Genomic DNA, 89,091 nt, shown 5'->3' with positions numbered 1-89,091 from the left:
TGAAGACGATCTGCTCCTGCAGCGCCACGGTCGCGGTGGCGATGACCAGGCGCTTGCCTGCCGCCTTGGCCGCCGGAATGGCCGCCAGGCTGTAGGCGACCGTCTTGCCGGTACCGGTGCCCGCCTCCACCGCCACGACGGCGGGCTCGCCGGCACGGCGGCCTTCGTCGTCGCAGGGAATATCCCCGAGGACCTTGGCCACCTCGGCGATCATCAGGCGCTGGCCGTAACGCGGCTTGAGGCTCTTGGCTTCGAGAAATCGCGTGTAGGCGCCCTGGATGGTGGCTTTGAGTTCAGTGCTGATCATGGTGTGCAGGCGCCCGGAGGGCTGGATATATTTTCAGTATCGCGCATAGGGCGGCTATCATACCCCGCTCACGCTGTTTATGCCGCATGGAGATCCGGATGACTGCCTTTGCCCTGCCCTACACCCTGCACGTTCTGGCCGCCCTGGTGTGGGTGGGTGGCATGTTCTTCGCCTGGATGGTGCTGCGCCCGGCAACGGGTGCAGCGCTGGACGGGCCTGCCAGGCTGCGGTTGTGGGTGGAAGTTTTCCGACGCTTCTTCGGCTGGGTCTGGGTGGCCGTGGCGATTCTGGCGATAAGCGGCGTGGGCATGATTCACCTGCGCTTCAATGGCTTCGAAACCGCGCCGCGGTATGTCCAGGTGATGATCGGGGGCGGTATCGTCATGTTCGCCCTGTTCATGCGCATCCAGGCGTTGCTGCTGCCAGAAATGAAAACGGCGGTCCAGGCCGAGGACTGGCCAGGCGCGGCGGCCGTGCTGGGGCGCATCCGCCGGATGGTGGGGGTGAACCTGCTGCTGGGCCTGGCCGTGGTCGCCGTGGCCAGTGCCCGCCTGATGTTCTGAGCGTACCCGCAGCGATCAGAGTCGCTGCAGGATCAGCTCGCCGGCAGCCCCGGCAAGGCCTTGCTGACCGGGTTGCCCGGCGCGGCCACTGTTGCCCGGCGAGGTGCGGTACACCAGGCAACCCTTGCTCGCACCGCCCTTGCCCGCCTGGCCTGCTGCCCCAGGCTTGCCCGGCGCGCCACCGTCCAGGCGCACCCTGATGCGCTCGGCCGGGAAGGCCTCGGGCACGCTCAGGCGGATTCGACCACCCGGTGCACCGTCGTGGCCATTGCCGCCATCATCCCCATTGAAGCCACGGCTGGCACGGCCCCAGGTGCAACCACCGGCCTGGCCGTTGGCACCATCGAGCCCGGCGAACCCTGGCGCACCCGCGCCGCCGCGGGCGTCGATGGACAGTTGTTCGCCCTGCACCTGGGCAAGCTTGAGGTCGAGCCCGCGCCCTGAACGCGCGGCACGTTCATAAGTCCCAGGCGCGCCCGGCGCACTGAACTCACTGCCTTCACCCAGGCTGGCACTGGCCGCTTCGATCAGGAGCGGGGTATCGGCCGGCGCCACGGCGATACGCGCATCACGGCCCAGCTCCAGCCGATCGACCGTCAGCGAGGCGAGCGTGGCGGGAAGCAGCAAGGTGGCATCGTCCGCCACCCTGAGCTGCTCCAGATGCACCTCGGCCGACTTGGTCGGCAAGCGCAGCATGGAATTGGCGGGTACTTCGAGGTTCTGTGCCTGCGCAAGCGGCGCAGCCAACAGGGCGAACAACATCAGATTACGCATTTCGTGGCGCCTCTTGCGCGCGGGGGATGGACATGATGTGGAAAATGCCCGTCAACAGGATCTGCAGACGGTCGAACCAGCGATGGCTACGGCCGCGCAGACTGGCATTGAAAAACAGCATTTCGAGCAAATGCAGCAGCACCAGCAACAGGCCCGTGGCGTTGATCAACAGGTTCAGCGGCACAGGTTGCGGCACCATCTGGTTGTACAGCACTACACCCCAGAAGACTATGGTCAGGAGCTTGCCCAGGCTCAAGATGAATTTCATGCTCTGCCCCACCGTATGGCGTACTGCCGGGATGGCCAACGCGACCATTTCACATTAACCGCTCGGTCGGGACTCACGCCAGCGCACACTGCGCTTGGCAATGTATGGGCACCGGCCATTACCGTCTATGGCGTTTGCAAAGCGCCCGCGCCGATACGCTGGGCGGGCGCTGCTGCTTCAGCGCTGGATCTTGATCTCCGTACGACGGTTCATGGCACGCCCCTCGGCGGTGGCGTTGTCAGCCACAGGTTGGGATTCGCCGGCCCCGACCACGGACACGAAGCTGTTGCGCGGGATGCCGCTTTCGACCAGATAGTCGGTGACCGAGTGGGCACGGCGCTCGGAAAGTTTCTGGTTGTAGCTGTCGGCGCCTACGCTGTCGGTGTGGCCGCTCACGCTCAGGCGGGCCGACGGCGCTTCCTGCTTCAGGCGCGTGGCGATGGTATTGAGGCGCTGCTTGTCGGCGGCGGTCAGCCGTGCAGAGTCGAATTCGAAATGCACATCGCGGATGACGATCACCTCTTCTTTCTCGACCACCACTTGCTCGACGACCACAGCTTCGACTTGCGGCGCAGGCGGCGGGCAACCGTTGGCATCGACCTGGACGCCGCGCGGCGTCCCTGGGCACTTGTCACGGCTGTCGGGTACGCCATCGCCGTCTTCGTCGCCATCACCATGGGCCCAGCAATACCCCGCTGCAAGGCCGCCCCCGAGCAGCGCGCCCCAACCTGCCCAGCTCGAGCTTTCGATCGCGCCCAGCGCTGCGCCGCCCACACCGCCGACCGCCGCACACTTGGGCCAGTCGGTTTTTTGCAAACCCGCGCAACCAGTCAACACACTGGTGAGCAGAACCAGAGGTACAGCTGTGCGTACTATGCTCATCTCATCGCCTCTTTTGGGGGGATCGGCATCGTGGCCGATCAGGGCAGTAAAGACGCTGCTTGCACAGCCTGCCAGCCATTTGCCATGACCGGATGCCACGGCCCTATGCCGACAGGCTCTGGCCCGATAGTCTTGGCTGATCTTGATGAGGACTGGCAATGACCGACGGTTTTTCCCAACGCACACCGCAGCAGGCGCTTGCCGCCTTGCTCGAGCGCGTGTCCCCGCAACGCCTGTTGCTGGTGGGCACGCGGTTCCCGGCACTTGACGCCTTCCTGCAGGCCCACCCACAAGCGAGCCTGGCGTGCGCGCCGCCGGGCCCGCTGCCGGCTGAACTGGCAGCCCAGCGCTTCGACCTGGCGCTTCTGGTCGATTGCCTGGAACACCTGCCCAAGCGCAACGGGTTGGAACTGCTGGGTGGCATTCGCAATCTCAACGCCAGTCGAGTCGCAGTGCTGGCCGACCTGGCCGCCTGCGGCTGGCAAGACACGGACTTCTTCGCCCTGGCCCTGTCGGCCAGTGAGAAGTTTCAACGCGACCAGCAGGTGCTGAGCCTGTTCACCTATGATCTACATGACTACAAGCAGGTCCCTGACTGGCTGAATGCGCGGTTCTGGGCCAACCCTGAAAACTTCGGCAAATACTGGTGGTGATGATGAGTGTTTCGGTCTGTCCATGCGGCAGTGGCAACGTGCTCGACGCCTGCTGCGGGCATTACCACGCCGGCACACCTGCACCGGACGCCCAAGCCCTGATGCGCTCACGCTACAGCGCCTATGTGCTGGGGCTGGTCGATTACCTGGTGGCGACCACCTTGCCAGCCCAACAGGCCGGCCTCGATCGCGCCGCCATGGCCGCCTGGAGTGCCCAGAGCACCTGGCTGGGCCTGGAAGTGGAAGACGCCGAGCTGATCGGTGGCCAGCCTGAACACGGCTTCGTCACCTTCACTGCCCGCTGGCACGACCAGGACGGTGATCACCAGCACCGCGAGCGCTCAGCCTTCGTGCAGCACGATGGCCGCTGGTACTTCATCGACCCCACCGTTGGCCTGAACGCCACGCGCAACGATCCCTGCCCTTGCCAAAGCGGGCAGAAATTCAAGAAATGCTGCGCCAGCTATGTGGGTGGCTGAGCATGATGACCCGCCTGCGTGTCCTGCTGCCTGCCTTGTTGGTGATGCTCCTGGCCGGCTGCGTCAGCTGGGGTGGTGAGCCATGGCGGCAACCGGAGATCCACCTGGTCAGGGTGGAAACGGTCAAGGCCCGCCTGCTGCAACAGGAATTCGTGCTCCACGTGCGGGTGGAAAACCCCAACGACAGCCGCCTGTTCATCCGCAACCTGTCCTATGCCCTGCGGTTGAACGATGTGCTGCTGGCAGAAGACGAAGCCAGCCTGTGGCGCAGTGTTGGCGGGCACGACCAGCGCACCTTCAAGATCACCGCCCGAACCAACCTGTGGCAGCGCCTCAAGCCCTTGGCCAAGATGCTCAAGAGCCACCAGCCTTTGAAGTACACGCTCAAGGCCGAACTGGGCACCGGCCTGTTGATCCATCGGAACCTGCACTTGTTGCGCGGTGGTGAGATAATGCCCGGCGATCATTACCTGGAGTAACCCTGCAATGTCCCAACAGCCTCACGTTCACGGCCCTGACTGCGACCACGACCACGATCATCACCATGATCACGGCCACGGCCACGTCCACGGGCCGCACTGCAACCACGGTCACCAGGAGCCGGTGCGCAACGCCCTCAAGGATGTTGGCCGCAACGACCCGTGCCCCTGCGGCAGCGAAAAGAAATTCAAGAAGTGCCACGGCGCCTGATAGCCGTCCCGCCGTTTGACAGCACCGCGCCTGTCCGTTAGCGCGGGCGCGGTGCGGTCTGCAGCCCGGGCGCCGAGGTGCCTGGCTTGGCTGGCAACCGAAGCGCGGTGGCCAGCAACAGCCCCAGGCACAGCACCATGCATAGACCGTTGGTGCCCGTCCAGCCTGCGGTGTCCAGCAACAAGGATGGCGTAAAGGCGCCGAGGGTGGCACACACGGCGATGGCCAGGTCATTCTTGCCCTGCAGGCGCATCGCCCCCGGGCTATCTTGCAATGCCTGCGCCAGCAGCGCCCCCCCGCCCACGTAGGTCAGGTTCCAGCCCAGGCCCAGGGCTATCAGTGCCGCCGTCATCACGGCATAACTGCTAGACCCCATGTTCAAGGCCGTGCTCACCACGAACAGACCCAACCCGGCACAGATCGTCACCTTGATGCCCAACCGTTGAATGATGCTGCCAGTGAAGAACGAAGGCGCAAACATCGCCACGACATGCCACTGGATGGCCATGCGCACGTCGGAGAAGTCCTGGTGCATACCTTTCATGTGCAGCGAAGCCTGGATCATCAACAGGTTCATGATGCCGTACCCCAGCGCTGCCACGCTCATCGCCACCACCAGCACCCTGCGTGACGCAAGCTGCCCTACCTCGCACGCTCGCAGGTCCTGCTGCGGGCGATTGACCGGTTTCTCTTTAGGCAAGCAAAGGGCTATCAACCACGACACGAGCGCCAGGCCGACAAAGGCGGCGTAGCACAGCGAGAACAGCGGATACCCACCCACATCCCTGAGCCAACCGGTCAAGGCCGGCCCCACCACTGCCGCGATCACTCCGCCTGCCACCACCAGTGAGAGCGCCCGCGCTTTGAGGTGTTGCGTCAGGTTGTCGGTAGCGGCAAACCGGTTGAAGTTGGCGAACGCGATATACACCCCCAATGCGCAGTGGCTGAGTATCAGGGCAACAAAGTGCTGGTGCTGCACGGCCAGGAACCCGCTGACGCCGGATAGGGCCAAGGGTAGAGCACCCAGCATGAACGCGCGCCGACGACCGATGCGCCCCATCAGCCACGACACCGGGTAGGTCGCCAGCATCACGCAGAGAAACTGAAACCCGTAGGGCACCGTTGACCACGCAGGATCGGGCGCCAGAGCAGCACCGACCAGGGCCGCCATGGTCACGGACATCACAGCCGTGGTGAGGTTGACCGACTGCGCAATGAAATACAGGTAGGTGCGTGCTGGCAGGGTTTCGGTCATGGCGTGCTCGCTGATGATGCAGGAATGGAATGCGCCGAAGCTTCTCACTGATCGGCCGAGCACGGGCGAACAGTCGACGCGGTTTCCAGCTAACTGTTAGGCTGTTTTTTCTAACACTGGCGGACCCGTCGATGCGTGCTGACACTCTGCTTCATCAACTCCGGCAGCGTCTGGCTGCCAGCGAATGGCTGCCAGGGCAACGCATGCCGTCGATTCGCAAGCTCACGGCCAGCACGGGTGCGACCTACCACGAGGTCGTGTCCAGCTATGGGCGCCTGGTCAGCGAAGGGCTGTTGACGGCCGTGCCAGGGCGTGGCTATTTCGTGGCCGGCACCGCTCGGCCGCCAGCCAGAGACGAGGCACCTGGGCATATGGCCGGGGACGCGCTGTTCAAACTGCTGCAAGGCGGCCAGCACTACACCAAGCTCGGCTGCGGTTGGCTGCCCCCTGCCTGGCGCGACACCGAGCTGCTGGCCAAGGCTGTGCGTCGCACGGCGCGCCTGGAACAAAGCTCGCTGGCCGATTACGGCGACATCCAGGGTTACCTGCCCATGCGCAAGCAGCTGTGCGTGCACCTGCGGCGCATGACCCAGATCGATGTAGGTCCACAGCAATTACTCAGCACATTGGGCGCCACCCAGGCCCTGGACCTGGTGGCCCGTCTGCTGATCGCCCCTGGCGACCACGTGTTCGTCGACGAGCCCTGCAACGGTAACCTGATCAAGCTGATCCAGCTGGCCGGAGGGCACGTGATCGGCATCCGTCGGCTGCAAGACGGCCCGGACCTTGAGGACATGCAGCGGCACCTGGTCCAGCACAAGGTCAAGGCATTCTTCTGCAACAGCACATTCCACAACCCCACCGGCAGCAACGTCAGCCCGCACAACGCCTTCGGCGTGCTGAGACTGGCGATCGAACACGGCTTCTACATCGTCGAAGACGATGTCTATGGCGACTTCAGCCCGGGTGTACGCCAGACCTTCGCCGGCTTGGACAACCTGCAGCAGGTCATCTATATCGGCAGTTTCTCCAAATGCCTGTCCGCCTCGCTACGCGTGGGCTACATCGCTTGCCCGGCTGCACTGGTCGAACCGCTCATGCGCCTGAAACTGCTCACCTGCGTGGCGGTGCCTGCGTTCTGCGAGCGCTTCGTCAACACCATCCTCACCGACGGCACCTACGCCAGGCACATGAGCGATCTGCAGCAACGCCTGATTCGACAGCAGGTTCAGACCCAGCGCACGCTGACAGACCGCGGTTGGCGCTTCGATATCACGCCCCAAGGCGGCATGTTTCTGTGGGTCCATCACCCCGATATCGCCGACCTGCATCCTTTCGTGCGCCAACTCGAACAGCACGATGTGCTGCTCATGCCTGGCGAATCCTTTGCGATCACACGTAACTATGTGCAGTACACCCGCATCAACTGCACGCACTTTTCCGACGCCATGGCTGAGCATTTCGAGGTTTGACCCGCTGCAAGGCGCGCTTGGGTACCCCAGCGTCATGGCCACGGATTGGCAAATTGCCGACAGAGTCCTGCCACTCATCCACCGCTGGGGCAGTGTGCCGAAATAAAGCCGGGGCAGGCCTTGCACCCAGGCGGCCTGCTCACTACCTTAGCGCCTTTCCATACCCGCTACGCCTTGCAGGAGCCTTGCCATGGCCGCCCCCGCCCTTTTCTTTTTCCGCCCGCGCGCTGCAACGGCTGCCCTGCTGCTCGGTTCACTTGGCCTGGCCGGTTGCCAGACCACCGCCCAACAGGACAGCCTGCCGCCGTCCAGCGGCGTGCAGCCGATCAAGGGCCTGGCCCAGAACGTGTCGGTCAGGCGCAATGCCATGGGCGCTCCGCTGATCGAGAGCAGCTCGTTCCATGACGCGCTCTTCACCTTGGGGTACGTGCATGCCGGGGACCGGATCGAGCAGATGGTCGCCATGCGGTTGCTCGCCCAAGGGCGCATGGCTGAAGTGGCCGGCCGTGATGCACTGGATATCGACCGCTTGATGCGGGCGGCCAACCTCAAGCAAAGCGCGGCGCAGCTGTACGCCGACGCATCGCCACGGCTCAAGCGCTTCTTCGACGTCTATGCGCGCGGGGTCAACGCCTACCTGTTCCGCTACCGCGACAAGCTGCCAGCGGACCTGGCCAACAGCGGCTACCGCCCCGAGTACTGGAAGCCCGAAGACTGCGCGCTGATGTTTTCGCTGTATGCCTTCAGTCAGTCGGTCAACCTGCAAGAAGAGATCAGTGCATTGACCCTGGCGCAGAAAGTCGGCAGCGACAAGCTGGCCTGGCTGCTACCCGGTGCCGCCGACGAACCGCTTCCCGAAGGCGAAGCAGCCAAGCTCAAGGGCCTGGACCTTGCCAGTCAGTTGCCGGGGTTGTCTGCCCTGGCAGCTGCCAGTCAAAAACTGGGCGACCTTGATCTGCTGGGCAGTCCCGGTTCGGCCAACCTGGCCATCGGCCCGCAACGCAGCCGCAGCGGCAAGAGCCTGCTGGCCAGCGACAGCCGTGCAGCCTGGGCGCTGAGCCCGGTGCAGATCCACTCCAGCAAGTACCAAGTGGCCGGCCTGTCGCTGCCGGGCCTGCCGATCGTGCTGGCTGGCTACAACGGCCAGCTGGCCTGGACCAGCAGCGCGGTGATGGCCGACAACCAGGACCTGTTCCTGGAAAAACTGCGCCACCAGGGCAATCAGGTCAGTTACCTGGCGGACGGCAAATGGGTTGCAGCCAGGGCGCACACCGAGACCTTCCTGGTGCGCGGCGAGCGCCCAGTGCGCGAAGTGATGCACGACACCCGCCATGGCACGCTACTTGGCCAGTCGGGCAATGCCAGCCTGGGCCTTGCACTGAACCTGCCGCAGTTCAAGGGCGATCGCAGCCTTGATGCACTGTTCGACCTGACCCGCGCCAAGACCGTGGAGCGCGCATTCGACAGCACCCGTGATGTCACGGCTGCGGCGCTGAACTTCGTCTTCGCCGAAGCATCGCACATTGGCTGGCAGGTGAGCGGGCGCTACCCCAATCGCCGAGAAGGCCAAGGCCTGTTGCCTTCGCCGGGGTGGGATGGGCGCTATGACTGGGATGGCTATGCCGACCCCATGCTGCACCCATACGATCAGGACCCGACCGCTGGCTGGATCGGCCACGCCAACCAGCGCAGCCTGCCGCGCGGCTACGGCATGCAGCTGTCGAGCAGTTGGTACTACCCGGAGCGTGCCGAGCGCCTGGGCCAGCTCGCCGGCAGTGGCCGCCTTGATAGCCGCAGCCTGATGGCGCTGCAGAACGACCAGGTCACCTTGTTGGCCGGCAAGCTCAAGCAGATGTTCGAAGCGCCAGGCATGGCAGGCCCGCTGCAGCAGGCCATCAATGCCTTGCCCGCCGATCAGCGCGAAAAGGCCCGTACGGCGCTGGCCAGGCTCAAGGCATTCGATGGTCGCTTGAGCCCAGTGTCGGCAGATGCTGCGCTGTACGCCCTGTTCCTCCAGGCTGTCGCCCGTCAGACATTCCTCGATGACTTGGGACCGGAAGCGGGAGCGGCCTGGCAGGCATTGGTCAGCAATGCACGCTTGTCGTTCTCGGCACAGGCCGATCACCTGCTGGGCCGGGATGACAGCCCGTTCTGGGACGACCGCAGTACGCCACAGAAGGAAGACAAACCCGCCATCCTGGCCCGCAGCCTGGTCGCGGCAATGGACACGGGCATCGCCCAACTGGGCACCGACCGCAGCGCCTGGCAATGGGGCAAACTGCACCAATACCAATGGCCTGCACCGGCCTACCATGGGCTGGGTGATGCCATCAGCCGCCCTGCGCAGCCTGCAGGCGGCGACTTCAGCACGCTTGCCTTCACCCCCTACGCCTGGGGAAGCGACTTCGTCACCCGCCTGCCGGCATCGGCGCGGCTGATCGTGGACTTCAGCCAGGCTGAACCCCTCCAGGTGCTGACCAGCAGCGGCCAGTCCGGCAATCCGGCCAGCCCACATTACGGGGATGGCCTTGAGGCCTGGTTCAAGGGCCGCTTCGCTGTCATGCCCCTTGCGCCTCAGCACTTCGCGCGTGCCTATGGCACCCAGCGCCTGACCCTGGTACCGGGCAAGTAGAAACGGCCGGCGGCGTGCAGCGCTTGCGGCGGTCAAGGGGTGAAGAAACCACCGGTCGAACTTCCCCTGGCCGCAGCGGCTCCTAACTGGTAACTCCCTACCAGTGCGTGTGCCATGGACCTCGTCATCGCTCGACCCGAAGGCCTGTACTGCCCGCCCGGCGATTTCTACATCGATCCCTGGCGGCCGGTAGACCGTGCCGTGATCACCCATGGTCACGGTGACCACTCGCGTTCCGGCAATCGCCACTACCTCACCGCAGACCCGGGCGCCGGCATCCTGCGCAGCCGCCTGGGCATGGACATCAATTTGCAGACCCTGCCCTACGGCGAGCGCCTGTTGCACCACGGCGTGACCTTGAGCCTGCACCCTGCCGGGCATGTGCTGGGGTCGGCGCAGGTGCGCCTGGAGTATCAAGGCGAGGTGTGGGTGGCGTCGGGCGACTACAAGGTCGAGCCCGACGGCACCTGCGCGCCGTTCGAGCCCGTACGCTGCCATACCTTCATCACCGAATCGACGTTTGGCCTGCCCATCTACCGTTGGCCGACCCAGGCGGATGTGTTCGCCGGGATCAACGCCTGGTGGCGGGCCAACAGCGAACAGGGCAAGGCCAGCGTGCTGTTCTGCTACGCCTTCGGCAAGGCGCAGCGCATCCTGCATGGCCTGGACCCCAGCATCGGCTCGATTCTGGTGCACGGCGCCGTCGAGCCGCTGAACAGGGTGTATCGCGAAGCGGGCGTGTATTTACCTGAAACCCGCTATGCCGGCGATATTGCACGCAACGACCCGCTATTGCGCACCGCCCTGGTGATGGCCCCGCCGTCCGCTGGCGGCAGCAGCTGGATGCGACGCTTCGGCGATTACAGCGACGCGTTCGCCAGTGGCTGGATGCTGCTGCGCGGCACCCGGCGCAGACGCGGTGTGGACCGGGGCTTCGTGCTCTCGGACCACGCCGATTGGCCTGGGCTGCTGTGGGCCATCGGCCAGACCGGCGCCGAACGGGTCATGGTCACCCATGGATCGGTGGGCGTGCTGGTGCGCTACCTGAATGAACAGGGGCTCGACGCCCGCGCATTCGTTACCGAATACGGTGAGGAAGATGACGCTACAGCTGGGGAGACGGGCGCATGAAAGCCTTCGCCGAACTGTACCTGCGCCTCGATGGCACCACCTCCAGCAATGCCAAGCTCCAGGCCCTGCGTGAATACTTCGCCAGCGCACCGGCCCAGGACGCCGCCTGGGCGGTGTATTTCCTGGCTGGCGGGCGGCCGCGTCAATTGGTACCCACTCGGGTACTGCGCGAACTGGCCGGCGCGATGGCAGGGCTGCCGGACTGGCTGTTCGAGGAAAGCTACCAGGCGGTAGGCGACCTGGCCGAGACCATTTCGCTGCTGCTGCCCGACACCCAGGAGGGCGATGGCGAAGGCCTGGCGCACTGGGTCGAAAGCTACCTGCTGCCGTTGCGCGGCCTGCCCCCGGAAGAGCTCCAGCAACGTCTGCCACCTTTGTGGGCACGGCTGGATCGCCCCAGCCTGATGCTGTGCCTGAAGCTGATCACCGGCAGTTTCCGCGTCGGCGTATCGAAGCTGCTGGTCACGCGTGCCCTGGCCCAGTTGGCGGAGCTGGATGCCAAGCGGATAGCCCAGCGGCTGGTCGGGTATACCGACATCAGCCACGGGCCAACCGCCGAGCGCTACCTTCAACTGATCGCGCCCGAATCTGCCGATGAGCATAGCCAGCGTGGTGGGCAGCCGTATCCGTTCTTTCTCGCGCACCCACTGCAAGCCCCGGTCGAACAGTTCGATACGCTGCTCGGGCCACCCAGCGCTTGGCAAATCGAATGGAAGTGGGATGGCATCCGGGCACAGGTGGTCAAGCGCGACGGGCAGTTGTGGGTCTGGTCGCGCGGCGAGGAGCTGGTCACCGAACGTTTTCCCGAGTTGCAGAGCCTGGCCCAGACCCTGCCCGATGGCGTGGTGCTCGATGGCGAGATCCTGGTCTGGAAAGCGAGCGATGCCAAGGCAGAGGCGTCCGTGCAGCCCTTTGCCCTGCTGCAGCAGCGCCTGGGTCGCAAGACCTTGGGCAAGAAATTGCTGAGCGATGCCCCGGTGGTGTTGCAGGCCTATGACTTGCTGGAGTGGCAAGGCGAGGACTGGCGCAGTCGCCCGCAGCATGAACGGCGCGCGCAGCTCGAGCGCGTGCTTGAGGCCTCCCCACTGGCACCTGTATTGCTCTCCCCACTGCTCGAAGGGCCCGATTGGGCGGACCTTGCCCGGCAGCGGGAGCAGTCACGCAGCCTGGGCGTGGAAGGCATGATGCTCAAGCAGCGCGAGGCCCTGTATGGCGTTGGCCGCACCAAGGACATGGGCACCTGGTGGAAGTGGAAGATCGACCCGTTCAGCGTCGATGCCGTGCTGATCTACGCCCAGCGGGGTCACGGACGGCGCGCCAGCTTGTACAGCGACTACACCTTCGCGGTCTGGGACAGCCCTGCCGGCACCCCGGACCGCACGCTGATCCCCTTCGCCAAGGCCTATTCCGGCCTGACCGACGAGGAGATGCGCAAGGTCGATGCCATCGTGCGCAAGACCACCCAGGAAACCTTCGGCCCAGTGCGCAGCGTCACGCCTACGCTGGTGTTCGAGCTGGGCTTTGAAGGCATCGCCCTGTCCAAGCGCCACAAGAGCGGCATTGCCGTGCGCTTTCCGCGCATGTTGCGCTGGCGTCTGGACAAGCCTGTCGAGGAGGCTGACGACTTGGCGACCTTGCAGGCCTTGCTGGCCTGATCGGGATCGCAGGTGGCGGCGAGGGGCTGGCGTGAGGCGCTGGCGGCGAAACTGTGCTTTCATCTGAAGGCTCAACCCGTGCCCCAGACCGTACAGCCCCGTATTCAGGACCATCATGCACCACTCGACCCACGACATTCTTTCCCCTGTTCCTGGGGTAACCCGCCAACTGCACAGTTTTCACTTCGGGCCACGCAGTGGTCGCAAGGTGTACATCCAGGCCTCGCTGCATGCCGACGAATTGCCCGGCATGCTGGTGGCCTGGCACCTCAAGCGCCAGTTGCTGGAACTGGACCAGCAAGGCCGCCTGCAGTGCGAGGTTATCCTGGTGCCGGTCGCCAACCCAGTGGGCCTTGAGCAGGTGCTGCTCGACGCCCCGCTGGGCCGGTTCGAGTTGCAAAGTGGCGAGAACTTCAACCGCAATTTCGTCGACCTGTCAGACACCATCGGTGATCAGGTCGAGGCCCACCTGACCCAGGACCCGCTCCACAACCAGGCACTGATCCGCGAATACCTGCGCCGCGGCCTGGATGCCCATCCGGCACGTACCCCCCTGCAAGCGCAGCGCCTGATCCTGCAGCGCCTGGCGTGCGATGCCGACCTGGTTCTGGACCTGCACTGCGACTTCGAGGCCGTCGAACACCTCTACACCACTCCAGACGCCTGGCCGCAGTTCGAGCCCTTGGCCCGTTACCTGGGTGTCCAGGCCAGCCTATTGGCGACTGATTCGGGCGGGCAGTCATTTGACGAGTGCTTCAGCCTGCTGTGGTGGCAACTGCAACAGCGCTTTGGCAAACGCTTCCCCATCCCGGCGGGCACGTGTTCGGTCACCCTCGAACTGCGCGGTCAGGCTGATGTGAGCCATGACCTGGCGCGTCAGGACTGCCAGGCCATTCTCGACTTCCTGACCCATGCTGGCGTTATCCAGGGCCATGCCCCTGCCCTGCCGCCCTTGCGCTGGCCAGCCACGCCACTGGCTGCTGTGGAGCCGATCACGGCTGCGGCGGGCGGGTTGCTGGTGTACCACGCCAAGCCAGGGCAGTACCTGGAGGCAGGTCAACTGATTGCCGAGGTCATCGACCCGCTCAGTGATCGCGTCATGCCCCTGCGCAACAGCCAGCCTGGACTGCTGTATGCGCGCAGCGTGCGGCGCATGGCCACGGCAGGCATGGTGATCGCCCATGTGGCCGGCGAGCAGGTGTGCCGCAGCGGCAATCTGCTGGCCAACTGACAAGTAAACCAATACCTTGCAGCGGTGGTCTTTAGAAGCACAGCCTTCGAGGGACTGCCTGCCTGATGCCCACCACCACCGATCTTGCCAATGCCTGGTTCGCTCAACGCGGCTGGAAGCCGTTCGCTTTCCAGCGCAAGGTGTGGGCCGCCGTCGAGCGGGGGGAGTCAGGCCTGCTTTATGCCAACACCGGCGCTGGCAAGACGTATGCGGTCTGGCTGGCGGCCCTGCGGGCATTCAAGGCCCAGGCCCAGGGGCGTCACGCGGCGCCACTCCAGGTCATCTGGATCACCCCCATGCGCGCCCTGGCAGCCGATACGGCTCGGGCGCTGCAGGCGCCTATCGACGAGATGGGCCTGCCCTGGAGCGTTGGCGTGCGCAGCGGCGACACGGGCAGCGCCGAGCGCGCACGCCAGGCCCGGCGCATGCCCAGCGTGCTGGTCACCACACCTGAAAGCCTGACGCTGCTGCTGACCCGAGCCCAGGCCAGCAATGACTTCGCGACGCTGCGCATGGTGGTGGTCGATGAGTGGCACGAGCTGCTCGGCAACAAGCGGGGGGTTCAGCTGCAACTGGCGTTGGCCCGCCTGCGCCGTTGGCACCCTGGCCTGCCGACCTGGGGGTTGTCGGCCACCCTCGGCAACCTGCAGCATGCCCTGGACGTGTTGCTGCCCCAAGGTGGTCAGCTGGTGCGCGGGCGCCAGGACAAGGTGCTGCAGGTCGATACCCTTGTGCCCGAGCACATCGAGCGCTTCCCATGGGCAGGGCATATCGGCCTGAAAATGTTGAAGCAGGTGAGCCGGGAAATCGACGCCAGCAGCAGTTGCCTGGTCTTCACCAACACCCGGGCGCAGGCCGAACTCTGGTACCAGGCCCTGCTCGACGAGCGCCCCGACTGGGCGGGCCTGATTGCGTTGCATCACGCCAGCCTGGCACGTGACACCCGCGACTGGGTCGAGCGCAGCCTCAAGGAAGGCACGCTCAAAGCCGTCGTCTGTACATCGAGCTTGGACCTGGGCGTGGACTTTCTGCCGGTCGAGCGCGTCCTGCAGATCGGTTCGGCAAAAGGGATCGCCCGTTTGATGCAGCGCGCAGGGCGTTCCGGGCATGCGCCTGGACGGCGCTCGCGCATCACCCTTGTGCCCACCCACAGCCTGGAGCTGGTGGAAGCCGCCGCCATGCGTCAGGCCCTGGCGGCAGGCCACCTGGAGGGCCGCCGGTCGCCGCGCCTGTGCATGGATGTACTGGTTCAGCACCTGGTCAGCATGGCCCTGGGCAGCGGGTTCGATCCGCAGCAACTGCTCGCTGAAGTGCGCAGCACCTGGGCCTTTGCCGACCTGCGCGACAGCCAGTGGCAATGGGCACTGGACTTCGTTTGCCATGGCGGCAGCTCGCTCAGCGCCTACCCCGACTATCAACGTGTTGAAATGCACCCCGACGGCTTGTACCGGGTTGCCAGTGAGCGCTTGGCGCGCCGCCATCGGATGGGCATCGGCACCATTGTCAGTGACGCTTCGCTGCACCTGAAATACTGGAGCAAAGGCGGTGGCGGCAAGAACCTAGGCAGCGTGGAAGAGGCGTTCATCTCACGCTTGAGGCCCGGGGACACCTTCGTGTTCGCCGGCCGCGTGCTGGAGCTGGTTCGCGTGGAAAACATGACCGCCTATGTACGCCGCAGCAACGCGCGAAAGGCGGCGGTGGCCCGCTGGAACGGCGGGCGCATGCCACTTTCCAGCGAACTGGCCGACGCTGTGGTGCAACAACTTGACGCCGCCGCGCACGGGCGCTTCGATAGCCCTGAAATGCGCGCAGTAAGGCCATTGCTCACGGTACAAGCCCAGTGGTCGGCGCTGCCGACGACAGGGACCCTGCTTGCAGAGACGTTCAAGTCCAGGCAGGGCTGGCACCTGTTCATGTACCCCTTTGCCGGGCGCATGGCCAACATGGGGCTGGCCAACCTGATTGCCTGGCGTGTCAGCCGCGAGCAACCGCTGTCGGTTTCCATCGCCGTCAACGACTATGGCTTCGAGCTGCTTAGCCCTGGACCGGTGGATTGGGCCAGCTACCTGCCCCGGGCGTTGAGTACCGAAGATCTATTGGAGGATGTGCTTGCCAGCCTCAATGCCGGGGAAATGGCATTGAGGCGGTTCCGGGAAATCGCCCAGATCGCAGGGCTCGTATTCGGTGGCTATCATGCGGCGCAAAAGAGCATGCGCCAGATCCAGGCCTCAAGCGGGCTGTTCTACGAGGTCTTCCGCAAGCACGATGCAGGCAACCTGCTGCTGGGCCAGGCACGTGATGAGGTACTGAGTGAAGAATTGGAAATCGATCGGCTTCGGGGCCAGCTACTGAAGCTGACCGACCTCAGGCTGGACTTGCGTGTGATGGAGCGCACCGGGCCGCTGGCGTTCGCGCTGCTGGTCGAAGGACTGCGTGAAACCCTCAGCACGGAAAAACTGGCCGACCGCATTGCGCGGATGGTGGCGGAATTGGAGAGCATTGCAGGTTGAACCCGATAACGACCAAACGCATTCATGAGGCAGCGGTTATCTCGCTTGCCATCGACGGCCTGGCGATCCACACATGACGACACATTGCGCCATCGAACTGGCCGGGCAGAAACTCTGGCTGCTTCCGGACAAGGCCGTGTATTGGCCGGCCCGCAAGGCCTTGCTGCTGGCCGATGTGCACATCGGCAAGGCGGCGAGCTACAGGGCCTTGCACCAACCCGTTCCCAGAGGCACTACCGAAGCCACCTTGGCCCGGCTCGACACACTGCTTGCCGAACATGAGTGCGAGCGACTGATCGTGCTGGGTGATTTCCTGCATGCCCGTACTGCGCGGGCGCCGGCTACGCTGGCCCGGGTGCAAGCCTGGCGAGCACGTCACCCCGGGTTGAGCATCGTGCTGATACGCGGCAACCATGACCGCAACGCAGGGGATCCACCCGTGGAGCTGGGGATCGACGTGGTGGATGAACCTTATGTGGTGGAGCCATTTGCCCTGCAACACGAACCCAAGGTGCATCCGACGCTCACGGTGCTTTCAGGGCACGTCCACCCGGTATTCGTATTGCGCGGCAGGGCCCGCCAACGGCTTCGCCTGCCGTGCTTTTTGATCGACGAACACGTCAGCCTGTTGCCAGCTTTCGGGGAGTTCACGGGCGGTTGGGAAATCGAGCCCGCCAGCACCAGCCAGGTCTATCTGGCGGGCGCCGGCCGGGTATGGCCGCTATGAGATGCGTCAGGCCACGGGCGCCGGAGGCGGCTCATCGGGAAGGGTAGGCTCACCGGGTTCCATGGGCGTATCACCCGGCTGGCCGGGCTGCGGCGTGTCCGGATCGGGCTGCCCTGGCACACCGCCAGCATTCATCGGCAATGGGTCAGCCAGCAGTGACCAGGACAGCAGCCCGATGTGATTGGGCTGCAAGCCAGCCAACTTCGCACTGATCGTTGGGTGGAGTTTCATTGGCATCTCCTGACAACAGCCGACCCGCTTTATGCAAATCGGCAGGGTTACAGGTTGGAGTGTCAAAAGGCAGTGAAATTCCCAACGCCTGTCGGTCAGGTACGTGGCAGGGTGACGCCACGCTGGCCCTGATACTTGCCGCCGCGGTCCCGGTAGGACACTTCACATGGCTCGTCCGACTGCAGGAACAGCATCTGCGCCACCCCTTCGTTGGCGTAGATCTTGGCCGGCAACGTGGTGGTGTTGGAGAACTCCAGCGTCACGTGGCCTTCCCATTCAGGCTCCAGCGGGGTCACGTTGACGATGATGCCGCAACGCGCATAGGTGCTCTTGCCCAGGCAGATGGTCAGCACGTCGCGCGGGATGCGGAAGTACTCCACGGTGCGTGCCAGTGCAAAGGAGTTGGGCGGGATGATGCACACGTCGCTCTTGATGTCGACGAAGCTGCCGGCATCGAAGTTCTTCGGGTCGACGGTGGCCGAGTTGATATTGGTGAAGACCTTGAATTCGTCGGCGCAGCGCACGTCGTAGCCGTAGCTCGAAACGCCGAAAGAGATGACCCGGTTATCCTGTTCGCCACGCACCTGGCGCTCGACGAACGGCTCGATCATGCCGTGTTCCTGCGCCATGCGGCGAATCCACTTGTCCGATTTGATGCTCATGGCGGGATGTCCTGAAGAGTCTGCAAGGTAAAGATAGACGCGCATCTTACCGGTCCCGGCGCGCTCTTCAAAGTTCCATCCGGCGTTTGCCGCCCGCTGCCGCTACAGTGCCCGCAAGGCGTGGCTTGCAGCTGCCGTCGATCTCTTTTCGGGTAAAGAGGCGTCTGGCCATTGGCAGCTTGGGCAAAGTGGGGTAAGGTGTTGCCACTGTGCTGCACGTGACACCGAGAATCTCTAGTTTGATGCACGATCCTGATCGGCCCATCGCTGAATTTTCTGCTCTCTTTGCGCTCAGTCCCGGGCGGGGTTTTTCCTGACCGAAATCAAATTGTCCAAGGAGACAGAAAAATGTCCAATCGTCAAAGCGGTACCGTCAAGTGGTTCAACGATGAGAAAGGCTACGGCTTCATCACCCCTCAGTCGGGCGACGACCTGTTCGTGCACTTCAAAGCCATCCAAGCTGACGGCTTCAAAACCCTGAAAGAAGGCCAGGCTGTTACTTTCGTCGCTACCCGCGGCCAGAAAGGTATGCAGGCTGAAGAAGTTCAGATCGCCTAAGTCGATCGAGCTTTCTAGCTTTCAAAAAAACCCGCTTCGGCGGGTTTTTTTATGCCTGTCATTTCGCCAGAAGGCGCCAGAGCATGCTGGCCGTGGTCAAGGCTCCCGTTAAACATGGATCGGCCTCCAACAACCACGGTCCGTCAGCACGAGCGACTCACCGAGCCGCCCTCCGATCTTGATCAGTCTTCGCTGATAGTGATGCTCGGCATCGCTGGCGCTGCCGCTTCACGCAGTACGATACGCGCCCCTACTTTGCGTGCCAGCTCCTGGTACACCATGGCGATCTGGCTCTCGGGCTCGGCGATAGCCGTAGGCTTGCCGTTGTCGGCCTGCTCGCGAATCAACATCGAAAGCGGCAACGAAGCCAGCAGATCGACGCCGTACTGGCTGGCGAGTTTCTCACCGCCACCTTCGCCGAACAGGTGCTCAGCATGGCCGCAATTGGAGCAGATGTGTACGGCCATGTTCTCGACCACGCCCAACACCGGTATGTTGACCTTGCGGAACATTTCCACGCCTTTTCTGGCATCGAGCAGCGCCAGGTCCTGCGGCGTGGTCACGATGACCGAACCTGCAACCGGCACTTTCTGCGCCAGCGTCAGCTGGATGTCGCCAGTGCCAGGCGGCATGTCGATGACCAGGTAATCGAGATCATTCCACGCCGTCTGGGTTACCAACTGCAGCAGCGCACCCGAAACCATGGGGCCGCGCCAGACCATGGGGGTATTGTCATCGGTCAGGAATGCCATCGACATCACTTCGACCCCATGGGCCTGGATAGGCACGAACCATTTCTGATCACGAATCTGCGGCCGAGTACCTTCGGGGATGCCGAACATCACACCTTGGCTGGGGCCATAGATATCCGCATCGAGAATGCCAACGCGCGCACCCTCGCGGGCCAGTGCCAGCGCCAGATTGGCGGCAGTGGTGGATTTGCCTACACCGCCCTTGCCCGATGCCACGGCGATGACGTTCTTGACGTTGGCCATACCGGGCACCTGAGCCTGGCCCTTGTGGGCCGCGATCACGCACTCGATGTTCACCTGGGCGTGGGTCACCCCCTCAAGGTTACCGATCGCAGTTTCCAGCACCTGCGCCCAGCCTTGCTTGAACAGGCCTGCGGCGTAGCCGAGCTGCATCTGTACGCTGACACGCCCATCCTGGATTTCGATGGCACTCACGCAACCGGCAGTGACCGGATCCTGCTCGAGATAGGGGTCGGTGTACTGGCGAAGCACGGCTTCGATGGCGGCGCGATTGAGGGCACTCATGGACACTCCCGTTGGCAAACTGAATGTAAAACAAGCGCCTATCCTAACCCGTCAATCGTCAGCAGATGCGTACGCGGGGTGAAATATATTCGTCAGCCCTTTATAGTGGCCGATCATCCTCATTTTCACCCGTCGCCAGATAAGTAGCCGAGCCACCATGTCCGAGCCACGTCAGATTCTCGTCACCAGCGCCTTGCCCTATGCCAATGGATCGATCCATCTTGGCCATATGCTCGAGTACATCCAGACAGACATGTGGGTCCGCTTTCAAAAGCTGCGCGGCAATCAGTGCATCTATGTCTGCGCCGATGATGCACACGGCTCGGCCATCATGCTGCGGGCCGAGAAGGAAGGCATCACGCCAGAGCAACTGATCGCCAACGTACAAGCTGAGCACAGCGCCGACTTTGCTGACTTCCTGGTGGACTTCGATAATTTCCACTCCACCCACAGCGAAGAAAACCGTGAGCTGTCGGGCATGATCTATACCCGACTGCGCGAGGCGGGGCACATCTCTACCCGCTCGGTGACCCAATACTTCGACCCTGAAAAGGGCATGTTCCTGGCAGACCGCTTCATCAAAGGCACCTGCCCGAAGTGCGCGGCCGAAGACCAGTATGGCGATAACTGCGAAAAATGCGGCGCGACCTATGCACCGACCGAATTGAAAGACCCCAAGTCTGCCATTTCAGGTGCTACACCGGTGCTGCGCGACTCCCAGCACTTCTTCTTCAAACTGCCCGACTTCCAGGCCATGCTCCAGCAGTGGACGCGCAGCGGAACGTTGCAGGACGCCGTGGCCAACAAGCTCGCCGAATGGCTGGATGCCGGCCTGCAGGAGTGGGATATCTCCCGCGATGCGCCCTACTTCGGTTTCGAGATCCCTGGCGAGCCTGGCAAGTACTTCTACGTCTGGCTGGACGCGCCAATCGGTTACATGGCGAGCTTCAAGAACCTGTGCGCGCGCCGCCCGGACCTGGACTTCGACGCCTTCTGGAACCAAGGCTCCACCGCCGAGCTTTACCACTTCATCGGCAAGGACATCGTCAACTTCCACGCCCTGTTCTGGCCCGCCATGCTCGAAGGTGCGGGCTTGCGCAAGCCGACCGCGGTCAACGTGCACGGCTACCTCACCGTCAACGGTGCGAAGATGTCCAAGTCGCGGGGCACGTTCATCAAGGCCCGTACCTACCTCGACCATCTGCAACCCGAATACCTGCGCTACTACTACGCAGCCAAGCTTGGTCGCGGGGTCGATGACCTGGACCTGAATCTCGAAGACTTCGTGCAGAAGGTCAACTCCGACCTGGTGGGCAAGGTGGTCAACATCGCCAGCCGGTGTGCCGGGTTCATCCACAAAGGCAATGGCGGCGTGATGGTGGCCGGTGATGCGGCGCCAGAGCTGACAGAAGCCTTCCAGGCAGCTGCGCCGTCCATCGCCGAGGCCTACGAGGGCCGCGACTTCGCACGCGCCATGCGCGAGATCATGGCACTGGCCGACCGTGCCAATGCCTGGATCGCCGACAAGGCGCCCTGGTCGCTGGCCAAGCAGGAGGGCAAGCAGGATGAAGTGCAAGCCATTTGCGCTCAGGGCATCAACCTGTTCCGCCAACTGGTGATTTTCCTCAAGCCTGTGCTGCCCGTGCTGGCGGCCGATGCCGAGGCCTTCCTGAATGTCGCACCGTTGACCTGGGACGATCACCGCTCTCGCCTGGAAAATCACACGCTCAACCCGTTCAAGGCCCTGCTCAGCCGCATCGAGCCTGCCAAGGTGCAAGACATGATCGCGGCCAGCAAGGAAGACCTGCTGGCCGCCGAGGAGCCCAAGGCACCTGTGGGTAATGGCGAGCTGCACAAGGACCCGCTGTCGACGGAAGTCGACTTCGATACCTTTGCCGCTGTCGACCTGCGCGTGGCATTGATCGTCAAGGCCGAAGCCGTACCGGGTGCCGACAAGCTGCTGCAATTGACCCTGGACATCGGTGATGAACGCCGTAACGTTTTCTCCGGCATCAAGTCTGCCTACCCTGATCCTGCCCAGCTCGAAGGCCGGCTGACCATGATGGTCGCCAACCTCAAGCCACGCAAAATGCGTTTTGGCGTCTCTGAAGGGATGGTGATGGCCGCTGGCCCTGGCGGTGAAGAGATCTACTTGCTCAGCCCCGACAGCGGCGCCAAGCCCGGTCAGCGCATCAAGTGACCCACAAGCGGAGCCTGCATTGGGCTCCGCCTTGCGACAATGGCGCGCAGCCACGGGCTGCTGCGCTTTGCCTAGAGCAGGCGCGTCCAAGTGACTGCTCACGTTCTCCAGGAACGCTGCCAATTCATGAATGCCGTCAAACGTCGAGAAATCTTCCGTCGACTGCACGAAGATAACCCGACGCCCAAAACCGAGCTGGCTTACACCACACCCTTCGAGCTGCTGGTAGCCGTGACCCTCTCCGCGCAGTCCACCGATGTCGGTGTGAACAAGGCGACAGCGCGGCTTTTTCCAGTCGCCAATACCCCTGAGGCTATCTACGCGCTGGGTGTCGACGGACTGAGCCAGTACATCAAGACCATTGGGCTCTACAACAGCAAGGCCAAGAACGTCATCGCGGCCTGTCGTCTGCTCATTGAGCGGCACGGCGGCCAGGTGCCGGACACGCGCGAGGCCCTCGAAGCCTTGCCGGGCGTGGGCCGCAAGACAGCCAACGTAGTGCTCAATACGGCGTTTGGCCAACCGGCGATGGCTGTGGATACCCATATCTTCCGCGTCAGCAATCGCACAGGCATCGCCCCGGGCAAGACGGTGCTGGAGGTGGAAAAAAAACTGCTCAAGTTCGTCCCCAAGGATTACTTGCTCGACGCACACCATTGGCTGATCTTGCATGGCCGCTATGTCTGTCAGGCCCGTAAGCCTAGATGCGGCAGTTGCCGAATCGAGGACCTGTGCGAATACAAGCACAAGACCACTGATGATTGAAGCAATAGTAAAAACACTGCGCTTCGATTGAAAAAATCTTTTTTACCAGCGCTCACTTTATGGTTATAAGGTCGGCCATTGGCCCTTGCCGTGGAGCGACTCATGAGCACTGATAAAGACGACCTCGCGATTGAAGATGATTTTGTGACAGCTGAAGAAGAGGTCGAGCCGCACGTGGAACCGGCGAAAACCAATTTGAGCAAGCGTCGCACCATCGACAATCTGCTGGAAGAACGTCGATTGCAGAAGCAACTGGCCGATTTCGATTACGACCTCTAGGGAGGTGGTCGCTGGCGGGCCTTCGATGGCCGCGTTCCCTCCCCTGACTGCGCCGTTCAGGGCCTCGAATTCGGCGCAGAGCTCCCCTGGAGGAGGCTCTGCATACCATCAGTTCAACCCCTGTCGCTGCGCCAGCTCGATCAGGTCCACCAATGACCGAGCGTTTAGCTTGAGCAGCAGCCGAGACTTGTAGGTACTGACCGTCTTGTTGCTCAAGTACATGCTGTCGGCGATTTCCTTGTTCGAACGGCCCCGCGCCAATTGCTGAAGCACCGTCATCTCCCTTGCCGAAAGGCGATTGACCATTTCCGCTTCACTGCCGCCGCTGCGCCCTCGCGAGGCGTGCAGCGCCTGGTTGGGAAAGTAGCTATAGCCCGATAGCACGGCTTTGATCGCGCTGAGCAGTTCGGTCAGTTCCTGTTGCTTGCACACGTACCCTGCCGCCCCTGCCTGCATGCACCGCATCGAGAAGTTGCCGGGTGCCTGGGAGGTCAGTACGAGCACTTTGCTGCATGGGCTGGAACTGGCCATGCGGCCGATGACTTCGAGGCCGTCGAGCTTGGGTATGCCGATGTCCAGCACGACGATATCGGGAAGATGTTGCCGAGTCAGTTGCAGCGCGGCCACTCCGTTGTCCGTTTCAGCGACGACATCGTACCCATGCCGCTCCATCAGCATGCGTACGGCCAGACGTATCACAGGGTGATCATCCACGATAAGCACTTTGTTCATGCGATATCCATTCATTGCTATTGCATTGGCAGGCTACGATAACCGAGAGAAGAACTCATGGCGCGGCGTTTTCGCCTAGAAACGGACGTACAGACACGGATTACTAAACTTACGGAAGTTTCCTACACACAATATGAAGAGTTGTTACAAGCTAATTATAAAAAAGCGGATAACACTCCCCGGGAGGACAACTCCCGAAACTTTCACATCAACCGCGGACAACGGTTTTCATTAAGCTTCGAACGCTAGCCAGGCGCAGCCGCGGCATGGAAACAGTGCAGGGTTTAGCTGAGCAAGATCCTAGGCTATAGATGTAACGAAAGCGCAGGAGAAGGCCCATGAATCAAGCACAACCCGTTGCTCCGCTGACAATTGTCGCCATCTTTGCTGGGATAATCGAAGCCTCCGCCCTGGCTACCTTGCCTTTTCTCAGCGAAGCCAGCCAGACGCTTTACACGTGGTTCCTGGTTGGTTTTCCCTTCTTTCTGACCGCTTTGTTCTTCCTGACGCTGAACTTCAATTACAAGTCCTTCTATACGCCTGCTGGATCGCGCACTGAAGCTGTGGACAGTGCGCAGAGTGCCCGCAAGATCACCTCCACGACCACGCCAAGCGCAATCGCGCATGGGGAGCCGATGACCTTCATGTTCAGCGGGCCAGAGGCAAGTCAGTTGATGGAAAAGGAGTTGTTGCAAGCGCTCGCACAAGCGCCTGAGCCGGCTCGCACCTGGCAGTTCTGCAATGTGCCGAGGGGCCAGTGTGTCCGGCTTTCAGTCAGCCCGCTGGAGTAAAGACAAAAAACCCGGCACTAGGCCGGGTTCTTGCAGAACGGCTTGCTGCATCAGAGCAACGAACGGCCCTTGTTCGCAGCGATGCGCATACGCAGCGCATTGAGCTTGATGAAGCCCGCCGCGTCTTCCTGGTTGTAGGCACCGCCGTCTTCTTCGAAGGTGGCGATGTTGGCATCGAACAGCGAGTCGTCGGACTTGCGGCCGACTACGGTAACGTTGCCCTTGTAGAGCTTCAGACGCACGACACCGTTCACATTGACCTGGGAGGCGTCGATCATCTGCTGGAGCATGACGCGCTCCGGGCTCCACCAGTAACCGGTGTAGATCAGGCTGGCGTACTTGGGCATCAGCTCGTCTTTGAGGTGAGCGACTTCGCGGTCCAGGGTGATCGACTCGATGGCGCGGTGCGCCCTGAGCATGATGGTGCCGCCAGGGGTTTCGTAGCAGCCACGCGATTTCATGCCCACGTAGCGGTTTTCGACGATGTCCAGTCGACCGATGCCGTTGGCGCCGCCGATGCGGTTCAAATCGGCCAGGACAGTGGCCGGGCTCTTCTCTACACCGTCGATCGCGACGATGTCGCCGTTGCGGTAGGTCAGTTCCAGGTAGGTTGCCTGGTCCGGGGCGTTTTCGGGCGAAACGCTCCAGCGCCACATGTCTTCTTCGTGCTCGGTCCAGGTATCTTCCAGCACACCGCCTTCATAGGAGATGTGCAGCAGGTTGGCGTCCATCGAGTAAGGGGACTTCTTCTTGCCATGACGCTCGATCGGGATACCGTGCTTCTCGGCGTAGTCCATCAGCTTCTCGCGCGAGAGCAGGTCCCATTCACGCCATGGCGCGATGACCTTGACGCCAGGCTTGAGGGCATAAGCGCCCAGTTCGAACCGAACCTGGTCGTTGCCTTTGCCGGTAGCGCCGTGGGAGATGGCGTCGGCACCGGTTTCGTTGGCGATTTCGATCAGACGCTTGGCGATCAGCGGACGGGCGATGGAAGTACCCAGCAGGTACTCGCCTTCATATACGGTGTTGGCGCGGAACATCGGGAACACGAAATCACGCACGAATTCTTCGCGCAGGTCGTCGATGTAGATCTCTTTGACGCCCATTGCCTGAGCCTTGGCGCGCGCCGGCTCGACCTCTTCGCCCTGCCCCAGGTCGGCGGTGAACGTCACCACTTCGCAGTTGTAGGTATCTTGCAGCCACTTGAGAATCACCGAAGTATCAAGGCCGCCGGAATACGCCAGTACGACCTTTTTTACGTCCGCCATGCCATCACTCCACGGGGTTGTACGGAAAAGGCCCGATTCTAACGGCGTTGAGGCTCAATTTATAGAGGCGCGACAGCTTCTGACGACAAAGCGACAAGAATTGTCGATGGCGCGACGGCCGCTACTTGGCCATGGCGGGTTTGCCTTGGGCCGGCGTCGTGGTACCCGCAGCCTGCGCGGGAGCAGCGGGAGCAGCGGGCGCCTCGGCGACCTTTTGTGTGGGCTGCGCCTGGACAGGGCCTCGCTCTAGCTCGATGTTGACCCGCCGGTTACGGGCCCGATTGCCGGCGTTGTTGTTCTTGGCCAGCGGGTAACGCTCGCCGTGGAAACGCACGGTTATCTGACTTTCAGGCACGCCGTGGGCCATGAGGTAATCGGCGACCGCCAGGGCTCGCCGGCGGGACACGTCGCGGTTGGTCAACCGGTTGCCGCTGTTGTCGGAATGCCCGTCCAAGGCCACCTGATTGACGCTGGGGTCGGCCTTCATGTACTCGAGCAGCACATCCAGTCGGGCCTTGGCAGCCTGATCCAGCACGATGCCGCCACCCGGGAAGCCCACCTGGGTCTGGCGTACCTGGTCGTAGTTCATGGGCAGCAGCTTGCTGGCGCAGGCCTGGTAGTCGCTGTAGGCCTTGGCGAAACTGACCGGCAGTACGCGCACTTCCATTGCCCTGCCCCCCTCCCCGGTGTAATTGCGCACCACGGCGCTGCGGCCATCGAGCAGGCCGTTGATCAACCGACTGGCCTGGCCTTGGGATGAGTTGAACAGCACGCCGGTGCGCGCCATGCGCACATTGCCCAGGTTGATGTCCCCGCGCCCAGGTTGCCAGGGTGCTGCTGCCGCCAGCAAGGTGGCACCGCCGGCGCCGAGCGCATTGGTCTGTGAGCGCAGACGAAACACCGGTTGCTCACCGGCACGACGCACGAATTCGCCGCTTCCGAAACCGTCTATCGGCTGGGTCAGCCGGCATTCGAACGCGTCACCCTCCACCGTCCAGGCAATGCTTTCCATGCGCGTTTGAAACGTCAACGCACCGGCCGGCAAGCTGGCAAACACGATAAACAAGGCTAGGTAACGCTGGCGCACGGCGGGCTCCACATAATTCGACACTCACCTTTACGCTATCGGGCAGTCGCGGGAAAACTTGATACCTGTGCTCTGGAGGGGCTTTTCCGGTAGCATTGCGGCTTGAGTTCGACCCGCCTGGAATCCTCAATGTCCGATCGCCTGACCCTCCTGCGCCCCGACGACTGGCACATCCATCTGCGTGATGGTGCCGTCCTGCCCCACACCGTTGGTGATGTGGCGCGCACTTTCGCCCGTGCCATCATCATGCCCAACCTGGTGCCGCCGGTGCGCAATGCCGCCGAAGCCGGGGCCTATCGTGACCGTATCCTGGCTGCTCGCCCGGCTGGCAGTCGGTTTGAGCCGTTGATGGTGCTGTATCTCACCGACCGCACCAGCGCGCAAGACATCCGAGATGCCAAGGCCAGCGGTATCGTGCATGCCGCCAAGCTCTACCCGGCAGGCGCCACCACCAATTCCGATTCTGGTGTGACCAGCATCGACAACATCTTCCCCGCTATCGAGGCGCTGGCTGAAGTCGGCATGCCGTTGCTGGTGCACGGCGAAGTCACGCGCAGCGAGATCGACGTGTTCGACCGTGAAAAGCGCTTCATCGATGAGCACATGCGCCGCCTGGTCGAGCGTTTCCCCACGCTCAAGGTAGTCTTCGAGCACATTACCACCAGCGATGCGGCCCAGTTCGTGACCGAAGCTTCGGCCAACGTTGGCGCCACCATCACGGCGCAGCACTTGCTGTACAACCGCAACCATATGCTGGTGGGCGGAATACGACCCCATTTCTATTGCCTGCCCATTCTCAAGCGCAACACGCATCAGGTGGCGTTGCTCGACGCCGCCACCAGCGGTAACCCGAAATTCTTCCTCGGCACCGACTCGGCTCCTCACGCCCGCCACGCCAAGGAAGCGGCGTGTGGGTGCGCTGGCTGCTATACCGCGTACGCGGCCATCGAACTCTATGCAGAGGCGTTCGAACAACGCAACGCGCTGGACAAGCTCGAAGGCTTTGCCAGCCTGCACGGCCCTGCGTTCTACGGCCTGCCGGCCAACACCGACACCATTACCCTGGTTCGTGATCAGTGGACGGCCCCAGAGAGCCTGCCCTTCGGTGAGCAAACCGTGATCCCGCTGCGCGCCGGGGAAACACTGCGCTGGCGCCTGCTGGAGGAACACGCGTGAGCGAAGACCTGTACGAAGACGAACTTGAATCCTCCGGCAGCGGTGGTCACCGCCATCCGATGGCAGAACGCTTCCGGGGTTACCTGCCAGTGGTGGTGGATGTGGAGACTGGCGGCTTCAACAGCGCCACTGACGCCTTGCTGGAAATTGCTGCCGTCACCATTGGCATGGACGAAAAGGGTTTCCTGTTCCCCGAACATACCTATTTTCACCGGGTGGAGCCCTTCGAAGGCGCCAACATCGAGGCTGCCGCGCTGGAGTTCACCGGCATCAAGCTCGACCATCCGTTGCGCATGGCAGTAAGCGAGGAAACGGCCCTGACGGATATCTTCCGAGGCATCCGCAAGGCGCTCAAGGCCAATGGCTGCAAGCGCGCCATTCTGGTGGGCCACAACAGCAGTTTCGATTTGGGTTTCCTCAACGCGGCGGTAGCGCGCAACGACCTCAAGCGTAACCCGTTCCACCCGTTCTCAAGCTTCGACACGGCCACCCTGGCAGGGCTCGCTTATGGGCAAACCGTACTGGCTCGCGCCTGCCAGAGCGCCGACATCGATTTCGATGGTCGCGAGGCCCACTCGGCGCGCTACGACACCGAAAAAACGGCTGAGCTGTTCTGCGGTATCGTCAATCGCTGGAAAGACATGGGCGGCTGGCGCCAGGATTGATCCGCGCGTTCCAGGTTCAGGTCAGCCCCATGCGGCTGGCCAAAAAAAAACCGGCCATGAGGGCCGGTTTTTTTGTGCGCGACGCGGGCTTACAGCTTGCCGGCGTTCTCGCTCAGGTAGGCAGCAACGCCTTCTGGCGATGCGTTCATGCCCTTGTCGCCTTTTTTCCAGTTGGCAGGGCAGACTTCGCCGTGCTCTTCGTGGAACTGCAGGGCGTCGACCAGGCGCAGCAGCTCGTCCATGTTACGGCCCAGCGGCAGATCGTTGATGATCTGCGAGCGCACGACACCGTTGGTGTCGATCAGGAAGGCGCCACGGAAGGCCACGCCGCCTTCGGACTCCACGTCGTAGGCCTTGCAGATTTCATGGGTCATGTCGGCAGCCAGGGTGTACTTGACCGGGCCGATGCCGCCATTGTTGACGGGGGTGTTGCGCCATGCGTTGTGGGTGAAGTGCGAGTCGATCGATACGCCGATCACTTCTACGTTGCGCGCCTGGAAGTCAGGAATGCGGTTGTCCAGGGCAATCAGCTCGGACGGGCAAACGAAGGTGAAGTCCAGCGGGTAGAAGAACACCAGGCCGTACTTGCCCTTGATGGCCGAGGCCAGGTTGAAGCTGTCGACGATCTCGCCGCTGCCCAGTACGGCAGGTACGGTAAAATCGGGGGCTTTCTTGCCAACGAGTACGCTCATTGTTATCTCCTGATGTGAGTGAAGAACCATTGCCAGGCCGAGTCGCCGACCCGACATGCAGCAAAGGTTGACCATCATACACAGGTTACGATGGCAGGCCGAATGCTGAGCGCACGACCGCTGGTCAGCCGGGCCGAATGCCTTCTGAAACCACTTTGACAAGCATTCTCATTCACATTAAGCTCCAACCCATCGAACCCGCCAGCGATGGTCAGCCCTATGTATGTGTGTCTTTGTGTCGGCGTCACCGACGGACAGATCCGCGATGCGATCTATGAAGGATGCTGCAGCTACAAGGAAGTCCGAGCCGCCACCAATGTCGCCAGCCAGTGTGGCAAGTGCGCTTGCCTGGCCAAGGAAGTGGTGCGCGAGACACTGACCAAACTTCAGGTCAGCCAGGCCGCCCTGCCCTATCCGGTGGAATTCACCACTGCCTGATACCCAGATTGACAAAAACCGGACCCTGTGTCCGGTTTTTTTTCGCTTTAATTCAACAAGTTAGCGCGCCAACGCGGTTCACAAACATTCTTATTCCTATTAATTTTCATTTATTATTCAATTACTTAGGTTTGACAGGCCTGAGCATCAGGCTCAAACTTCCCTGCATTGGCACACTTCGACAGGGCAGGAACCCCAATGAAAGGCGACATCAGCGTCATCCAGCATCTCAACAAGATCCTCGGAAACGAGCTGGTCGCAATCAACCAGTACTTCCTGCATGCCCGCATGTACGAAGATTGGGGCCTGAACAAGCTCGGCAAGCACGAGTACAAAGAATCCATCGACGAAATGAAGCACGCTGACAAATTGATCAAGCGTATTCTGTTTCTCGAAGGTATCCCTAACGTTCAGGACCTGGGCAAGCTGCTGATTGGCGAGCACACCAAGGAGATGCTCGAATGCGACCTGCGAATCGAGCAGAAAGGCCTGATCGACCTGAAGGCGGCCATTGCCCACTGCGAAACAGCGGGTGACTTTGGTTCGCGTGACGTCCTCGAAGATATTCTGGAGTCCGAAGAAGAGCATATCGACTGGCTGGAAACCCAGCTGGGCTTGATCGACAAGATCGGTATCGAAAATTACCTGCAGTCGCAGATGGGCGAAGAATAAGACGCCCCTACAAAAAAACCCGCCAATGGCGGGTTTTTTTATGAGCGCAGTGTTTACGCTTCGGCAGCCTTCGCCTTGGCGGCGGCATCCTTGATCAGGGTCTGCAGCTCACCCTTTTCGAACATTTCCAGCACGATGTCGCTGCCACCGACCAGCTCACCACCGACCCACAGCTGGGGGAAGGTTGGCCAGTTGGCATATTTGGGCAGGTTGGCGCGGATTTCCGGGTTCTGCAGGATGTCGACGTAGGCGAACTTCTCGCCGCAACCCATCACTGCCTGGGAGGCACGGGCCGAAAAGCCGCACTGCGGCGCATTCGGCGAGCCCTTCATGTAAAGCAGAATGGTGTTGTTGGCAATCTGCTCTTTGATCGTTTCGATGATATCCATGTAGCACCTCGGCTTGACTTTCCGACACGGGCGTCGGCACGGTGACGCATTGTAACGGAAAGCCGAGCAGCATGCTCGGCCTTGCCAAGGCTCAAGCGGCTTCGACGTACACCGGAACGCCGTTGAGCGCAGCATTGCCACAGACCGAGTCACGCAGCAGCTCGTCAGTAAGATCATTGGCGCTGACGCCGGGCTGCGCCTGGGCAGTCTGAAGGCGCACACCCTGACGGTCATGCCCGAAGCCATGGGGCAGGCTTACCACCCCGGGCATCATGCTTTCGCATGCCTGCACCTGCACCTGCACCGCCCCTGCTCGCGAGCGCACCCTGACCTGCTGGCCATCCTGCAGTTGGCGCTGACGCAGGTCATCAGGGTGCATCAACAAGTGATGGCGCGGTTTACCTTTCACCAGCCTGTGATAATTGTGCATCCAGGAATTGTTGCTGCGTACGTGCCGCCGCCCGATGAGCAGCAGTTGCCCGGTTTCTGGCGGCGCCTGCCGGGCCAGACGCTGTAGATCATCAAGCAGCAGGCGCGGCGCTGCCTCGACGGTTTTGCTCGCAGTGCCCAGGCGATGTGCAAGGTTGGCCTGCAAGGGGCCCAGGTCCAACCCGTGCGGGTGTGCATCTAGGGTCTGGAGTGACAGCTGCCAGGGCGTCGCCTGCCCATAACGCCCGCTGCGCAAGGCTTTGTCGATCATCTGCGCTGGCGCTACGGTCGGCGACAGTTCACGCCCGGCGCGTCGCGCATACGCCTTGGCCAGGCCGACGAAGATTTCCCAGTCGTGCAGGGCGCCATCGGGCCTGGGCAGAATCGCTCGGTTGAACCGGCTCACATTGCGAACTGCCAGCAAGTTGAAGGTGGTGTCGTAGTGATCGTTTTCCAGGGCTGAAGTCGATGGCAGGATCAGATCGGCATGGCGCGTGGTTTCGTTGATGTATAGGTCGATGCTGAGCATGAAATCGAGCCCCGACAGTGCGCTGTCCAATTGCCGCCCGTTGGGCGTGGACAGCACGGGATTGCCCGCGACCGTGACCAAAGCCCGGACCTGCCCCTCACCCGGGGTCAGCATCTCCTCGGCAAGCGCCACTACCGGCAGTTCCCCGGCATATTCGGGCAGGCCGGACACCCGACTCTGCCAGACGTTGAAGTGACCACCCGACGTGCTCGCCACCACGTCCACCGCAGGTTCGGTACACAGTGCCCCGCCCTTGCGATCAAGGTTACCGGTGACCAGGTTGATCATCTGTACCAGCCAGTGACAGAGGGTGCCGAACACCTGGGTCGATACCCCCATGCGGCCGTAACAGACCGCCTTGTCCGCCGCGGCGAAATCACGCGCCAACTGACGAATGTCCTGCGCCGGGATGCCGCACAGGCTGCTCATGGCCTCGGCTGTCATGGGAGCCAGGGCGGCGCGGACATCGGTCAGCCCTGTAATCGGCAGATGCGAGCCGCGCGTCAGGCCTTCTTCGAACAACGTGTTGAGCAGCCCGCACAGCAAGGCCGCGTCGCCGCCGGGGCGAATGAATAGATGACTGTCTGCGATCGCCGCAGTTTCAGTGCGCCGCGGGTCGATCACCACCAGACGTCCACCCCTGGCTTGCAAGGCCTTGAGGCGTTTCTCCACATCGGGGACAGTCATGATGCTGCCGTTGGAGGCCAACGGGTTGCCGCCCAGCACCAGCATGAAGTCCGTGTGATCGATGTCCGGAATCGGCAAGAGCAGCCCATGGCCATACATCAGGTGGCTGATCAGGTGCTGAGGCAGTTGGTCCACAGACGTGGCAGAAAAGCGATTGCGGGTTTTCAACAGCCCTAAAAAGTAGTTGCCATGGGTCATCAACCCATAGTTGTGCACACTCGGGTTGCCTTGATACACGGCAACCGCATTGTTGCCGTGGGCCTGCTGCACGTCCCACAGGCGCTCGGCGGCGAGGTCAAATGCCTCCTCCCACCCAATCGCCTGCCACTGCTCTCCCACGCGCCGGTGGGGTTGGCGCAGCCGATCAGGATCATTCTGGATATCCTGCAGCGCCACCGCCTTGGGGCAGACATGCCCCCGGCTGAAAGGGTCCTGAGGGTCGCCCTTGATGGACTCGATCCTGGCAGGTTCGCCAGGCGCGTGGCTCACCACGATGTTCAAACCACAAATGGCTTCACACAGGTGACAGGCGCGGTGGTGCAGGGTACGGGTCATGGCCGCATGCCTCGTTGTCTTGATGGCTCGACTATGAACTGTGCCCTGCGCAGGGGCCAGCGTGCTTCGTGGTGTGAATTGGCCTTTATCACCCACACGGCAGACCCAGCTCGTTTGCCAATGCACCCTCAAGCCGTGTACAAACAGCCGTAGCAAATAAAACACAGCAATACAGTGCCCTGCGAAACCCCTTGCAACAGCGCCGGGGGCACCAAGTGGTTTCACCCCTTGGTTTCAGGCGACATTTAATTATAGTATTGCGCCTTTCCCTATTCGTCCGCCCCGTGCGGCTTACGCCGCAGGTCACCGCCGTTGTCAAAAAAACCGCACGGTCGGCCTGCATACTGTTGCAGATAAGGTAGTCAATCATGAGCGCTAGGCACTTTCTCTCCCTGCTGGACTTCACCACCGACGAATTGCTCGGGGTGATCCGCCGCGGCATCGAGCTGAAGGACCTGCGCAAGCGCGGCGTGCTGTTCGAGCCGCTCAAAAGCCGTGTGCTGGGCATGATCTTCGAAAAATCGTCGACCCGCACCCGCGTGTCCTTCGAAGCCGGGATGATCCAGCTTGGCGGCCAGGCCATCTTCCTGTCCCCACGCGACACCCAGCTGGGGCGAGGCGAGCCAATCGGCGACAGCGCCATCGTCTTGTCGAGCATGCTCGACGTGGTGATGATACGGACCCACGCCCACAGCACCCTGACTGACTTTGCCGCCAAGTCCCGCGTACCGGTGATCAATGCCCTGTCGGACGAGTCGCACCCGTGTCAGCTTCTGGCCGACATGCAGACGTTTCTCGAGCACCGGGGGGCGATCGAAGGCAAGACCGTCGCCTGGATTGGCGATGGCTTCAACATGTGCAACTCCTACATCGAAGCGGCCCGGCAGTTCGGTTTCCAGCTGCGCATCGCCTGCCCCGAGGGGTATGAGCCCGATCCCCGGTTCAAGGCCATCGGCGCTGAGCACGTGCAGATCGTGCGCGATCCCCGCGAAGCGGTAAAAGGCGCCCACCTGGTGACCACCGATGTCTGGACTTCCATGGGTCAGGAAGAGGAAACTGCTCGTCGCCTGGCGCATTTCGCGCCGTACCAGGTCACCCGCGACATGCTCGACCTGGCAGCACCTGACGTCTTGTTCATGCATTGCCTACCCGCCCACCGCGGCGAGGAAATCAGCCATGATCTGCTCGATGACCCCCGTTCGGTCGCCTGGGATCAAGCTGAGAACCGTCTGCATGCACAAAAGGCACTTCTCGAATTTCTCGTCGAACCGGCTTACCACCACGCATGAGTCAACCTCTACTGCTCAACCTGCGCAACCTTGCCTGCGGCTACGGCGACCAGCGCATCGTCCAGAACCTGAATCTGCATCTGAATGCAGGCGACATTGGCTGCCTGCTTGGCTCGTCCGGCTGCGGCAAGACCACGACCTTGCGCGCCATCGCGGGTTTCGAGTCGGTGCACGAAGGCGAAATCCAACTGGCCGGCAACGTCATTTCCAAGGCGGGGTTTACCCTGGCGCCGGAGAAGCGTCGCATCGGCATGGTGTTCCAGGACTACGCCCTGTTCCCCCATCTGACGGTGGCGCAGAACATCGCCTTCGGTATCGCCAAGCACCCACGCCAAGCTGCGGTCATCGACGAGATGCTCGACCTGGTCAAGTTAGGTGGGTTGGGTGGCCGTTACCCCCACGAGTTGTCCGGCGGCCAGCAGCAGCGGGTCGCACTGGCACGGGCGTTGGCCCCAGAGCCGCAATTGCTGCTTTTGGACGAGCCATTTTCCAATCTTGACGTGGAGCTTCGTCGCAGGCTCAGCCATGAGGTGCGGGACATCCTCAAGCAGCGCGGCACCAGCGCCATTCTGGTCACCCATGACCAGGAAGAAGCGTTCGCTGTCAGCGACCAGGTTGGGGTGTTCAAGGAGGGCCGGCTTGAGCAGTGGGATACGCCCTACAACCTGTACCACGAGCCACAGACACCTTTCGTGGCCAGTTTCATCGGCCAGGGCTATTTCATCCGTGGCCAGATGACCAGCGTGGAAGCCGTCAGCACCGAACTGGGCGAGCTGCGAGGCAACCGTGCCTATCGCATGGCGCAGGGCAGCTCGGTGGATGTGTTGCTGCGCCCGGATGATATCGTGCACGCTCCCGAAAGCCCGTTGCGCGCTGTCATCGTGGCCAAGAGCTTTCTAGGCGCCTCAACGCTGTATCGCCTGCAACTCCCCACCGGCAGCCAGCTCGAAGCGATCTTCACCAGCCATGTGGATCGCCAGCCAGGCGAAGAGGTGGGCATTGCGGTAAAAGCCGACCACCTGGTGGTGTTCCCGGTGCCAGGTAGCATCGCTACCCAGACGGTGCAGCAGGCAACAGGGGTTCGTCGCCACAGCGGGCCAAACTGACGCCAGGCCCGGGCTACGTCTTGAGCGGACGCGCTACCGGCTCGATCCGAGCGGGTAGCGAGGGTGAATGGGCGCTGGCATCACGTTCTGCCGATACTGGCAAAGGTGCCCTGAGTATGCTCGGCCAAAGTCGTTGCCGCCAGTTCTACCTCCAGCCCACGTCGTCCAGCACTCACATGGATGGTCGCAAAACGCTGCGCCGCCTCGTCGATGAAGGTGCGCAGACGCTTCTTCTGCCCTAAGGGGCTGATCCCACCTACCAGGTAACCCGTTGCTCGCTGCGCCTTGACCGGATCGGCCATCTCGCACTTTTTGACGCCCGCCGCGTGCGCCAAGGCCTTGAGATCGAGCGTACCCACCACAGGCACCACCGCCACCAGCAGCTCTCCTTTTTCGCTACAGGCCAGCAGCGTCTTGAACACCTGCTGTGGGTCCAGGCCGAGCTTATCTGCAGCTTCCAACCCATAGGACGCTGTCTTGGGATCATGCTCGTAGCTGTGAACGTGATAGTGCGCGTGATGCTTTTTCAACAGATCCAGAGCGGGAGTCATACGAAGTTCCGGTGTAAGACAGATCGGCAGCTACTTTAGGTCAATTCCTACATCCCAGCCAATAAGCCCAAGCGCCCCGCTCTACAAAGGGGCGTCACGCTGGCGGCGGTTGCCCAAAACGTGACTGACCGTTCACTTTCGACCTTTGACATCAGCGTTTCTTGTCTATATTTTTTCGTTTCTGAATACCGGGGGTGCACCTTCACGGTGCATCTCATACCCGCCCAGGACCATCCGGAAGGTCCGGGCCTTGCTGTCGAGCCCCACGCGACTCACAACAAAAACAACGAGGTCATACATGACAATTGCCCAAGGCCAACCCACGCTGTCCAGCCAGTGCCTGGCCGAATTTCTCGGTACTGCGCTGCTGATCTTCTTCGGTACCGGCTGCGTCGCCGCGCTCAAGGTCGCAGGCGCAAGCTTCGGACTCTGGGAAATCAGCATCATTTGGGGGGTGGGGGTCAGCATGAGTATCTACCTCACCGCAGGGATCTCCGGTGCCCACCTGAACCCTGCCGTCAGCATCGCGCTGACCCTGTTCGCCGGCTTCGAGCGGCGCAAGCTGCCTTTCTACATACTAGCCCAAGTGTGCGGTGCCTTCTGCGGCGCGGCACTGGTCTACACCCTCTACAGCAGCCTGTTCTTCGATTTCGAACAAGCGCACACCCTGCTGCGCGGTAGTGAATCCAGCCTGGAACTGGCGGCGGTGTTCTCGACCTACCCACACCCCTCCCTGTCCACGGCGCAAGCGCTGCTGGTTGAGGTGGTCATCACGGCGATCCTCATGGCCGTCATCATGGCCCTGACCGACGACAACAACGGCCTGCCACGCGGCGCGATGGCGCCGCTGCTGATCGGCTTGCTGATCGCGGTGATTGGCAGTGCCATGGGGCCGTTGACCGGCTTTGCCATGAACCCGGCACGCGATCTGGGCCCGAAAATCATGACGTTCCTGGCAGGCTGGGGCGAAATCGCCTTTACCGGCGGCCGGGATGTGCCTTACTTCCTGGTGCCGATATTCGGCCCTATCATCGGCGCCTGCCTGGGTGCTGCCACCTATCGTGGCTTGATTGCCCGCAACCTGCCTGCACCAGCGCCCACGCCCGCGACAGGCGACGGTCGCCAAGGCGATACGCAAATCAGTTGAGCACGGCAGCCAGACCCGCCACGACCCCTATTTTGCAAGGCCAACACCATGACAGACACTCAGGACAAGCAATACATCATCGCCCTGGACCAGGGCACCACCAGTTCGCGTGCGATCATCTTCGACCGTGACGCCAATGTGGTCGGCACCTCACAGCGTGAGTTCGTGCAGCATTATCCGCAGGCAGGCTGGGTCGAGCACGACCCCATGGAAATCTTTGCCACCCAGAGTGCGACCATGGTCGAGGCACTGGCCCAGGCTGGCATCAGCCATGCCCAGGTCGCGGCCCTGGGTATCACCAACCAGCGCGAGACGACCGTCGTCTGGGACAAGGAAACAGGCCGCCCGGTGTACAATGCCATCGTCTGGCAATGCCGGCGCAGCACCGAAATCTGCGCCCAGCTCAAGCGCGACGGCTTTGAGGACTACATTCGTGAAACCACGGGCCTGGTCACCGACCCGTACTTTTCCGGTACCAAGCTCAAGTGGATCCTGGACAATGTCGACGGCGCCCGGGAACGCGCCGAACGTGGCGAGCTGCTGTTCGGCACCGTCGATACCTGGCTGATCTGGAAGTTTTCCGGCGGCAAGGTGCATGTCACCGACTACACCAATGCCTCGCGAACCCTCATGTTCAACATCCACACGCTGCAGTGGGATGAAAAACTGCTCGACATCCTGGGCATTCCTGCGCAAATGCTGCCAGAAGTGCGCTCCTCCTCCGAGGTCTATGGGCACACCAAAAGTGGCATCGCCATCGCCGGCATTGCCGGGGACCAGCAATCGGCGCTGTTCGGGCAGATGTGCGTGGAACCGGGGCAGGCGAAGAACACCTACGGCACCGGTTGCTTCCTGTTGATGAACACGGGCGACAAGGCCGTCACGTCATCCCATGGCCTGCTGACCACCATTGCCTGTGGCCCGCGCGGTGAAGTGGCCTATGCCCTGGAAGGGGCCGTGTTCAACGGTGGCTCGACGGTCCAGTGGCTGCGTGATGAGCTGAAGATCGTCAATGACGCGTTGGATACCGAGTACTTCGCCAGCAAGGTAAAGGACAGCAATGGCGTCTACCTGGTGCCTGCCTTCACCGGCCTCGGCGCCCCCTACTGGGACCCTTATGCCCGCGGTGCGCTATTTGGCCTGACCCGTGGCGTCAAGGTGGATCACATCATCCGCGCAGCATTGGAGTCCATCGCCTACCAGACCCGCGACGTGCTCGATGCCATGCAGCAGGACTGCGGCCAGCGCCTGTCCGAACTGCGCGTCGACGGCGGCGCCGTGGCCAACAATTTCCTCATGCAGTTCCAGGCCGATATCCTCGGCACGTGTGTCGAGCGCCCCAAGATGCGTGAAACCACGGCGCTGGGTGCAGCCTACCTGGCGGGCCTGGCTTGCGGTTTCTGGAGCAGTCTGGACGAGCTGCGCAACAAGGCGATCATCGAGCGGGAGTTCAGCCCGCAACTGGATGAAACGCAGAAAGAGAAATTGTACGGCGGCTGGAAAAAAGCCGTCGATCGCACCCGCGATTGGGAAGATCACGACGCCTGATCGCTTTAGGCAACGGCGCAGTCCGCTCCCAGGTCTGCGCCGGATCCACCCTTCGGACGCCACGCTGGTCGTCATCCCCGTCCTACGGCATCATTGCAGCATTTGTCAGGCTGCTCCGAAGGACGTCCATGAATTTGCCTCCACGCCAACAACAAATCCTCGAACTGGTCCGCGACCGCGGCTATGTCAGTATCGAGGAAATGGCGCAGCTGTTCGTCGTTACCCCGCAGACGATCCGCCGCGACATCAACCAACTGGCAGAGCTCGACCTGTTGCGCCGGTACCACGGGGGCGCAGCCTACGATTCAAGCGTCGAAAACACCGCCTATGCCATGCGCGCCGACCAGATGCGTGATGAAAAGCAGCGCATCGCCGAGGCTGTCGCGCGGCAGGTCCCCGATCATGCCTCGCTGTTCATCAATATCGGGACCACCACCGAATCCATCGCCCGCGCTTTGCTCAACCACAGCCAACTGAAGGTCATCACCAACAACCTGCACGTCGCCTCCATCCTGGCGGCCAAGGATGACTTCGAGGTGCTGGTGGCGGGCGGCACTGTGCGCCGTGACGGCGGTGTCGTAGGCCAGGCGAGTGTGGACTTCATCAATCAGTTCAAAGTCGATTACGCCCTGGTCGGCATCAGCGGCATCGATGAAGACGGGAGCCTGCTGGATTTCGACTATCAGGAAGTGCGCGTGTCCCAGGCGATCATCGCCAATGCTCGGCAGGTGATTCTGGCTGCGGACTCCAGCAAGTTCGGGCGCAATGCCATGGTGCGCCTGGGGGCCATCAGCCTGGTCGACTGCCTGGTGACTGACCAGGCACCGACCCCTGCCCTGGTCCAACTGCTCAATGACCACAAGGTACGTGTCGAAGTGGTTTAGAAGGTCGGCGCCGGCGCTGTGAGCATGGGCGTGGCACAGGCGCCCGACACACGCTGACTTTTTCGTTAATGTTCATTTGCTTGTCACCTGATCAGTATTTTCTATGAATACGGACTGGCGAGTCGCCTGCGCTTGCGCTAGTATTTTCGGAAACGAACATAAATGTTCACTTTCGATACGAACTGCTCCAGGAGGCCTTCCCTGTGTCCCAGCCCGATTCGACCAGCGCTCCCGTCGCCGACTGCTATGACCTGGTGGTGATAGGCGGTGGCATCAACGGTGTGGGCATCGCCGCCGACGCAGCCGGCCGCGGCCTGAAAGTCTTCCTGTGTGAAAAGGACGACCTGGCCAGGCACACCTCGTCAGCCAGCAGCAAGCTGATTCACGGAGGTCTGCGCTACCTCGAGCATTACGAGTTTCGTCTGGTACGCGAGGCCCTGGCCGAACGCGAAGTCCTGTTGGCCAAGGCACCGCACATCGTCAAACCCATGCGCTTCGTGCTGCCCCATCGCCCCCATTTGCGCCCTGCCTGGATGATCCGTGCTGGCCTGTTCCTGTACGACCACCTGGGCAAGCGCAAGCGGCTGGGCGCCTCGCGCAGCCTGCGATTTGGCGCTGGCTCTGCGCTCAAGCCGGCCATCACCCGTGGTTTCGAATATGCCGACTGCTGGGTCGATGATGCTCGCCTGGTGGTCCTCAACGCCATGGCTGCCCGTGAACATGGCGCGCACATTCACACCCAGACGCTGTGCCTGGGCGCCAAACGTGTCGGCGCCCTCTGGGAAGTGGAAGTGCAACACGCCGACGGCAGCACCCGGACGGTGCGTGCCAAGGGCCTGGTGAACGCCGCCGGCCCATGGGTTGCGCAGTTCATCAAGAACGACCTGAAACTGGACGCCCCTTATGGGATCCGTCTGATCCAGGGGAGTCATCTGATCGTCCCTAGGCTGTATGAAGGCGAGCACGCCTACATTCTGCAGAACGAAGACCAGCGCATCGTTTTCTGCATTCCGTACCTTGATCGTTTCACACTGATCGGCACCACCGACCGTGAATACACGGGCGATCCTGCCAAGGTGGCGATCACCGATCAGGAAACCGACTACCTGCTCAACGTGGTCAACGCCCACTTCAATCATCAGCTTCAGCGCAGTGACATTTTCAGCACCTATGCAGGCGTTCGCCCTCTGTGCAATGACGAATCGGACAACCCATCGGCCGTTACCCGCGACTACACTTTGGCACTGTCGGCCGCCCACGGTGAAGCCCCCCTGCTCTCGGTCTTCGGTGGCAAGCTCACCACTTACCGCAAGCTGGCCGAATCGGCCATGGCCGAACTCAAGCCGTTCTTCAGCCAGATGGGCGGTAGTTGGACAGCCGAATCAACCCTGCCGGGCGGTGAGGACATGACCACGCCGCAGGCACTTGAAGAAGCCTTGCTTGCTCGGCATACCTGGCTTGCCCCGGCCATTGCCCAGCGCTGGGCACGCACCTATGGCAGCCGCGTCTGGACGCTTCTGGCAGGCGTTGAAGGCCCGCAGGACCTGGGTCAGGCCATCGGTGCAGGGCTGTTTGCCCGCGAGGTGGATTACCTGCGCGAGCATGAGTGGGCTACCAGCCTTGAAGATATCCTGTGGCGTCGTACCAAGCTTGGGCTGTTCACCACCGAAGCCGAACAGAACACCCTTAGCCAGTACCTGGAAAAGGCAACGCAGCGCAGTCAAGCTGCCTGACCCAGATGTGCCGCTTGTCAGCACATGCTCACATGCGGCTGTAGGCCTCGACGGCCAGCTCGTGGTAAAGCGCCTGCTCGTGCGCATCGAGCTCAGCCTTCAAGGCAGCAGCCTGTTGAAGATAGACCTGCTCCCCGTGTTCGCCGACGGTGCGCTCGGCGGTTTCGAGCCGTTGGTGAAACGGTGCAGCCAGCGCCTCGAAACGTTCGCGGTAATGACTGCGTACAAACGACTGCCAGAACTCGCGTTGCGCCAGTGCCGCGGCCAGTACATCCAAACTCTCGCCCGCCAGTACCCGCTCTCCGGCCAGCCTGATCTGCCGACTGCTGACATCGCTGAATTCCGGGTAATTCATGTAAGTTGGTTGAGCCGGTAACCCCAAGCGGTTCGCCAGATTGACCCGGTAAGCCAGGTACACCTCGATGTCATCCACCCTCGCATAGGGATCGCGCCGCATACGCTCGATATGCCGAGCGGCGATACTGTCCACCTGGTCCAGACGATACAGCGAACGCCCAAGGCGCAGGAGTTCGCGCTCAGTCTGCCCGGCACTCGCCCCAGCCGTATGAACGGCAATAAGCGTTCTCACCTCAAGTTGACTGAGCAGTAGCAACAAACGGTCTTCGCAGGTCTGCGGGCCTTGGGTCTGCAGGTAGACCGATTCGCGGACATCCGTACTTTCAGCACACAATTCGAGAATGCGCCATATGCGTGCGCGGTAGTATGGCGGGCGTTCATGGAAATCGTCAGATTCGGCAAAGTCGGCAAGGAACCGGAAGAGATCGGCCGAGCCCTCATCGTCAAGCAAGGCGTTCCAGATGCCTTCATATCGATGGCGAATGTCTGGCTTGGCCGGTCCAATCCAGCTGTCTCGCAGCTCGTCGTCAATGGACACCTGGGCATGGGTGCGCGGCGCGAGCGAGCCCTCGTTTACAGTGGCGAGTGCTTGCTGACTGGCTTCGTCCAACGGATTGTCGTGCAGGGACATTTGCTGGATGTGTTCTCCGAGCATCTGCAGATGCTCGTTGACCTCACGAATCTGGTTTTCCCGGATGTCCATCAGGCCGCGCCACAGTAATTGATGGCGCTGCGGAATGTTCAACAGGCCTGTGTTGCGCAGTGAAATCGTACGCAGATGACGTAGGGAAGACAGGTTCGGTATTCTGCCGATCGGATTACCGCTCAAGCTAATGTACTCAAGGTGGGTCAGTCTGGTCAGTGCCGTGTCACTGTCAGGTCGAAGTACGATTCGATTGTCATCGAACCGCAATACCCGCAACTGCTCCAGGTCACTGAGGCCAGTCGGCAGCTGCGTCAACTGGTTGCCGCGCAGATCGAGCACCTGCAGGTGCGGGAAGCGCTTGAGAAAGTTGTCGCTGACGTTGATAAGCGCCAAGTTGCGCAGGCTCAATTGCCGCACGTGATTGAAATCGATGTCGTCAGGCAGGTCAGGTAGCGCGCCCACCTGCTCGCCCTGTATACGCAGCACATACTCATCGTTCCCGGACGCAACTGTCTTGCGTCGCCAAGCGCGGCGGATCTGGGTGGCAACCCTGCGTCGGCGGCGCCCATCGATGAAACCATTGCGTTGGCTCTCCCAGGAGGCGAGGGACTCACGCAAACGTGCCAGTCGCCCTTCGAGATCGCTCAAGTGGTCCCATAAATTCACGTCGCGCTCGGTCAATTGCTCCAGGTAGGCGTCCATCTGGCTCTCGGTCAGCGTCGGGTAGATGCGGTGTATGCCCCGGCGTAGTGCTTGCCGGCTGCTCTCCCCTCGCCCGCTGAGGGGGTAACCAATACGACCATCCTGAAGTCGGCGAGGCGGGTTGAATCGGCCACCCAGAGCCACCATGCCCAGTGACTGGGCCGTTTTGCCCCGATCGACAGCCGCCCTGTGCAGCAGGTTTTCCGCCAATTCGACAGCCGTAACCGATGAACCGCCGAAGGCGGTTTTCTGGGTTTCATCCAGGGTCTGCAGCAAACACGCCAGCAGTCCTTGATCCACGGCCTGAATCGAACGTGCCTGCAACTGATATCCTCCGCTGGTCTGCACGATCACCTCGGTGCGCTGTGCGTCAACTGGGCCGTGGGAGGCCACGAGCTTGCCCTGGGCCTCACCCAGGCGCACCTCGATACGCATCGACACAGGCCATGGCGATGTTTCATCGATCAGCGCCAGCGCCAGGCGCAGTGTGTCCAGGTTGGTGGCCTGCTCATGCTCGAAGCCCAACAGCGCGCGATCGATGCGGCTTTCACGCACTGCCCAACGCGCCCGCTCAGCAAGCGGCAGGGGGACCTTGCCGCTCATCAGCGTTTCAAGTTGTTCTGTGGTCGCGCATTCCACGATTTCTTGCGCAAGTGGCACTGACAGGCCGGTGAAGTCGCGAGTGAGCGTATCCACGCCAACGCCTGGCTCGCCCACTGAATGCGTCAGCGCTTGCTCGACCAACAGCTCTGATGTCGGCCCCTGCCCATACAGCAGGTGCCGTGCCTGCGCTTCTCTGAACCGCGCTGGCGCCGGTTCCTCGTGTACCCGCAGGCTGCGCAAGTGTTCGGGCGTCAGGCCGGTGATATGCACCAGCGCGTTGGCGTCCAAGTCCGACACTTGCTCAAGATCGGCGCCAAAGCTGCGTATCAATTCCCCCGGATGCTCTAGATAGTGGGCCGACGCCGGCATCTTTTTTAGCCGCAATCCCCTGTTGCCGGCCATGACCGGCGTGAGGCCGTCGACCAAACCGATGCGCTCGAGCGCGCCGCCGAACAATGGCTGCGCAGCACCCAGCAGCGCGCCCGTGGCCACGACCTGGGCCACATTGAACACATGCGCCAGCGCTTGTTGCCTGTCGCCTATCTGCCAAGCCTCGTAACCGTCATAGACTTCGCGCACGACGTCCGCCGCAGCCGCAACAAATAAAACTTCGCCCAAGCCGGGGACGAACAGCGCGGCCAGTGTAAGCGCATCCAGCCCTGCCCCTTTCAAGGCGTCGATGCGCTCGTGCCGCTCAAGTTGAGTCAGGTCGCCTGTGGGAACGGCAAGTACCCGGGCATCATCGATCATTGCATCGAGCAAGCGCTTGCGCAGGCAGGCAAAGACAGAGCCTTCTATTGCGAAATGCCGACCATCGAGGGCGAGCGGTGTAGGACCAGTCGAAGCTTTGTTCAACTGCGCCAGCTGGGCCAGAAACGCAGGCCGCTCGCGCTGAGCAATCAAGCCGGCAAAGTACTGTGTATATCGACGCTCACGCAGTCGCATGCCGAGGTGTTCGTACAATCCAGTCCAGTTCGCATGCCGCCCGATGGGCTCGGCCGGGTCATTGGAAAACCAGCTTATCAGGCCGTGCACGGGCCCATTTGCCGCCGCGCGAAGCTCAATGACCAGGCAACGCTGAACGCGCTTGCCCAAGACGAATAGCTCGAACGCCTGGAACATTTGAGCCACGGCCGGTACCGTCGGCTTGCGGGCTATCAGCGGCAGAAGTGTCAGGTAGTCTTGATCGGTCAGCTGCCCTTTGAGCCTGGCCATCCTGACTGCAACATCAAGCGCCGCGCGTAGGCGCTCCTCGAAAATCTGTTCCACTGCACGCTGCCCAAAATCGGCGGGTGCCGGGGGGCGCGCCTTGGGGAACAGGCACGTATGCAGCTGCTGCTGGTACCGCCCGCCCAGATCCAGCTGCCGGCAGAGGCGAGCAAACGCTTCGAAGGAAAGCGGCAGTACAGTGCCGTCTGCCTTTTGCAATTGAGCGCGCCGGTGCAGGCCGGGATGGGTCTCGCTTTCATGAAAGTTGTGTAACGCGGCCATCAACAGCGATTCATTGCTGTAAATCACCTTCATGGGTGTGTGCAGCCGAGGGGCGGCACTGGGCATCGCAACCCTGTCGTGCACCACCACCCGAGCGGTATCCACATTCACCTCGCCCAAGCCCATGGCTCGCAGCGCCTCCTGAAGCAATGGGCGGGCAAAGGTCTGCAGCCCAGGCAACGTTTTCAGACGCACCTTGACCGCCTCGCAGGACAACTGTTCAAGCTCGAGCGCACGATGGAACGTGCTGAGCAGGTCTGGATCGGCGCTGGTCAGCCAAGCCGGCAACGCGCTCGCCACGAGCGCATCAACGGAAACGTGAGGTAGTGCTTTATCTGCCACGGATCTTCCTCTGGTCTGGGAAATGCCGCAGCAGAACATCGAGCTGTCATGGACAGGTGTTACATATACATATGGCTAGGTGCACAATGGTGAGCACTCATTCGGATAACCGAACATAAAAATGACGGTAATTCGAATTTCCGACCCTGCTGAAAAACTCGAATTAGTCGAACAAGGCTAACGCCCTTGCTTTCAGCGGGGCTAACATGCTTCACGGACCTTGGCACGACTTCTGCTCATATCCATTCAACCGGATGCAACCGCTGCCGTATCCGTTGAACGAAAGAGTCCGCCAACGGCTCCATAAAAAAAACAAACACGTCGAGGAAAATTTGATGCGTATCGTTCGTCAATTGCTGGGCGCCGCCATCGCGGCTGCTGTGATCGCTTCGCCGGCCATGGCCGAAGAACTCACCGGCACCCTGAAGAAGATCAAGGATTCAGGCACCATCACCCTGGGCCACCGCGACTCCTCCATCCCGTTTTCCTACCTGGCCGGCAAGCCAGAGCCCGTCGGCTACTCCCACGATATCCAGCTGGCCGTCGTCGAGGCCCTGAAGAAGCAACTGGGTACCGACATCAAGGTCCGCTACAACCTGGTCACTTCCCAGACCCGCATCCCGCTCGTACAGAACGGCACCGTCGACCTGGAGTGCGGCTCCACCACCAACAACGTCGAGCGCCAGCAGCAAGTCAGCTTTTCGGTGGGTATCTTCGAAGTTGGCACCCGTCTGCTGACCAAGGTCAAGGACGGCCAGCCGGCCTACAAGGACTTCGCAGATCTGGCTGGCAAGAACGTGGTGACCACCGCGGGCACCACCTCCGAACGCCTCCTCAAGGCCATGAACGCCGACAAGCAGATGAAGATGAACGTGATCTCCGCCAAGGACCACGGTGAAGCCTTCAACATGCTCGAGAGCGGTCGCGCTGTGGCCTTCATGATGGACGACGCGCTGCTCGCTGGCGAAATGGCCAAAGCTCGCAAGCCGTCGGACTGGGTCATCACCGGTACGCCGCAATCCTACGAAATCTACGGTTGCATGGTGCGCAAGGGTGATGAGCCCTTCAAGAAGGCCGTGGATGACGCGATCGTTGGCTACTTCAAGTCCGGTGAAGTCAACAAGAGCTACGACAAGTGGTTCCAGCAGCCAATCCCGCCTAAAGGTTTGAACCTGGAGTTCCCAATGAGCGACGAGCTCAAGAAGCTGATCGCCGAGCCGACCGACAAGGCGGCGGACGAGAAGAAATCCTGACCCCCAGCCTGGAGCCTGCCGCGCTGCAAGGCGCGAATTAAACGGGCAGGCTCCCCGTTAGTGTCTAACCTTTCATCCGAGGGCAGTTTGCCCTCGGATGCTGGAAGGTGCCTGTGAAACAATCGTCTGAGGGGAAATCCCGATGAATTACAACTGGGACTGGGGCGTATTCTTCAAGTCCACTGGCGTGGGCAGCGAAACCTATCTGGACTGGTACATCACCGGCCTGGGGTGGACCATCGCCATCGCCATTTCCGCCTGGATCATCGCCTTGCTGCTGGGGTCGATCCTGGGCGTGATGCGAACCGTGCCTAACCGGCTCGTTTCCGGTATCGCAACCGCATACGTCGAGCTGTTCCGCAACGTGCCTTTGCTGGTGCAGCTGTTCATCTGGTACTTCCTGGTGCCGGACCTGCTGCCAGAGGGGCTGCAGGAATGGTTCAAGCAGGACTTGAACCCGACCACGTCGGCCTTGATCAGTGTGGTCGTGTGCCTGGGCCTGTTCACCGCCGCGCGCGTGTGCGAACAGGTTCGCACCGGCATCCAGGCCCTGCCCCGTGGCCAGGAAGCCGCCGCGCGAGCGATGGGTTTCAGCCTGCCGCAGATCTACACCAACGTGCTGCTGCCACAGGCCTACCGCATCATCATTCCGCCACTTACCTCCGAATTCCTGAACGTGTTCAAGAACTCCTCGGTGGCTTCGTTGATCGGCCTGATGGAGCTGCTGGCGCAAACCAAGCAGACTGCCGAGTTCTCGGCGAACCTGTTCGAAGCGTTCACCTTGGCCACGTTGATCTATTTCACCCTCAACATGGGCCTGATGCTGCTCATGCGTATCGTCGAGAAGAAAGTGGCCGTACCTGGCCTGATCTCTGTGGGGGGCAAGTAAATGGACCTGGATTTCAGCGAAATCATCCCCGCCCTGCCCGCCCTCTGGGATGGCATGGCCATGACCCTGCAATTGATGGTGATGGGCGTCATCGGCGGCATCGTGCTGGGCACCCTGCTGGCGCTGATGCGCCTGTCGTCGAATAAACTGCTGTCCAGGCTGGCCGGCGCCTACGTCAACTATTTTCGTTCGATCCCGCTGCTGCTGGTGATCACCTGGTTCTACCTGGCGGTGCCGTTCGTGCTGCGCTGGATCACTGGACAGGATACGCCGGTGGGGGCCTTCACCTCCTGCGTGGTCGCCTTCATGATGTTCGAGGCGGCCTACTTCTGCGAAATCGTGCGTGCCGGTGTGCAGTCGATCTCCAAAGGCCAGATGGGCGCAGCCCAGGCGTTGGGCATGACCTATGGCCAGACCATGCGCCTGATCATCCTGCCCCAGGCCTTCCGCAAGATGACGCCGTTGCTGCTGCAGCAGAGCATCATCCTGTTCCAGGACACGTCCTTGGTCTACACGGTAGGCCTGGTCGACTTCCTCAACTCGGCACGCTCCAACGGCGACATCATCGGGCGCTCCCACGAGTTCCTGATCTTCGCCGGCATCGTGTATTTCATCATCAGCTTCTCCGCTTCGTGGCTGGTCAAGCGCCTGCAAAAAAGGATCACCGTATGATTTCCATCAAGAACGTCAACAAGTGGTACGGGGACTTCCAGGTGCTGACCGACTGCAGCACCGAGGTCAAGAAAGGTGAAGTGGTGGTGGTATGCGGTCCCTCGGGGTCGGGCAAGTCCACCCTGATCAAGTGCGTGAACGCGCTGGAGCCTTTCCAGAAGGGCGACATCGTGGTCGACGGCACTTCGATCGCCGACGCCAAGACCAACCTGCCCAAGCTGCGCTCGCGCGTGGGCATGGTCTTCCAGCATTTCGAGCTGTTCCCACACCTGACCATCACCGAAAACCTGACCATTGCCCAGCGCAAGGTGCTGGGCCGCAGTGAGGCCGAAGCCACCAAGAAGGGCCTGGCCTTGCTCGACCGCGTCGGCTTGAGTGCCCACGCCAAGAAGCATCCCGGGCAGTTGTCCGGCGGTCAGCAGCAACGGGTCGCCATCGCGCGCGCATTGTCCATGGACCCGATCGTCATGCTGTTCGACGAGCCTACTTCGGCCCTGGACCCGGAGATGGTCAACGAAGTGCTGGACGTGATGGTCGAGCTTGCCCACGAAGGCATGACCATGATGTGCGTGACCCACGAAATGGGCTTTGCTCGCAAAGTGGCCAACCGCGTGATCTTCATGGACAAGGGCAACATCATCGAGGATTGCCAGAAGGAAGACTTCTTCGGCAACCCCGAAGGCCGTCACGAACGCACCCAGCACTTCCTGAGCAAGATCCTTCAGCACTGATCCTGCCTCATCGAGCCGCTCGGCCCCGCCGCCCTTGCGGGCAGCGGGCGCTGGTCGTGACGAGGTCACTGTGATGAAATGCGACCCCTCGCTCCTGTTACCTGCCAAGCCTGCCGTGAAAGCCCGCCTTGTTCGCCAACTGCTGTTACCACCGCTGATCGTCCTGCTGATGATCGGGCTGGGCATGGCCGGGTTCCTGATCAGCGAGAGCAACGGCATACGGGTGCTCAGTGAAAATGGCGAACGCCAGTTGGAATTGCATGCACGCACGGTCGAAAGCGAGATCAGCAAGTACACCTACCTTCCCAGCCTGCTGGAACTCGAAGACAGTGTGTCGCACCTGCTGACCGACCCTGATGGAGGTTCACGGCAAACCGTCAACGAATACCTCGAAGGCCTCAACCGGCGCAGCCGCAGCCGCGCGATCTTCGTGCTCGACACCCAGGGGCGGGTGCAAGCCACCAGCAACTGGCGCGATACCGACTCCTTCCTGGGTGAAGACCTGTCGTTTCGCGCGTATTTCCAGACCGCCGTGCGTGGCGAACCGGGGCGTTTCTACGGCATCGGCAGCACCACGGGCGAAGCCGGTTACTACCTGGCCCATGGGCTCGAGGAGCATGGCAAGATCATCGGCGTGGCCGTGATCAAGGTGCGCCTCGATACCTTGGAGGAACGTTGGCAGCGCGCCCGCCTGGAAGCGTTCGTCAGCGACGAGAACGGGATCATCATTCTTTCCAGCGATCCGGCTCGACGCCTCAAATCAGTCCGTCCGCTGACCCCGCAAACCAAGGAGCGCCTGGCGCGCAGCCTGCAATACTACTGGTGGCCGCTCAACGAGCTGCAACCGCTGGGGCGCGAGACCCTGGCCGACGGGGTGGAAAAGCTGACCTTCCCGGCCAACAGCGAAACGGCCCAGGGCAACCCGCATGAGGTGGCCTACCTGGCCCAGACACGTCGCCTGGTCGATACGCCTTGGCACTTCACGCTGCTGACGCCGCTTCAGGACCTGCGCCGCGAGTCCATGGTGCAAGGTATTCTGGTTGGCGTGGCGTTTGCCTTGCTGACCATTCTGGGCATCGCCTGGAACGAGCGACGCAAAGTCATCGCCACCCGCCTGGCAGCCCGCGAGGCGCTGGAGCAAGCCAATAGCCAGCTTGAGCGTCGCATCGCCGAGCGTACGGCCGACCTGCGGGCCAGCAATGAGCGGCTCAAGGGGCAGATACGCGAGCGCCGTCATGCCGAGCAGACCCTGCGCCAGGCCCAAGACGAACTGGTGCAGGCTGGCAAACTGGCGGCCATCGGGCAGATGTCCACCAGTATTGCCCATGAGCTCAATCAACCCTTGGCGGCGCTGCGTACCTTGTCGGGCAATACCGTTCGGTTCATCGAACGCGGCGCTCTGGATACCGCCAGTACCAACCTGCGCACCATCAATGGCCTGGTCGACCGCATGGGCCGCATCACCGCCAGCCTGCGTTCATTCGCCCGACGCAGCGACGACAGCGGCCAGGCCGCAGTGGCCAAGGCGGTCGAAGCCAGCCTGCAGGTGCTGGCAGAACGCATCAATAGCAGCCACCTACAGGTACACCGCGATTACGAAGACCTGCAGTTGGCCATCGACCAGACCCGCCTGGAGCAGATTCTGGTCAATCTCATCGGCAACGCCCTGGATGCCATGGCTGTCCAGCCCCAGCCGGCCTTGTGGCTCGAAGGCGAACTGCAAGGTGACAAATACCGCTTGCAGGTGCGCGACAACGGCCATGGCATCGATCCGGAGGCACGCAAGCATCTTTTCGAACCGTTCTTCACCACCAAGCCGGGCGACGATGGCCTTGGCCTGGGCCTGACCCTCTCGGCCAGCCTTGCTGCGGCCGCCAAGGGCAGCCTCAGTGTCGAGCATCCTGCCAGCGGCGGCACAGCCTTCGTGCTGATCCTGCCCTTGGCATCCACCCCCACCGAATCGGCAGACTTTCCATGACCCACGCGCCCCTTACCGTTCTGATCGTCGAAGACGACCCCCATGTCCTTCTTGGCTGCCAGCAGGCACTGGCGCTGGAGGACATCGGTTGCGAAGGCGTGGGCAGTGCCGAACAGGCGCTCGAACGCATTGGCGATGATTTTGCCGGCATCGTGGTCAGTGACATTCGCCTTCCGGGTATCGATGGCCTAGAGCTGCTCAACCGTCTCAAGGCACGCGATCGCAGCCTGCCAGTCGTCCTGATCACCGGGCACGGCGATATCGACATGGCCGTCGGCGCCATGCGCAACGGCGCGTATGACTTCATGGAAAAGCCTTTCTCGCCCGAGCGGCTGGTCGATGTGGTGCGCCGTGCGCTCGAGCAGCGCGGTCTGTCCCGCGAAGTGTCGGCGCTGCGCCGCCAGCTTGCCGGGCAAAGCAGCCTGGAAGGGCGCATCATCGGGCGCTCGCCCGCCATGCAGCACCTGCGCGAACTGATCGCCAACGTGGCGGACACTTCTGCCAATGTGCTGATCGAGGGTGAAACAGGCACCGGCAAGGAACTGGTGGCCCGCTGCCTGCACGACTTCAGCCGTCGCCAGGGCCAGCCCTTCGTGGCACTGAACTGCGGTGGCCTGCCAGAGAACCTGTTCGAGAGCGAGATATTCGGCCACGAAGCCAACGCCTTCACCGGTGCTGGCAAACGCCGCATCGGCAAGATCGAGCACGCCAACGGCGGCACGCTGTTCCTCGATGAAGTGGAAAGCATGCCGATCAACCTCCAGATCAAACTGTTGCGGGTGTTACAGGAGCGTACCCTGGAACGGCTCGGCTCGAACCAGAGCATTCCAGTGGATTGCCGGCTCATTGCGGCGACCAAGGCCGACCTCGACAGCCTGGGTCAGAGCGGGCAGTTCCGCAGCGACCTGTATTACCGTCTGAACGTGGTGACCCTCGAACTGCCACCGCTACGCGAACGCCGCGAAGACATCCTGCAGCTGTTCGAACACTTCCTTCAACAATCGGCCCTGCGGTTCGACCGAGAGACGCCCACTCTGGACAGCCAGACCCTGTCACGGCTGATGGCCCACGACTGGCCGGGCAACGTTCGCGAATTGCGTAACGTGGCCGAGCGCTATGCGCTGGGTCTGCCCGCCTTCAAGAAAGGCCCTACGGGCACCAGCAGCCAAGGGCTGGGCTTTGCCGAAGCTGTGGAGGCCTTCGAGCGCAACCTGCTCAGTGACGCCTTGCAGCGCACCGGCGGCAACTTGAGCCAGGCGAGCCAGGAGTTGGGCATGGCGAAGACCACGTTGTTCGACAAGGTCAAGAAATACGGGCTTGGTTGAGTTACCCAGGCGCTGCACCGTCTCAGTCTATAGGCAAGGCACGGTCGACAGCGGCGGCAACATGAGGGAAACTCAACTCCATGATGTTCACACTCAGCCTTACCCCCGGAGTCAGCTGTGCTGGAGATTCGCCACCTGAAAACCCTTCATGCCCTGCGCGAGGCAGACAGCCTGGTCGAAGCGGCCGAGCGGTTGCACTTGACCCAGTCGGCCTTGTCACACCAGTTCAAGGAGCTGGAAGAGCGCCTGGGCCTGACGTTGTTCGTGCGCAAGAGCAAGCCCATTCGCTTCACCAGCGCCGGGCTGCGCCTGCTGCAACTGGCCGACGCCACGCTTCCCCTGTTGCGTGGCGCCGAGCGCGATATCGCCAGACTGGCGGGGGGCACGGCCGGTCGCTTGCACATGGCCATCGAATGCCACAGCTGTTTCCAGTGGCTGATGCCCACCATCGATCAGTTCCGTGATGCCTGGCCTGAAGTGGAACTGGACTTGGCGTCAGGCTTCGCGTTCGCGCCCTTGCCCGCCTTGGCCCGTGGCGACCTGGACCTGGTGGTGACCTCCGATCCCCTGGACCTGGCCGGCATCACCTACGTTCCTCTGTTCACCTACGAAGCCATGCTGGCAGTGGCCAACCAACACCCGTTGGCCGGCAAACCCTACATGGTGCCCCAGGACCTGGCGGACCAGACCCTGATCACCTACCCGGTGGAACGCGACCGTCTGGACATCTTCACCCGCTTCCTGGAGCCAGCCGACATCGAACCTGCGGCCGTACGCACCTCCGAGCTCACGGTCATGATGATGCAGTTGGTGGCCAGCGGCCGGGGCGTGTGCGGCATGCCCCATTGGGCCTTGCACGAATACAGCTCTCGCGGCTACGTCAAAGGCAAGCGCCTGGGCGAAAAAGGCCTGTTCGCGACACTCTACGCGGCCGTGCGCACCGACATGCTCGATGCGCCCTACATGCGCGATTTTCTACTGACGGCCAAGGACACTTCGTTCGCCACCCTCGACGGTGTCAGCGCGGTACGCTGAGCAACTGGCGGTATAGCGGCAGGATCAGATCACGGGTCAAGGGCGCCAAGGGCATTTCTGGCGTCTGGTCAGCGGCCAGCCAAGTGATCTCCTCGATTTCGGCCGCCGGCATTACCGCTGCCGCGCAGTCCACCCGGAACAGCTCGGCCTGCACCTCGAACCCCGGCTCATTGGCGGCCGGGGCACTGAACTGGCCAAGGCGCACGGCCTTGGCGGGGTCGATCTGCAGGCCCAGTTCCTCGAGCAGCTCCCGGGCAAGCGCCTGAACCGGGGTTTCGCCTGCATCGATCTTGCCGCCCGGCTGCATGAATGCCTGGGTGCCGCGCTTGCGCACCAGCAGGGTGCGACCTTGCGGGTCCAGCAATAATGCGGCGGCAATGCGGATGATATTGGCCATGGGTGATCTCCCTGAAAATGGGCGGCGAGCATCCCATGCCTCCCCGACCGTGACAAGGCCACTGCCAGGCTCGGACACAGGCGGACGAACGGTCACTTGCCAACCTGGCCTGTACCCTTCATAACCTTCTCATGACGCTTCCTGCCGCGAACCATCCAGTACTTGAGCTGTTCCATCCAGGCGTTGCGGCCTGGTTCTCAGGCCATTATCCGTCGGTGACCGATGCCCAGGCCCAGGCCTGGCCGCTCATCCAGGCGGGACAATCCGTGCTGCTGGCAGCGCCGACCGGCTCAGGCAAGACGCTCAGTGCATTCCTGGCAGTGCTCGACGCGCTGTTTCGCCAGGGGCTGGAGCAGGGCGGCACATTGCACGCCACCACGCAAATCGTCTATGTATCGCCCTTGAAAGCCCTGTCCAACGACATCCGTTTGAACCTGCAAGTACCGCTGGAGGGCATCCAGCGCGCGCTCCAAGCGCAAGGGCACGCAGCCCCCACCATCACCACGGCGGTGCGCACCGGTGATACGCCCCAGAAAGAACGTATCGCCATGCGCAAGCAGGCGCCGCACATTCTAGTCACGACCCCGGAGTCCCTGTACGTGCTGATGGGTTCGGCCTCTGGACGTGAAGGCCTGCGCACGGTGCACACCGTCATCGTCGATGAGATCCATGCCCTGGCCGGCAACAAGCGCGGTTGCCACCTGGCGCTGACCCTCGAACGCCTGCAAGCGTTGTGCGACCGTCCGCTGCGACGCATCGGCCTGTCTGCCACCCAGCGTCCGGTCGAACGCGTGGCGCAGTTTCTGGTGGGCAGCGGGCGGGCCTGCGCCATCGTCGATGTGGGGCACGCGCGTCAACGTGACCTGGCCATCGAAATCCCACCCGTGCCACTGGGGGCGGTGCTCGACCAGGATGCCTGGGGGCTGGTCTACGATCGTTTGGCCGAACTGGCCCGTGCGCATCGCACCACCCTGGTGTTCGTCAACACCCGGCGGCTGGCTGAGCGTATCACCCGTCACCTGAGCGATCGGCTGGGCGCGGCGGCGGTGGCCGCTCACCATGGCAGCCTGTCCAAGGAGAGGCGCCTGAGTGCCGAGCAGCGCCTGAAGGCCGGCGAGCTGCAGGTGCTGGTGGCCACGGCCTCGCTGGAACTTGGCATCGACATCGGCGACATCGACCTGGTGTGCCAGGTCGCCTCACCCGGCTCGATCGCAGCGTTCCTGCAGCGCGTGGGGCGTGCTGGGCATCAGGTGGACGGGGTGCCCAAAGGACGGTTGTTCGCGACATCGCGAGACGACCTGATCGAGTGCGTGGCGCTGCTCGATTGCGTGCGCCGCGGCGAGCTGGATGAAGTACAGGTACCGCAGGCGCCGCTGGATGTACTGGCCCAGCAGATCGTCGCCGAGGCCAGCAACCAGACCTGGCACGAGCGAGCGCTGTTCGACTGCCTGCGCCAGGCCATGCCGTTCGACACGTTGGCGTACGAACATTACGACGCCTTGCTCGGCATGCTTGCCGAAGGCTACAACGGCCGTCAGGGCGTGCGCGGCGCGTACCTGCACCGCGATGCGGTCAGCGGCATGGTGCGAGGGCGCCGTGGCAGCCAGCTCACCGCTTTGACCAGTGGCGGGACGATTCCCGACAATGCCGACTACGCCGTCATGCTCGACCCCCAGGCGCTGAACATCGGCAGCGTCAACGAAGACTTCGCCGTGGAGAGCATGGCTGGCGACATCTTCCAGCTGGGCAATGCGTCCTATCGCATCCTGCGCGTGGAGGCCGGGCGAGTCCGGGTCGAAGACGCACACGGCCAGCCCCCCACGATCCCGTTCTGGCTAGGCGAAGCCCCTGGGCGCAGCCGCGAGCTCAGCGCTGCCGTGGCCAGGCTGCAAGGGCAGATCGATGACCGCCTGCAACACGCCGGTGGCTCGCTGCCGCACGTGCTGGCCTGGCTGCAAGCCACCTTCGAACTGGACGCCAGCTGTGCCGAACAGTTGCTCGACTACCTGGCCCGTACGCGGCAGGTACTGGGCGCCCTGCCCTCCCAGGACACCCTGGTGATGGAGCGCTTCTTCGACGAGTCAGGCGGCACGCAGCTGATCATTCACTCGCCGTTCGGCAGCCGCATCAACCGCGCTTGGGGGCTGGCCCTGCGCAAGCGGTTCTGCCGTACCTTCAATGTCGAGCTGCAAGCGGCAGCCAGTGAAGATGCCATCGTGCTGTCGCTGTCAACCAGCCACAGCTTCCCCCTCGACGAAGTGTGGCGCTACCTCGACAGCCGCAGCGCCGAGCAGGTGCTGATCCAGGCCGTGCTCGACGCCCCGCTGTTCGGTGTGCGCTGGCGCTGGAACGCGGGTGTGGCGATGGCCTTGCCGCGTTTTGCCGGTGGTCGCAAAGTTGCGCCGCAGATCCAGCGCATGAAAAGCGAGGACCTGATCGCCTCGGTATTCCCCGATCAGATCGCCTGCCTTGAGAATCTGCCCGGTGAACGGCAGGTGCCGGACCACCCACTGGTTCGTCAGACCCTCGACGACTGCCTGCACGACGCCATGGATAGCAAGGGCTGGCTGGTGTTGCTGCGGCGCATGGAAAGCGGTGCCGTGCGCCTGCTGGCATGCGATCTGCCGGCGCCCTCGCCGCTGGCCTCAGCCATTCTCAACGCCAGGCCTTACACCTTTCTGGATGATGCCCCGATTGAAGAGCGTCGTACCCAGGCGGTCCTTAATCGCCGCTGGGCGGATGTGCAGTCAGGCGATGAGCTGGGTGCACTGGATGCGGATGCGATCGCGGCGGTGGCAGCCGAGGCTTGGCCGCAGCCGGTCAACGCTGATGAAATGCATGAAGCGCTGATGAGCCTGGGCGCCATCAGCCAGACAGAAGCCCAGGCAGGCTCACGCTGGCGTACGCTGCTTGACCAGCTGGCCAAGCGGGGCCGGGCCGTCTACCTGCCTGAGCAGGCGTTGTGGCTGGCCCGTGAGCGCCTGACGCTGTTGCAAGCCGTCTACCCCGATTGCCCTCTGGTGCCTGCCGTCGAACCGCTGCCTGGCTTCGATCAACCCGTGGACCACGGCCTGGCGCTGCCCGAATTGCTGCGTGCCCGGCTGAGCGGCCATGGGCCTGTCACCGTCGCCCAGCTTGCGGCGCCGCTGGGCAAGCCCATCGCTGAGGTAGAACAGGCCTTGGCCCGGCTCGAGGCCCAAGGCCATGTGCTACGGGGCCATTTCAGCCCGGATGCAGTAGCCACACAGTGGTGCGAACGCCACCTGCTGGCGCGTATTCACCGCTATACCGTCAAACGCCTGCGCCGGGAGATCGAGCCCGTCAGCCTGCAGGACTTCATGCGTTTCCTGTTTCACTGGCAACACCTTGATCCGGGGCAACGGTTGCAAGGGCCGCAGGCGCTGCCTGCTGTGCTGGCCCAGCTGCAGGGATTTCCAAGTGCGGCCGGGGCGTGGGAAGCCGACGTGCTGCCGGCGCGCGTACGCGATTACAGCCCCAGCTGGCTCGACGAGGCTTGCCGCAGCGGGCAGTTCGCCTGGAGCCGGTTGGCAAGCACCGTGTCAGCCAGCACGGTGGCCAGCACGCCTGTGGTGTTGCTGCCTCGCGAACACCTGCAGCTGTGGCGAAGCCTGGCCCCACCCCCGAGTCTCGACACCTTGGGACCACGCGCCCAGCGGGTGCATGACGCCCTGAAAACCCGGGGTGCACTGTTCTTCGACGAATTGGCCCAAGAGGCCCGCCTGCTCCCCAGCGAACTGGAAACGGCCTTGCAGGCGCTGGTCGGTGCAGGCCTGGCCAATGCCGACAGCTTCACCGGGCTGCGCAGCCTGATCACCCCGGCCGCTCGGCGCACCACGCGTCGGCCTCGCTTCGGTCACCTGCCCTTGTCCAGCAGCATGGCCCATGCAGGGCGCTGGGCCCTGCTGGCGCGCAGCGAAGCCGAGCTGGATCAGGATCAGCGCATCGAACACCTTGCTCGCCTGCTGCTGCAGCGCTACGGGGTGATGTGCTGGCGCCTGCTGGCGCGTGAGAGCGATGTGCTGCCGCCCTGGCGTGATCTGCTGCGCTGCTATCATCGCCTGGAAGCGCGTGGGGAAATACGAGGCGGGCGCTTCATTGCCGGATTGTCCGGCGAACAGTTCGCCTTGCCCGAAGCCGTGGCAATGCTGCGCCAGGTTCGCCGGCAAGCGGCGGACGGCACACTGGTGGTGGTCAGCGCCAGTGATCCGCTGAACCTGATCGGCACATTGCTGCCGGGGGCCAAGGTACCTGCCACCAGCGGCAACCGGCTGCTCTACCGCGACGGCGTGCCGGTGGCTGCGCGGGTGGGCAAGCGTTACGACTACCTGGTCGAGGCTTGCGCGGCGCAGCAGACGCAGTGGCGGCAGTTGCTGCTGCGCGACACGGCCTTTGCAGGGACGGACAAGTTGGCTATGGTCGGGGCCCAACCCAGGCCGTGAGCCTGACCGAGCCATCGCAAGGACCCTGTATGAGCCTGTCACTTCTCAGCCGTTATGCGGTGTTCGCCATCTGCATCGTGTTTACCCTGGCAACCCTGCCATTGATCCACCACCAATGGCTGTGGCCCTTCACCCTGACAACCGGCCTGCTCAGCCTGATAGGCCTGTTCGACCTGTTGCAGAAACGCCACGCCGTGCGTCGCAACTACCCGATCCTGGGCAACATCCGCTACCTGGTGGAAACCATTCGCCCGGAAATCCGCCAGTATCTGCTCGAAGCAGACAGCGACGCCCTGCCCTTCTCCCGTGCCCAACGCTCGCTGGTCTACTCCAGGGCCAAGAACCAGGTCTCGGACAAACCGTTCGGCACCCTGATCGACGTCTACGCGTCCGGCTTCGAGTTCATCGGCCACTCCATGCGCCCGGCGCCGTTGGCTGACCCGGCAAGCTTTCGCATCACCATCGGCGGCCCGCAGTGCAGCCAGCCGTATTCAGCTTCGATCTTCAACATTTCCGCCATGAGTTTTGGCTCGCTCAGCGCCAACGCCATTCGCGCATTGAACCAAGGCGCGAAACTGGGCAACTTTCACCACGACACCGGTGAGGGCAGCATCAGCCCCTACCATCGCGAGCACGGCGGTGATTTGGTATGGGAACTGGGCAGCGGGTATTTCGGGTGCCGCACCTCGGACGGACGTTTCGACCCGCAGGCATTTGCCGCGCAGGCACGCAGCCCGCAGGTGCGCATGATCGAGGTCAAGATGAGCCAGGGCGCCAAGCCTGGGCATGGCGGCATACTGCCCAAACACAAGGTCACCCAGGAAATTGCCGAAACCCGCGGCGTCCCGCTGGGCGAGGACTGCATCTCGCCATCGCGGCACAGCGCGTTTTCCACGCCAATCGAAATGATGCAGTTCATCGCCCAACTGCGTGAACTGTCGGGCGGCAAACCCGTGGGGTTCAAACTCTGCCTGGGTCACCCGTGGGAGTTCATGGGCATCGCCAAGGCCATGCTGCAAACCGGCATCCTGCCTGACTTCATCGTGATCGATGGCAAGGAAGGCGGCACCGGGGCCGCCCCCGTGGAGTTCACCGACCATATCGGGGTGCCGCTGCGCGAAGGCCTGTTGTTCGTGCACAACACCTTGGTGGGCTTGAACCTGCGCGACAAGATCAAGCTCGGAGCCAGCGGCAAGATCGTCAGCGCCTTCGATATCGCCAGCGTCCTGGCCATCGGTGCGGACTGGGCCAACGCCGCGCGGGGGTTCATGTTCGCCATCGGCTGCATCCAGTCCCAGAGCTGCCACACCAACAAGTGCCCGACGGGTGTGGCCACGCAGGATCCGCTGCGCCAACGTGCCCTGGTGGTGCCGGACAAGGCCGAACGGGTGCTGAACTTCCATCGCAACACCCTGCGTGCCTTGGCCGAGATGCTGGCTGCAGCTGGGCTGGAACACCCGTCGCAGCTCGAAGCCAAGCACTTGGTGCGGCGCATTTCAGCCACCGAGATCAAGCTGTTCTCGCAAATGCATGTGTTCCTCAAGCCGGGCGAGCTACTGACCGGTGAGGTCGATGGGCAATTCTATTCGCGCATGTGGCAACTGGCCCGAGCGGACAGCTTTGAGCCCAACAGCGAGGTAGCCGCCTGAATGCTTGAGCGCGGCCCTGCCGCGCACCCGCTTTATTCCGCAGTTTCCACAAAATTTTCACATACCCGGCGCAACGTCTAAGCTTCAGGCAAGCAAGACGAAAATACCTGGCTGGATAGACGATTATGGGCGCACTGTGGCAAACGGAACCAAACACCAAGCAAGCACCCGAACAAACGCCTGCCGAGACGCCAGAACCCAAGTCCCCTCGTCAGCGCCGGCTATGGTGGCGTCTGATCATCCTGATTCTGCTGGTGGGCGCTGGCGCTGTCGGCTTCGCGGCCTATGAAGAGTTCCGCACGTCCGAGCTGCAATCGCGCGAGTTCAGCAAGCTGGCGAGCACCCTGACCTACTCGCTGCAGCCTGGTCCCAGCGATGCGATCGTGTACCCAGGCGAAGGACCGTTCGATAAGCGCCTGGGCTATAGCTCGCTCGGCGAGTTCCTGCCGCGCCTGCTCAAGCGCGATTACCTGATCAGCCAACAAGTGCGATTCTCGCCGGCGCTGGTCAATTACGTCGATCATGGGCTGTTCGCGCCCTATATCGAAAAGGTCCAGGCAGGTCTGGCGATTACCGATTGCCGGGGCGACATGCTCTACCAGTATCAGTATCCCCAGTACCTGTACCCGGACTTCGCCTCGATTCCCTCGGTCGTGGTCAACAGCCTGCTGTTCATCGAGAACCGCGACCTGCTCGATACCCGTGATCCGCGCAACAACCCGGCAGTGGACTGGCCGCGTTTCGCCAAGGCTGCCTACAGCCAGATCGCGCGCTACCTGGCCCTGCCTGGCCAATCCGCCGGCGGCAGTACCCTGGCCACCCAGCTGGAGAAGTACCGCCATTCACCCGACGGGTTGACCGTGTCGGGCGCCGAGAAGATCAGGCAGATGATTTCTGCCAGCGTGCGCGCCTATCAGGGCGGGCCGGACACCACCGAGGCGCGCCAGCGCATCGTGCGTGATTACCTCAACAGCGTGCCGCTGTCCGCCGTGCCGGGTCATGGTGAAGTCCACGGCATGGCCGAAGGCCTGCGCGTGTGGTATGGAGCAGACTTCGAGCACGTCAACCGCGCGCTCAATGACACCGCCACGGATGCGCAGAGCCTGGCGGCCCGCGGCCTTGCGCTGCGTCAGGTGCTGTCGTTGATGATTGCCCAGCGCCGGCCATCGCACTACCTCTCCAAGGGGCGCGTGGAACTTGCCGAGCTGACCGACGCCCACGTTCGTGTGCTGGCAGCGAACCAGATCATCCCTCAGGCGCTGGCCGATGCCGCGTTGGCCAGCAAGGCCGTCTACCGTGACTGGGTCGCGCAGCCGACCATCGTGCCTATCGTCACCAACAAGGGCATCAGCCTGGCCCGCAACCGTCTTTCGGCCATGCTCAACCGCCCGCTGTACGACCTCGACCGTCTGGACCTTTCCGCCACCAGCACCTTGCAGGCTGACCTGCAGCTGCAAGTCAGCGAGTACCTCAAGCATCTGGCCGACCCGGCCTTCGCCGCGCAGATCGGCCTGATTGGCGAGCGTTTGCTGACTGCCAAAACCACCGACCAGGTCAGCTACAGTTTCACCCTGTTCGAACGCACTGCCGATGGCTCACGCGTGCGGGTCCAGACGGACAGCACCGACCAGCCCTTCGACATCAACGAAGGCAGCAAGCTGGAACTGGGTTCGACCGCCAAGCTTCGGGTGCTGACCACCTACCTGGAAATCGTCGCCGAGCTGCATGACAAGTACGCCGGCAAGCCTGCGGCCGAGCTGAAGAAAGTCGAGGTCGCCGACCTGGACGTCATCAGCCGCTGGTCACTGGACTGGCTGATGCAAAACAGCAGAAACCAGAGCCTGGACGCGATGCTCGACGCCGCCCTTGAGCGCAAGTATTCGGCCAGCACTGGCGAATCCTTCTTCACCGGCGGCGGCATGCACGTGTTCAATAACTTTCGCAAGGAAGACAACGGCCGCAACCCTACCCTCAAGGACGCCCTGCGCGAATCGATCAACCTGCCGTTCATCCGCCTGATGCGCGACGTGGTGCGCTACGTCACCTATCAGCAGCCCTTGAACAGGGTGCCGCTGCTCAAGGACGATGCTGACCCGCGCCGGCAGGAGTACCTGGCAAAGTTCGCCGACAAGGAAGGGACCAGCTACCTGATGCGTTTCTGGCGCAAGTACCAGCGCAAGACCTCGCAGCAACGCCTGGACACCTTCCTCGACGGCATGCGCGTGACACCCCAGCGCCTGGCGGCCGTGCACCGCTACCTGTTCCCTGAGGCTGGCCAGGCCACGTTCAACGCCTTCGTGCGGGCCCATAGCAAAGACAGCAAGCTCGCCCAGAGCAAACTGACCGACGACCGTCTGGTACAGATGTACGATGCCTACGGCCCGGGGCGGTATAACCTGCCTGACCAGGGCTTCATCGCCAAGGTCCACCCGCTGGACCTGTGGCTGCTGGGCTACCTGCTCAAGCACCCTGCATCGACCTTGAGCGAAATGATCAACGCCAGCCGCTTCGAACGCCAGGAGGTCTACAGCTGGCTGTTCAAGAGCCGTCACCAGGGCGCACGGGACAGCCGCATCCGGACCATGGTGGAAATCGAGGCGTTTCTCGACATTCATCAGCGCTGGAAGCGGGTGGGCTATCCCTTCGATCACCTGGTCCCGTCGCTGGCTACCGCTATTGGCAGCTCCGGTGACCGGCCTGCCGCGCTTTCCGAACTGGTGGGCATCATTCAGAACGACGGTGTACGGCTGCCGACACTGCGCATCGATACCCTGCACTTTGCAGCGGACACGCCGTACGAGACCAAACTGATCAGCGACCCGGATCGGGGTGTGCGGATACTGCCGGTCGAGGTAGCGCGCGCGCTCAAGGGCGCCATGTCGCAAGTGGTGGACGCAGGTACCGCGCGGCGCATTTCCGGCAGCTTCATGCTCAAGGATGGCACGCCTCTGGTCATGGGCGGCAAGACCGGAACGGGCGACAACCGCATCGAGAGCTTCGGCGCCGGGGGCCGCCTGATAGGCTCACGGTCGCTTAACCGCACCGCGACGTTCGTGTTCTTCCTGGGCGATAACCACTTCGGCACCTTGACCGCCTTCGTGCCCGGACGCTCGGCGGAAGCCTTCAAGTTCACCTCTGCGCTGCCGGTGCAGGTGCTCAAGGGCATGGCGCCGATCCTCATGCCCTACTTGCAGCCGGGCAACCCTAACGAATGCATCCCCCCGCAGCAGGCAAGCGTAGTTGCCCGTTCGCCTAAGGATGTATCGAACGGGTAGATAAGAATCATCAGCATTTGTGGTTTGCCGAAGATACATCTTGAGTACTATCTTGAGATATATCTTGAACAGGCACTTTCCAGCATGCGCGATTCCGAAAACTTCGAACGCAAACCCGGCCGCGGCGAACGCGGCCCTCGGGTGTTCGCCCCAGGCGATCTGAAACTGCTGCTGCTCTCACTCTTGGGCGAACAGCCAGGACACGGCTACGACCTGATCAGGCAAATCGAAAAACGCTTCGATGGCAGCTATACGCCGAGCCCAGGGGTGATCTATCCCACGCTCAACTTCCTGGAGGAGGCCGAACTCATCCAGGGTCAGCCTCAAGGCAGCAAGCGGCTGTACACCATCACCGACACGGGCCGCAGCGCCTTGACCGAGCAGGCCGTGGCACTGGACGGGTTACGCGTGCGTATCGAAGTCAGCAAGCATGCCCTGCGGGGTCACGACCGCCCCGCTGAGATTCACGAGGCCGTGGGCAATCTGCGCCACGCCTTGCACATGCACCATGGCCGCTGGACACCTGAGGAAATCGAGCGCGTCCGCGACTTGCTTAACGTGACCGCCAAAGCCATCGCTGGCGGCCCCCATGCCCCTGACCAGGAGAGCGCTGATGAGTGAAGCCATCCACCGCGTCAACCACGAGATTCGCCAGCGCCGCCTGAACGTGCTGCGTGTGACCGACCTGACCCCGCGCATGCGCCGCGTGACACTGGGCGGCCCCGAGCTACAGGGCTTCACCAGCCTGGGCACGGATGACCATATCAAGCTGCTGTTTGCCGAGAATGCCGAGCAGCAGCACGCCATTGATGCCCGCACGCTCAATCGGGAAGGGGGCGAGCGGCCCACCATGCGTGAGTACACCCCCCGGCGCATCGACCTGCAAGCCAACGAACTGGACATCGACTTCGTGCTGCACGGCGATGGCCCCGCTTCGACCTGGGCGGCGCAGGCGGCGCCGGGGCAAACCCTGGATATCGCCGGGCCACGTGCCTCGATGGTGGTACCGGACATCTTCGAGGCCTACCTGCTGATCGGTGACGAAACTGCCTTGCCGGCCATTGGCCGCCGTCTTGAAGCCCTGCCTGCGGGACGACGGGTGGTGGCCGTCATCCAGGTTCACGATGAGCAGGAGCGTCAGCCCTTGCCCAGCCAAGCTCAGGTGGACGTGACCTGGTCCGTACGAGGTCGGGACGACCTGGTGGCCACGGTCGAGGCCTTGCCATTACCCGAGGGGACCTTGTACGCCTGGGTAGCGCTGGAGAAGAACCTGACGCGTCAGGTCAAGACATTGCTGATCAGCAAAGGTGTGGCGCAGGACGCTCTCAAGGCTGCCGCCTACTGGCGCGCCGAAGGTTCAGCAAGCGACGACTGAAAGGCTGTGGCCAAGGCCAGTCAATCAAGGCCAACGGGGCTGCGGCGGCCCTGGCAATGCCCGTCGCGGCGCTCAAATCCCTGGGCTGCTGCGCAGACTTGATGGCTGCCTGATTTGCCTGATTGACGGCACGCCCTGCCTCATCCCGCTCTCCACCTGTCAAGCATGAGCAGCACCCCGGCGATTGCCCAGAACCCTGCCAGCACACCCAGCGCATTGATCATCACCTGGGCATACCCCAGGGTGGCAACATCGATGAAGGGATAGGCGTAGACGCCAATCTCACTGCCACGCCACAACGCATAGGCGAAATAGGCGGCAGGATAGAACGCCCATAGCCCCAGGTGGTGCAGCCGCAATCGGCCCTTGGGCACCTCGAACCACCAGTACAAGGCGTAAAGCGCTGGCATGACGTCATGCAACAGCTCGTCTGCCAGCCATTGCCAACCCTCGGGTTGCCACAGATGGCGCAACAACAGGCTATACGCCAGCGCCACCAGCACGATGCTCGCCGCCACCGCCGAGCTGACCACAGGAGACAGGAAAAAGCGCCTGCTCGCCCCTTCCCGGCCAAATGCGGCATAGCTCAGGACAGTGGCCACCAGCGTATTGGTCAGCACCGTGAAGTAGCCGAACACGTTGATCAGTCCACCTATCAGGCTCGCCTGCTCCTGCCATCGCCCCCAGAGCACCAGGTATACCTGCACGCTCAGGCCTAGCCAGCCCAGCATGGCCATGGTGCTCAACCACGGGTGACGCTGCATGTCAGGCCTGGCGCTGCAGCTTGATGTACAGCTGCTCGACCTTCTCGCGGGCCCACGGGGTCTTGCGCAGGAAGGTAAGGCTCGACTTGACCGTCGGGTTGCTCTTGAAGCAGCGCACATCGATGCGTTCGGCCAGCCCCTGCCATTGATAGTGGGCGACCAGCTCGGTCAGGATCTGCTCGAGGGTCTTGCCGTGCAGCGCGTTGTGTTGGGCAGTGCTCATGCCAAGGCTCCGGTACAAAGATGCGCACCTTACACCAGTGCAGGCATCGTCGCGCACCCTGCACGGGACAAATAAGGCTGGCGGCGTGCGGCAAGGCTATGCTGAAATAGAGATGTTATATTGTAACAATAAACATCTCTGCCAAGGACCGCTACCGCTCATGGTGCACTCACCGCTTCGCCTTTCTCCCCTCGCACTAGCACTTTGCATGGTTACCTCAAACAGCCAGGGGGTTGAACTCTCGCCTCAGGTCATCACTGCCAACCCGCTGGGCAGCGCCCAGTTGGCCAGCCCCAGCACGGTGCTGGAAGGCACTGACCTGCTGCAACAACAGCACAGCAGCCTGGGGGAAACCCTGAACCGACAGCCAGGTGTGGCCTCCACCTGGTTCGGGCCAGGGGCGAGCCGCCCAATCATTCGAGGCCTGGACGGGGATCGCATCCGCCTGCTGCGCAATGGCGTCGGCGCGCTGGATGCCTCGTCGTTGTCCTACGACCACGCCGTGCCCCTTGACCCCGTCACTGTCGAACGCATCGAAATCGTCCGGGGCCCCGCTGCCCTGCTCTATGGCGGCAACGCCATTGGCGGCGTGGTGAACACGTTCGACAACCGCATTCCCGATACCCCTATCGACGGCATCCAGGGCGCCGGCGAGCTGCGCTACGGTGGCGCCGACACCACACGCAGCAGTGCCGGCAAGCTGGAGGCCGGCAACGGTGCCTTCGCCCTGCACGTGGATGCCAACGCCCGTCAGTACAATGATTTGCGCATCCCAGGCTTTGCACGCAGCGCCCAGGTCCGCGATGCCGATGCACCCGGCAGCAAGCATCGCCTGGAAAACAGCGACGGCCGCCAGGACGGCGGCGCACTGGGCGGTGCCTACCACTGGGACCACGGTTATGCCGGCCTGTCCTACAGCCGTTATGACAGCAACTACGGTTCGGTGGCTGAGCCCGGCGTTCGGCTGGACATGGAGCAGGACCACTATGCCTTCGCCTCGCAGTTTCGCGACCTGGACGGCCCGTTCAGCTCGGTGAAGCTCGATGCCGGGTATACCGATTACCAACATCGTGAGATCGAAGAAGGCGAAGTTCATACCACGTTCAAGAACAAGGGCTATGAAGCCCGTGTCGAGGCCCGCCACCAACCCTTGGGTCCCGTGGAAGGGGTGCTGGGAGCGCAGGTCAGCCGGAACGAATTCTCAGCGCTGGGCGAAGAAGCGTTCGTGCCGCATACCGATACCGACAGCTTTGCACTGTTCCTGCTGGAGCAATGGCACGCCACTGACCGGCTGGATTTGAGCCTCGGGGCACGGATGGAGCACACCCGCGTCGACCCGGACGGCAAGGGCAACGCGCAGTTCGCAGACGCCGACAGCGCCAGCAGCTTCAACGCCTTCAGTCTGTCGTCAGGTGCCGTGTACCAACTGGACCCGATCTGGTCGCTCGCCGCCAACCTGGGCTACACCGAGCGGGCGCCGACCTTCTATGAGCTCTATGCCAACGGCGCACATGTGGCTACCGGCGCCTATGAAGTGGGCGATGCCAGCCTGAACAAGGAAAAGGCAGTTTCGGGCGATCTGGCACTGCGCTTTGACAACGGCACGCACAAAGGCAGCGTGGGCGTTTTCTACAGCCATTTTCGCAACTATATCGGCCTGATCGGCACCGGCAACCTGCGCGAAGGTCACGATCATGATCATGAAGGCGAAGATCATGACCACGACCATGACCACGACGGCATTCCCGAATACCAGTACCAAGGTGTTCGGGCCCGGTTCTACGGCATCGAGGCGCAAGACCGGTGGCAGCTGGCGCAGAACCGCTATGGCAGCTTTGCGCTCGAATTGTCGGGTGACTACACCAGGGCCAAGAACCTCGATTCCGGCGAGCCCCTGCCACGAATCGCCCCGCTGCGCCTGAACAGCGGCCTGGTCTGGGAGCTCGACCGCTGGCAGGCGCGAGTGGACGTTGAGCATGCCGCCGCTCAACACCGCAAACCGGCCAATGAAACCCGCACCGATGGGTATACCACCCTGGGCGCCAGCGTGGGCTATCGGTTCGACGTGGGCCACAGCCAGTGGCTGGCGTTCGTGCGGGGTGAGAACCTGACGGATCAGACGGTGCGTTATGCCAGCTCGATCCTGCGTGATATCGCACCGGCCCCGGGGCGTAGCGTGGAAGTCGGCCTGCGCACTACCTTCTGAGGTAGCCCGCCTGCCACGACGGGTAACATGGGGCGCCACGCGCCCCATTTAAGTGCACTGTTACCCAAAGGGTAACAATGCACTGCGACATTTTGTCTTTTTTTCCCACGCTTTACCCTATATCCTCCCCGCCCCAAGCTGAATCGCTTCACCCATTTACCCCCTTCGTCAACCCATTGCCAGGGCCTGCCTGTCGATGCGCTTGCCGTTTTTCCAACAATCAGAAGACAGCGCTACCTCATGCTTCAACTGCCAAAATCCTGCTACCTCGGCTTCGCCCTAGCGGCCATGGCCAACGCAGCCTACGCTAACGAGCCGTTTGCCAGTGACTCTCCCTGGATGTTCGGTGATTGGGCCGGGCACCGTACCGCCTTGCTCGACCAAGGTTATGACTTCACCTTGGGCTACACAGGCGAAATGGGCAGCAACCTGCGCGGTGGGTACGACCACAACCGCACGGCCCGCTACAGTGACCAGTTCACCTTCGGCAGCCACATGGACCTGGAAAAGATCTTCGGCTGGCGCGACGCCGAGTTCCAGCTCACGGTCACCGAGCGCCATGGCCAGAACATCAGCAACGACCGCATCAATGACCCCCGCGTCGGTGGCTTCACCTCGGCGCAGGAAGTGTGGGGCCGCGGTCAGACCTGGCGCCTGACGCAGCTGTGGGTCAAGCAGAAATATTTCGACGGCGCGCTGGACGTCAAGTTTGGCCGCTTTGGCGAAGGTGAAGACTTCAACAGCTTCCCCTGCGACTTCCAAAACCTGGCCTTCTGTGGCTCTCAGGTGGGCAACTGGGTAGGTGGCATCTGGTACAACTGGCCCGTCAGCCAGTGGGCCCTGCGCGTGCGCTACAACCTCAGCGACAGCCTCTTCGCGCAGGTTGGCGTGTTCGAGCAGAACCCGTCCAACCTGGAGTCGGGCAACGGCTTCAAGCTCAGCGGCAGCGGCACCCAAGGCGCGGTGATGCCAATCGAACTGGTGTGGAGCCCGCGTATCAAAGGCATGAAAGGGGAATATCGCGCCGGGTACTACTACAGTAATGCCAAGGCAAGCGATGTACTCAAGGACAGCGACGGGCAGTCGGCAGCGATCAGCGGTGCCGCCTACCGCAGCAGCTCAAGCAAGCACGGCGTGTGGCTGGGCGCTCAGCAGCAGGTGACTGCGCTGGCATCGGACGCCTCGCGTGGCTTGAGCGTATTCGCCAACGCCACGATGCATGACAAGAAAACCAATGCCATCGACAACTATGTGCAGGCTGGACTGGTATTCAAAGGGCCGTTCGACAGTCGGGCCAAGGACGACATCGGCCTTGCAGTCGCCCGTGTGCATGTCAACCCGGCCTATCGCAAGAATGCCCGGCTGGCCAACCAGGCCGCGGGGCTTTACGACTATGACAACCCTGGCTTCCTGCCAGTACAGGACACCGAATACAGCGCCGAGCTGTACTACGGCATTCACCTGGCCGACTGGCTCACGGTGCGACCGAACCTGCAATACATCCGCCACCCCGGCGGCGTGTCGCAGGTCGACAACGCCCTGGTCGGCGGCTTGAAAATCCAGAGCACTTTCTAAAAACACATATCAAACGGAGAACATGCGATGAGCACTGAAGGTGCCAACAAGGGAAGCCGCTGGCTACCCCGCCTGATCGGCGTCCTGCTGTTGTTGATGGGGCTGGCACTGCTGGCCGGTGGCATCAAGCTCAGTCAGCTGGGCGGGTCGCTGTATTACCTGATCGCCGGCATCGGGTTTGCCGTGTCTGGCGCCCTCCTGCTGGCCCAGCGCCGCATCGGCCTGGGTGTCTACGCCGTCGTGTTGCTGGGCAGCACGGTCTGGGCACTGCTCGAAGTGGGCCTGGACTGGTGGCAACTGGTACCGCGTCTGGCCATCTGGTTCGCCATCGGTGTAGTGCTGTTGCTGCCTTGGTCGCGCCGTCCGTTGATCGGGCCAGCCAGCAAAGCCAACACGGCCCTGCTCACCGTTGCCGTGGTGGCATCGGGTGCCTGCGCCGTCGCCAGTCAGTTCACCCACCCCGGTGAGGTGTATGGCGAACTGGGTCGCGACACCAGCGAAATGGCCAGCACCGCCCCGGCCATGCCCGACGGCGAGTGGCATGCCTACGGCCGCACCGAGCACGGCGACCGTTACTCGCCGCTGCGCCAGATCACCGCGCAAAACGCCTACCGCCTTGAAGAGGCCTGGCGTATCCGCACCGGCGACTTGCCCAGTGACAACGACCCGGTGGAACTGACCAACGAAAACACGCCGCTCAAAGCCAACGGCATGCTCTATGCCTGCACCGCCCACAGCCGCGTGCTGGCCTTGGACCCGGACACCGGTGCTGAAATCTGGCGTTATGACCCGCAGATCAAGAGCCCGGTGGGCACCTTCAAGGGTTTCGCCCACATGACGTGCCGTGGCGTTTCGTACTATGACGAAAACCGCTACGTAAGCCGTGACGGCAGCCCTGCGCCGACCATCAGCGATGCTGGCAAGGCCGTGGCTCAGGCCTGCCCGCGCCGTCTTTATCTGCCAACTGCCGACGCGCGCCTGATCGCCATCAATGCCGACAATGGCAAGGTCTGCGAAGGCTTTGCCAACCAGGGCAGTGTCGACCTGACCACCGGCCTTGGGCCATTTACGCCAGGTGGCTACTACTCCACATCGCCTGTGGCCATCACGCGCGATCTGGTGATCATTGGCGGTCACGTGACCGACAACGAATCGACCAGCGAGCCGTCTGGCGTGATCCGCGCATACGACGTACACGACGGCCGCCTGGTGTGGAACTGGGACAGCAACAACCCGGACGACACCGCGCCACTGGCACCGGGCAAGATGTACAGCCGCAACTCGGCCAACATGTGGTCGATTGCCAGCGTCGACGAAGACCTGGGCATGATCTACCTGCCACTGGGCAACCAGACGCCGGACCAATGGGGTGCTGACCGCACGCCAGGCGCCGAGAAATACAGCGCCGGTGTCGTCGCCCTGGACCTGGCGACCGGCAAGGCCCGCTGGAACTACCAGTTCACCCACCATGACCTATGGGACATGGACGTGGGCAGCCAGCCTACCTTGGTCTCCCTGAAGACCGACGATGGCGTCAAGCCTGCGGTCATCGTGCCGACCAAACAGGGCAGCCTGTACGTGCTGGACCGTCGTGACGGTACGCCGATCGTGCCGATCCGTGAAATCCCGACCCCGCAAGGCGCGGTCAAGGGCGATCACACCTCGCCGACCCAGGCCCGTTCGGACCTCAACCTGCTCGGCCCTGAGCTGACCGAACAGGCCATGTGGGGCGCCACGCCGTTCGACCAGATGCTGTGCCGCATCCAGTTCCGCGAGCTGCGCTACGAAGGCCAGTACACCCCGCCATCGGAGCAGGGTTCGCTGATCTACCCAGGCAACGTGGGTGTGTTCAACTGGGGCAGCGTCTCGGTCGACCCGGTACGTCAACTGCTGTTCACATCGCCCAACTACATGGCGTTCGTCTCCAAGATGATCCCCCGTGAGCAGGTTGCGGACGGTAGCAAGCGCGAGAGCGAGACCAGCGGCGTGCAACCGAACACCGGTGCACCCTATGCCGTCACCATGCACCCGTTCATGTCGCCGCTGGGCGTGCCGTGCCAGGCGCCTGCCTGGGGCTATGTGGCCGCCATCGACCTGTTCACCAACAAGGTGGTCTGGAAGCACAAGAACGGCACTACCCGCGACAGCACGCCGGTCCCAATCGGCCTGCCGGTTGGGGTACCCAGCATGGGCGGCTCGATCGTCACCGCCGGCGGCGTAGGCTTCCTGAGCGGTACGCTGGACCAGTACCTGCGCGCCTATGACGTCAACAACGGCAAGGAATTGTGGAAAGCCCGCCTGCCAGCAGGCGGCCAGGCCACGCCAATGACCTATACCGGCAAGGACGGCAAGCAGTACGTGCTGATCGTGGCCGGTGGCCACGGCTCGCTGGGCACCAAGATGGGCGACTACATCATCGCCTACAAACTCGCCGAGTAACCGGCACGGTGTCACCAAAAGCGGAGCCTTGCAGGCTCCGCTTTTTCATGCGCGCACGCCACTGCCCGGCAGCGGCTTGAAACCCTTCCTGCCTTGCCCCATCTAAGCACCATAGTCATTCACGCAGGTGCCCCATGAGCGACCAGCAGGATTACCCTGAACACGCCGACGATTCCAACGAAGTCGAACATACCAGTAGCCAGCCGATAACCGGCCATGCCTTGGCCCTGCCTGGACAACAGCTGCCGGACAAGGTCTATGTGATCCCCATTCACAACCGCCCGTTCTTTCCGGCGCAGGTGCTGCCGGTCATCGTCAACGAAGAGCCGTGGGCCGAGACGCTGGACTTGGTGGCCAAGTCTCCCGACCACTGCCTGGCGCTGTTCTTCATGGACACGCCGCCTGAAGACCACCGCCATTTCGACACCAAGGCCCTTCCGGAGTACGGCACCCTGGTCAAGGTGCACCATGCCAGCCGGGAAAACGGCAAGTTGCAGTTCGTGGCCCAGGGCCTGACGCGGGTACGTATTCGAACCTGGCTCAAGCACCATCGCCCGCCCTATCTGGTTGAAGTCGACTACCCGCGCCAACCGGCCGACCCGACCGACGAGGTCAAAGCCTATGGCATGGCCCTGATCAACGCCATCAAGGAGCTGCTGCCCCTCAACCCGCTGTACAGCGAAGAGTTGAAGAATTACCTCAACCGCTTCAGCCCCAACGACCCCTCCCCGCTGACCGACTTCGCCGCCGCGTTGACCTCGGCGACCGGCAGCCAGCTTCAAGAGGTGCTCGACTGCGTGCCCATGCTCAAGCGCATGGAAAAAGTGCTGCCCATGCTGCGCAAGGAAGTTGAAGTCGCTCGCCTGCAAAATGAAATTTCCGCCGAGGTGAACCGGCAGATTGGCGAGCATCAGCGCGAATTCTTCCTCAAGGAGCAACTGAAGGTCATCCAGCAGGAACTGGGGTTGACCAAGGATGATCGCAGCGCGGACCTCGAGCAGTTCGAACAACGGCTCGAAGGCAAGACCCTGCCGGACCAGGCACGCAAGCGCATCGACGAGGAGATGGGCAAGTTGGCGATCCTGGAGACAGGCTCACCCGAATACGCCGTGACCCGAAACTACCTGGAGTGGGCAACAGCCCTGCCCTGGGGTATCTACGGGGACGACAAGCTCGACCTCAAGCACGCCCGCAAGCTGCTCGACCAGCATCATGCGGGGCTGGACGATATCAAGGAACGTATCCTCGAGTTTCTGGCCGTTGGGGCATGGAAAGGCGAGATCAGTGGCTCGATCGTGTTGCTGGTGGGCCCGCCAGGGGTGGGCAAGACCAGCGTTGGCAAGTCCATCGCCGAATCGTTGGGCCGCCCATTCTATCGCTTCAGCGTGGGCGGCATGCGCGACGAAGCCGAAATCAAGGGGCATCGCCGCACCTACATCGGGGCCCAGCCAGGCAAGCTGGTGCAAGCCCTGAAGGATGTCGAAGTGATGAACCCGGTCATCATGCTCGACGAAATCGACAAGATGGGGCAAAGCTACCAAGGCGACCCGGCCTCGGCGCTGCTGGAAACCCTGGACCCCGAGCAGAACGTCGACTTCCTCGATCACTATCTGGACCTGCGCCTGGACCTGTCCAAGGTGCTGTTCGTCTGCACCGCCAATACCTTGGATTCCATCCCCGGTCCACTGCTCGACCGCATGGAGGTCATCCGCCTCTCCGGGTACATCACCGAAGAAAAACTGGCCATCGCTAAACGCCATCTCTGGCCCAAGCAACTGGCCAAGGCGGGTGTGGCCAAAAGCAGCCTGAGTATCACCGACAGCGCCTTGCGCCTGGTGATCGAAGGCTATGCCCGGGAAGCCGGCGTACGACAGCTGGAAAAACAGTTGGGCAAGTTGGTGCGCAAGGCCGTGGTGAAGCTGCTTGAAGACCCCACCGCCAAGCTCAAAATCGGACCAAAGGATCTGGAAGGCGCATTGGGCATACCGGTGTTCCGCAGTGAGCAGGTGCTGGCGGGCAAAGGTGTGATCACGGGCCTTGCCTGGACCAGCATGGGCGGTGCCACACTGCCAATCGAAGCGACGCGCATTCACACGCTCAACCGCGGTTTCAAGCTGACCGGCAAGCTCGGCGATGTCATGAAGGAATCGGCTGAAATCGCGTACAGCTATGTCAGTTCTAACCTCAAGCAGTTTGGCGGCGACCCGGCCTTCTTCAACGAAGCGTTCATTCACCTGCATGTACCCGAGGGTGCTACCCCCAAGGACGGTCCGAGTGCCGGCATTACCATGGCCAGCGCGCTGCTGTCCTTGGCACGGGATCAGGCACCGAAGAAAGGTGTGGCCATGACCGGCGAGCTGACCTTGACCGGGCAGGTGCTGCCCATTGGTGGGGTGCGTGAAAAGGTCATCGCGGCGCGCCGGCAGAAGATCCACGAGTTGATCCTGCCCGAGCCTAATCGCGGCGATTTCGAGGAACTGCCCGACTACCTGCGTGAAGGGTTGACGGTGCATTTCGCCAAACGCTTTGCCGACGTCGCCAAAGTGCTTTTCTGAAGTACAGGAGCAGGGGCTGTGCTGCAGCCCCCTGGTTCATCCTTCCCTCGGTATGACTACCGTGCCGCTTAATCGGTTATCCTCGGGCACTCGACAACCCGTGGAGCCCCTATGTCCACCTCACGCCTGCTTGCCCCGTTGGGGCTGACTCTGCTAACCGCCTGCGCCCAGCACGGGCCCGAGCCTGTCACCCTGGATGCTGACAGTGAGTGCCCGATCTACCTGGAAAAAGGGCAGGTGTTGAACCTGACCCTTCCCAGCAACCCTTCCACTGGCTACCGCTGGCGCGTGGAAGCCGCCGCTACGCCTGTGCTCGTCAGCCTCGGGCCCGAGGTCTACAGCGCGCCCGATCAGGAGGATGTGGTCGGCAGCGAAGGCCTCTCGACGTGGCGTTATCAGGCCGATCAAAGCGGCAAGGCCGCCTTGAAGCTGGTATATCAACAGCCTTGGGCCAGGCAGGTGACGCCAGTGCAAACCTTCGATTGCAATGTCGTCGTGCGCTGACGCTTTGCGTTGATGTACGTGGGCGAATCTGCCGTACATACGCAGGATCCAGGCCAATCGGCGCCACGCTGGCATGGCAAGATCACCCGCCATTCGATAAAATGCGCGCCCCGTTTCACCCAGCCTTGAGCCCGCCGTGACCACAGATCCCGATCGTCTTTTCGCCCAACCGTTGGCGCAGGTACCCGACTTCGTTTTCAACGAGGACGTGGTGCGCGTGTTCCCGGACATGATCAAGCGCTCCGTGCCGGGCTATCCCACGATTGTCGAGAATGTGGGCGTACTGGCCGCACGCTTCGCCATGCCCGGCACGGCGTTGTATGACCTGGGCGCCTCGCTCGGTGCGGTTACGCAGGCTTTGCGCCGGCACGTGCGCGGGGAAGGTTGCCGCGTAATCGCCGTGGACAATTCCGCCGCCATGGTCGAGCGCTGCCGCGAATACCTCGCAGCCCAGGACTCGATGTTCCAGGAATTGTTGCCTGTCGAGGTGCTGGAAGCGGACATCCTCAACCTGGCGTTCGAACCGGCCTCGGTGGTGGCGATGAACTTCACCCTGCAGTTCATCGCACCGCCGCAGCGACTGGCGCTGTTGACCCGCATCCGCCAGTCACTGCTGCCCGGCGGTGCCCTGATCCTTTCGGAAAAGCTGTGCTTTGCCGACGCCACAGCGCAGGCGCTGCTCAACGACCTGCACCTGGACTTCAAACGCGCCAACGGCTACAGCGAACTGGAAATTGCCCAGAAGCGCAGCGCCATCGACAACGTGATGAAGCCTGACACCCTGGAAACCCACCGCCAGCGCTTGCTCGATGCAGGGTTCTCGACGGTGGTGCCCTGGTTCCAATGCCTTAACTTTGCCTCGTTGATAGCCCTACCATGATCGATCTTTCCCCTCTGGCGCGCCGTCTGGCGGGCACCCCCCTGGCTGAATGGTCGCAAGGCCTGCAGGCGCAACTCGATGCCAAGCTGGAAAAAGGTCATGGCGACCTGGACCGCTGGCGTGGTGCGCTGCACGCGCTACCGGCCCTGCAGCCGAGCGAAATCGACCTGGTAAACGGACTGCGTCTGGACTGCGACTGCGATGATGCCAGCCGCGTGCAAATGCGCCAGGCATTGATGGGGCTGTCGCCCTGGCGCAAAGGCCCCTTCGATCTGTTTGGCGTGCACGTCGATACCGAATGGCGCTCGGACTGGAAATGGGCTCGCGTTGCGCCGCACCTGGACCTCAAGGGCAAGCGGGTACTGGACGTTGGCTGCGGTAATGGCTATTACCAGTGGCGCATGCTGGGCGCTGGCGCCGACATGGTCATCGGGGTCGACCCGAACTGGTTGTTCTTCTGTCAGTTCCAGGCGGTACAACGGTACTTGCCGAACCTGCCGGCCTGGCACCTTCCTTTTGCGCTGGAAGACCTGCCTGCCAGCCTCGAGGGCTTCGACACTGTGTTTTCGATGGGGGTGTTCTATCACCGTCGCTCGCCTATCGAGCACCTGCTGGCGCTCAAGCACTGCCTGGTCAAGGGCGGCGAACTGGTTTTGGAAACACTGGTGATCGAAGGCGACGTGCAACAGGTGCTGGTGCCCGAGGACCGTTACGCGCAGATGCGCAACGTGTGGTTCCTGCCCTCGGTCCCAGCCCTGGAGCGCTGGCTGCGCCGGGCTGGGTTCAGTGATGTTCGCTGCGTGGATGTCAGTGTCACGAGCCTGGAAGAACAGCGCAGCACCGAATGGATGCGCTATCAGTCGCTCAGTGATTTCCTCGACCCCAGCGATTCAGGCAAAACCATCGAGGGCTTGCCTGCCCCGCGTCGCGCCACGCTGGTGGCGCGCAAATAGCCGTTGGCTCAACGCGAGGCCGCGAGAATCAACGCCTTCATTTCTGATACGGCGGCCTTGAAGCCCACGAACAATGCGTGGGCGACCAGCGCGTGGCCGATGTTCAGTTCGTTGATGCCCTTGATGGCCGCCACGGCCTCAACGTTGTGGTAGTGCAGGCCATGGCCGGCATTGACGATCAAGCCTTGGCCGATGCCAAACGCCACGCCATCGACAATGCGCTTGAGCTCTTCAGCCACTTCGGTAGGTGATTGCGCGTCGGCATAACGGCCGGTGTGCAGCTCGATGGCCGGCGCGCCTACCCGGTGCGAGGCCTCGATCTGGCGCTCGTCGGCATCGATGAACAACGACACCTCTGCGCCGATCCGCGACAGGCGCTCGACCGCCGCTTTGATTCGCGCTTCCTGGCCTGCCACATCCAACCCACCCTCGGTGGTGAGTTCCTGACGGGTTTCAGGCACCAGGCAGATGTGCGCCGGGCGGATCTTTTCGGCAAAGGCCATCATCTCTTCGGTGACGCCCATTTCGAAGTTCATGCGCGTCTGCAATACATCCTTGAGCAGCAACACGTCGCGCTCCTGGATGTGGCGGCGATCCTCGCGCAGGTGCACGGTGATGCCGTCGGCACCCGCCTCTTCAGCATCCAGCGCCGCCTTGACAGGGTCTGGGTAACGCGTACCCCGGGCCTGGCGCAGGGTGGCCACATGGTCGATGTTGACGCCGAGAAGCATGCGGTTGCTGTGGGTCACGAAAGGCTCTCCTTGGATTGAGCCCTACAGCATACGTCGTGATCAGCGCTTGCGAAACAGTTCGCGGCTGACCAGCGGCTTGCCACCCAGATGAACGGCCAGGGCCTGGCGCATCAAGCGCTTGGCCGCCAGCAAAGCACCTGGCGTTTCCCAGTCTGCCTCGGCCAAGGCCAGCAACTCGGTGCCACCGAACAGCCCAGGCTGGGGCAGTTCGACCCGCTCCAGCCCAGCGTCCACGCGCAGGCGGTACCGCCCCTCGGCGGCAATGGGCTGCTCGTTGACATCCATGTGCAGCGAGAAGGCGTAACCCAGCTCATCGAGCAGCCGCCATTCAAAGGCCCGCAACAGCGGCTCGAGCGGACGGCCGGCCAGAAGAGCTTGCAGGGTTTGCGCATAGTGATCAAACAACCCAGGCGAAGGTGCCTCTGCCGGGAGCAGGCGCATCAGCAACTCATTGAGGTACAAACCGCTGAACACAGCGTCCCCGTGCAGCCAGGGTGCCATGCCGACCGTTTCCAGCCTGCCAACGTTTTTCAGCTCCCCTCGCCCGCGCAGCTCAAGCTCCAGTGGCACGAAGGGGCGCACCAGGCTGCCACCCTTGCCCCGCGCGCGGCGCAATACGGCACGTACGCGCCCCTGGGGGGTGAAGAAGTCCACCAGCGCGCTGGTTTCCTTGTAGGCGCGGCTGTGCAGCACATAGGCTGGCTGACCGACAGGTTGTTCCATGAAATTCACCAGCCCGCGTGAGGCAGACGTTGTCGAGAACGCCCCGACCGGGGCGCTCTCGCATCAGGCTGCGTAAGCCTTAGAGGTCGCCGTAGCCCAGCGAGCGCAGGGCGCGCTCGTCATCGGACCAGCCGCCTTTGACCTTGACCCAGAGGTTGAGCATGACCTTGGCGTCAAACAGCACTTCCATGTCCTTGCGCGCATCGGAACCGATGCGCTTGATGCGCTCACCCTTGTCGCCGATGATGATTTTCTTCTGCCCGTCGCGTTCGACCAGGATCAGCGCATGGATATGCAACACATGCCCCTGCTGCTTGAACTCCTCGATCTCCACCGTGATCTGGTAAGGCAGCTCGGCGCCCAGCTGACGCATGATCTTTTCACGCACCAGCTCGGCAGCCAGAAAGCGGCTGCTGCGATCGGTGATCTGGTCTTCCGGGAAGAAATGCTCGTTTTCCGGCAGGTGCTTGGCGATCAGCGCTTCGAGCGATTCGAGGTTGTGGCCCTGCTGCGCGGAAATGGGCACGATCTCGGCGTTGGGCAGCTGGCCTTGCAGCCACTGAAGGTGCGGAATGAGCTCGGCCTTTTCATCCATGCGGTCAGTCTTGTTCACCGCCAGGATCACCGGGCCGGTCACGTACTGAACGCGCTCGAGCACCAATTGGTCCTCATCCGTCCACCGGGTGCGGTCCACTACGAAGATCACCACGTCGACGTCCTTCAAGGCGGCCGAGGCGTTGCGATTCATGTAGCGGTTCAGGGCCTTGTCGTTGGCCTTGTGCATGCCGGGGGTATCGACATAGATGGCCTGCACCGGGCCCTCGGTCTTGATGCCGAGCATGTTGTGACGCGTGGTCTGCGGCTTGCGCGAGGTAATGGCCAGTTTCTGGCCAAGGATGTGGTTCAACAGGGTCGACTTGCCGACGTTCGGGCGACCGACGATAGCGACGTAGCCGCAACGGGTAGTGGTGTTCTCAGTCATTGCCATTCTCCACGCCCAGGGCGATCAATGCGGACGCAGCGGCTACCTGCTCGGCGATACGCCGGCTGACACCCTGACCACGGCTCTTGTTGTTCAGCAGCACGACTTCGCATTCGACGAAGAACGTACGGCAGTGAGGTTCGCCCTGGATATCCACCACTTCGTAACGCGGCAGCTCGCAGCTGCGCGATTGCAGGAACTCCTGCAGGCGGGTTTTAGGATCCTTGTTGGTATCGACCAGGGTCAGCCCTTCGAACTCGTTGGCCAGCCAGGCGAGCACGCGCTCGCGGGCCGTGTCCATGTCGGCGTCCAGGTAGATGGCCCCGATCAAGGCCTCCAGCGCATCGGCCAGAATGGACTCGCGGCGAAAGCCCCCGCTTTTGAGCTCGCCCGAACCCAGGCGCAGGTATTCGCCCAGGTCGAACCCTCGGGCCAGACGGGCCAGGGTCTCACCTTTGACCAGGCGGGCACGCAGCCGTGACAGCTGCCCTTCACGGGCCTGGGGGAAGCGCTCGAACAGCGCCTCGCCGGCGACGAAGTTGAGAATGGCGTCACCGAGGAACTCCAGACGCTCGTTATTGCGCCCGGCATAGCTGCGGTGGGTCAGGGCCAGGAGCATCTGGTCCTGGTCCTTGAAGGTGTAACCGAGCTTTCGCTCCAGGCGGGTAAGGGAAGCAGTCATGCGGCCACCCGATCGTTGTTAAACGCGTTGTTCAAATCAGCATCCTGAAAGACGGTTTGGCCATGGTCACCGCACGCTGGGCGGCGAATCTCCCATCCTTGAGACACAGCCTATGTCAGAAAAGCATTCGGCGCTGTATGGACAGCGCCGAAGGGTATCAATGGATCAGTCCGACCCGCGACAAGTTGGGCAGGTGGCTGAGTTTTGGCTCAGGCCAGCTCATCCATACTGCGAAAGCCTTGCCAACGATGTTGCGGTCCGGAACCATGCCGTGCAGTTCCTTGGGAATGTTGGGGTCATCCCAGTAGCGGCTGTCGTTGGAGTTGTCGCGGTTGTCGCCCATCATGAAGTAATGGCCGGCTGGCACCGTCCATTGCTGGTCCGGCGGCATACGGTAACGGCTCATCTCCTTGCGGATCAGGTGCTCGGCAGCACCGAGCTTCTCCTTGTAAAGCTGAGCGCTGCCCAGCGTCCCAGGCTCGGTACCTACCAGTTGCTCGGCGACCCGCTGACCATTGACGAACAACTGCTTGTCGTTGGTGTAGCGAATCTGGTCACCGGGCAAGCCGACGACCCGCTTGATGTAGTTGACGTTCGGGTCGCTGGGGTAGCGGAACACCATCACATCGCCGCGCTGTGGGTCGCCCACCTCGATGACCTTCTTGTCGATCACCGGCAAGCGGATGCCATAGGAGAACTTGTTCACCAGGATGAAGTCACCCACTTCCAGCGTGGGTTTCATCGACCCCGACGGAATCTGGAACGGTTCGACCAGGAACGAGCGCAGCACCAGCACGATGAACAGCACCGGGAAGAACGACTTGCCGTATTCGACCAGCAAGGGTTCCTTGTTCAGGCGCTCGACCACCGCCGGTTCCGGCTGGCTGACACTGCCCTGGTAAGTGGCGATCGCCGCACGTCGGCGCGGCGCCAGGAACAGAAGGTCGATCAGGCCCAACAGACCGCACACGAACACGGCAATGACGAGCAACAGCGGGAAATTTAGCGACATAGGACCTAACTATCCAACCTGAGCACGGCGAGGAAGGCTTCTTGTGGAATTTCCACGTTGCCCACCTGTTTCATGCGTTTCTTACCGGCCTTCTGCTTCTCAAGCAGCTTCTTCTTACGGCTGACGTCGCCGCCATAACATTTGGCCAGTACGTTCTTTCTGAGCGCCTTGACAGTGGTACGCGCGATGATCTGGCCACCAATGGCTGCCTGGATCGCCACATCGAACATCTGCCGCGGGATCAGTTCCTTCATCTTCTCGGTCAACGCGCGGCCTTTGTACGCAGCGTTGTCGCGGTGCACGATCAATGCCAGGGCATCGACCTTGTCACCGTTGATCAACACGTCCAGCTTGACCAGGTTGGCCGACTGGTAACGATCGAAGTGATAGTCCAGCGAAGCATAGCCACGGCTGGTGGACTTCAAGCGGTCGAAGAAGTCCAGTACCACTTCGTTCATCGGCATGTCGTAACGCACTTGCACCTGGCTGCCCAGGAACTGCATGTCGCGCTGAACGCCACGCTTCTCGATACACAAGGTGATCACGTTGCCCAGGTGTTCTTGTGGCACCAGGATGGTCGCGGTCACGATGGGCTCGCGGAAGTCGGTGACCGACGAGACGTCTGGGAGCTTCGACGGGTTGTCGACGACGATGGTTTCACCGGTCTTGAGTTCCAGCTCGTAGATCACGCTGGGCGCGGTGGTGATCAGGTCCAGGTCGTACTCGCGCTCCAGGCGCTCCTGGATGATCTCCATGTGCAGCATGCCCAGGAACCCGCAGCGGAAGCCAAAGCCCAGGGCGTCGGAGCTTTCGGGCATGTATTGCAGGGACGAATCGTTGAGCGTCAGCTTCTGCAAGGCATCGCGGAAGTCTTCGAAGTCATCGGAACTGACCGGGAACAGACCGGCGTATACCTGCGGCTGGATCTTCTTGAACCCAGGCAGCACTTCGACTTCCGGGGTGGAAGACAGGGTCAGGGTATCGCCGACCGGGGCACCGTGGATGTCCTTGATGCTGGCGATGATGAAGCCCACTTCGCCGGCTTTGAGGTCGGCGGTTTGGGTGTGCTTGGGCGTGAAGACGCCCACGCTGTCGACCAGGTGCAGCTTGCCGGTGGACTTGACCAGGATCTTGTCGCCTTTCTTGACGCGACCATGGCGCACGCGCACCAGCGAGACCACGCCCAGGTAGTTGTCGAACCAGGAGTCGATGATCAGGGCTTGCAGTGGCGCGTCGATATCGCCGGTCGGTGCGGGAATGGTGTGCACCAGGCGTTCGAGCACCTCGTCCACCCCCATGCCGCTCTTGGCACTGCAGGCCACGGCATCAGTGGCATCGATGCCGATGATCTTCTCGATTTCGTCCTTGACGCGATCGGGATCGGCCTGTGGCAGGTCCATCTTGTTCAGAACCGGCATGACTTCCAGGCCTTGCTCGATGGCCGTGTAGCAGTTGGCGACGGACTGGGCCTCGACACCCTGGCCGGCATCGACCACCAGCAACGCCCCTTCGCACGCCGCCAGCGAGCGCGAGACTTCATAGGTGAAGTCGACGTGGCCGGGGGTATCGATGAAGTTGAGCTGGTAGACCTTGCCGTCCTGGGCCTTGTAGTTGAGCGTGACGCTGTGGGCCTTGATGGTGATCCCGCGTTCGCGCTCCAGGTCCATGGAGTCGAGCACCTGGGCTTCCATTTCGCGCGCAGTCAGGCCACCGCACATTTGAATGAAACGGTCGGCCAGCGTCGACTTGCCATGGTCGATGTGGGCGATGATGGAGAAATTGCGGATATGACTCAAATCACTCACGGGTCAACACTCGGAAAAGGCTGCGAGCCGGACGCCCGCCGAAAAATAGCCGGCAATTGTACCTGAAGCTGCCAGGATGTGGGAGATTCCTCTGCCCGGCCGTCACCTGCAGCTTGGCATTGAAATGTCACTGCACATGAAAAAGGGCAGCTGTCGCTGCCCTCCTCCCGTATTCGCCGCGCTTACTCGGCGAGCTTGAAGGTGATGAAGCTGGCGCGCCCCTGGCGCAACACGCGCATGGACACGGAGCGGTTCTTCGGCAGCTCCTTGGCGATTTGCGTGAATTCCTTGGCCGAACCGATGGCCTGGTTGTTCAGGTGACTGATGACGTCACCCGGACGCAGGCCGATCAGCGCGGCCGGACCATCCTGCACTTCCTTGATGACCACGCCGCCCTTGAGCTCCAGGGATTTCTTCTGCTCGGCAGTAAGATCGGCCACCGAAACGCCCAGGCGATTGCTGCTGCGCTCGACATTGCTGTCGCCGGCACCGGCGCCGATGTCGGCATCGTCATCTGGCAGTGCGCCAACACTGACATCAAGGGTCTGGCGCTTGCCGTTGCGAATGATGTCCAGCTTGGCCTTGGCACCATCCTTCAAGCCACCTACCAGATGCGGCAGGTCGGCAGACATGACGATCGGCTGGCCATTCATGCTCAGGATGACATCACCGACCTGCAGGCCCCCTTTGGCAGCCGGGCCGTTTTCCAGCACCTGAGCGACCAGCGCACCGGCAGGCTTGTCCAGACCGAAGGATTCAGCCAGGTCCTTGTTGACCTCCTGGATGACGACGCCCAGCCAGCCACGGCTGACCTTGCCGTCCTTCTTCAGCTGATTCGAGACATCGATGGCCACGTCGATCGGGATCGCGAACGACAGGCCCATGAAGCCACCGGAGCGCGTGAAGATCTGCGAGTTGATCCCCACCACCTCGCCGTTCATGTTGAACAGCGGCCCACCCGAGTTGCCCGGGTTGATCGCAACGTCGGTCTGGATGAACGGCACATAGGTGTCGTTGGGCAGGGTGCGACCCTTGGCGCTGACGATACCTTTGGTCACCGAATGGTCAAAGCCGAACGGCGAGCCGATGGCCAATACCCATTCGCCGACCTTGAGCTTTTCAGAATCCCCCAGCTTGACGGTAGGCAGGTTCTTACCCTCCACCTTCAGCAGTGCGACGTCGGTGCGCGGGTCGGTACCGACCAGCTTGGCTTGCAACTCGCTGCGGTCGGACAAGCGCACGATGATTTCGTCGGCATCGGCGATGACATGGTTATTGGTCAGTACATAGCCGTCGCTGGAGATGATGAAGCCCGAGCCCAGTGACTGCGCCTCACGCTGACGGTCACCACGCGGTGCACGCGGTTGCTGCGGAAGGTTGCGCTCGAAGAATTCGCGGAACATTGGCGGCAGGCCTTCGAGATCCGGCATTTGACCTGCGGCGATGCGACGGTCCGGAAGCTTCTGCTTGGTACTGATGTTGACGACCGCCGGCGAGGCTTGCTCGACCAGCGTCGTGAAATCCGGCAGGGCTTCTTCAGCCTGGACCGTCAGCACTTGCCCGAGCATCAGCACGGCCGCGAAGAACGATAGATAGGGTTTCAAACGAGGTATTGACATACGGCTCCCGTCACAACGAGCGGTAATTAAGAAACGACCCTGCACAACGCAGCAATGGCCAGGCTCCCAGAAGCCTGACCTATAGAAAATTTGCCGTCAGATTGCAAATGACAATGCTTTAATTTCATTTCAAAAAGCCACGCCCTGAGCGGGACCGCTCGCCATTAGCCTTTGCTCACTGGCCCGCCTGAGCGTCTTGAGGACGCATCGACAAGGCAACGCGTTCGGCCGTGCCTAGCGGAATCTCGCCAACGACGGTCACCATCATCTGGCCCTTTGGCGTACTCAGGCGCCGCGATACTGCCGATGTCGGGCCCAACTGGGTACGCACATCAGCGCCAGCCTCGCCCTTCACAGGCTCGATGAAGACAGAGAAACGCGCCAGACCGTCGTCATACATCAAGGTGCTGACCGGGCTGCCCTGCCCAGGTTCGCGGCGGATGGCGCTATTGACCACTTCGAACCCTGACGGTAGCCAATCGGAGCGCCACCCAGAGACAGCCCCACCGGCAGGCGCCGCTGCCACCACGGGCTTGCAGGCCGAACTGGGGCGCAGGTCTTCGTCGGTAGGCATGCGTGCTTCAAGCCGGGTCATCTGGAACCGCTCAAGCAGTTGACCTTTCTCGTTAAGCATCAGCGAGCGCAGCGGTAAGCCCGTTGCACGGTCCAGATGCAGCTCGTAACCGTAACGGTGCTGATCACGCGGTGAAAGTGACACGACCACCGCGTCCCGGCCTGCAACGCGAGACTTGCCGGACACGGACAGGTCGTACCAACTCATGAGTTTGAGGGGGTCAAGGCGGCGTGGCGCGCTATCGGGCGGCGCCGAAATACCTTCGGCAAGCCCGCCACTGACGCATTGTACCTTGCCATCGACGCGCACGATTTCCTGGGCGACGCCATCGAGCTGCAGCAGCCGCTCGCTGACCTTGCCCTCTTGGACACGGTGCCAGATATCGTGGGTTGAAAAGCTGCCGTTACGTTCGTAAACGAAGGAGCCCAGGTAGCTCTGTCGTTGCTCGGCCTGTGCCAGCTTGTTCAGCCACTCGTTCGCCTCGGGCGAAGAATTGGCTGCCAACGCTGGCACCGTCATGCAGCTGCCGAGCAGCAGCGACAGGAGAGGTAGCGCGCGCATGAGCCTCCCTAATTAGCGGTTTTCCAGGCTGGCGGCGCGAGCGTAAGGCAGTGCGGTTTCAGAACCCTTCAGAGCGGACTCCTGGGCATGTTGGCGCAGGTAACCTGGCAGACGCTGGTCCCAGCCAGCCTGGTTCTGCAAAACACCGTTGGCCATCGGGCCAGTCGGCTGATCGCTGCTTTCGCTGTAGCCGGCCAGCACGGCAGGGCCTTGGGCCTGCGGCACGGTCACACCCTGCTGAACAGGCTGCTGGGCCGCAAGCTGGGCACCGGTAATATCATCCTGGTTGTACAGGCGCACACCTGCCAGTACGGCGAGGGTCACCGACGCGGCAACAGCCACGCGGCTTACGGTGCGCCATGGGCCTTGCTTGGCCTTGGCAGGCACGGCCTCATCGGCCAGCGCTGCGGATACCGCCGAGGCGATGTCCAGGTTAGGCAGCAGCAGCTCCTTGTGCATGGCTGCACGGGCTACCTGGTAACGGGACCAGGTAGCACGGGTTTCGGCATCGTCGACGGCATTCAACACCCGACGCAATTCCAGTTGGTCCGCTTCGTTATCCATTACCGCGGACAGCGATTCCTGCAAAGCTTCACGACTCATGGCGGTTCCTCTCTTGGCTGTAGCCGCTGTCTCAGGTTTCCTGCAGCAAAGGCTGCAAGGCTTTGTCAATGGCCTCCCGAGCGCGGAAGATACGAGAGCGCACGGTACCCACTGGACATTGCATGACGCTGGCAATGTCTTCGTAACTCAGGCCATCGAACTCTCGCAGGGTCAGCGCCGTACGCAAGTCTTCTGGCAGTTGCTGAATGGTGCGATGGACAGTGCCTTCGATCTCATCCCGCAACAAGGAGCGCTCTGGAGACTCAAGATCCTTGAGGCCATGATCGCCGTCGTAAAACTCCGCATCCTCGGAGCTCACATCGCTGTCTGGCGGCCGTCTTCCACGGGACACCAGGTAGTTCTTCGCCGTGTTGATGGCGATGCGGTACAGCCACGTATAAAACGCACTGTCACCGCGGAAGTTGCCAAGCGCACGGTACGCCTTGATGAACGCTTCTTGTGCAACGTCCTGGGCTTCGTGGGTGTCATGGACAAACCGCACGATCAACCCGAGAATCTTGTGCTGGTACTTCAGCACCAATAGATCGAAAGCTCGCCTGTCGCCGCGTTGTACGCGCTCGACCAGTTGCTGATCTTCTTCCTGGGTTAGCATGAACACTCCTCGGTGATCTCGAAGGAGCGTTGCAGCAGCCATCGCTCAGGCTTGCAACCATAGACTCGGGCTTTGCGCAAAAGTTCTCCCCTCCAAGCAAGTTTCCTGCAGACCTTGAGCGGCGTGCACGGAAGACGCGGCACGGCAGCAGCCGACAACGTCGATAATCAGGTTACGAATACGCAGGTGAGCCCAATGTCGAGCTACCACCCTGCGTCGCCGCGGCAAATTGTTGGCGTGCGGGCAGCCTTCATAGGATTTCCAGCCACGCTGGAAAGTTCCCACAATGCCTGCCGTTACCGGGCGAGCGGCATGGAAAAGGGCCACCCGAGGCTGCTATAAAGGCCACCCGGCCATTAAACGATAGTTTCACAATGCCATCGACGCATGACTATTGTGCCGTGCCCCCTCCGAAGATTACTAGTGTCCTGACATGAGCCAACAATTCCAACATGATGTCCTGGTTATCGGCAGCGGCGCAGCGGGCCTGAGCCTGGCCCTGAACCTGCCTGCGAATCTGCGCATTGCGGTGCTGAGCAAGGGTGACCTGGCCAGCGGTTCGACCTACTGGGCCCAAGGGGGCGTAGCGGCCGTACTGGACGGCGCCGATACGATTCAGTCCCACGTGGAGGACACCCTCAATGCCGGCGGTGGCCTGTGCCACGAAGACGCTGTTCGCTTTACCGTGGAGCACAGCCGCGAAGCCATCGAGTGGCTGATCGAGCAAGGCGTGCCGTTTACCCGGGATGAGCCCAACGGCGTGGTCGACGCAGGCTTCGAATTTCACCTGACACGTGAAGGCGGCCATAGCCACCGGCGCATCATCCATGCCGCCGACGCCACGGGCGCGGCCATCTTCAACACCTTGCTGGCCCAGGCCAGGCAGCGCCCGAACATCGAGCTGCTGGAGCAGCGTGTGGCGGTGGACCTGATCACCGAGCGGCGCCTGGGCCTGGACGGCGAGCGCTGCCTGGGTGCCTACGTGCTGGACCGCAACACGGGCCAAGTGGACACGTTCGGCGCGCGGTTCACGGTGTTGGCCACGGGTGGGGCGGCGAAAGTGTACTTGTACACCAGCAACCCAGATGGCGCGTGCGGCGATGGTATCGCCATGGCCTGGCGGGCTGGCTGCAGGGTCGCGAACCTTGAGTTCAACCAGTTCCACCCTACGTGCCTTTATCACCCGCAGGCCAAGAGCTTTTTGATCACCGAGGCCTTGCGTGGCGAAGGCGCCCTGCTTCGCCTGCCCAACGGGGAGCGCTTCATGCCCCGCTTCGACCCACGCGAGGAGCTTGCCCCGCGCGACATCGTGGCGCGGGCGATCGACCATGAAATGAAGCGTCTGGGGGTGGACTGCGTCTACCTGGACATCTCGCACAAGCCTGTCGAGTTCATCAAGAACCATTTCCCTACCGTTTACGAGCGGTGCCTGGGCTTTGGCATCGACATCACCCGCCAGCCGATACCTGTGGTGCCGGCAGCGCACTACACCTGTGGTGGCGTCATGGTGGACGACCGGGGGCACACGGATGTACCGGGGCTGTATGCGATTGGTGAAACCAGCTTCACGGGGCTGCATGGCGCCAATCGCATGGCCAGCAACTCGCTGCTGGAGTGCTTCGTCTACGGTCGGGCTGCGGCGGCCGACATCCAGGCGAACCTCGAGAATGTCGGCATGCCAATGGCCTTGCCTGGGTGGGATGCCAGCCAGGTCACGGACTCGGACGAGGATGTGATCATTGCGCATAACTGGGATGAGCTACGGCGCTTCATGTGGGATTACGTGGGGATCGTGCGAACCAGCAAGCGGTTGCAGCGGGCGCAGCATCGCGTGCGGTTGTTGCTCGATGAAATCGACGAGTTCTACAGCAACTACAAGGTCAGTCGGGATTTGATCGAGTTGCGCAATCTGGCGCAGGTGGCGGAGTTGATGATTCGCTCGGCGATGCAGCGCAAGGAGAGCCGGGGGTTGCATTACACGTTGGATTATCCGGCGATGCTTGGCGAGGCCAGAGACACGGTGCTTGAGCCCGATTGAATGGTTGGGGGAAGATGGGGACTGCAGGATTTAGCTTCGCGGCCCACATTGTCGGGGCCGGTCTGGCGTCCCGGCAAGACCGTTTCTACGCGCGTGCGTGCTGCTTAGGGATACGCTGCTGCTTATTGAGATGTGTTTAACAGCGAGCACTGTGCCAAACAGCATACCCCTGATATAAAACCGGTATAACGCGAGCTCATACATTAACTTTCTGAATCTTTCATAACTCACACCCACGAAGCCCCCAACGCTCTTGCCTTTGATCTTGATCTTGATCTT

The 89,091-nt window shown here is 62.2% G+C and carries 75 protein-coding genes and 1 pseudogene (1 of these 76 only partly in view); 47 read left to right on the top strand and 29 right to left on the bottom strand.

The window, feature by feature from the left end; all coding sequences use genetic code 11:
• A pseudogene (gene dinG, locus B2S33_RS10705) lies at positions 1-307 on the bottom strand (ATP-dependent DNA helicase DinG) (it extends 1,849 nt beyond the left edge of the window).
• A 98-nt stretch (positions 308-405) separates the two neighbouring features.
• Between dinG and B2S33_RS10700 the strand changes: the two are divergent.
• Complete coding sequence (locus B2S33_RS10700) at positions 406-870, top strand: CopD family protein (RefSeq protein WP_059183274.1); 465 nt, start codon at positions 406-408, stop codon at positions 868-870.
• A gap of 15 nt (positions 871-885) precedes the next feature.
• Here B2S33_RS10700 and B2S33_RS10695 read toward each other — a convergent pair whose 3' ends face one another.
• From B2S33_RS10695 to B2S33_RS10685, 3 genes are all read right to left on the bottom strand, one after another.
• Positions 886-1,644 (bottom strand): collagen-like protein, encoded by a 759-nt coding sequence (locus tag B2S33_RS10695; RefSeq protein WP_288650242.1) that lies wholly within the window; start codon positions 1,642-1,644, stop codon positions 886-888.
• Positions 1,637-1,912 carry a DUF1145 domain-containing protein gene (locus B2S33_RS10690; RefSeq protein WP_027915327.1) on the bottom strand — a complete coding sequence of 92 codons (276 nt, stop codon included), beginning with the start codon at positions 1,910-1,912 and terminating at the stop codon, positions 1,637-1,639. The genes B2S33_RS10695 and B2S33_RS10690 overlap by 8 nt, the downstream gene beginning before the upstream one ends.
• Positions 1,913-2,089: 177 nt before the next feature.
• The gene (locus B2S33_RS10685; protein ID WP_027915328.1) at positions 2,090-2,794 is read right to left on the bottom strand and encodes an OmpA family protein; all 705 of its coding nucleotides are present in this window, start codon (positions 2,792-2,794) and stop codon (positions 2,090-2,092) included.
• Between the two features lie 158 nt (positions 2,795-2,952).
• On the opposite strand from B2S33_RS10685, the gene B2S33_RS10680 reads away from it, so the two are divergent.
• Genes B2S33_RS10680 through B2S33_RS10665 form a run of 4 tightly spaced genes read left to right on the top strand, consistent with a single transcriptional unit; the run spans position 2,953 to position 4,616 of the window.
• Positions 2,953-3,447 (top strand): DUF6231 family protein, encoded by a 495-nt coding sequence (locus B2S33_RS10680; protein ID WP_027915329.1) that lies wholly within the window; start codon positions 2,953-2,955, stop codon positions 3,445-3,447.
• Positions 3,448-3,449: 2 nt separating this feature from the next.
• Positions 3,450-3,926 (top strand): YchJ family protein, encoded by a 477-nt coding sequence (locus B2S33_RS10675; RefSeq protein WP_049696456.1) that lies wholly within the window; start codon positions 3,450-3,452, stop codon positions 3,924-3,926.
• Positions 3,927-3,928: 2 nt separating this feature from the next.
• Positions 3,929-4,405, top strand: coding sequence for an LEA type 2 family protein (locus B2S33_RS10670; RefSeq protein WP_027915331.1), 477 nt, complete (start codon positions 3,929-3,931; stop codon positions 4,403-4,405).
• 7 nt (positions 4,406-4,412) lie between these two features.
• A complete protein-coding gene (locus tag B2S33_RS10665; RefSeq protein WP_027915332.1) occupies positions 4,413-4,616 on the top strand; it encodes an SEC-C metal-binding domain-containing protein in 204 nt (67 codons plus the stop codon).
• A gap of 37 nt (positions 4,617-4,653) precedes the next feature.
• On the opposite strand, the gene B2S33_RS10660 is transcribed toward B2S33_RS10665, so the two are convergent.
• A complete protein-coding gene (locus B2S33_RS10660) occupies positions 4,654-5,871 on the bottom strand; it encodes an MFS transporter (RefSeq protein ID WP_286928106.1) in 1,218 nt (405 codons plus the stop codon).
• 131 nt (positions 5,872-6,002) lie between these two features.
• Here B2S33_RS10660 and B2S33_RS10655 point away from each other — a divergent pair, with 131 nt between their 5' ends.
• The 7 genes from B2S33_RS10655 to pdeM all read left to right on the top strand — a co-directional run bounded on the left by B2S33_RS10655 (position 6,003) and on the right by pdeM (position 17,229).
• A complete protein-coding gene (locus B2S33_RS10655) occupies positions 6,003-7,343 on the top strand; it encodes a PLP-dependent aminotransferase family protein (RefSeq protein ID WP_028687596.1) in 1,341 nt (446 codons plus the stop codon).
• 190 nt (positions 7,344-7,533) lie between these two features.
• The gene (locus B2S33_RS10650) at positions 7,534-9,975 is read left to right on the top strand and encodes a penicillin acylase family protein (RefSeq protein WP_128610778.1); all 2,442 of its coding nucleotides are present in this window, start codon (positions 7,534-7,536) and stop codon (positions 9,973-9,975) included.
• A gap of 114 nt (positions 9,976-10,089) precedes the next feature.
• A complete protein-coding gene (locus B2S33_RS10645; RefSeq protein WP_023535285.1) occupies positions 10,090-11,106 on the top strand; it encodes a ligase-associated DNA damage response exonuclease in 1,017 nt (338 codons plus the stop codon).
• Positions 11,103-12,761, top strand: coding sequence for an ATP-dependent DNA ligase (locus B2S33_RS10640; RefSeq protein WP_288650240.1), 1,659 nt, complete (start codon positions 11,103-11,105; stop codon positions 12,759-12,761). The genes B2S33_RS10645 and B2S33_RS10640 overlap by 4 nt, the downstream gene beginning before the upstream one ends.
• A 115-nt stretch (positions 12,762-12,876) precedes the next feature.
• Positions 12,877-13,992, top strand: a complete 1,116-nt coding sequence (locus tag B2S33_RS10635) for a succinylglutamate desuccinylase/aspartoacylase family protein (RefSeq protein WP_049696459.1) — start codon at positions 12,877-12,879, stop codon at positions 13,990-13,992.
• 65 nt (positions 13,993-14,057) lie between these two features.
• Entirely contained in the window at positions 14,058-16,502 is a 2,445-nt protein-coding gene (locus B2S33_RS10630) for a ligase-associated DNA damage response DEXH box helicase (RefSeq protein ID WP_288650238.1), read from the top strand.
• A 73-nt stretch (positions 16,503-16,575) separates the two neighbouring features.
• The gene (gene pdeM / locus B2S33_RS10625; protein ID WP_145280886.1) at positions 16,576-17,229 is read left to right on the top strand and encodes a ligase-associated DNA damage response endonuclease PdeM; all 654 of its coding nucleotides are present in this window, start codon (positions 16,576-16,578) and stop codon (positions 17,227-17,229) included.
• A 6-nt stretch (positions 17,230-17,235) separates the two neighbouring features.
• Here pdeM and B2S33_RS10620 read toward each other — a convergent pair whose 3' ends face one another.
• Together B2S33_RS10620 and dcd are read right to left on the bottom strand one after the other, a co-directional pair.
• Positions 17,236-17,460, bottom strand: coding sequence for a hypothetical protein (locus B2S33_RS10620; RefSeq protein WP_027915340.1), 225 nt, complete (start codon positions 17,458-17,460; stop codon positions 17,236-17,238).
• Positions 17,461-17,555: 95 nt separating this feature from the next.
• Complete coding sequence (gene dcd, locus B2S33_RS10615) at positions 17,556-18,122, bottom strand: dCTP deaminase (protein ID WP_023535255.1); 567 nt, start codon at positions 18,120-18,122, stop codon at positions 17,556-17,558.
• A gap of 348 nt (positions 18,123-18,470) precedes the next feature.
• Between dcd and B2S33_RS10610 the strand changes: the two genes are divergently transcribed.
• The gene (locus B2S33_RS10610; protein WP_016488765.1) at positions 18,471-18,680 is read left to right on the top strand and encodes a cold-shock protein; all 210 of its coding nucleotides are present in this window, start codon (positions 18,471-18,473) and stop codon (positions 18,678-18,680) included.
• A 182-nt stretch (positions 18,681-18,862) separates the two neighbouring features.
• Here the strand turns inward: B2S33_RS10610 and apbC are convergent, their stop codons facing one another.
• The gene (gene apbC / locus B2S33_RS10605; protein WP_197874440.1) at positions 18,863-19,957 is read right to left on the bottom strand and encodes an iron-sulfur cluster carrier protein ApbC; all 1,095 of its coding nucleotides are present in this window, start codon (positions 19,955-19,957) and stop codon (positions 18,863-18,865) included.
• A gap of 157 nt (positions 19,958-20,114) precedes the next feature.
• Between apbC and metG the strand changes: the two genes are divergently transcribed.
• The 3 genes from metG (at position 20,115) to B2S33_RS10590 (ending at position 23,201) form a co-directional block, all read left to right on the top strand.
• On the top strand, positions 20,115-22,157 hold the full coding sequence (gene metG, locus B2S33_RS10600; RefSeq protein WP_206405952.1) for a methionine--tRNA ligase: 2,043 nt from the start codon (positions 20,115-20,117) through the stop codon (positions 22,155-22,157).
• Positions 22,158-22,283: 126 nt separating this feature from the next.
• Positions 22,284-22,922, top strand: coding sequence for an endonuclease III (gene nth, locus B2S33_RS10595; protein ID WP_028687592.1), 639 nt, complete (start codon positions 22,284-22,286; stop codon positions 22,920-22,922).
• Between the two features lie 102 nt (positions 22,923-23,024).
• The gene (locus B2S33_RS10590; protein ID WP_027915344.1) at positions 23,025-23,201 is read left to right on the top strand and encodes a PA3496 family putative envelope integrity protein; all 177 of its coding nucleotides are present in this window, start codon (positions 23,025-23,027) and stop codon (positions 23,199-23,201) included.
• Between the two features lie 108 nt (positions 23,202-23,309).
• On the opposite strand, the gene B2S33_RS10585 is transcribed toward B2S33_RS10590, so the two are convergent.
• Positions 23,310-23,933, bottom strand: a complete 624-nt coding sequence (locus B2S33_RS10585) for a response regulator transcription factor (RefSeq protein ID WP_023535252.1) — start codon at positions 23,931-23,933, stop codon at positions 23,310-23,312.
• A gap of 338 nt (positions 23,934-24,271) precedes the next feature.
• Between B2S33_RS10585 and B2S33_RS10580 the strand changes: the two genes are divergently transcribed.
• The gene (locus B2S33_RS10580; RefSeq protein ID WP_027915345.1) at positions 24,272-24,724 is read left to right on the top strand and encodes a hypothetical protein; all 453 of its coding nucleotides are present in this window, start codon (positions 24,272-24,274) and stop codon (positions 24,722-24,724) included.
• A 50-nt stretch (positions 24,725-24,774) separates the two neighbouring features.
• Here the strand turns inward: B2S33_RS10580 and B2S33_RS10575 are convergent, their stop codons facing one another.
• Together B2S33_RS10575 and B2S33_RS10570 are read right to left on the bottom strand one after the other, a co-directional pair.
• Positions 24,775-25,992, bottom strand: coding sequence for an argininosuccinate synthase (locus tag B2S33_RS10575; protein WP_023535267.1), 1,218 nt, complete (start codon positions 25,990-25,992; stop codon positions 24,775-24,777).
• A 121-nt stretch (positions 25,993-26,113) separates the two neighbouring features.
• Positions 26,114-27,079, bottom strand: coding sequence for a flagellar protein MotY (locus B2S33_RS10570; RefSeq protein ID WP_049696462.1), 966 nt, complete (start codon positions 27,077-27,079; stop codon positions 26,114-26,116).
• 129 nt (positions 27,080-27,208) lie between these two features.
• Here B2S33_RS10570 and pyrC point away from each other — a divergent pair, with 129 nt between their 5' ends.
• Positions 27,209-28,255 carry a dihydroorotase gene (gene pyrC / locus B2S33_RS10565; RefSeq protein ID WP_027915347.1) on the top strand — a complete coding sequence of 349 codons (1,047 nt, stop codon included), beginning with the start codon at positions 27,209-27,211 and terminating at the stop codon, positions 28,253-28,255.
• A complete protein-coding gene (gene rnt / locus B2S33_RS10560; protein WP_027915348.1) occupies positions 28,252-28,920 on the top strand; it encodes a ribonuclease T in 669 nt (222 codons plus the stop codon). The genes pyrC and rnt overlap by 4 nt, the downstream gene beginning before the upstream one ends.
• Before the next feature lie 89 nt (positions 28,921-29,009).
• Here rnt and B2S33_RS10555 read toward each other — a convergent pair whose 3' ends face one another.
• Complete coding sequence (locus B2S33_RS10555) at positions 29,010-29,612, bottom strand: peroxiredoxin (RefSeq protein ID WP_023535284.1); 603 nt, start codon at positions 29,610-29,612, stop codon at positions 29,010-29,012.
• 219 nt (positions 29,613-29,831) lie between these two features.
• Between B2S33_RS10555 and B2S33_RS10550 the strand changes: the two genes are divergently transcribed.
• Both B2S33_RS10550 and bfr read left to right on the top strand, forming a co-directional pair.
• Positions 29,832-30,050, top strand: a complete 219-nt coding sequence (locus B2S33_RS10550) for a bacterioferritin-associated ferredoxin (RefSeq protein ID WP_027915349.1) — start codon at positions 29,832-29,834, stop codon at positions 30,048-30,050.
• 198 nt (positions 30,051-30,248) lie between these two features.
• On the top strand, positions 30,249-30,722 hold the full coding sequence (bfr, locus tag B2S33_RS10545) for a bacterioferritin (RefSeq protein ID WP_058605176.1): 474 nt from the start codon (positions 30,249-30,251) through the stop codon (positions 30,720-30,722).
• Between the two features lie 53 nt (positions 30,723-30,775).
• Here bfr and grxD read toward each other — a convergent pair whose 3' ends face one another.
• Both grxD and B2S33_RS10535 read right to left on the bottom strand, forming a co-directional pair.
• Positions 30,776-31,111 (bottom strand): Grx4 family monothiol glutaredoxin, encoded by a 336-nt coding sequence (gene grxD / locus B2S33_RS10540; RefSeq protein WP_023535214.1) that lies wholly within the window; start codon positions 31,109-31,111, stop codon positions 30,776-30,778.
• Positions 31,112-31,202: 91 nt separating this feature from the next.
• Entirely contained in the window at positions 31,203-33,311 is a 2,109-nt protein-coding gene (locus B2S33_RS10535) for a molybdopterin-dependent oxidoreductase (RefSeq protein WP_088523546.1), read from the bottom strand.
• Between the two features lie 368 nt (positions 33,312-33,679).
• On the opposite strand from B2S33_RS10535, the gene argF reads away from it, so the two are divergent.
• Positions 33,680-34,600, top strand: coding sequence for an ornithine carbamoyltransferase (gene argF / locus B2S33_RS10530; protein WP_242810160.1), 921 nt, complete (start codon positions 33,680-33,682; stop codon positions 34,598-34,600).
• Positions 34,597-35,706 (top strand): ABC transporter ATP-binding protein, encoded by a 1,110-nt coding sequence (locus tag B2S33_RS10525; protein ID WP_027915353.1) that lies wholly within the window; start codon positions 34,597-34,599, stop codon positions 35,704-35,706. The genes argF and B2S33_RS10525 overlap by 4 nt, the downstream gene beginning before the upstream one ends.
• An 80-nt stretch (positions 35,707-35,786) precedes the next feature.
• On the opposite strand, the gene ybaK is transcribed toward B2S33_RS10525, so the two are convergent.
• Complete coding sequence (gene ybaK, locus B2S33_RS10520; protein ID WP_049696464.1) at positions 35,787-36,257, bottom strand: Cys-tRNA(Pro) deacylase; 471 nt, start codon at positions 36,255-36,257, stop codon at positions 35,787-35,789.
• 298 nt (positions 36,258-36,555) lie between these two features.
• Here ybaK and B2S33_RS10515 point away from each other — a divergent pair, with 298 nt between their 5' ends.
• The 4 genes from B2S33_RS10515 (at position 36,556) to glpD (ending at position 41,569) form a co-directional block, all read left to right on the top strand.
• Positions 36,556-37,404: an MIP/aquaporin family protein gene (locus tag B2S33_RS10515; RefSeq protein ID WP_027915355.1), complete on the top strand. Its 849-nt coding sequence runs from the start codon at positions 36,556-36,558 to the stop codon at positions 37,402-37,404.
• 48 nt (positions 37,405-37,452) lie between these two features.
• On the top strand, positions 37,453-38,952 hold the full coding sequence (glpK, locus tag B2S33_RS10510) for a glycerol kinase GlpK (RefSeq protein WP_027915356.1): 1,500 nt from the start codon (positions 37,453-37,455) through the stop codon (positions 38,950-38,952).
• Between the two features lie 128 nt (positions 38,953-39,080).
• On the top strand, positions 39,081-39,836 hold the full coding sequence (locus B2S33_RS10505) for a DeoR/GlpR family transcriptional regulator (RefSeq protein WP_027915357.1): 756 nt from the start codon (positions 39,081-39,083) through the stop codon (positions 39,834-39,836).
• Between the two features lie 203 nt (positions 39,837-40,039).
• Positions 40,040-41,569: a glycerol-3-phosphate dehydrogenase gene (glpD, locus tag B2S33_RS10500; RefSeq protein WP_028687589.1), complete on the top strand. Its 1,530-nt coding sequence runs from the start codon at positions 40,040-40,042 to the stop codon at positions 41,567-41,569.
• A 28-nt stretch (positions 41,570-41,597) separates the two neighbouring features.
• Here the strand turns inward: glpD and B2S33_RS10495 are convergent, their stop codons facing one another.
• Complete coding sequence (locus B2S33_RS10495) at positions 41,598-45,710, bottom strand: NEL-type E3 ubiquitin ligase domain-containing protein (RefSeq protein WP_288650232.1); 4,113 nt, start codon at positions 45,708-45,710, stop codon at positions 41,598-41,600.
• Between the two features lie 335 nt (positions 45,711-46,045).
• Between B2S33_RS10495 and B2S33_RS10490 the strand changes: the two genes are divergently transcribed.
• The 7 genes from B2S33_RS10490 to metR all read left to right on the top strand — a co-directional run bounded on the left by B2S33_RS10490 (position 46,046) and on the right by metR (position 53,593).
• The gene (locus B2S33_RS10490; RefSeq protein ID WP_104925882.1) at positions 46,046-46,963 is read left to right on the top strand and encodes a glutamate/aspartate ABC transporter substrate-binding protein; all 918 of its coding nucleotides are present in this window, start codon (positions 46,046-46,048) and stop codon (positions 46,961-46,963) included.
• 142 nt (positions 46,964-47,105) lie between these two features.
• The gene (locus B2S33_RS10485; protein ID WP_023535216.1) at positions 47,106-47,852 is read left to right on the top strand and encodes an amino acid ABC transporter permease; all 747 of its coding nucleotides are present in this window, start codon (positions 47,106-47,108) and stop codon (positions 47,850-47,852) included.
• Complete coding sequence (locus B2S33_RS10480) at positions 47,853-48,524, top strand: amino acid ABC transporter permease (RefSeq protein WP_027915361.1); 672 nt, start codon at positions 47,853-47,855, stop codon at positions 48,522-48,524.
• Entirely contained in the window at positions 48,521-49,255 is a 735-nt protein-coding gene (locus B2S33_RS10475; protein ID WP_027915362.1) for an amino acid ABC transporter ATP-binding protein, read from the top strand. The genes B2S33_RS10480 and B2S33_RS10475 overlap by 4 nt, the downstream gene beginning before the upstream one ends.
• 73 nt (positions 49,256-49,328) lie before the next feature.
• On the top strand, positions 49,329-51,233 hold the full coding sequence (locus tag B2S33_RS10470; protein WP_027915363.1) for a sensor histidine kinase: 1,905 nt from the start codon (positions 49,329-49,331) through the stop codon (positions 51,231-51,233).
• Positions 51,230-52,558 (top strand): sigma-54-dependent transcriptional regulator, encoded by a 1,329-nt coding sequence (locus tag B2S33_RS10465; protein WP_128610782.1) that lies wholly within the window; start codon positions 51,230-51,232, stop codon positions 52,556-52,558. Before B2S33_RS10470 ends, B2S33_RS10465 begins: the two co-directional genes overlap by 4 nt.
• Positions 52,559-52,675: 117 nt before the next feature.
• Positions 52,676-53,593, top strand: coding sequence for a LysR family transcriptional regulator (metR, locus tag B2S33_RS10460; RefSeq protein WP_206405957.1), 918 nt, complete (start codon positions 52,676-52,678; stop codon positions 53,591-53,593).
• Here metR and B2S33_RS10455 read toward each other — a convergent pair.
• Complete coding sequence (locus tag B2S33_RS10455; RefSeq protein WP_197874431.1) at positions 53,577-53,990, bottom strand: NUDIX hydrolase; 414 nt, start codon at positions 53,988-53,990, stop codon at positions 53,577-53,579. The genes metR and B2S33_RS10455 overlap by 17 nt on opposite strands.
• A 131-nt stretch (positions 53,991-54,121) precedes the next feature.
• Between B2S33_RS10455 and B2S33_RS10450 the strand changes: the two genes are divergently transcribed.
• The 5 genes from B2S33_RS10450 (at position 54,122) to B2S33_RS10430 (ending at position 64,749) form a co-directional block, all read left to right on the top strand.
• On the top strand, positions 54,122-58,450 hold the full coding sequence (locus B2S33_RS10450; protein WP_088523549.1) for a DEAD/DEAH box helicase: 4,329 nt from the start codon (positions 54,122-54,124) through the stop codon (positions 58,448-58,450).
• 29 nt (positions 58,451-58,479) lie between these two features.
• A complete protein-coding gene (locus B2S33_RS10445; protein WP_027915366.1) occupies positions 58,480-60,099 on the top strand; it encodes an FMN-binding glutamate synthase family protein in 1,620 nt (539 codons plus the stop codon).
• 125 nt (positions 60,100-60,224) lie between these two features.
• A complete protein-coding gene (locus tag B2S33_RS10440; protein WP_288650229.1) occupies positions 60,225-63,374 on the top strand; it encodes a transglycosylase domain-containing protein in 3,150 nt (1,049 codons plus the stop codon).
• 84 nt (positions 63,375-63,458) lie between these two features.
• Positions 63,459-63,995, top strand: coding sequence for a PadR family transcriptional regulator (locus B2S33_RS10435; protein ID WP_027915368.1), 537 nt, complete (start codon positions 63,459-63,461; stop codon positions 63,993-63,995).
• Positions 63,988-64,749, top strand: coding sequence for a siderophore-interacting protein (locus tag B2S33_RS10430; protein ID WP_288650227.1), 762 nt, complete (start codon positions 63,988-63,990; stop codon positions 64,747-64,749). Before B2S33_RS10435 ends, B2S33_RS10430 begins: the two co-directional genes overlap by 8 nt.
• Before the next feature lie 140 nt (positions 64,750-64,889).
• On the opposite strand, the gene B2S33_RS10425 is transcribed toward B2S33_RS10430, so the two are convergent.
• Together B2S33_RS10425 and B2S33_RS10420 are read right to left on the bottom strand one after the other, a co-directional pair.
• Positions 64,890-65,513 (bottom strand): Pr6Pr family membrane protein, encoded by a 624-nt coding sequence (locus B2S33_RS10425; RefSeq protein ID WP_027915370.1) that lies wholly within the window; start codon positions 65,511-65,513, stop codon positions 64,890-64,892.
• A 1-nt stretch (position 65,514) separates the two neighbouring features.
• Positions 65,515-65,736: a VF530 family DNA-binding protein gene (locus B2S33_RS10420; protein WP_027915371.1), complete on the bottom strand. Its 222-nt coding sequence runs from the start codon at positions 65,734-65,736 to the stop codon at positions 65,515-65,517.
• A 160-nt stretch (positions 65,737-65,896) separates the two neighbouring features.
• On the opposite strand from B2S33_RS10420, the gene B2S33_RS10415 reads away from it, so the two are divergent.
• From B2S33_RS10415 to cmoB, 7 genes are all read left to right on the top strand, one after another.
• Positions 65,897-67,942, top strand: a complete 2,046-nt coding sequence (locus B2S33_RS10415; RefSeq protein ID WP_088523550.1) for a TonB-dependent receptor — start codon at positions 65,897-65,899, stop codon at positions 67,940-67,942.
• A gap of 240 nt (positions 67,943-68,182) precedes the next feature.
• Entirely contained in the window at positions 68,183-69,517 is a 1,335-nt protein-coding gene (locus B2S33_RS10410; RefSeq protein ID WP_028687584.1) for a carbohydrate porin, read from the top strand.
• 27 nt (positions 69,518-69,544) lie between these two features.
• Positions 69,545-71,956 (top strand): glucose/quinate/shikimate family membrane-bound PQQ-dependent dehydrogenase, encoded by a 2,412-nt coding sequence (locus B2S33_RS10405; protein ID WP_028687583.1) that lies wholly within the window; start codon positions 69,545-69,547, stop codon positions 71,954-71,956.
• 134 nt (positions 71,957-72,090) lie between these two features.
• Positions 72,091-74,511 carry an endopeptidase La gene (lon, locus tag B2S33_RS10400; RefSeq protein ID WP_027915375.1) on the top strand — a complete coding sequence of 807 codons (2,421 nt, stop codon included), beginning with the start codon at positions 72,091-72,093 and terminating at the stop codon, positions 74,509-74,511.
• Between the two features lie 111 nt (positions 74,512-74,622).
• Positions 74,623-75,015: a protease inhibitor I42 family protein gene (locus B2S33_RS10395; protein WP_059183281.1), complete on the top strand. Its 393-nt coding sequence runs from the start codon at positions 74,623-74,625 to the stop codon at positions 75,013-75,015.
• 136 nt (positions 75,016-75,151) lie between these two features.
• Positions 75,152-75,895, top strand: coding sequence for a carboxy-S-adenosyl-L-methionine synthase CmoA (cmoA, locus tag B2S33_RS10390; protein ID WP_027915377.1), 744 nt, complete (start codon positions 75,152-75,154; stop codon positions 75,893-75,895).
• Entirely contained in the window at positions 75,892-76,848 is a 957-nt protein-coding gene (gene cmoB / locus B2S33_RS10385; protein WP_288502945.1) for a tRNA 5-methoxyuridine(34)/uridine 5-oxyacetic acid(34) synthase CmoB, read from the top strand. Before cmoA ends, cmoB begins: the two co-directional genes overlap by 4 nt.
• 8 nt (positions 76,849-76,856) lie before the next feature.
• Here the strand turns inward: cmoB and pdxJ are convergent, their stop codons facing one another.
• The 10 genes from pdxJ to rpoE all read right to left on the bottom strand — a co-directional run bounded on the left by pdxJ (position 76,857) and on the right by rpoE (position 86,774).
• Complete coding sequence (gene pdxJ, locus B2S33_RS10380) at positions 76,857-77,579, bottom strand: pyridoxine 5'-phosphate synthase (protein WP_219857981.1); 723 nt, start codon at positions 77,577-77,579, stop codon at positions 76,857-76,859.
• 60 nt (positions 77,580-77,639) lie between these two features.
• Positions 77,640-78,323 carry a DNA repair protein RecO gene (recO, locus tag B2S33_RS10375; RefSeq protein WP_088523555.1) on the bottom strand — a complete coding sequence of 228 codons (684 nt, stop codon included), beginning with the start codon at positions 78,321-78,323 and terminating at the stop codon, positions 77,640-77,642.
• Between the two features lie 79 nt (positions 78,324-78,402).
• Positions 78,403-79,305, bottom strand: a complete 903-nt coding sequence (gene era, locus B2S33_RS10370) for a GTPase Era (protein WP_023535257.1) — start codon at positions 79,303-79,305, stop codon at positions 78,403-78,405.
• A complete protein-coding gene (gene rnc / locus B2S33_RS10365; RefSeq protein WP_023535270.1) occupies positions 79,298-79,987 on the bottom strand; it encodes a ribonuclease III in 690 nt (229 codons plus the stop codon). The genes era and rnc overlap by 8 nt, the downstream gene beginning before the upstream one ends.
• Positions 79,988-80,144: 157 nt before the next feature.
• Positions 80,145-80,999, bottom strand: a complete 855-nt coding sequence (gene lepB / locus B2S33_RS10360; protein WP_023535203.1) for a signal peptidase I — start codon at positions 80,997-80,999, stop codon at positions 80,145-80,147.
• A 5-nt stretch (positions 81,000-81,004) separates the two neighbouring features.
• The gene (lepA, locus tag B2S33_RS10355; protein WP_023535281.1) at positions 81,005-82,804 is read right to left on the bottom strand and encodes a translation elongation factor 4; all 1,800 of its coding nucleotides are present in this window, start codon (positions 82,802-82,804) and stop codon (positions 81,005-81,007) included.
• 182 nt (positions 82,805-82,986) lie between these two features.
• Positions 82,987-84,372, bottom strand: a complete 1,386-nt coding sequence (locus B2S33_RS10350; RefSeq protein ID WP_371259679.1) for a DegQ family serine endoprotease — start codon at positions 84,370-84,372, stop codon at positions 82,987-82,989.
• A gap of 226 nt (positions 84,373-84,598) precedes the next feature.
• Positions 84,599-85,558 (bottom strand): MucB/RseB C-terminal domain-containing protein, encoded by a 960-nt coding sequence (locus tag B2S33_RS10345; protein WP_110607313.1) that lies wholly within the window; start codon positions 85,556-85,558, stop codon positions 84,599-84,601.
• 12 nt (positions 85,559-85,570) lie between these two features.
• Entirely contained in the window at positions 85,571-86,161 is a 591-nt protein-coding gene (locus B2S33_RS10340) for a sigma-E factor negative regulatory protein (protein ID WP_023535291.1), read from the bottom strand.
• A 31-nt stretch (positions 86,162-86,192) separates the two neighbouring features.
• On the bottom strand, positions 86,193-86,774 hold the full coding sequence (rpoE, locus tag B2S33_RS10335; RefSeq protein WP_003252049.1) for an RNA polymerase sigma factor RpoE: 582 nt from the start codon (positions 86,772-86,774) through the stop codon (positions 86,193-86,195).
• 433 nt (positions 86,775-87,207) lie between these two features.
• Here rpoE and nadB point away from each other — a divergent pair, with 433 nt between their 5' ends.
• The gene (gene nadB, locus B2S33_RS10330; protein ID WP_110607312.1) at positions 87,208-88,812 is read left to right on the top strand and encodes an L-aspartate oxidase; all 1,605 of its coding nucleotides are present in this window, start codon (positions 87,208-87,210) and stop codon (positions 88,810-88,812) included.
• Positions 88,813-89,091 lie beyond the last annotated feature (279 nt).

It is taken from the genome of Pseudomonas sp. UBA5568, assembly GCF_002425525.1.
GTDB classification, from domain to species: domain Bacteria; phylum Pseudomonadota; class Gammaproteobacteria; order Pseudomonadales; family Pseudomonadaceae; genus Aquipseudomonas; species Aquipseudomonas fulva.
This window is presented reverse-complemented; position numbering and strand designations above follow the sequence as displayed.

Bases quoted from the DNA above. Each gene is read 5' to 3' on its own strand.
- B2S33_RS10585 (WP_023535252.1), bottom strand. From the start codon at position 23,933: ATGAACAAAGTGCTTATCGTGGATGATCACCCTGTGATACGTCTGGCC.
- B2S33_RS10550 (WP_027915349.1), top strand. From the start codon at position 29,832: ATGTATGTGTGTCTTTGTGTCGGCGTCACCGACGGACAGATCCGCGAT.
- B2S33_RS10490 (WP_104925882.1), top strand. From the start codon at position 46,046: ATGCGTATCGTTCGTCAATTGCTGGGCGCCGCCATCGCGGCTGCTGTG.
- B2S33_RS10660 (WP_286928106.1), bottom strand. From the start codon at position 5,871: ATGACCGAAACCCTGCCAGCACGCACCTACCTGTATTTCATTGCGCAG.
- apbC (WP_197874440.1), bottom strand. From the start codon at position 19,957: ATGAGTGCCCTCAATCGCGCCGCCATCGAAGCCGTGCTTCGCCAGTAC.
- B2S33_RS10470 (WP_027915363.1), top strand. From the start codon at position 49,329: ATGAAATGCGACCCCTCGCTCCTGTTACCTGCCAAGCCTGCCGTGAAA.
- B2S33_RS10590 (WP_027915344.1), top strand. From the start codon at position 23,025: ATGAGCACTGATAAAGACGACCTCGCGATTGAAGATGATTTTGTGACA.
- B2S33_RS10690 (WP_027915327.1), bottom strand. From the start codon at position 1,912: ATGAAATTCATCTTGAGCCTGGGCAAGCTCCTGACCATAGTCTTCTGG.
- lepB (WP_023535203.1), bottom strand. From the start codon at position 80,999: ATGTCGCTAAATTTCCCGCTGTTGCTCGTCATTGCCGTGTTCGTGTGC.
- bfr (WP_058605176.1), top strand. From the start codon at position 30,249: ATGAAAGGCGACATCAGCGTCATCCAGCATCTCAACAAGATCCTCGGA.
- B2S33_RS10420 (WP_027915371.1), bottom strand. From the start codon at position 65,736: ATGAGCACTGCCCAACACAACGCGCTGCACGGCAAGACCCTCGAGCAG.
- B2S33_RS10440 (WP_288650229.1), top strand. From the start codon at position 60,225: ATGGGCGCACTGTGGCAAACGGAACCAAACACCAAGCAAGCACCCGAA.
- B2S33_RS10405 (WP_028687583.1), top strand. From the start codon at position 69,545: ATGAGCACTGAAGGTGCCAACAAGGGAAGCCGCTGGCTACCCCGCCTG.
- rpoE (WP_003252049.1), bottom strand. From the start codon at position 86,774: ATGCTAACCCAGGAAGAAGATCAGCAACTGGTCGAGCGCGTACAACGC.
- B2S33_RS10620 (WP_027915340.1), bottom strand. From the start codon at position 17,460: ATGAAACTCCACCCAACGATCAGTGCGAAGTTGGCTGGCTTGCAGCCC.
- argF (WP_242810160.1), top strand. From the start codon at position 33,680: ATGAGCGCTAGGCACTTTCTCTCCCTGCTGGACTTCACCACCGACGAA.
- B2S33_RS10675 (WP_049696456.1), top strand. From the start codon at position 3,450: ATGAGTGTTTCGGTCTGTCCATGCGGCAGTGGCAACGTGCTCGACGCC.
- B2S33_RS10635 (WP_049696459.1), top strand. From the start codon at position 12,877: ATGCACCACTCGACCCACGACATTCTTTCCCCTGTTCCTGGGGTAACC.
- B2S33_RS10425 (WP_027915370.1), bottom strand. From the start codon at position 65,513: ATGCAGCGTCACCCGTGGTTGAGCACCATGGCCATGCTGGGCTGGCTA.
- B2S33_RS10445 (WP_027915366.1), top strand. From the start codon at position 58,480: ATGAGCCTGTCACTTCTCAGCCGTTATGCGGTGTTCGCCATCTGCATC.
- B2S33_RS10505 (WP_027915357.1), top strand. From the start codon at position 39,081: ATGAATTTGCCTCCACGCCAACAACAAATCCTCGAACTGGTCCGCGAC.
- B2S33_RS10410 (WP_028687584.1), top strand. From the start codon at position 68,183: ATGCTTCAACTGCCAAAATCCTGCTACCTCGGCTTCGCCCTAGCGGCC.
- B2S33_RS10535 (WP_088523546.1), bottom strand. From the start codon at position 33,311: ATGACCCGTACCCTGCACCACCGCGCCTGTCACCTGTGTGAAGCCATT.
- B2S33_RS10670 (WP_027915331.1), top strand. From the start codon at position 3,929: ATGATGACCCGCCTGCGTGTCCTGCTGCCTGCCTTGTTGGTGATGCTC.
- B2S33_RS10345 (WP_110607313.1), bottom strand. From the start codon at position 85,558: ATGCGCGCGCTACCTCTCCTGTCGCTGCTGCTCGGCAGCTGCATGACG.
- B2S33_RS10415 (WP_088523550.1), top strand. From the start codon at position 65,897: ATGGTGCACTCACCGCTTCGCCTTTCTCCCCTCGCACTAGCACTTTGC.
- B2S33_RS10450 (WP_088523549.1), top strand. From the start codon at position 54,122: ATGACGCTTCCTGCCGCGAACCATCCAGTACTTGAGCTGTTCCATCCA.
- B2S33_RS10455 (WP_197874431.1), bottom strand. From the start codon at position 53,990: ATGGCCAATATCATCCGCATTGCCGCCGCATTATTGCTGGACCCGCAA.
- B2S33_RS10465 (WP_128610782.1), top strand. From the start codon at position 51,230: ATGACCCACGCGCCCCTTACCGTTCTGATCGTCGAAGACGACCCCCAT.
- ybaK (WP_049696464.1), bottom strand. From the start codon at position 36,257: ATGACTCCCGCTCTGGATCTGTTGAAAAAGCATCACGCGCACTATCAC.
- B2S33_RS10650 (WP_128610778.1), top strand. From the start codon at position 7,534: ATGGCCGCCCCCGCCCTTTTCTTTTTCCGCCCGCGCGCTGCAACGGCT.
- B2S33_RS10640 (WP_288650240.1), top strand. From the start codon at position 11,103: ATGAAAGCCTTCGCCGAACTGTACCTGCGCCTCGATGGCACCACCTCC.
- pdxJ (WP_219857981.1), bottom strand. From the start codon at position 77,579: ATGCTTCTCGGCGTCAACATCGACCATGTGGCCACCCTGCGCCAGGCC.
- nadB (WP_110607312.1), top strand. From the start codon at position 87,208: ATGAGCCAACAATTCCAACATGATGTCCTGGTTATCGGCAGCGGCGCA.
- pdeM (WP_145280886.1), top strand. From the start codon at position 16,576: ATGACGACACATTGCGCCATCGAACTGGCCGGGCAGAAACTCTGGCTG.
- B2S33_RS10340 (WP_023535291.1), bottom strand. From the start codon at position 86,161: ATGAGTCGTGAAGCTTTGCAGGAATCGCTGTCCGCGGTAATGGATAAC.
- glpK (WP_027915356.1), top strand. From the start codon at position 37,453: ATGACAGACACTCAGGACAAGCAATACATCATCGCCCTGGACCAGGGC.
- B2S33_RS10665 (WP_027915332.1), top strand. From the start codon at position 4,413: ATGTCCCAACAGCCTCACGTTCACGGCCCTGACTGCGACCACGACCAC.
- era (WP_023535257.1), bottom strand. From the start codon at position 79,305: ATGACTGAGAACACCACTACCCGTTGCGGCTACGTCGCTATCGTCGGT.
- recO (WP_088523555.1), bottom strand. From the start codon at position 78,323: ATGGAACAACCTGTCGGTCAGCCAGCCTATGTGCTGCACAGCCGCGCC.
- B2S33_RS10655 (WP_028687596.1), top strand. From the start codon at position 6,003: ATGCGTGCTGACACTCTGCTTCATCAACTCCGGCAGCGTCTGGCTGCC.
- B2S33_RS10695 (WP_288650242.1), bottom strand. From the start codon at position 1,644: ATGCGTAATCTGATGTTGTTCGCCCTGTTGGCTGCGCCGCTTGCGCAG.
- nth (WP_028687592.1), top strand. From the start codon at position 22,284: ATGAATGCCGTCAAACGTCGAGAAATCTTCCGTCGACTGCACGAAGAT.
- B2S33_RS10525 (WP_027915353.1), top strand. From the start codon at position 34,597: ATGAGTCAACCTCTACTGCTCAACCTGCGCAACCTTGCCTGCGGCTAC.
- B2S33_RS10580 (WP_027915345.1), top strand. From the start codon at position 24,272: ATGAATCAAGCACAACCCGTTGCTCCGCTGACAATTGTCGCCATCTTT.
- pyrC (WP_027915347.1), top strand. From the start codon at position 27,209: ATGTCCGATCGCCTGACCCTCCTGCGCCCCGACGACTGGCACATCCAT.
- grxD (WP_023535214.1), bottom strand. From the start codon at position 31,111: ATGGATATCATCGAAACGATCAAAGAGCAGATTGCCAACAACACCATT.
- B2S33_RS10555 (WP_023535284.1), bottom strand. From the start codon at position 29,612: ATGAGCGTACTCGTTGGCAAGAAAGCCCCCGATTTTACCGTACCTGCC.
- B2S33_RS10395 (WP_059183281.1), top strand. From the start codon at position 74,623: ATGTCCACCTCACGCCTGCTTGCCCCGTTGGGGCTGACTCTGCTAACC.
- lon (WP_027915375.1), top strand. From the start codon at position 72,091: ATGAGCGACCAGCAGGATTACCCTGAACACGCCGACGATTCCAACGAA.
- cmoB (WP_288502945.1), top strand. From the start codon at position 75,892: ATGATCGATCTTTCCCCTCTGGCGCGCCGTCTGGCGGGCACCCCCCTG.
- B2S33_RS10575 (WP_023535267.1), bottom strand. From the start codon at position 25,992: ATGGCGGACGTAAAAAAGGTCGTACTGGCGTATTCCGGCGGCCTTGAT.
- B2S33_RS10630 (WP_288650238.1), top strand. From the start codon at position 14,058: ATGCCCACCACCACCGATCTTGCCAATGCCTGGTTCGCTCAACGCGGC.
- rnc (WP_023535270.1), bottom strand. From the start codon at position 79,987: ATGACTGCTTCCCTTACCCGCCTGGAGCGAAAGCTCGGTTACACCTTC.
- B2S33_RS10485 (WP_023535216.1), top strand. From the start codon at position 47,106: ATGAATTACAACTGGGACTGGGGCGTATTCTTCAAGTCCACTGGCGTG.
- B2S33_RS10645 (WP_023535285.1), top strand. From the start codon at position 10,090: ATGGACCTCGTCATCGCTCGACCCGAAGGCCTGTACTGCCCGCCCGGC.
- B2S33_RS10350 (WP_371259679.1), bottom strand. From the start codon at position 84,372: ATGCTCGGGCAAGTGCTGACGGTCCAGGCTGAAGAAGCCCTGCCGGAT.
- B2S33_RS10680 (WP_027915329.1), top strand. From the start codon at position 2,953: ATGACCGACGGTTTTTCCCAACGCACACCGCAGCAGGCGCTTGCCGCC.
- B2S33_RS10435 (WP_027915368.1), top strand. From the start codon at position 63,459: ATGCGCGATTCCGAAAACTTCGAACGCAAACCCGGCCGCGGCGAACGC.
- metG (WP_206405952.1), top strand. From the start codon at position 20,115: ATGTCCGAGCCACGTCAGATTCTCGTCACCAGCGCCTTGCCCTATGCC.
- B2S33_RS10430 (WP_288650227.1), top strand. From the start codon at position 63,988: ATGAGTGAAGCCATCCACCGCGTCAACCACGAGATTCGCCAGCGCCGC.
- B2S33_RS10475 (WP_027915362.1), top strand. From the start codon at position 48,521: ATGATTTCCATCAAGAACGTCAACAAGTGGTACGGGGACTTCCAGGTG.
- dcd (WP_023535255.1), bottom strand. From the start codon at position 18,122: ATGAGCATCAAATCGGACAAGTGGATTCGCCGCATGGCGCAGGAACAC.
- B2S33_RS10515 (WP_027915355.1), top strand. From the start codon at position 36,556: ATGACAATTGCCCAAGGCCAACCCACGCTGTCCAGCCAGTGCCTGGCC.
- B2S33_RS10685 (WP_027915328.1), bottom strand. From the start codon at position 2,794: ATGAGCATAGTACGCACAGCTGTACCTCTGGTTCTGCTCACCAGTGTG.
- B2S33_RS10700 (WP_059183274.1), top strand. From the start codon at position 406: ATGACTGCCTTTGCCCTGCCCTACACCCTGCACGTTCTGGCCGCCCTG.
- B2S33_RS10480 (WP_027915361.1), top strand. From the start codon at position 47,853: ATGGACCTGGATTTCAGCGAAATCATCCCCGCCCTGCCCGCCCTCTGG.
- B2S33_RS10610 (WP_016488765.1), top strand. From the start codon at position 18,471: ATGTCCAATCGTCAAAGCGGTACCGTCAAGTGGTTCAACGATGAGAAA.